General features: G+C 59.2%; 96 protein-coding genes and 6 pseudogenes (1 of these 102 only partly in view). 69 read left to right on the plus strand and 33 right to left on the minus strand.

Features of this window, described 5'->3' with window-relative positions; genetic code table 11:
* The 6 genes from cheA to H7A77_RS01770 form a co-directional block, all read right to left on the minus strand.
* A protein-coding gene (gene cheA, locus H7A77_RS01745) for a chemotaxis protein CheA (protein WP_147838070.1) crosses the window boundary here: on the minus strand, positions 1-1289 show its 5' portion. It extends 733 nt beyond the left edge of the window; the window shows 1289 of its 2022 coding nt (coding positions 1-1289); it begins with the start codon at positions 1287-1289; its stop codon lies beyond the left edge, outside the window.
* The gene (motB, locus tag H7A77_RS01750; RefSeq protein WP_033643536.1) at positions 1286-2350 is read right to left on the minus strand and encodes a flagellar motor protein MotB; all 1065 of its coding nucleotides are present in this window, start codon (positions 2348-2350) and stop codon (positions 1286-1288) included. Before motB ends, cheA begins: the two co-directional genes overlap by 4 nt.
* Positions 2347-3237 carry a flagellar motor stator protein MotA gene (gene motA, locus H7A77_RS01755; protein WP_015378266.1) on the minus strand — a complete coding sequence of 297 codons (891 nt, stop codon included), beginning with the start codon at positions 3235-3237 and terminating at the stop codon, positions 2347-2349. Before motA ends, motB begins: the two co-directional genes overlap by 4 nt.
* Positions 3238-3382: 145 nt before the next feature.
* Positions 3383-3967: a flagellar transcriptional regulator FlhC gene (gene flhC, locus H7A77_RS01760; RefSeq protein WP_182073744.1), complete on the minus strand. Its 585-nt coding sequence runs from the start codon at positions 3965-3967 to the stop codon at positions 3383-3385.
* Complete coding sequence (gene flhD / locus H7A77_RS01765; protein WP_033643537.1) at positions 3967-4317, minus strand: flagellar transcriptional regulator FlhD; 351 nt, start codon at positions 4315-4317, stop codon at positions 3967-3969. The genes flhC and flhD overlap by 1 nt, the downstream gene beginning before the upstream one ends.
* Before the next feature lie 829 nt (positions 4318-5146).
* Complete coding sequence (locus tag H7A77_RS01770) at positions 5147-5395, minus strand: hypothetical protein (RefSeq protein ID WP_164057361.1); 249 nt, start codon at positions 5393-5395, stop codon at positions 5147-5149.
* 279 nt (positions 5396-5674) lie between these two features.
* On the opposite strand from H7A77_RS01770, the gene ydgT reads away from it, so the two are divergent.
* From ydgT to H7A77_RS01785, 3 genes are all read left to right on the plus strand, one after another.
* Entirely contained in the window at positions 5675-5890 is a 216-nt protein-coding gene (gene ydgT, locus H7A77_RS01775; protein WP_004934895.1) for a transcription modulator YdgT, read from the plus strand.
* A gap of 197 nt (positions 5891-6087) precedes the next feature.
* Positions 6088-6507, plus strand: coding sequence for a universal stress protein UspC (uspC, locus tag H7A77_RS01780; protein ID WP_047025445.1), 420 nt, complete (start codon positions 6088-6090; stop codon positions 6505-6507).
* 85 nt (positions 6508-6592) lie between these two features.
* Positions 6593-7624, plus strand: coding sequence for an NADP-dependent oxidoreductase (locus H7A77_RS01785; RefSeq protein WP_033650857.1), 1032 nt, complete (start codon positions 6593-6595; stop codon positions 7622-7624).
* Between the two features lie 35 nt (positions 7625-7659).
* On the opposite strand, the gene pcp is transcribed toward H7A77_RS01785, so the two are convergent.
* The gene (gene pcp / locus H7A77_RS01790) at positions 7660-8307 is read right to left on the minus strand and encodes a pyroglutamyl-peptidase I (RefSeq protein WP_033644303.1); all 648 of its coding nucleotides are present in this window, start codon (positions 8305-8307) and stop codon (positions 7660-7662) included.
* 97 nt (positions 8308-8404) lie between these two features.
* On the opposite strand from pcp, the gene H7A77_RS01795 reads away from it, so the two are divergent.
* From H7A77_RS01795 to H7A77_RS01965, 34 genes are all read left to right on the plus strand, one after another.
* Complete coding sequence (locus tag H7A77_RS01795) at positions 8405-9337, plus strand: LysR family transcriptional regulator (protein WP_147838072.1); 933 nt, start codon at positions 8405-8407, stop codon at positions 9335-9337.
* A gap of 513 nt (positions 9338-9850) precedes the next feature.
* Positions 9851-12223, plus strand: coding sequence for a type VI secretion system Vgr family protein (locus H7A77_RS01800; protein ID WP_223524880.1), 2373 nt, complete (start codon positions 9851-9853; stop codon positions 12221-12223).
* A 13-nt stretch (positions 12224-12236) separates the two neighbouring features.
* Positions 12237-12722, plus strand: a complete 486-nt coding sequence (locus tag H7A77_RS01805) for a hypothetical protein (RefSeq protein WP_033650855.1) — start codon at positions 12237-12239, stop codon at positions 12720-12722.
* A 197-nt stretch (positions 12723-12919) separates the two neighbouring features.
* Positions 12920-15451: a DUF2169 domain-containing protein gene (locus H7A77_RS01810; RefSeq protein ID WP_047025443.1), complete on the plus strand. Its 2532-nt coding sequence runs from the start codon at positions 12920-12922 to the stop codon at positions 15449-15451.
* On the plus strand, positions 15448-16515 hold the full coding sequence (locus H7A77_RS01815; RefSeq protein WP_182073745.1) for a pentapeptide repeat-containing protein: 1068 nt from the start codon (positions 15448-15450) through the stop codon (positions 16513-16515). Before H7A77_RS01810 ends, H7A77_RS01815 begins: the two co-directional genes overlap by 4 nt.
* Before the next feature lie 30 nt (positions 16516-16545).
* Positions 16546-17181 (plus strand): DUF3540 domain-containing protein, encoded by a 636-nt coding sequence (locus H7A77_RS01820; protein ID WP_182073746.1) that lies wholly within the window; start codon positions 16546-16548, stop codon positions 17179-17181.
* Positions 17182-17198: 17 nt separating this feature from the next.
* Positions 17199-17591 carry a DUF4150 domain-containing protein gene (locus H7A77_RS01825; protein WP_033643549.1) on the plus strand — a complete coding sequence of 131 codons (393 nt, stop codon included), beginning with the start codon at positions 17199-17201 and terminating at the stop codon, positions 17589-17591.
* 48 nt (positions 17592-17639) lie between these two features.
* Entirely contained in the window at positions 17640-18140 is a 501-nt protein-coding gene (gene tagV / locus H7A77_RS01830; RefSeq protein ID WP_033643550.1) for a type VI secretion system accessory protein TagV, read from the plus strand.
* Positions 18141-18169: 29 nt separating this feature from the next.
* Positions 18170-18700 carry a type VI secretion system lipoprotein TssJ gene (gene tssJ, locus H7A77_RS01835; protein WP_033643551.1) on the plus strand — a complete coding sequence of 177 codons (531 nt, stop codon included), beginning with the start codon at positions 18170-18172 and terminating at the stop codon, positions 18698-18700.
* A 40-nt stretch (positions 18701-18740) separates the two neighbouring features.
* Complete coding sequence (gene tssK, locus H7A77_RS01840; protein WP_147838077.1) at positions 18741-20087, plus strand: type VI secretion system baseplate subunit TssK; 1347 nt, start codon at positions 18741-18743, stop codon at positions 20085-20087.
* Positions 20088-20108: 21 nt separating this feature from the next.
* The gene (locus H7A77_RS01845; protein ID WP_049272050.1) at positions 20109-21311 is read left to right on the plus strand and encodes a DotU family type VI secretion system protein; all 1203 of its coding nucleotides are present in this window, start codon (positions 20109-20111) and stop codon (positions 21309-21311) included.
* Positions 21311-24946: a type VI secretion system membrane subunit TssM gene (gene tssM / locus H7A77_RS01850; RefSeq protein ID WP_182073747.1), complete on the plus strand. Its 3636-nt coding sequence runs from the start codon at positions 21311-21313 to the stop codon at positions 24944-24946. The genes H7A77_RS01845 and tssM overlap by 1 nt, the downstream gene beginning before the upstream one ends.
* 18 nt (positions 24947-24964) lie before the next feature.
* Positions 24965-25684 carry a type VI secretion system-associated protein TagF gene (gene tagF / locus H7A77_RS01855; protein ID WP_033643553.1) on the plus strand — a complete coding sequence of 240 codons (720 nt, stop codon included), beginning with the start codon at positions 24965-24967 and terminating at the stop codon, positions 25682-25684.
* Between the two features lie 23 nt (positions 25685-25707).
* Positions 25708-26739 carry a type VI secretion system protein TssA gene (gene tssA / locus H7A77_RS01860; protein WP_182073748.1) on the plus strand — a complete coding sequence of 344 codons (1032 nt, stop codon included), beginning with the start codon at positions 25708-25710 and terminating at the stop codon, positions 26737-26739.
* Between the two features lie 122 nt (positions 26740-26861).
* Positions 26862-27398, plus strand: a complete 537-nt coding sequence (gene tssB, locus H7A77_RS01865; RefSeq protein WP_015378282.1) for a type VI secretion system contractile sheath small subunit — start codon at positions 26862-26864, stop codon at positions 27396-27398.
* Positions 27399-27401: 3 nt separating this feature from the next.
* Positions 27402-28907, plus strand: a complete 1506-nt coding sequence (gene tssC, locus H7A77_RS01870) for a type VI secretion system contractile sheath large subunit (RefSeq protein ID WP_004934958.1) — start codon at positions 27402-27404, stop codon at positions 28905-28907.
* A 57-nt stretch (positions 28908-28964) separates the two neighbouring features.
* Positions 28965-29471, plus strand: a complete 507-nt coding sequence (locus H7A77_RS01875; protein ID WP_071605363.1) for a type VI secretion system amidase effector protein Tae4 — start codon at positions 28965-28967, stop codon at positions 29469-29471.
* Positions 29468-29908 carry a T6SS amidase immunity protein Tai4 family protein gene (locus H7A77_RS01880; RefSeq protein ID WP_038876774.1) on the plus strand — a complete coding sequence of 147 codons (441 nt, stop codon included), beginning with the start codon at positions 29468-29470 and terminating at the stop codon, positions 29906-29908. Before H7A77_RS01875 ends, H7A77_RS01880 begins: the two co-directional genes overlap by 4 nt.
* 195 nt (positions 29909-30103) lie before the next feature.
* Positions 30104-30586, plus strand: coding sequence for a type VI secretion system tube protein Hcp (locus H7A77_RS01885; protein WP_004934962.1), 483 nt, complete (start codon positions 30104-30106; stop codon positions 30584-30586).
* 81 nt (positions 30587-30667) lie between these two features.
* Entirely contained in the window at positions 30668-31462 is a 795-nt protein-coding gene (locus H7A77_RS01890; protein WP_182073749.1) for a lysozyme inhibitor LprI family protein, read from the plus strand.
* A gap of 16 nt (positions 31463-31478) precedes the next feature.
* Positions 31479-31814 (plus strand): T6SS amidase immunity protein Tai4 family protein, encoded by a 336-nt coding sequence (locus H7A77_RS01895; RefSeq protein WP_042784886.1) that lies wholly within the window; start codon positions 31479-31481, stop codon positions 31812-31814.
* 69 nt (positions 31815-31883) lie between these two features.
* The gene (locus H7A77_RS01900) at positions 31884-32219 is read left to right on the plus strand and encodes a T6SS amidase immunity protein Tai4 family protein (RefSeq protein WP_227711491.1); all 336 of its coding nucleotides are present in this window, start codon (positions 31884-31886) and stop codon (positions 32217-32219) included.
* Positions 32220-32943: 724 nt separating this feature from the next.
* Positions 32944-34659, plus strand: coding sequence for a type VI secretion system-associated FHA domain protein TagH (gene tagH, locus H7A77_RS01910; RefSeq protein WP_182073750.1), 1716 nt, complete (start codon positions 32944-32946; stop codon positions 34657-34659).
* Positions 34659-35432: a PP2C family serine/threonine-protein phosphatase gene (locus H7A77_RS01915; RefSeq protein ID WP_033643559.1), complete on the plus strand. Its 774-nt coding sequence runs from the start codon at positions 34659-34661 to the stop codon at positions 35430-35432. The genes tagH and H7A77_RS01915 overlap by 1 nt, the downstream gene beginning before the upstream one ends.
* Before the next feature lie 29 nt (positions 35433-35461).
* Positions 35462-36448 carry a hypothetical protein gene (locus tag H7A77_RS01920; RefSeq protein ID WP_047025438.1) on the plus strand — a complete coding sequence of 329 codons (987 nt, stop codon included), beginning with the start codon at positions 35462-35464 and terminating at the stop codon, positions 36446-36448.
* A gap of 15 nt (positions 36449-36463) precedes the next feature.
* The gene (locus H7A77_RS01925) at positions 36464-37285 is read left to right on the plus strand and encodes a type VI secretion system accessory protein TagJ (protein ID WP_304621523.1); all 822 of its coding nucleotides are present in this window, start codon (positions 36464-36466) and stop codon (positions 37283-37285) included.
* Between the two features lie 2 nt (positions 37286-37287).
* On the plus strand, positions 37288-37863 hold the full coding sequence (locus H7A77_RS01930; protein WP_033643562.1) for a type VI secretion system baseplate subunit TssE: 576 nt from the start codon (positions 37288-37290) through the stop codon (positions 37861-37863).
* Between the two features lie 4 nt (positions 37864-37867).
* Positions 37868-39754, plus strand: coding sequence for a type VI secretion system baseplate subunit TssF (gene tssF / locus H7A77_RS01935; protein ID WP_033643563.1), 1887 nt, complete (start codon positions 37868-37870; stop codon positions 39752-39754).
* The gene (gene tssG, locus H7A77_RS01940; RefSeq protein ID WP_147880000.1) at positions 39751-40821 is read left to right on the plus strand and encodes a type VI secretion system baseplate subunit TssG; all 1071 of its coding nucleotides are present in this window, start codon (positions 39751-39753) and stop codon (positions 40819-40821) included. Before tssF ends, tssG begins: the two co-directional genes overlap by 4 nt.
* Before the next feature lie 56 nt (positions 40822-40877).
* On the plus strand, positions 40878-43532 hold the full coding sequence (gene tssH / locus H7A77_RS01945) for a type VI secretion system ATPase TssH (protein WP_033643564.1): 2655 nt from the start codon (positions 40878-40880) through the stop codon (positions 43530-43532).
* A 49-nt stretch (positions 43533-43581) separates the two neighbouring features.
* Positions 43582-45027 (plus strand): serine/threonine-protein kinase, encoded by a 1446-nt coding sequence (locus H7A77_RS01950; protein ID WP_099786046.1) that lies wholly within the window; start codon positions 43582-43584, stop codon positions 45025-45027.
* Between the two features lie 141 nt (positions 45028-45168).
* A complete protein-coding gene (locus tag H7A77_RS01955; protein ID WP_182073751.1) occupies positions 45169-47097 on the plus strand; it encodes a type VI secretion system Vgr family protein in 1929 nt (642 codons plus the stop codon).
* Positions 47098-47229: 132 nt separating this feature from the next.
* Positions 47230-47754 carry a hypothetical protein gene (locus H7A77_RS01960; RefSeq protein WP_182073752.1) on the plus strand — a complete coding sequence of 175 codons (525 nt, stop codon included), beginning with the start codon at positions 47230-47232 and terminating at the stop codon, positions 47752-47754.
* Between the two features lie 3 nt (positions 47755-47757).
* Positions 47758-48510 carry a hypothetical protein gene (locus tag H7A77_RS01965; protein ID WP_033643567.1) on the plus strand — a complete coding sequence of 251 codons (753 nt, stop codon included), beginning with the start codon at positions 47758-47760 and terminating at the stop codon, positions 48508-48510.
* Positions 48511-48728: 218 nt separating this feature from the next.
* Here the strand turns inward: H7A77_RS01965 and sbmC are convergent, their stop codons facing one another.
* Together sbmC and kynA are read right to left on the minus strand one after the other, a co-directional pair.
* The gene (gene sbmC / locus H7A77_RS01970; protein WP_108681006.1) at positions 48729-49196 is read right to left on the minus strand and encodes a DNA gyrase inhibitor SbmC; all 468 of its coding nucleotides are present in this window, start codon (positions 49194-49196) and stop codon (positions 48729-48731) included.
* 22 nt (positions 49197-49218) lie between these two features.
* On the minus strand, positions 49219-50061 hold the full coding sequence (gene kynA / locus H7A77_RS01975) for a tryptophan 2,3-dioxygenase (RefSeq protein ID WP_033643569.1): 843 nt from the start codon (positions 50059-50061) through the stop codon (positions 49219-49221).
* A 294-nt stretch (positions 50062-50355) separates the two neighbouring features.
* On the opposite strand from kynA, the gene H7A77_RS01980 reads away from it, so the two are divergent.
* The 4 genes from H7A77_RS01980 (at position 50356) to H7A77_RS01995 (ending at position 54146) form a co-directional block, all read left to right on the plus strand.
* Positions 50356-51393 carry a LacI family DNA-binding transcriptional regulator gene (locus H7A77_RS01980; protein WP_108681008.1) on the plus strand — a complete coding sequence of 346 codons (1038 nt, stop codon included), beginning with the start codon at positions 50356-50358 and terminating at the stop codon, positions 51391-51393.
* Positions 51394-51662: 269 nt separating this feature from the next.
* Entirely contained in the window at positions 51663-52898 is a 1236-nt protein-coding gene (locus H7A77_RS01985) for an MFS transporter (RefSeq protein ID WP_232092545.1), read from the plus strand.
* A 21-nt stretch (positions 52899-52919) separates the two neighbouring features.
* Positions 52920-53684, plus strand: a complete 765-nt coding sequence (locus H7A77_RS01990) for an SDR family NAD(P)-dependent oxidoreductase (protein WP_042784898.1) — start codon at positions 52920-52922, stop codon at positions 53682-53684.
* 45 nt (positions 53685-53729) lie between these two features.
* A complete protein-coding gene (locus tag H7A77_RS01995; protein ID WP_033643572.1) occupies positions 53730-54146 on the plus strand; it encodes an RbsD/FucU domain-containing protein in 417 nt (138 codons plus the stop codon).
* Positions 54147-54198: 52 nt separating this feature from the next.
* On the opposite strand, the gene H7A77_RS25700 is transcribed toward H7A77_RS01995, so the two are convergent.
* Entirely contained in the window at positions 54199-55548 is a 1350-nt protein-coding gene (locus tag H7A77_RS25700; RefSeq protein WP_182073753.1) for a colicin-like pore-forming protein, read from the minus strand.
* A 305-nt stretch (positions 55549-55853) separates the two neighbouring features.
* Here H7A77_RS25700 and H7A77_RS02005 point away from each other — a divergent pair, with 305 nt between their 5' ends.
* Positions 55854-56933 carry a pyruvate dehydrogenase (lipoamide) gene (locus H7A77_RS02005; RefSeq protein WP_182073754.1) on the plus strand — a complete coding sequence of 360 codons (1080 nt, stop codon included), beginning with the start codon at positions 55854-55856 and terminating at the stop codon, positions 56931-56933.
* Here H7A77_RS02005 and H7A77_RS02010 read toward each other — a convergent pair whose 3' ends face one another.
* Positions 56934-57371, minus strand: a complete 438-nt coding sequence (locus H7A77_RS02010) for a MarR family winged helix-turn-helix transcriptional regulator (protein WP_033643576.1) — start codon at positions 57369-57371, stop codon at positions 56934-56936.
* A gap of 154 nt (positions 57372-57525) precedes the next feature.
* Between H7A77_RS02010 and aceE the strand changes: the two genes are divergently transcribed.
* Positions 57526-60201: a pyruvate dehydrogenase (acetyl-transferring), homodimeric type gene (gene aceE, locus H7A77_RS02015; protein WP_182073755.1), complete on the plus strand. Its 2676-nt coding sequence runs from the start codon at positions 57526-57528 to the stop codon at positions 60199-60201.
* 27 nt (positions 60202-60228) lie between these two features.
* On the opposite strand, the gene umuC is transcribed toward aceE, so the two are convergent.
* From umuC to H7A77_RS25720, 3 genes and pseudogenes are all read right to left on the minus strand, one after another.
* Positions 60229-61545, minus strand: coding sequence for a translesion error-prone DNA polymerase V subunit UmuC (umuC, locus tag H7A77_RS02020; RefSeq protein ID WP_047025430.1), 1317 nt, complete (start codon positions 61543-61545; stop codon positions 60229-60231).
* A 2-nt stretch (positions 61546-61547) separates the two neighbouring features.
* Complete coding sequence (gene umuD, locus H7A77_RS02025; protein WP_047025429.1) at positions 61548-61982, minus strand: translesion error-prone DNA polymerase V autoproteolytic subunit; 435 nt, start codon at positions 61980-61982, stop codon at positions 61548-61550.
* Positions 61983-62169: 187 nt separating this feature from the next.
* Positions 62170-62349: pseudogene (locus H7A77_RS25720) on the minus strand (hypothetical protein); the annotation flags it as partial.
* 21 nt (positions 62350-62370) lie between these two features.
* Between H7A77_RS25720 and H7A77_RS25545 the strand changes: the two are divergent.
* Positions 62371-62604: pseudogene (locus tag H7A77_RS25545) on the plus strand (resolvase); the annotation flags it as partial.
* Positions 62605-62662: 58 nt separating this feature from the next.
* Here the strand turns inward: H7A77_RS25545 and H7A77_RS02030 are convergent.
* The 4 genes and pseudogenes from H7A77_RS02030 to H7A77_RS02040 form a co-directional block, all read right to left on the minus strand.
* Positions 62663-63034, minus strand: coding sequence for a hypothetical protein (locus tag H7A77_RS02030; protein ID WP_126502249.1), 372 nt, complete (start codon positions 63032-63034; stop codon positions 62663-62665).
* A gap of 75 nt (positions 63035-63109) precedes the next feature.
* Positions 63110-63322, minus strand: a pseudogene (locus H7A77_RS25550) (resolvase); the annotation flags it as partial.
* 117 nt (positions 63323-63439) lie between these two features.
* Positions 63440-63685, minus strand: coding sequence for a hypothetical protein (locus H7A77_RS02035; RefSeq protein WP_089194902.1), 246 nt, complete (start codon positions 63683-63685; stop codon positions 63440-63442).
* A 14-nt stretch (positions 63686-63699) separates the two neighbouring features.
* Positions 63700-63891: pseudogene (locus H7A77_RS02040) on the minus strand (DNA polymerase V); the annotation flags it as partial.
* A gap of 295 nt (positions 63892-64186) precedes the next feature.
* On the opposite strand from H7A77_RS02040, the gene fdhD reads away from it, so the two are divergent.
* From fdhD to H7A77_RS02055, 3 genes are read left to right on the plus strand one after another with little or no spacing between them, the layout of a single operon-like run.
* Positions 64187-65029: a formate dehydrogenase accessory sulfurtransferase FdhD gene (gene fdhD, locus H7A77_RS02045; protein ID WP_042784906.1), complete on the plus strand. Its 843-nt coding sequence runs from the start codon at positions 64187-64189 to the stop codon at positions 65027-65029.
* 58 nt (positions 65030-65087) lie between these two features.
* Entirely contained in the window at positions 65088-66005 is a 918-nt protein-coding gene (locus H7A77_RS02050) for a bestrophin family protein (RefSeq protein ID WP_033643582.1), read from the plus strand.
* Between the two features lie 34 nt (positions 66006-66039).
* Positions 66040-67002 carry a Dyp-type peroxidase gene (locus H7A77_RS02055; RefSeq protein ID WP_164106721.1) on the plus strand — a complete coding sequence of 321 codons (963 nt, stop codon included), beginning with the start codon at positions 66040-66042 and terminating at the stop codon, positions 67000-67002.
* Between the two features lie 26 nt (positions 67003-67028).
* Here H7A77_RS02055 and arsC read toward each other — a convergent pair whose 3' ends face one another.
* The 3 genes from arsC to H7A77_RS02070 form a co-directional block, all read right to left on the minus strand.
* Positions 67029-67460 carry a glutaredoxin-dependent arsenate reductase gene (gene arsC, locus H7A77_RS02060; RefSeq protein WP_108681016.1) on the minus strand — a complete coding sequence of 144 codons (432 nt, stop codon included), beginning with the start codon at positions 67458-67460 and terminating at the stop codon, positions 67029-67031.
* A gap of 14 nt (positions 67461-67474) precedes the next feature.
* Positions 67475-68764 carry an arsenic transporter gene (locus H7A77_RS02065; protein ID WP_182073756.1) on the minus strand — a complete coding sequence of 430 codons (1290 nt, stop codon included), beginning with the start codon at positions 68762-68764 and terminating at the stop codon, positions 67475-67477.
* Between the two features lie 69 nt (positions 68765-68833).
* The gene (locus H7A77_RS02070) at positions 68834-69160 is read right to left on the minus strand and encodes a metalloregulator ArsR/SmtB family transcription factor (RefSeq protein WP_033650826.1); all 327 of its coding nucleotides are present in this window, start codon (positions 69158-69160) and stop codon (positions 68834-68836) included.
* 150 nt (positions 69161-69310) lie between these two features.
* Here H7A77_RS02070 and H7A77_RS02075 point away from each other — a divergent pair, with 150 nt between their 5' ends.
* From H7A77_RS02075 to H7A77_RS02090, 4 genes are all read left to right on the plus strand, one after another.
* A complete protein-coding gene (locus tag H7A77_RS02075) occupies positions 69311-70420 on the plus strand; it encodes a YbdK family carboxylate-amine ligase (RefSeq protein WP_182073757.1) in 1110 nt (369 codons plus the stop codon).
* A gap of 95 nt (positions 70421-70515) precedes the next feature.
* Positions 70516-70695 (plus strand): hypothetical protein, encoded by a 180-nt coding sequence (locus tag H7A77_RS02080; RefSeq protein WP_004935085.1) that lies wholly within the window; start codon positions 70516-70518, stop codon positions 70693-70695.
* 213 nt (positions 70696-70908) lie between these two features.
* The gene (locus H7A77_RS02085) at positions 70909-71505 is read left to right on the plus strand and encodes a hypothetical protein (protein ID WP_046687361.1); all 597 of its coding nucleotides are present in this window, start codon (positions 70909-70911) and stop codon (positions 71503-71505) included.
* A gap of 2 nt (positions 71506-71507) precedes the next feature.
* Complete coding sequence (locus H7A77_RS02090) at positions 71508-72281, plus strand: DUF3307 domain-containing protein (protein WP_033650823.1); 774 nt, start codon at positions 71508-71510, stop codon at positions 72279-72281.
* 48 nt (positions 72282-72329) lie between these two features.
* On the opposite strand, the gene mgtA is transcribed toward H7A77_RS02090, so the two are convergent.
* The gene (mgtA, locus tag H7A77_RS02095) at positions 72330-75029 is read right to left on the minus strand and encodes a magnesium-translocating P-type ATPase (RefSeq protein ID WP_047025423.1); all 2700 of its coding nucleotides are present in this window, start codon (positions 75027-75029) and stop codon (positions 72330-72332) included.
* Positions 75030-75272: 243 nt separating this feature from the next.
* Positions 75273-75971, minus strand: a complete 699-nt coding sequence (locus H7A77_RS02100; protein ID WP_025303346.1) for an MgtC family protein — start codon at positions 75969-75971, stop codon at positions 75273-75275.
* Positions 75972-76472: 501 nt separating this feature from the next.
* Between H7A77_RS02100 and H7A77_RS02105 the strand changes: the two genes are divergently transcribed.
* Positions 76473-78653, plus strand: coding sequence for a glycoside hydrolase (locus H7A77_RS02105; RefSeq protein WP_182073758.1), 2181 nt, complete (start codon positions 76473-76475; stop codon positions 78651-78653).
* A 61-nt stretch (positions 78654-78714) separates the two neighbouring features.
* On the plus strand, positions 78715-80100 hold the full coding sequence (locus tag H7A77_RS02110; protein ID WP_182073759.1) for a CoA transferase: 1386 nt from the start codon (positions 78715-78717) through the stop codon (positions 80098-80100).
* Here the strand turns inward: H7A77_RS02110 and H7A77_RS02115 are convergent.
* Positions 80097-80972 (minus strand): LysR substrate-binding domain-containing protein, encoded by an 876-nt coding sequence (locus tag H7A77_RS02115; protein ID WP_182073760.1) that lies wholly within the window; start codon positions 80970-80972, stop codon positions 80097-80099. The genes H7A77_RS02110 and H7A77_RS02115 overlap by 4 nt on opposite strands.
* A 101-nt stretch (positions 80973-81073) precedes the next feature.
* Between H7A77_RS02115 and H7A77_RS02120 the strand changes: the two genes are divergently transcribed.
* Positions 81074-82489, plus strand: a complete 1416-nt coding sequence (locus H7A77_RS02120; RefSeq protein WP_182073761.1) for a pyridoxal-dependent decarboxylase — start codon at positions 81074-81076, stop codon at positions 82487-82489.
* Positions 82490-82501: 12 nt separating this feature from the next.
* Here H7A77_RS02120 and H7A77_RS02125 read toward each other — a convergent pair whose 3' ends face one another.
* Positions 82502-83143, minus strand: a complete 642-nt coding sequence (locus tag H7A77_RS02125; protein WP_033643593.1) for a GNAT family N-acetyltransferase — start codon at positions 83141-83143, stop codon at positions 82502-82504.
* A 794-nt stretch (positions 83144-83937) separates the two neighbouring features.
* On the opposite strand from H7A77_RS02125, the gene rcsA reads away from it, so the two are divergent.
* Positions 83938-84567, plus strand: coding sequence for a transcriptional regulator RcsA (gene rcsA / locus H7A77_RS02130; RefSeq protein ID WP_019453510.1), 630 nt, complete (start codon positions 83938-83940; stop codon positions 84565-84567).
* Between the two features lie 216 nt (positions 84568-84783).
* On the opposite strand, the gene dsrB is transcribed toward rcsA, so the two are convergent.
* Together dsrB and cspE are read right to left on the minus strand one after the other, a co-directional pair.
* On the minus strand, positions 84784-84984 hold the full coding sequence (gene dsrB, locus H7A77_RS02135; RefSeq protein ID WP_033643594.1) for a protein DsrB: 201 nt from the start codon (positions 84982-84984) through the stop codon (positions 84784-84786).
* 320 nt (positions 84985-85304) lie between these two features.
* Positions 85305-85517: a transcription antiterminator/RNA stability regulator CspE gene (gene cspE, locus H7A77_RS02140; RefSeq protein ID WP_004935122.1), complete on the minus strand. Its 213-nt coding sequence runs from the start codon at positions 85515-85517 to the stop codon at positions 85305-85307.
* 375 nt (positions 85518-85892) lie between these two features.
* Between cspE and H7A77_RS02145 the strand changes: the two genes are divergently transcribed.
* The 3 genes from H7A77_RS02145 to H7A77_RS02155 all read left to right on the plus strand — a co-directional run bounded on the left by H7A77_RS02145 (position 85893) and on the right by H7A77_RS02155 (position 88152).
* Entirely contained in the window at positions 85893-86270 is a 378-nt protein-coding gene (locus tag H7A77_RS02145) for a hypothetical protein (RefSeq protein ID WP_033643595.1), read from the plus strand.
* Between the two features lie 508 nt (positions 86271-86778).
* Complete coding sequence (locus H7A77_RS02150) at positions 86779-86988, plus strand: hypothetical protein (protein WP_004935132.1); 210 nt, start codon at positions 86779-86781, stop codon at positions 86986-86988.
* 156 nt (positions 86989-87144) lie between these two features.
* Positions 87145-88152 carry an NAD(P)H-quinone oxidoreductase gene (locus H7A77_RS02155; RefSeq protein WP_033643596.1) on the plus strand — a complete coding sequence of 336 codons (1008 nt, stop codon included), beginning with the start codon at positions 87145-87147 and terminating at the stop codon, positions 88150-88152.
* 43 nt (positions 88153-88195) lie between these two features.
* Here the strand turns inward: H7A77_RS02155 and H7A77_RS02160 are convergent, their stop codons facing one another.
* Positions 88196-89248, minus strand: a complete 1053-nt coding sequence (locus H7A77_RS02160) for an SDR family oxidoreductase (RefSeq protein WP_182073762.1) — start codon at positions 89246-89248, stop codon at positions 88196-88198.
* Between the two features lie 110 nt (positions 89249-89358).
* On the opposite strand from H7A77_RS02160, the gene H7A77_RS02165 reads away from it, so the two are divergent.
* Complete coding sequence (locus tag H7A77_RS02165; RefSeq protein ID WP_033650815.1) at positions 89359-90291, plus strand: LysR family transcriptional regulator; 933 nt, start codon at positions 89359-89361, stop codon at positions 90289-90291.
* Positions 90292-90294: 3 nt separating this feature from the next.
* Here H7A77_RS02165 and H7A77_RS02170 read toward each other — a convergent pair whose 3' ends face one another.
* The 3 genes from H7A77_RS02170 to H7A77_RS25490 form a co-directional block, all read right to left on the minus strand.
* On the minus strand, positions 90295-90684 hold the full coding sequence (locus tag H7A77_RS02170) for a YidB family protein (protein WP_019453502.1): 390 nt from the start codon (positions 90682-90684) through the stop codon (positions 90295-90297).
* Between the two features lie 95 nt (positions 90685-90779).
* Positions 90780-91028, minus strand: coding sequence for a GlsB/YeaQ/YmgE family stress response membrane protein (locus H7A77_RS02175; protein WP_004935146.1), 249 nt, complete (start codon positions 91026-91028; stop codon positions 90780-90782).
* 11 nt (positions 91029-91039) lie between these two features.
* Positions 91040-91240, minus strand: a complete 201-nt coding sequence (locus H7A77_RS25490; protein ID WP_033643599.1) for a DUF883 family protein — start codon at positions 91238-91240, stop codon at positions 91040-91042.
* 628 nt (positions 91241-91868) lie between these two features.
* On the opposite strand from H7A77_RS25490, the gene H7A77_RS02180 reads away from it, so the two are divergent.
* Positions 91869-92789: a Kdo(2)-lipid IV(A) acyltransferase gene (locus tag H7A77_RS02180; protein WP_033650814.1), complete on the plus strand. Its 921-nt coding sequence runs from the start codon at positions 91869-91871 to the stop codon at positions 92787-92789.
* 176 nt (positions 92790-92965) lie between these two features.
* Positions 92966-93385, plus strand: a complete 420-nt coding sequence (gene yjdN, locus H7A77_RS02185) for a VOC family metalloprotein YjdN (RefSeq protein ID WP_046687369.1) — start codon at positions 92966-92968, stop codon at positions 93383-93385.
* A gap of 15 nt (positions 93386-93400) precedes the next feature.
* Here the strand turns inward: yjdN and H7A77_RS02190 are convergent, their stop codons facing one another.
* A complete protein-coding gene (locus H7A77_RS02190) occupies positions 93401-93595 on the minus strand; it encodes a hypothetical protein (protein WP_089191962.1) in 195 nt (64 codons plus the stop codon).
* Between the two features lie 160 nt (positions 93596-93755).
* Here H7A77_RS02190 and H7A77_RS02195 point away from each other — a divergent pair, with 160 nt between their 5' ends.
* Together H7A77_RS02195 and H7A77_RS02200 are read left to right on the plus strand one after the other, a co-directional pair.
* A complete protein-coding gene (locus tag H7A77_RS02195) occupies positions 93756-95309 on the plus strand; it encodes a sensor domain-containing diguanylate cyclase (RefSeq protein WP_060660554.1) in 1554 nt (517 codons plus the stop codon).
* A 493-nt stretch (positions 95310-95802) separates the two neighbouring features.
* Positions 95803-96696, plus strand: coding sequence for a Kdo hydroxylase family protein (locus tag H7A77_RS02200; RefSeq protein WP_182073763.1), 894 nt, complete (start codon positions 95803-95805; stop codon positions 96694-96696).
* Between the two features lie 43 nt (positions 96697-96739).
* On the opposite strand, the gene paaZ is transcribed toward H7A77_RS02200, so the two are convergent.
* A complete protein-coding gene (paaZ, locus tag H7A77_RS02205) occupies positions 96740-98806 on the minus strand; it encodes a phenylacetic acid degradation bifunctional protein PaaZ (RefSeq protein WP_182073764.1) in 2067 nt (688 codons plus the stop codon).
* Positions 98807-99123: 317 nt separating this feature from the next.
* Between paaZ and paaA the strand changes: the two genes are divergently transcribed.
* The 6 genes and pseudogenes from paaA to H7A77_RS25555 form a co-directional block, all read left to right on the plus strand.
* Positions 99124-100062, plus strand: coding sequence for a 1,2-phenylacetyl-CoA epoxidase subunit PaaA (gene paaA / locus H7A77_RS02210; RefSeq protein ID WP_042784922.1), 939 nt, complete (start codon positions 99124-99126; stop codon positions 100060-100062).
* A 21-nt stretch (positions 100063-100083) separates the two neighbouring features.
* Complete coding sequence (paaB, locus tag H7A77_RS02215) at positions 100084-100371, plus strand: 1,2-phenylacetyl-CoA epoxidase subunit PaaB (RefSeq protein WP_004935173.1); 288 nt, start codon at positions 100084-100086, stop codon at positions 100369-100371.
* A gap of 8 nt (positions 100372-100379) precedes the next feature.
* A complete protein-coding gene (gene paaC / locus H7A77_RS02220; RefSeq protein ID WP_042784923.1) occupies positions 100380-101138 on the plus strand; it encodes a 1,2-phenylacetyl-CoA epoxidase subunit PaaC in 759 nt (252 codons plus the stop codon).
* A 9-nt stretch (positions 101139-101147) separates the two neighbouring features.
* Positions 101148-101645, plus strand: coding sequence for a 1,2-phenylacetyl-CoA epoxidase subunit PaaD (gene paaD, locus H7A77_RS02225; protein WP_042784925.1), 498 nt, complete (start codon positions 101148-101150; stop codon positions 101643-101645).
* 13 nt (positions 101646-101658) lie between these two features.
* Positions 101659-102588: pseudogene (paaE, locus tag H7A77_RS02230) on the plus strand (1,2-phenylacetyl-CoA epoxidase subunit PaaE); the annotation flags it as partial.
* Positions 102579-102693, plus strand: a pseudogene (locus H7A77_RS25555) (hypothetical protein); the annotation flags it as partial. The pseudogenes paaE and H7A77_RS25555, both read left to right, overlap by 10 nt.

Genomic DNA, 102693 nt, shown 5'->3' on the forward strand with positions numbered 1-102693 from the left:
CCCTGGTGTTCGGCCGACAGCACCAGATTGCCCACCGCCGACTTGCCGGCGGCGATGCGGGTGGCCGGCTCTTCGATACCGTGATCGAGGCTGTTGCGCACCAGGTGCGTCAACGGGTCGATAATCCGTTCGATCAGGCTCTTATCCAGTTCGGTTGAGCTGCCCTGCAGCGTCAGCTCCACCTGTTTGTTCAGCTTGCCGGCCAGATCGCGCACCAGACGCGGGTAGCGGCTGAAGACGTATTCCATCGGCATCATGCGGATCGACATCACCGACTCCTGGAGATCGCGTGCGTTACGCTCCAGCTGGCTCATGCTGTTCAGCAGATCGCCGTGGTTCACTGGATCCAGCGTGCCGGAACGTTGCGCCAGCATCGACTGGGTGATCACCAGCTCGCCCACCAGGTTGATCAGCTGATCCACCTTTTCCACCGCTACGCGAATGCTGGTGGATTCGCTCGCCTTGGCGCGCGCTTTCGGCGCTTCCGCCGCTGCGGCCGCCGGTTTGGCGGCAGGCAGCGCAGCGCTGGCGATCGGCGCTGGCGCCGGTTCCGGCGCAGCGACCGTCTCCGGCAAGTTCGCCTCCGCGACGGCCGGCGCGCTTCGCGTCGGCGTCGAGAAGCTGATTTGTTCCGGTTCCAGCACGAAGCACAGCACGGCGCTGATGTCGTCTTCGCTGGCGGAGGTGAGCAACGTCACGTCGAGGCTGTGTTCCGTCTGATGCGGGTCTTTAACTTCGCCGAGGTTGCCCAGCTCTTCCAACATCAAGGGGATTTCACTGGCTTTCAGCCCGTTCAGGCTGATGCGCATGCCGCCTTCGATCGCCGCCGGCGCGGCCGATGGCTGAGCGACCGGCTGCTGAACGGCGGGTTGAGCCGCAGGCGCCTCCTGCTGCTGTTGCGCTTCCAACGCCAGCTGACGCAGCGCCTGGCAAATGTATTCAAAGCTTTCAGCGTCAGGCTGTTGCGAGGTTTTATAGGCGTCCAGTTGCTCCTGCATAATGTCTTTGGTTTCCAGAAACAGGTTGATAATCTCGGTGCTCAGGCTCATTTCCTGGCGTCTTGCACCGTCCAGCAGGTTCTCCAGCAGGTGGGTGGTTTCCTGCAGCACCGAAAAACCAAAGGTTGCCGCGCCGCCCTTGATCGAATGCGCCGCGCGGAAGATGGCGTTCAACGGCTCGATATCGGGGGCCAGCGGATCCAGCTCCAGCAGGTGTTGCTCCATGTCGGCCAGCAACTCGTCCGCCTCATCAAAGAAGGTCTGATAAAAATCGCTAATGTCCATGCTCACGGGGTCACCTCTGGCTGTGAGTCGCGGTTAGTCGGTGCGGGTGCGGCCGCCGGTGGTTCCGGCGCCTGGTCGGCCGGGGCTATCGCCGGGGACGCCTGCGGTGGAGCGTTCGGCGTTGGCGCCGCGGGTTCCGGGGCTGTCGTCGAGGATTCCGGCGTTTGGCTGGCTGGCGCGGTCGCCGACGGCGCCAGCTGCTTCAGGCTGTCCGGCTGGGCAATATCCAGCGCGTTGCTTTCGGCATTTTCGTGCTCGATGCCCTCTTGCGTTTGCTTGTTCAACACCAGTACGGTGATGCGGCGGTTAATCGCATCATCGGCGCCATGCTGTTTCAGGCTCATGGTGGCCGCCATGCCTACCACCCGCAGCACTTTGCCTTCCGCCAGGCCGCCGGCGATCAGCTCGCGACGCGACGCGTTGGCGCGATCGGCCGACAGTTCCCAGTTGCTGTAGCCGCGTTCGCCGGTGGCGTAAGGGATGTCATCGGTGTGGCCGGACAGGCTGATTTTGTTCGGCAAGTCGTTAAGGATCGGCGCTATCGCGCGCAGAATATCGCGCATGTAGCTCTCGACCTGCGCGCTGCCGGTTTTGAACATCGGCCGGTTCTGGCTATCGATAATCTGGATGCGCAGCCCTTCGTCCATCATGTTGATCAACAGATGTGGACGCAGCGCCTTCAGGCGCGGATCGGACTCAATCAACTCATCCAGCTTTTCACGCAGCTTGTTCAGGCGCAGCTCTTCGGCGCGCGAGTCCGGCGAATCGACCTGTTTTTTCACCAGGCCATGCTGTTGCGTTGGATCGTCGCCGCCGCCAGGAATGGGGCTGCTTTCGGAACTGCTCTTGTCGCCGCTGGTCAGGGCAACCTTGAGCGGCGTGCGGAAGTATTCGGCGATTTGCGTCAGCTCCTGCGGGCTGGCGATCGCCAGCAGCCACATCACCAGGAAGAACGCCATCATCGCCGTCATAAAGTCGGCATAAGCGATCTTCCAGGAGCCGCCGTGATGGGCGGCATGATGCGACTTGCGCTTTCTGACCAAAACGACCGGATGATTCTGTTTCATGCTTCTTCTTCTTCCGTCGCCTGCTGCGCCGGCGCTTTCACGCGGCGCACGTGTTCTTCCAGCTCAACGAAAGAAGGACGTTCGGTGGTATACAGCGTTTTACGGCCGAACTCGACCGCGATCTGCGGCGCGTAACCGTTCAGGCTCGACAACAGCGTGACTTTGATGCACTGCATCATCTTGACGTTTTCGGCGCTCTTCTGACGCAGCAACGTCGCCAGCGGCGAGATGAAGCCGTAGGCCAGCAAAATGCCGAGGAAAGTACCGACCATGGCGTTAGCGATCAGCGCGCCCAGTTCAGCGGCCGGACGGTCAGCCGAAGCCAGGGCGTGCACCACCCCCATCACCGCCGCGACGATGCCGAACGCCGGCAAGGAGTCGCCCACCATCGCCAGACTGCCGGCGGGCACTTCGCTTTCCTGCTCGTAGGTTTCGATCTCTTCGTCCATCAGCGCTTCGATCTCGAACGCATTCATATTGCCGCTCACCATCAGCCGTAAATAGTCGGTAATGAACTCCACCAGGGTGTTATCGGCAAGGATGCGCGGATAATTAGAGAAAATTTCACTTTCTTGCGGATTATCGATATCGAACTCGAGCGACAGCATGCCCTGCTGACGCGATTTGGCCAGCAGACGGAACAGCAACGCCATCAGATCCATATACAGATCTTTGTTGTATTTGGAACGGCGCATCAGGCGCGGCAGGGCGCGCAGCGTCGCTTTGATCGCCTTGCCGTTGTTGCCGACGATGAAAGCGCCGACCCCCGCCCCGCCGATAATCAGAAACTCCGCCGGCTGATAGAGCGCACCGAGATGACCGCCCACGATCAGGTAGCCGCCAAACACCGCACCCAATACCACGAGATAACCCAAAATAACTAGCACACGCATTCCTTAAATTAACAATGTGGATGGAAGGTGGGGCAAACGCGCCCTGGCGCGACAGACCAGGCTGCATGTCTGGGGGCGGCATGCCGCCCCTGCGTATCACACGTCGGTATTCATTGCCGAGAGCCGGCAACGTGGCGGCTCAAATGGCGCGTTTGACCTGCTCGTCCAGCAGTTGAGGAATAATATCGGCCAGTTGCGGCGAAAGTTTACGTCTTTTTACGGCGCGGGATGGGGGTTGGCATAAACTGCAGATGAAACCGTTCAGCGGCTGGTGCGCGTGGGTGATAAATGCGCCGCCGCAGCAGCTGCAGGCGGAGAGCTGCAACATGCCGCTGTCGGCGAAGCGCACCAGCGTCCAGGCGCGGGTCAACGCCAGCAACGGCGCCTCGCCGGCCTGCTGCGGGCACTGCTCCAGGTAGAGGCGATAGGCTTTGATCACCGCTTCCACCCCGCTGCACTGTCCGCTTTTCATCAGAAACAGGTAAGCGTTATAAAACATCGAGGAATGAATATTCTGTTCCCAGGTCATAAACCAGTCGGTTGAGAACGGCAACATTCCTTTTGGCGGCGGGCTGCCGCGCAACTCCTTGTAAAGTTTAATCAAGCGCCCGCGGCTGAGCTGGGTTTCACTCTCCAGCATCTGCAAACGGGCCCCCAGCGAAATCAGCTCCATGGCGAGCTGAATGTCCTTGGCTTCTTGAACAATGCTTTTCTCAACCATCATCAGGCTCTTTTCTTCGTCGGGCTAGCGTCTTTACTCGATAGCTCTTGCAGTAAATGGCTTGATAGCAAAATGCCGGTATGGATTTGTTGCAGATCGTCGACGCGCGACTCTTTGGTCAGGCGTTCGATGGTCTGGTGATCGTTAAAGCGGAAGTGGCAAACCAGCTGGTTGGTCTCGGCCAGTTTGACCATTTGCGGCAAAGTCAGCTGCGCCAACGCATCGGCCATGGTCTCATCAATACCAAGGCGGAACATCGCGGACGCTTTTTCATCGTTGATCAAACGCTGTGCTAAAAGTAAATATGACAAATTGATGTCATAAATATGCTTAAGTAATTCAGACGTACCCATATTCCCCATCCCGACAGACTATGTTTAAAAACATACGCTGGGTGATAAATTTTATCGCCCGTGACCTGGGTTGTTTCCCAAAGTTGGCAAATTAATCTCTCAAAAACGACTGCTATAATTTTCGCCAATCGCTAAATTCGACCACTGTTCAGTATTTGCTACGAGCGTAAACCAACGTGTATGGATGTACAGCATTCTGCTTCGATAGTGTTTAGTCACCATGAAACTATTTTTACAAATTTAATAAGATTATTCCTAAAGCAGCGCAACTCTACCCCCGAACCATTAGCACACACAATGTAAGTGAGAGGCAATTTTAAATACAATGTGACATAGATCACAAAAATAAAAAATAATTAAGCCAAATACCCCTAAATTCGCACATTTTATGACCCGCATTTTGCTCACAAAATCGCCTTAGGTAAAAAAACGTCTTAAAAACAATGTTTATCAGCCAAAAAATTATCTTTTTTAGATCAATTCGAACAAAACCATCACCAAACCAAAATAACAGAACAAAAATCTGCATATAGGCAACAATCTTAGTATAAATAACCATTTGAGCCGCTAAAAAATATCCGAGGTGAAAAATAACCAATGTAAACTATAAGGTTATTAGCTATCGGATTTGACTTAAACCCTCCGCAGAGGGTTGTTCTAATTTTCAACATCAGGTGATTATGGCTTATCAATGATTCGCTGGCGTAGTGAACAAGCCAATAGACGTAACGATATGTTTCCGTATTAGCGCGGCGCAAGAATGGTTTTTTAACGTTAAATTGCCCCAAAACGACATATCGGCAGCACATCCTAAAGCTTTAGCGTTTTTTTATTTCTTTTTTGCCGGCGCATTAATTACCACGCCGTTCCAGACGTTATTAAAATTCCCGCGCCCCATCGTTTCATTGCAATAAAATAAAACGCAGTTTTGTTTTACTTGCCATAATCGCGCAGACCAAACAGGCGCAGTTTCAATGCCGACAGCGGCAACATACATCGCCTCGTGCTGCGACCGCCCTCCGGACAGGTGAAAAAAACGCCGCCAAAGGAGAGCGAGCGCGGCTTCGCGCGCTTGCACGCAGCGGAAACGTCGACGCTTAAGCTTCTCGTTCGTGAAGCATCGCCCTGAGACTTTCCCTATTTCTTCATTTATCAGCAGGATGAGATTGCTGATGCCGCACTTGCATATTATGATTTATCCCAGCGCCGCCACGGGCAGCGTCACATTATTACCCAGTGCAATTTATTCACTTGAAATGATTTTTGTCAGGTCGTACATCGCTGCCTCGACGGCGTCGCCGTGAGCCGCTATGTGTTATTCACCCGGCTTTAACTATTAACAGGCTATATTTTAATCATGACCGATACGCTCGAATATCTGCTGACATTCCGTAAATGCTCCTCTTTGGACAGCCTGGAGAAGGTGTACGACAAACTGAACTATTCCATTGAAAACGATACAGAAATGAGCAATATGTACCGCGCTGCCGACCACCGTCGCGCCGAGCTGGTTGCCGGTAAATTGTTCGATCTGGGCAAGGTGCCGAAAACGCTGTGGGCGCAGGTGCTTTAATTCAGTGAAATTACGTGCGGCAACGGTTTTATCTTTTATTGCTATATAACCGGAGCAAACTCAGCTTTTATTGCCGCGCGTGATGCGAAACACATTTATTCCCCCCGCCAGGTTCTACCCTTTATCCGAGCGCAGCATTTCATCCAAGGCCCCGACGCGGCAGCCTGAAACACGACGGATGCAACAAGGAGTGGAATATGGGGTATCAAAACGTTCTGGTTACCGTCGCCGTCGCGCCTGACAGCCATCGTCTGGTGGAAAAGGCCGTCTCTATCGTCCGCCCCTACGGTGGCAACATCACCCTGTTAAGCACCCTCGCCAATCCGGAAATATACAATAATTTCGCCGGGCCGATGCTGGCCGATTTGCGCACGCTGATGGAAGAGGAAACCCGGCTGTTTATGGAGGAACTGCGCCAACGCGCCGGCTACCCGATCGCCGATACCCTTATCGTGCATGGCGAGCTTGGCGACAGCCTGGAATTCGCCAGCCGCCGTCAGCCGTTCGACCTGCTGCTCTGCGGCAATCACCGCGACAGCATGATGAACAAAGTCTCCTGTTCCGCCGCCCGCTTCATCAACATCAGCCATATCGACGTGCTGATCGTTCCGCTCTGAGGCTAAGCACATTCGGTAACGTTGCCTTGGCGCCCCTGGACTAGGCTTAACGAACCTTGTTTGTCGCAACACAAAGGAGCTTTCGATGTCCCCTTCTCAACAGAACCGCCGCTTTCTGCTGGCCTCGCGTCCGCACGGCGAACCGACAGCGGCGAATTTCCGCCTCGACACGGTCGCCGTGCCGCAACCCGAGGCCGGCCAGCTGCTGCTGCGTACCGTATATCTGTCGTTGGATCCTTATATGCGCGGACGCATGAGCGATGCTCCCTCCTACGCGCCGCCGGTGGAGATCGGTCAGGTCATGGTGGGCGGAACGGTCTCTCGCGTGGCGGCCTCACAGCATCCCGATTTCAACGTCGGCGATTGGGTATTGGGCTATGACGGTTGGCAGGATTACGCGCTGTCCGACGGCAGCGGCCTGCGCAATCTCGGCCCACACTTGCCGCACCCTTCCCGCCTGCTCGGCGTGCTGGGCATGCCCGGTTTTACCGCTTACATGGGGTTGCTCGATATCGGCCAACCGCAGGCGGGTGAAACGCTGGTGGTCGCCGCCGCCAGCGGCGCGGTCGGTTCAGTGGTCGGCCAAATCGGCAAACTGAAAGGCTGCCGCGTCGTCGGCGTTGCCGGCGGTGCGGACAAATGCCGCTATGTGGTGGAAGAGTTGGGTTTCGACGCCTGTATCGATCACCGTGCCCCCGACTTTGCCGAACAGCTGGCCGCCGCCTGTCCGCAGGGCATCGACATCTATTATGAGAACGTCGGCGGCGCCGTATTCGACGCCGTGTTGCCGCTGTTGAACGCCAAAGCGCGCATTCCGGTCTGCGGCATCATCGCCCATTACAATGCCACCGGGTTACCCGCCGGGCCGGACCGCTTACCGTTGCTGGAAGGGCTGATCTTGCGTAAACGCATCCGTATGCAGGGCTTTATCATCTTCGACGATTACGGTTCACGCTTTGATGAATTCCTGCAACAGATGAGCAGCTGGGTCGAGCAAGGAAAGATCAAGTTCCGCGAGGACATCGTCGATGGGCTGGAGCAGGCGCCGCAGGCCTTTATCGGCCTGCTGCAGGGCAAAAACTTCGGCAAACTGGTGATCCGCGTCGCTGACGAATAACGCGCATCAGGGCGTGGCGCGCCACGCCCTGCTTGTCAATGCACGGCACCGTCGCCGAATTGCACATCTTCCTCTACCGTGAGCGTCACCTGCACGAGAGTGCGCACCGCTTCCACCATCGTCGCCAGCGCCATACTCGGCTTGCCCGGATGCGCCGCCGCCAGTTCATGGCTGTACGGAATGTGCACGAATCCGCCCCTGGCCCGCGAATGCCGCGTCTCCAGATAGTGACGCAGACCATAAAAAATATGGTTGCAGTTATAGGTGCCCGCCGTGTAAGAAACGCCCGCCGGGATCCCCTGCCGGCGCAGTTGCTGCACCGCGGCCTTGACGGGCAGCGTACTGAAATAGCCCACCGGCCCGCCGGCAACCACCGGCACATCAATCGGCTGTTTACCGGCATTGTCGGGAATGCGGGCATCGATCAAATTGATGGCTACCCGTTCCAGGGATATTTCGGCTCGGCCGCCGGCCAGCCCCAGACAGATCACCGCCAGCGGCTGCAATGCCTCAATCGCCGCGATCAGCTGCTGGTTGGCCACGCCCAATACGCACGGCAACTCGAGCACCGCGATCTCCGCGCCGGCGATACGCTCTCCGGCCAATGCCTGCGCGACCTGCCAGGAAGGGTTCACCGCGTCACCCTCGAACGGCTCAATGCCGGTGATTAACACTTTGTTCATCATTTCCCCTGATTGAAGGCTAAATACGTGTGCTACCAGCCTAGGGAACGCTGTAAGATTCTGGAAATGGATTATCTGTATATAGAGTATTCATAAAATGAATTTAGCCAACGTCGATCTCAATTTACTGGTGGTGTTTGAAGCGCTGTATCAGACTCGTAACGTCACCGCCGCGGGCCGGCGTCTTAACCGCGCGCAACCTTCCGTCAGCAATGCATTGGCGCGACTGCGCATTCTGCTCAACGATCCGCTGTTTGTCCGCAGCGGCGGCGGCATGGCGCCCACGCCGCGCGCCCACCAGCTTATGCCGCAGATACAGCGGGTGCTTGAGCAAATCCATCTCGCGCTGGCGCCCCCTGCTCGTTTCGATCCGGCCACCGCCGGGCAACGGCGTTTTACGCTGGCCGCCGGCGACTATGCCGATATCTTGCTGCTGCCCGCCATCATCAGCCGTTTGCGTCAGGCGGCACCCGGCATCGATATTCGCGTTTCGCGTCTGGATCGCCGCAATATTTACCGTCAGTTGGATAGCGGGGAGGTGGATGTCGCGCTGGGAGGGCATCTTTCCGGGGCGGAAAGTCACTATGTGCGCACGTTGTTTGAAGAGCATCTGGTCTGTATCGCCAGCCGTTCACACCCGCAATTGGCGGATGGCCGCTGGGATCTGGCCCGCTACCTCAGCCTGCCGCACGGGCTGTACGCGCCGGCTGACGACGGCTCTGCCAGAGGCTTGGTCGACCGCTGTCTGGCGGAAATCGGCGGCCAGCGGCGCGTCGCCGTGACCTTTTCACACATTGTCGCCCTGCCGGCGGTGGTCGCCGACAGCGATCTGATCGCCACCCTGGCCGCCAGCGTGGCCCGGCGTTTTTCCGATCCGCAACGCGTACGCATTCTCCCGCTGCCTGAGGAGTTGGCCATCGCGCCTTTCCCCATTGAGCTGATCGCCGGCCGACAGGCGCAACGCGACCCGGCCTTAATCTGGCTCTGTGACCTGATAAGCCGACTTTCCCTCGATCCCCTTCCGCGCTAACCGCATCAATTGCTGCTTTATCAACCATTCAGACTCACCGTCGGAGGCCCGCACCGCGGGCTTTTCACGCAGGCCAAATAGGAATCATCCGAATTAACATTCGGTAAATTTATATATTTGATCATCTTTAACTAACGAATGGTAAGGATAAAAAATACTCAGTGACTTTTTTCACGGAAAAAAAGAGTTGTTTTATAAACACGTTGACTTAAGTGTTACAGATTTATTATTTGGTATTACCATTTTCCCAATAATTTGGGATAAAAAAAGATCTGCTTGTATCTATATGTTTTAGATAATAAAAAAGCAGATCGTGAGCGAGTTAACGAATTGAGCATTGATCCACAAGGCTATTTTGCAAATGCAGAGCTCTATTGTAGACTGCACAAATCGTGCCTTTGTGTAAACTTTGTTAAATCTTTCGTCAGCCCCTGTCTCAATTCGTGACAGATACGCCATCGGGATCGCGCGTCAAATCTCGTGCGGTAGCTATGCCTAAACCGGGGATATAGTATGGATCGCCTTATCATTGCGCACACGCCTTTGCCCGCCCATCAGCTGTTGTTCAGAAGCCTTTCCGGTGAGGAAAGACTGGCCGGGCTGTTCGAGTTCGACGTCGAGCTGCTCAGCCCTGACAATCGCCTCGATCTGAAATCGCTGCTGGGACAAAAAATCACGCTGGAGCTGCGGGGCAACCCGATGGCCCCGCGTTATCTCAACGGCAATATCACGCGTATGACCCTCTCCGGACGAGAAGCCGGCGGCAACCGCTACTATATCTACCGCGCCGTGCTGCGCCCCACGCTGTGGTACCTGACGCAAAACCGCGATTTTCGCATCTATCAGGAAAAGACCGTTCCCGACATCCTGACCCAGGTGCTGGGGCAGTATCAGGTGAAGATCGATAACCGTCTGAGTTACGACTACCGCATCTGGGGGTACTGCGTGCAGTACCAGGAGAGCGATTTCGATTTCATCAGTCGTCTGATGGAACATGAAGGCATCTATTACTATTTCACGCACCAGCAGGACGGCCATACGCTGGTGCTGGCCGACGCGCCGGCGGCGCATCAGGAACTCGCCGGCTATGCCAGCATCCCCTATCAGCTCGCGGAAGGCGGTCTGGTGGAAAACAAGGACAGCATCAACAGCTGGAGCGTCTCGGACGCCATCACGCCCAGCCTGTACAGCCTGGATGACTACGATTTTCGTAAACCGCGCGCACGGTTGCTGGAGGCCCGGCAGAATCCCGCCTCGTTCGCACAGGACAAAGCCGAGGTGTTCGACTGGCCCGGGCGTTATACCGATCACGCCCACGGCCAGTTTTATGTCAAGGTGCGCCAACAGGAGTTCGAAGCGCAGCATGAGCAGATGAGCGGCGAAGGCAGTTCGCAGGGCATTGCGCCCGGCTACCGTTTTCAGCTGATCCAGGCGCCGCGCATGGAAGACAACCGCGCCTATCTGGTGGTCAGCGCGCGTTACTTCATGCAGGAAAACAGCTACGCCAGCAACGATAACGACGTTGGCGAGCAACATACCGAATTTCAGGTGGTGCCGGCGGACATCAACTGGCGCCCGGCGCGCACCACACCCTGGCCGAAAACCCATGGCCCGCAAACCGCCGAAGTGGTTGGCCCGGAAGGCGAAAGCATCTGGACCGATAAATATGGCCGGGTGAAACTCAAGTTCCGTTGGGATCGCCACGGCAGCGGCAATGAAACCAGCTCCTGCTGGGTGCGCGTCTCCAGCGCCTGGGCCGGCTGGAAATACGGCGGGATCCAAATCCCGCGCGTGGGTGAGGAAGTGGTGGTCGACTTTATCAACGGCGATCCGGATCGCCCCATCATCACCGGCCGCGTTTACAACGAAGACAGCATGCCGCCTTGGGATCTGCCCGGCGACGCCACCAAAATGGGCTTTATGAGCCGCAGCAAAGGCGGCGGCGTCGACAACGCCAGCTTCCTGTTCCTGGAAGACTCGCCCGGCAACGAATCTTTCGACATGCACGCCGAACGCAACATGAACATGACGGTGGAAAACGACAAGAACGTCAATATTGACGGCAGTCGTTTCACCCGCATCGGCAAGACCCAAGACCATCAGGTTATCGGCAATGCAACTTTCCTCTTCGGATCAATGCGTAATACCACCGTGACAGGACCTGAAACCGCCACTTTTAACAGTGGGCAACAGGTGGGGATCAAAGCCGGGCGTAAATTCACCATTCACGACGGCGGCGATAACGTCAACATCACCGGCGATCAAACCATTCTGCTGAAGGGCAATCGCCACCATACGATTGAAAACAAGCAGACCCAACTGATTAAGCAAGGCCAAGACACCACCATCGAGCAATATGGCCAGTCCACGAAAATCGAAACCGGCGATAAGAAGCTGGAGATTACCAGCGGAAACCAGAGCACCAAATTGGCGGGCGGCAACAAGAGCCTCGATATCACCGGCAACCTGACCTCCACCGTCAGCGGCGAAGAAACGCGCTCTCAGAATAAATTAACCGTCACCACCGCCACAGACTACGTGCAGAAAGCATCGAAGATTAAGATCGCCACTGTCGATGGCGAAGGCCCCAGTGGATCGGATATTTACATCCACGGCAACAAGGTGACGGTAAAAAGCGACAGCGAGCACATTATCATCCGCCCCAAGAACATGACCTGGACCAAGTGGTTGGATGTCGGCATCAAGACTGGCGCGGCATTCTCCATTACCGGCGGGCTGACCGTCGATGTTAAAACCGCAGCAGTAGTGAAGTTCGAACCTCAGTTCATCTTGTATAAGAAAGGTCCGGAAGCCGATTTCAACGATCTGAAAATGACTTATTGTTCCATTAGGCTCGCGATTGCGATCCTGACATCTATTTCATAAGGAAAGCGTCACGATGGGTTCGTTTATTGACTTTGCGACACAGGACAGTCTCTGGGGTAAAATCGTCTTTACCCTGTTCGGCATTTTGGTGGGTGGCGTGCTGATCGCCGCGATTTGCAAAAATATTTTGCCGGCAAATAAACCTCTGTCTTTCCCTGCACGTCTGCTCATCTTTGTCGTGCTGATGCTAGCGCTCCTTAAATACAACCAGTACGTGATGTCGGCGGTGAATTACCCTGCAGAGTTGATCGGTTTCCTAATCCTTCCCGGTTTCCTGATGGTGTACTTGGGCGTCACCACTCCCGGCGGCGCGCTGTCCCTGATGGGAGAGCTTGGATGCTTCGCTTTGCTCGCCGCGTTGCTGGTGTTGGCATCCGCCGCAGTAGGTTTCTTCGCCCCCTATCACCTGGAGAGCGCGGTGCAATTTGCAGCCAAGGCAATCGCTGCCGCGCTGTCCGTAGCGACAGTCCTGCTGGTTCGCAAAGGGCTATCTATATAACTATTTATAATCACTTGCATTTTTATCTTACTCGTCGTTTTTATTTGGGGAGCGTTACCTTCCCCTGAATCCAACCGCGGGTGAATATTTTCATCTGATGTGACTTTGCCTGATATCCAATAAAGCGAAAAACGGGATTGTTTTTGTGCGGCGCAACATGTTGCCCGCAGGTATCTACCGGAAGCCTTGCACACACAATGAAAGTCGTAAAACCTTTGCGTCTGAGCACGCTTCATCGCCCCTACCGTTGGCAGGGGGAAAATTATCTGGGCGTTTCCGTTTTGGCGTTAGCCGACATGGGGGCGTCCCCACGTCTGCGCCCCGAGCCTGAACTATGGCAACTCGCCAGCGAAGAGCTGACCTTGAGCGGCGGCGTGCTCGATCTCGCCTTTCCTAAAGCCTGTGCAGAATTTCTTGCCACCGGCTACGCCTATACCCATCATCAAGCTGATAAAACCGCTTGTGCGGTTAAAATCCAGTTGGATACGCTGGAGAAAACGCTGGTGGTCTTCGGCGATCGTCACTGGATCAATGATCGCCCCTCATCCCCACTCCCCTTTGATGAAATGCGTCTGGATTGGAGCCGCGCTTTCGGCGGCCCGCAATGGGTTGAAAACCCGCACGGCCTTGGCGCTAACCCAGAAACACTTCCACGGGGTTCTCGCTGTCCCCTCCCCAATATCGAACCGCTGCACAATCGACTGAGCTCGCCGCGCCAGACTGCGCTCCCCGTCAGCTTTGACGCGTTGGACATCAATTGGCCACGCCGTTTCAGCCGCATCGGCAAAAAATACGACGCCAACTGGCTGCAAAATGAGTTCCCAGGGCTGGCCAGCGATACTGATTGGCGCCTGTTTAATATGGCGGATCACGATCAGCAATGGCCGCAGCGTGATGCACTTCCGAGCGGCGCCACCTATCGTATTTGGAACATGCATCCGCAGATCCCCTGCCAACAAGGACAGCTACCAACGTGGATAGCCCGCTGCTTTATCAACCGGCTGCGACACGGCGAACCCGAGATCGAAGAAATCGCCATGCGGCACACGACAGTCTGGTTCTTTCCGCATCGCCAACAGATGTTGTTGATTTATCACGGCAGCGTACGTATTGACGAAGACGACGCCGCTGACGTTCTGCACCTTATGCCGGCGTTAGAACTGTCCGGTGCCGCTCGCTCAGCCAATCATTATCGCAAGGTATTGCGCCAACGCAGCGATACCGAGAAAGGCGGTTTATTCGCCTTTCGCGAAAAAGAGCTGGTGCCTGAATCGGCCATCGGCCCCTGGTTGGATACGAAGCAAACGACAGAAGAAAGCCCGGCGGTGCGCAACCTCACTCGTTATCAGCAACACCTGCAACAACACTATCGCGATCGCCGACTCTCGGAAGGTCAGGACATCGATGAAGCACTTCCCCCGACGGAACGCCCCGCATTGGATGAGTTGCCCGACTATGTCGAGCGTCTTGAACAGGAGGCTGAGCAAAGACAACAGGCTCTGTATGACGAACTGCGGGCCCAGGGGGTTGATCCGCAAAGCGTCGTCGAGGCGCCGCCGTCAAGCAGCGGGCATGAAAATTTCCAGCAGATGCGGGATCTGCTCTACCAACATAGCGATCCCGCCGATCGTCGCCGCCTGGAAGAACAGGAACAAGCGCTGTATCAGGCCTACCTGATGACCGCACAATCACAAGGCCCTGCGCTGCGGCTGAGTGGCGACTTAGCGACGATCATACGTAACCGCGCGATGGCCACCCAACGCGGCGATAAAAACTTTAGCGGTATCGATCTGACCGGCGCCGATCTTTCCGGTTTGGATCTCACCGGTGCAGACTTCAGCCGTTGTCTGCTGGAAAACGCCAATTTCAGCGGTTGCCGTCTCGACCATGCTAATTTTGAACAAGCGATGTTGGCGCGTGCAGACTTCACCGGCGCCCGCCTGCAAGGGGCTAACCTGAATCACGCCTCCCTGGCGTTGGCTCACTGTGAGAACGCTGACTTTTCTCATGCAACCCTGGTGGAAACCAATATTCAGGAAACGCTGTTCAAAAACTGCAATTTCACGGGAAGCAGACTGGAGCAGTTGGCGGGATACCGCACTTTTATGACGCAATGCAATTTCTCCCAGGCCACGCTCTGCGTCATCACGATGATGGCTTTGACATTGAGCCAGCTGAAATTTCATCAAGCCAAGCTGGAGAAAGTGACGTTCATTCGCTGCCAACTCGAAGGGTTCGACTTCAGTCATGCTCGGCTTGATACCTGTTCGTTGGTCGAAACCCGTGCGGAAGGCTGCTCATTTCAGGGGGCCAGACTGCAAACATGCTCTTTTGTCGCACAGAGCGCGATGCCCAGAGCGAACTTCAGCGAAGCGACGCTCAAGCAATGCAATTTGCGTCAGTTACCGCTGCATCAGGCCTGTTTTCGTCTTGCACGGATTGATAACAGCGACTTCTCCGAGGCCCAGCTCACTGCCGCCAACCTGCAGAAAGCGAACGGCAATGGCAGCTTGTTCATCCGCTGCGACTTCAGCAACGCCGATCTGACTAACGCCAGTTTTGTCAGTGCAGTGATGCAAAAAAGCCTGTTCAGCGGCGCCGATTTACGCGGCGCTAATTTGTTCCGCGCCGACCTGTCGCAATCGCGGATTGACGGCTCAACAAAAATTGATGGTGCTTATACCCGACAAACAAAAACGCTGCCTCGCACCGTTCAGGAGAAATTATGACGCTTGAAGCAGAAAGCGTTCGGCAGCAAATAGAGCGCGGTGAACCTCTGCAGGAATGTGACATCAGCCATTTGGATCTGCGCGGTTGGGACCTGTCCGGCGTAATTTTTTCACGAGTCAATCTGCAAGGTATAGATTTCAGCGGATGCAATCTGCAGGAGACCACCTTCAGTGAATGCTGCCTGGATCGGTGCTGTTTCGCCCGGCAAACCTTGCATCAGACCACCTTCAATCAGTGCGCCCTGGCGGGGGCCGACTTCACAGAGTGCCGGCTGGAACAAAGCATTTTCAATGAATGTCGGCTTAACGATGCCAGTTTCAAGCAGGCCGTGCTCGACCAAACGCAATTTATGCGCTGCCCACTCGAATGCGGTGATTTTGGCGCGTCAATCCAGGATCGCGTGACCTTTTACGAAACGGCATTACAGCAGGTTAACCTGGCTCAAAGTCAGTTGTCACTTGTCACCTTCTTTCGTCTTGACCTTCGTAGTACTGATTTAAAAGGCTGTTCGTTCGACCGCGTCACGTTTTTCGAATGCGACCATCGCGGCAAAAGTTACGCCGGGCAGCGCCTGATCGCCTGCCAGTTTACCGATAACCAATTGGACGACGTCGACTTCAGCCAGGCGACGCTGCGCCAAAGCAACTTCAAGGGCGCTTCGCTGCGGCGCGCCAACCTGACGGGCGTGCAGGCGCAGCAGTCGCTGTGGCTGGAGGCCAACCTGACTCAGGCGCAGTGCCGCAGCGGGCAGTTCGATCAGGCGATTTTCAGCGAAGCGACGCTGGACGCCACCAACTTCAACCAGGCGCGTCTGTATCAGGGCGTGTTCCAGCACAGCCGCGCGGCGCGCTGTGATTTCAGCGACAGCGACCTGACCTACGCCGATTTTTGTTATGCCGACATCGGCGCCGCCGATTTCCGGCGTGCGCGCTTCATGCGCACCCGCATGCACCGCGCCCACCAGCAGCAAACGCGCTGGGGCGACCGCAGCGGCATTCTCGAGCGCGACGAAGAGCTGTACGCCGCCGAAATCTGGAGCGCACAGCGCCAAAGCCGCATTTGAACGTATTGACCACTTCACGAGGGGATCACCATGAGCGTTGTCAACACTACTCGCGCCGTCAACATCGCGCCGCCCCAGCAGGCCGCCGGCCAGGTCGTCAACCTGTTGCCGGACGGCAGCCTGGTGGTGGAATGTGAAGGCCGCGGCTGGCATTGCCGCCGTGCGGCCAGCTGCCTGCTGACGCCGGCCCTCGGCGATAGCGTGCTGGTCGCCGGTTGCGGCCACCAGCTGTGGGCGATCGCCGTCCTCGAGCGCGCGGAACCGCAAAACGCGGCGCGGCTCTGCGTCGCAGGCGATCTGCACATTGAAACGCTGCACGGCTCGCTGTCGCTGCACGGCGCACAGGCGCTGAACCTGAGCGGCGACGCCATGACCCTGCAAGCGAACAGCGGCGACTGCCACGTCGACAAGATGAAATACAGCGGCGAAGAGCTCTCGGCTTTCGTCAGCATCAGCCGCCTGGTCGGCAAACGCTGCGAGTCACTGTGGCATTCGGTCAGCCAGATCAGCCACTCGCTGTTTCGCAAAGTGCGCCAGACCGAGCACGTGCGCGCCGGGCAGATGGATTATCAGGCGGAAGATTACGCCCGCATTCATGCTCGCAACACGCTGATTACCTCGAAAGACATCACCAAGCTGGATTCGGAACAGATCCACGTCGGATAACCTTGCGGAGGCCTTTTATGTTTGCCAACAGCCAAATGATCGGCGTGGACCTGGCGTTTCCCGACGTCTGTCTGACGCCAAGCCCGGCGCCGGTGCCCATTCCCTACCCGGATATCGCCCTGGCGCCGACCGCCATCCCGAACGCGTTCAACATTCTGTTCGTCGGCACCCCGGCGCACAACATGGCGACGGTGACGCCACTGACCAACGGCGACAACCCCGGCGTGGCCACCGGCGTCGCTTCCGGCACGGTGATGGGGCCGTCCCGCCACCTGACCGGCGCCTTTACCGTGCTGCTCAAAGGCACCCCGGCCACCCGGCTGACCAGCCTCAGCCTGCAGAACTCCACCAACGCGCTCGGCATGCGCATCGTGCCGAGCCAATTAAAAGTGTTGCTGCTTGCGCCCTGATGACGGCGCTTTATTACACAGCCATTCAATCAAGAAAAAGAGGACATTGTGAAAACACGGATTACCCTGACGCTGTTGACCGCCCTGACGCTTGCCGGTTGCTCCACCCCACCGCCACCGCCGCCGGCGCTCAATAACGACGCCATCGTCAGCAGTGAAGTCAACGGCGTCACGTTAAAGCACCGCGCCGCGGTGAGCGCGCCGAAACAGTTCAAACCGATCGGTGAGGAGTACCGCAGCCTGTACGCCGCCAGCATCATGAGCAGCCCGAATTATACCGGCACCGCCGTCGGCAGCCTGGACAACGCCGCCGCGTTCTACGCGCTGGGCGAAGTGGAAAACAACTGGCTGGCGATCTCCGCCATCCGCGGCGGCGATCTGGTGGGGTATATCCAGGCCAACGCCGGCGTGCCGGAAGCGCGCTACAAAGCGACGCTGCGCAAAGATCTGCCGCGCCGCGCGCGCGCCGCCAAGCAGGACTGCGTTAAAGTCGGCGGCGACAGCAAGGCGTGCAAAAACGCCGGCTCAGCCACCTGGATCCTCCAGTAGTCAGCACGCCTGCGGGCGACGAGATTCCCATGACGACGACCCCTATCGCTTCCCGCTGGTGCGGGATGCTGTTTCTGCTGCTGGGCGCGCTGGCGCTCGGCGGCTGCATGTCTTCCGCGAAAAGCGTGCCGGCGCGTTACAGCCTGGTCTTCGACGCTGACCGCCAGGTCAACGCCGCCGCCGGCGCGCAACCGGCGCCGATCAAAATTCGCGTGCTGCTGCTGCGCTCGGATGCGGAATTCATGGAAGCCGACTTTTTCAGTCTGCAAAACGACGCCAAAAGCGTGCTCGGCAACAGTCTGCTGGACAGCGATCAGTTCTTCCTGACGCCGGGCCAGACCGGCAAAAAGCTCGGTGGGCAAAGCACATTGGACGCACGTTACATCGGCGTGATCGCCGAATATCAAAATCTGGACGGCAAGACCTGGCGCATTTCACTGCCGCTGCCGGAACCCACCGAAACCAATTTCTACAAGGTATGGCAATTCTCGCCGGATGAGCTGGAAGCGCATATCGTCGCGGGCGTGAGTGGCCTGCGCCCCGTAAAAAAGGTCGACTGACCTACCGCTGCGCTGAAGCGAAGTAACTATAGGTGTGATGATGAAAGATGCTCATAAGGTTGTCTGGACTGAGGGGATGTTTTTGCGCCCTCACCATTTCCAGCAGGCGGAAAACTATCTCGAAGGCTATATGCGCAACTGGGGCCAGGCCCACAGCGGCTGTTTCTGGGGATTTCTCACCCTGGATCTGGACCAAACGCTGCTGCGCCAGGGCAAGATCGCGCTCAACGCCGCCAGCGGCATCATGCCCGACGGCACGCCGTTTCGCTTCTCCGGCGCCCAGCAGGCGCCCGCGCCGCTGGCCATCGCCGACAACAAGACCGGTGAAAACGTGGTGCTGGCTCTGCCGACCTATCGCGCGGGGCGTGAAGACGTGATCTTTCAGGAAAGCCCGGAAGCGCTGGCGCGCTATCTGGCTTACGAGACCGAAGTCGACGATCTCAACGCCGTCTCGGTGGGCAGCGCGGCCTTGCAATTCGGTCGCCTGCGCCTGCGGCTGATGCTGGAGAGCGAGCTGAACGCCGAATGGACGGCGCTCGGCGTCACCCGCGTGCTGGAAAAGCGCAGCGACAACAGCCTGCGTCTCGATACGGCGCAAATCCCGCCGATGTTGAACTGTCAGGGCAACCCGGTACTGAAGACCTTCATCAACGATCTGCAGGGTCTGCTGCAACAACGCAGCCAGCAGATGAGTCAACGCCTGCTGCAACCGGGCCGCGGCGGCAGTTCCGAAATGGTCGATTTCATGCTGCTGCAGCTGATCAACCGCCATCTCGGTCAGGTTAGCCATGCCTACCACCTCGACCATCTGCACCCGGAGCGCCTGTTCGCCGATTGGCTGCAGTTCGCCACCGAACTCGCGAGCTTCTCGGCGCAGCGCACCCCGGAAGGCCGCCTGCCGGTGTATGACCACGACAACCTGGCGCTGTGCTTCGGCAAGCTGATGCTGTTGCTGCGTCAGGGCCTGTCGGTGGTGCTGGAGGACAACGCCATTCAGCTGACGCTGGTCGAGCGCTCCCACGGTCTGAACGTCGCCACCGTGCAAGACGCCAAAATGATGCGCGACTTCGGCTTCGTGCTGGCGGTGCGCGCCGACGTGGCCGCCGAGGTGTTGCTGACCCACTTCCCGGCGCAGATGAAGATCGCCCCGGTCACGCGCATCCGCGATCTGGTGCAGCTGCAGCTGCCGGGCATCGGTCTGCGCACCATGCCCGTCGCGCCGCGCCAGATCCCTTATCACGCCGGCTACACCTATTTCGAGCTGGAAAAAGGCGGCGACCTGTGGAAACAGATGGAAAAATCCAGCGCCTTCGCCCTGCACCTGGCCGGCGAATTCCCGGGGCTGGACATGGAATTTTGGGCGATTCGCAGCCATACGGACCGGTAACCTATGACTCAGGAAAATAGCATGGCGCCGGCGGCCAACCCGCTGGTGGACGCCGCCAACCCGCTGCTGAACGCCATTTCGCAGATCCGCCAATCGGCCACGCACGCCAACCCGGCGCAGCTGCGCCAACAGCTGATCGACGAAATGCGCCGCTTCGAGATCCGCGGCCAACGCGCCAACCTGCCGTACGAAGTGATCATCGGCGCGCGTTATTGTCTGTGCACCGCGCTGGATGAAGCGGCGGCGCTGACCCCGTGGGGCAGCAACAGCGTGTGGTCCGGCAGCGGGCTGCTGGTGACCTTCCATAACGAAACCTGGGGCGGCGAGAAGTTCTTCCAGCTGCTGGCCAAGCTGTCGCAGAGCCCGCGCGAGCACATCAATCTGCTGGAGCTGATCAATTATTGCCTGCTGCTGGGCTTTGAAGGCCGCTACCGGGTGATGGAAAACGGCCGCTCGCAGTTGGAAACCATGAAGCAGCGCCTGCTGCAGCTGATTCGGTCGGTGCGCGGCGGCTACGCCCCGCCCCTGTCGCCTCATGCGTTGGATCTGCCGGTACAACAGAAACTGTGGCGTCCGCTGGTGCCGCTGTGGGCCTGCGTGGCGCTGACCGGCTTCCTGGCTTCGCTGCTGTTTATCGCCCTCAACTGGCGGCTGGGCGACAACACCAGCCCGGTGCTGGCGGCAATTTACCAAACCAACCTGCCGCAGGTGGCGATCGGTAATCCGGCGCCGGCCGCGCCGCCGACGCTGAGCCTGAAAAGTTTCCTGCGCAAGGAGATCGCCGAAGGATTGGTGGTGGTGCGCGACGAAGCGCAGCAAAGCGTGGTGATCCTCAAAGGCGACGGGCTGTTCGACTCCGCCGCCACCACGGTGCGCGCCAACTATATTCCGGTCATCGACCGCATCGCCGCCGCCATGAACGGCGTCAGCGGCAAAATCCTGGTCACCGGCTACAGCGACAACGTGCCGATCCGCAGCGCCCGCTTCGCCTCCAACTGGGAGCTGTCGCTGGCGCGCGCCGAAGCGGTCAGCGCCCGCTTGCAAAAACACCTCGCCAACCCGCAGCGGGTCAAGGCCGAGGGCCGCGGCGAGAGCAACCCCGTCGCGCCGAACGATAACAAAGTGAACCGCGCGTTGAACCGCCGGGTAGAAATTACGCTGTTGGTCGCCCCGGAAAACACCCAGGCGGAAATCAACGGCTTGCCGCAAGGAACCGGAAAGTAATGCTCAGTACGTTATTCTCCATCATCACCAGCCGCCTGCTGTGGGGCTTTGTCGGCATCACCGCGCTGGCGTTCATCATCTGGACGATCGGCCCGCTGGTCGCCATCGGTGACTATCGCCCGCTGGAGCCGGAACTCAACCGCCAGATCGCCATCGGCGCTATCTACCTGATTTGGTTCCTGTGCCGCCTGATCCCGCGCCTCTACAGCGCCTGGTTCAACAGCCGTCTGCTGAGCAATCTGCGCGCCGCCGAAGCGGTGCCGGCGGAAGACGGCAAGCCCGAGATCAAACCAGACGATCCGCTGGCCCAGCGTTTCGACGAAGCGGCGCAGCTGTTGAAAAAGGCGCGCTTCGCCCCGGGCCAGGGCGACGGCAAACATCGCTGGATGACCCGCTTCAGCCGCCAATATCTGTATCAGCTGCCGTGGTATGTGATCATCGGCGCGCCCGGCGCCGGTAAAACTACCGCGCTGGTCAACTCCGGCCTGCATTTTCCGCTGGCGGATCGCTTCGGCAAGTCCGCGCTGCGCGGCGTGGGCGGCACCCGCAACTGCGACTGGTGGTTTACCAACGACGCGGTGCTGCTCGACACCGCCGGCCGCTACACCACCCAGGAAAGCCAGCGCGAAGAAGACGCCGGCGAATGGCAAAGCTTCGTCGCGCTGCTGAAAAAATATCGCACCCGCCAGCCGATCAACGGCGTGATGGTCACCATCAGCGTCGCCGATCTGCTGAGCGACAGCGCGGAAGCGCGCGCCGCGCAGGCCAGCGCGCTGCGCAAACGCCTGATAGAACTGCACGAACAGCTGGGCATTCACTTCCCGGTCTATGTGCTGGTGACCAAAACCGACCTGCTCAACGGCTTTATGGCCTATTTCGGCAGCTTCGACAAAGCGCAGCGCGACCAGATCTGGGGATTCACCTTCCCTTACGAGCGCTCGCGGCAGCCAGACTTCAACCTGAACGCCGCCTTCGAACAACAATACGCCCTGCTGCAACAACGGCTGGATGCGGCGCTACCGGATACGCTGCTGATGGAGCACGACGCGCGCCAACGCGCCGAAAGCTACCTGTTCCCGCAGGAATTCGCCGCGCTGCGCCCGCTGCTCGGCCAATATCTGGAACAGGTGTTCGCCACCTCCAGTTTTGAAACCCGCTTTACCCCGCGCGGCATCTACTTCACCAGCGGCACTCAGGAAGGTCTGCCGTTTGACCGGGTGATGGGCGAACTGAACCGCTACCTGCAGCTGCCGCCGGCCAACTCAGGGACGCAGGCCAACGCGGCCTGGGACAGCGTGGGCCAGGAAACGCCGATCCCGGCAGCCAAAGGCCAGAGCTTCTTCCTGAAAGAGACGCTGGAATCGGTGGTCTTCCAGGAGTCCGGGCTGGCGGGCAGCAACCGCTGGTGGGAATACCGCAACCGCGCCCTGCACTGGGCGGGGTACATCGCGCTGGCGGTGATCCTGGCGGTGCTGGCGATGTTGTGGTTCACCAGCTACGGCAACAACAAGGCCTATCTGGCGGAAGTGGCCGCCAAGGTGCCCGGCGTCGAGCGCCAGGGGCAAAGCCTGACCCAGTTGGGCAACGGCGATATGTTCTCGCTGCTGCCGTTCCTCAACAGCCTGCTGCATCTGCCGGACAGCCAGAACTTTTCGCTGGACGATCCGCCGTTCACCTATCGCATGGGATTGTTCCGCGGCGATCAGGTCGGCGACGCCGGCAATGCCCTGTACCAAAAAGCGCTGAAAGAACTGCTGCTGCCGCAGGTGGCGCAACAGATCGCCGCCACGCTGCGCAACGATAACCACGGCGACGCGGACTTCAGCTATGAAGCGCTGAAGGCCTACCAGATGCTGTATCTGCCGAAGCAGTACGACGGCAAATTCCTGCGCGCCTGGGTGATGCTCAACCTGCAGCGCAACCTGCCGCAGGGCAGCACCCAAAAACAGCTGCAGCAGATCGAATGGCACCTGAGCCAACTGCTGGATACGCAGATCCAGGCCTCGCCTTACGCCAAAGACGAGCCGTTGGTGGCGCAGGCGCAGGCCGCGCTCAATCGGGCGCCGCTGTCGCAACGCGTCTACGGCCGCCTTAAGCGTCTGCTGCTGAAACAGACCGACATCAAGCCGGTCAGCCTGGTCGATTTGGCCGGTCCGCAGACCGAACTGGCGTTCAGCCGCAAAAGCGGCAAACCGGTGACCGACGGCGTGCCGGGCCTGTTCACCTCACAGGGGTATTGGAAAGCGTTCAACGACAACATCGATCCGGTGACCGATACCCTGCGCAAGGAAGACGTCTGGGTGTTGAACAGCCAGACGCCGGAGCAGAAAAGCGCCGATCTGACCAAGACCATCCGTCAGCTGTACATGCAGGACTTTATCAGCGCCTGGGATGAGCTGCTGGGCGATATCCAACTGGCCAACATCGGCAACCTGACCCAGCGCATCAGCAGCGCGCGCCTGCTGTCCGGCAATCCGTCGCCGATGCGCAATCTGCTGGTTAACGTCAGCAAAAACGTCACCCTGCGCGACGAGAAAAGCGACGCCGATTCCCGCTCGCTGCTGGCCAAAACCGAAGACAAGCTGAATCAAAACGCCAACCGCACGCTGGAGGCGCTGTTCACCAACCGGCCGGCCAACGCCGACGGCGACGTGTCGGCCCAACCGGAACAGCTGGTGATGGCGCACTTCGCGCCGCTGCTTGAACTGGCGCAAAGCCAGGGCGAAGGCAATAAGGCGATCCCTTTCGACAGCGTGCTGAAACAGGTCGATGAGCTGTACAGCTACCTGACGGCGGTGCAAGGCGCGGCCAACAGCGGCATGTCGGCGCCGCCGAGCGACATCATCCCGCGCCTGCAGGCCGAATCCGGCCGCTTGCCGGTGCCGTTCAAACAGATGCTGCTGTCGCTGGCGATCGGCGCCAGCAGCGACACCCAGCGCAAAGAGATGGAAAACGTGAAAAAGCGCATCAGCTTCGAGGTCGGCAGCTTCTGCCGCCAGGCGATCGCCGGGCGTTATCCGTTGGTGGCCCGGGCGCGCCAGGAAGTGACGCCGGACGATTTGGCGCGCATGTTCGCGCCGAACAGCGGGCTGATGGACAGCTTCTTCCGCGACAACCTGCAGGGCAAGGTCGATACCACCCGCGCCAACTGGCGTTTCACGCCCGGCGTGGACGGCAAGACGCTGCCCGGCGGCGAAGGCATCCTGCGGTCGTTCCAGCAGGCGCAGCGCATCCGCGACGCCTTTTTCGCCAACGGCACGGCGACGCCCTCTTACCGCGTGACCGTGCGGCCGGTGCGGATGGATAACGACATCCTCAACCTGACGCTGGATATCGACGGGCAACTGTTCAAATACAGCCACGGCCCGCAGGTGCCGCTGGTGGTCAGCTGGCCGGGCACCCGCAATACCAACCAGGTGCATCTGCAGCTGGCGCTGGCCAACGGCACCACCGCCAGTCTGGTGACCAGCGGGCCGTGGGCGCTGAACCGCCTGGTGGATATGGCGCAGTCTTCGGGCACCGGCGGCCTCGGCCGTCAGGCGACGTTCAATCTCGACGGCCACCGCGTCACGCTGGAGTTCACGCCCAACAGCATTCGCAATCCGTTCCAACTGCCGGCCTTCTCGTGCCCGTAGCCCCGAAAGGACATGACCATGAGCACTGATTCAAGCGCCCCGACGAGCATCGGCTGGTACGGCAAACTTCCTTCCGCCGGTGACTTCCTGCAACGCCGTTTGCCTGACCCGGTGGTCAACAACTGGGCCCACTGGTTCCATAACGGGCTGGTGAATTTGCAGCGCGATGCGCAGGGGCCAAACGATCACCCGTTCAGCAACGCGCCGGTGTGGAACTTCGTGATCCCCGCCACGCTCGGCAGCCAGTACGTGCAGATGGGCTGCCTGTTGCCGGCGCGCGACCGCGTCGGGCGGCGTTACCCCATCTGCGCGCTGCGCTTGTTCAGCCAACAGGATTGGCGCCCGCAACAGCTGAACATGGCGGCGAGCTGGTACCAACAGCTCGGCCATACCCTGCTGAACGGCGTGCGCAACGGCTTCTCCGCCGAACAGATCGACCGCACGCTGCAGGCGATCCCGGCGTTGCCCAGCCCGCCGGCGGAAGCGGACTCCGAGATCTTGTCGATTATCGGTTTCCAGCATCCGGACGTACCGGGCCTCGGCTGGCAGCAGGCCGCCGACTGTTTCGATCCGGCGCAGTACACCAGCTTTTGGTGGACCAATCAGGCCGACGGGCACCCGCTCTACACCCACGTGCACAGCGGCAACCTCACCGTGCAGCTGTTTTCATTGCTGTTCGAACCCAACGGCTGGGCGCGCCCAGGCCGCGGCGGCCAGTACCCGCAAATGTTTGATTAACATCGCTCGTTGAAGGAAATCTTATGGCTATCGACACCGATACCCTGCTGGCCCCGGTTGACGCGGACACGCCCTGCGGCGACAACCTGGAATACGACGCCGACTTTCTGGCCATGGCGCGCGCCGCCACCGGCAAAGCCGAACAGCAATTCGGCAGCACCATCATTCCGGAAGAGGCGCCGGATTGGGTGCAGGTCGAGCGTCTCGCAAGCTCGCTGCTGGCGCGCACCAAAGACCTGCGCGTCATGCTGTATCTCACCCGCGCCTGGACCCAGCTGCGCGGATTGCCGGGCTATGCCGACGGGCTGACGCTGATCCACCAGGCGATACTCCGCTACTGGGATGCCCTGCAGCCGCCGCTGGAGTTCGACGGTGAGGCCGACCCGCTGTTTCGCATCAACGCGCTGGCCGACCTTGGCGACAAGGCCGCGCTGGCCGCCAGCGTGCGCGCCGCGCCGCTGCTGAAAAGCGCCGCCGGTGAAATCTCGCTGCGCGATGCCGGCGCCCTGCTCGACGGCAGCAAGCAAGAGTGCCCCAACTTTCCCGGCGGCCGCGCACGGCTGCAGGATGAGCTAGCGCAACAGGATCGCCCCGAAGGCGCGCTGGTGATGCATATCGCCAACACCCTGGCCGCCATTCGCAGCGAAGTCACCCGCCATCTGGGTGAAAGCGCGCTGCCGGAAATGAGCGCGCTGACCAAGGTCTTTTCGCTGGTGGCGCTTGCCGGCCAGAGCGAGGCCCCGGCCGCCACCGAAGCGGACGCCACACAGGAAACCGCCGCTGAGCAGCCACCGGCCGCCGTGCAGAGCACCTCTGCCTCACTCAACTGGCGCAGCGCGCAGATCCAGTCGCGCGATGACGCCCAGCTGATGCTGGACAAGGTGAAAAACTATTTTCGTCTTCATGAGCCAAGCCACCCGGCGCCGCTGATGATCGATCGGGTACAGCGACTGATTACGCTGGACTTTATGCAAATCGTCCGCGATTTGGCGCCCGATGGGCTTAACCAACTGGAGACCATTCTCGGTCGCCCCGACAACGAGGAGAACAGCTAGCCGCCGACTTTTGTTCTCTTGACGACACCCGATACCGTCTGCCCCTGCGCAGACCCGAATCAGAACCTGACTCTCCCAGCCGGACGAGGCGCGTTCCCAATCGCCATTAGATGGAGTAAATCATGTCAAACTCGAAATCCCGCAGCGGGCAGAAATTCATCGCCCGCAACCGCGCGCCGCGCGTACAGATTGAATACGATGTCGAAATTTATGGCGCAGAGCGCAAAATCCAGCTGCCGTTCGTGATGGGCGTGATGGCGGATCTGGTGGGGAAAGCGGTCGATCCGCAAGCCAGCGTGGAAGAGCGCAAGTTCATGGAAATCGACGTCGACAACTTCGACGAGCGCATGAAATCGCTGAAGCCGCGCGTCGCTTATCAGGTTGATAATACCCTGACCGGCGAAGGCAAGCTGAACATCGATCTGACCTTCGAAAGCATGGAAGACTTCTCCCCCGCCGCTATCGCCCGCAAGGTCGACGCGCTGGACAATCTGCTGGACGCCCGCACCCAGCTTTCCAACCTGCTGTCCTACATGGACGGTAAAAACGGCGCCGAGGAGCTGATCTCCAAGATCCTGCAAAACCCGGCGCTGCTGAAATCCCTGACCGACGCGCCGAAGCCGGCGGTTAACGATGACAACAACGAGCGTGAGGATTAATCGATGAGCAACTCGCCTCAGCAACAAAATGCGTTGCAAACCACCGAGACTTTTTCCAGCGATGAGTTCAGCGCGCTGTTGAACAAAGAGTTCCGGCCGAAGACCGATCAGGCCAAAGAAGCGGTCGAGAACGCGGTGAAAACTCTGGCGCAGCAGGCGCTGGAAAATACCGTCACCGTTTCTTCCGACGCCTACCGCACCATCCAGGCGCTGATCGCGGAAATCGACGAAAAGCTGTCGCAGCAGATCAACCAGATCATTCACCACGACGATTTCCAGAAGCTGGAAGGCGCGTGGCACGGCCTGCACTACCTGGTCAACAACTCTGAAACCGACGAGATGCTGAAGATCCGTTTCATGAGCATTTCCAAGCAGGAGCTGGGCCGCACGCTGAAGCGTTATAAAGGCGTGGGCTGGGATCAGAGCCCGATCTTCAAGAAAATCTACGAAGAAGAGTATGGCCAGTTCGGCGGCGAGCCCTTCGGCTGCCTGGTGGGCGACTACTACTTCGATCACAGCCCGCAGGACGTGGAGCTGCTGGGTGAAATGGCCAAGATCGGCGCCGCCTCACACTGCCCGTTCATCGCCGGCACCGCGCCAAGCGTGATGCAAATGGAGTCCTGGCAGGAGCTCTCCAACCCGCGCGATCTGACCAAGATTTTCCAGAACACCGAATACGCCGCCTGGCGCAGCCTGCGTGAATCAGAAGATGCGCGCTACCTGGGCCTGGTGATGCCGCGCTTCCTGGCGCGCCTGCCGTATGGCATCCGCACCAATCCGGTGGACGAGTTTGACTTCGAAGAAGATACCGACGGCGCGACCCACGGCAACTACACCTGGACCAACGCCGCCTACGCCATGGCCGCCAACATCAACCGTTCGTTCAAAGAGTTCGGTTGGTGCACCGCCATTCGCGGAGTGGAATCCGGCGGCGCGGTGGAGAACCTGCCGTGCCATACCTTCCCGAGCGACGACGGCGGCGTGGACATGAAGTGCCCGACCGAGATCGCCATCAGCGATCGTCGCGAAGCCGAGCTGGCCAAAAACGGCTTTATGCCGCTGGTGCACCGCAAAAACTCTGACTTCGCCGCCTTTATCGGCGCGCAGTCGCTGCAGAAGCCGGCGGAATACTACGACGCCGACGCCTCTGCCAACGCCCAGCTTTCCGCGCGCCTGCCATACCTGTTCGCCTGCTGCCGCTTCGCGCACTATCTGAAGTGCATTGTGCGCGACAAAATTGGCTCTTTCCGCGAGCGCGACGATATGGAGCGCTGGCTGAATGACTGGATCATGAACTACGTGGACGGCGATCCGGCCAACTCATCGCAGGAAACCAAGTCGCGCAAACCGCTGGCCGCGGCGGAAGTGCAGGTGGAAGAGATCGAAGACAACCCGGGCTACTACAGCGCCAAGTTCTTCCTGCGCCCGCACTACCAGCTGGAAGGCCTGACCGTCTCCCTGCGCCTGGTGTCGAAGCTGCCTTCGCTGAAACAAAACGACGCGTCCTGATGGGCTGAAGTCAGGCCGCGATAGTGCGGCCTGATAAATAAAACATGGAGGTAAATCATGGGAACAAGACCCCGTTTTCTGGCTGCCTGGACTGCGGCTAAAAATATTTATGACCCAAACGATCCTCTGGGAAAAGTTAAAAATACGATTGGCGGTGCCGTAAAACGAAACTTTGAGATACCCGCCGAATCAGGTGGCTGGGAAAACAGCTGTGCCGTAAGGATGAGTTACGTGCTCAATTACACAGGCCATCCAGTTCCCAGAATAGGTCAGTTAACCGTCTCAGGCGCAGATAAAAAATGGTACTTTTTCCGCGTGCGGGATTTGATTCCCTACCTGACTAAAACGTGGGGAAAACCTGACATGATTGTTAATTACCCTCAATTACCTGTTACGCAACTGGCCAACAAAAAAGGATTAATACTTTTTGAAGTATCAGGTTGGGGAAATGCGGGCGGGCACGCCACTTTCTGGAACGGAAACAGTTGTTCAGATCATTGCTATTTCAATGAGCCCGGAACCAATTACTCTACTCCGCGAGCCAATTTTTGGGAGTTGCCATGAACAAGTTAATCACAATCGGATTGGCAACTACCTTGTTGGGGCTCTCGCAGTCATCGCTCGCCAAGGACATTCAAGATCCGGTGGCATTTATCAAACAGATGCCTTATCACCAGGTCGTAAAAGAACTGGCATTGTCACGCTGCCTGGCACAGGTCTCCGATTCGGATAAAGCGTTCTCTCTTGATGCAGCCAGAACGGCGAATGCGATGAGAGAATGGATGCCATTCGATATCGAATCAGGTGATGAGAAAATCAATGCTCTCATCGGCAAATATAAATCCAGAGTCAATGAGTTTCACAGTGAAACCAAAGGCAAGAGTCAAGGTGTCACCTTAAACTGCCTGCGGTTGTACCATAGTCCGGAATTGGACAAGCTTTCCCGACAGCTCATTGCAGGCAATCCAGATCGCACGTGGAATCAAGATAACGCGAAATAATTAAGCATTGAGCCATTAGCACTTAATAGTGGCTCGGTAACCCGTACCGATAGTTTTCGGTATTTAAGAAGGTGCATGGCACAAGGATATAAATTGGTAATGCATTACCACACTTGCAATTCCTGCTGCTATTACCTGAGTTTTTCAACGTAACGTTAATACTACTGTTAACCCTTAATAAAGAGTGAAGAAACTATGGCTATTGATATGTTCCTGAAAGTTGAAGGTGCCAGCGGCGAATCCAAAGATTCGAATCACAAAGGCTGGACCGACATTACTTCTTTCTCCTGGGGCGCCTCTCAACCAGGCAATATGGGCGTTGGCGGCGGCGGTGGCGCCGGTAAAGTGTGCTTCAACGATCTGCACGTCAACGCGCTGATCGACAAGTCAACCCCGGCCTTGCTGAAACACTGCTCAAGCGGCAAACACCTGACCAAGATTGAGCTGTCGGTTTGCAAGGCGGGCGGCACCCAGGTTGAATACGCAAAAATCACCCTGGAAGACGTGCTGGTCACCGCCGTGCAGTACACCGGTGCAGGCGGCGAAGACACCGTGGGCGTCACCTACTCCTTCCAGGCGGCGAAAGTGAAACAGCAGTACTGGGAGCAGAGCGACAAAGGCGGCAAAGGCGCCGAAAGCAGCGCAGGTTGGAACATCAAGGAAAACCGCGAAGCTTAATTGTTATACAACCTCCCCATTATGGGGAGGTTTATTAGCAAACTAAGGACAGTATTTTGCAGAGATAAGGACATCACTCAATTGAGTAAACATCAATTTCTCATCAGTAGCGTCTTATTATCGTTCAGTACATACGCAGCAGAAAAAAACGTTAATGCCCCAACATCATCAACTATTGATGGCTTATGGCAAGTGACTCAGGTCAACATAGACAATGAGACTACCCGCACGCTTAGCTATCAACTTAACGACCCTCGATTACTAGGAAGGGTAATCAATATTTCCACTAAATCAATAGAAAACAATGTGCCGGAAAAAGACGTCTGCACAGCGCCAACCTTCAGTACTGAGAGAAGTACGCTAAATCAATTCATCGGCAAGTCGATGGGAGGAGATAAAAGCATCGCGGCTAAAAACTATGCATTGAAGGAAAACGGCCAAGCAGAAGTCTCTCTTTTCAAGATCGCTTGTCACTCCGGATCATTCGGCCCATCCGATAATGGTGCAGGCTCCAGCTTTGCCGCTCTCAATCCACAAAAAATGCTGGTTAATTGGTACGATGGTTCGCTACTGCAATTAGAACGGTTACCGAAAGATCCTAAACCTGTAGCGTCTTTTGACTGCGCTAAATCTACAAGCGTTGTTGAAAAAACTATCTGCTCAGACTTCAATTTATCCGCCTATGACAAAAGCGTTTCCCAAGCTTGGCTGTTGGCAAAAAAGCAGGCGACCGATGTAGGGGATAAAAAACTGGCGGCTTCTTTAAACAGCACGCAAAGATCTTGGTTACTGCAAAGGGATAAATGCCGAGATGACAAAGATTGCCTGGCCGATACGATGCAAAAACGAATCGATGCACTTACGTCACACGATTAAAACTGCGTTCCTACTCATGTTGGCGGTATTGAATACTGAAGCTTCCGCCAACGAAAAGTACTCCTCTGCCGAGTACCTCAAAAACTACGCGCTTAGCGTTTGTATCGCCAAGGGGTACTCAGCAAAAGAAGTCAAAAACGATGCCGCCGCCGCTGCTCGGGGTTATATGGAGTTCGGCGATTATTCTCTGGAGGCGCATACCGCCGTCAGGGCGCTGGCAAAAGAATTTCTGGCAAAGCCCTATGACAGTATGTCAGGGGAGCCGATGACGATGGCAAAGTGCATCGATCTTGTACATAGCCAAGCGTTGCAAGCCATCATCAAGAAGAACCAAGGGAAAGACGACAACTGATATCAGAGTTGCTCAAACGACGGCTCATATCAAAGGTTATCTCGGATGAGAAGATACACGTACTTTTTAATGTCTCTGCTGCTCGGAAGCCATGTAGCCCTTGCTGAAAACTCACTCAATATTTTATCGCAAGAGGCACTATATAAAAATTGGTTAGTCAGCCGCTGCATTGGGAAGTCCACTGACTCAGAAAAAACCAAGCAAGACGCCTTCCGTTCCGCTTCCGCCTATTTAGAATTGAGTAAACTGCCGATGGATGCATTCGAACAAGGCGAAAAGCTGGCTGAACAGTACGCCAATAAAAATAGCCAAGGCTCAGTTAAAGGAAGTTATCATATTTTAGATTGCCTTTCACTGCAGAACGCCAGTGAAGCTGAAGCCATTTTTAAACGTTACTCAAAGTAATAGCCGCAGTGATAGAATTCATTTTTTGCAGCCATCAGCCTCAAATTAATTACATTTTTATCACTTATAATTTATTACTTGAAAATATACCAGCACCATTAATCATCAGTCATTGGGAAAATATTCCTTGACTTTCTATTACTCAGTACAAACCATATGGAATTTTAGAGCATTGGGATAAGGAAAAAACAGTGATCGATGACGTCACGCTTTCCACCTACTCTTACTCATTTGTGTTTTTATACTTTTTCCTGTCAGTCTTAGTATTTGTCGGGCTTTATCACCTAAAACAAAAAACCAACAATAGAAAATCCTATTCCCTTTTTGTGATAGCTACCACAGTAAATTTATTTGCAAGCATCATCCAAGGTTTAGTATTTAACTATGGTTCTGAGATACTGGATCCAATTCTCAATATAAAATTTCAAGACTATGATGAGGTGTGGTACGCCAGTATTATATTCGCCCTTACTTACCTGTCTCAATTACCAACTAACCTCTATTACAAAAGAAAGACTAAGAATAATGCGAATAATAGCAAAGACATCACCTGACATATACAGCCTCACGTTATTACATTGAAGTTTTCGACCATATAATGCGTTAGCCAAAGAATTTAGTCACTCACATTCAAAGCTCTCTCTTAGGAAAGAAATCAAGTCAAACTCATCCAGTTATCGAGTTCCACTGTCTGGCCATAAGATCTTATCAGCAGGAATGCCTTATGCGATTTTCCATTGTAAAAAATAAAAGCGGCCAGGTTCCGCCGCAAAGCAGTTGCGATTTTCTGCCGCCGGGCGGCACCATCGGCCGCAGCGTGGACAACAACCTGGTGCTGCCGGACGAAGAGCGCGCCATTTCCCGTCTGCAGGCGATCGTGCACATTTCCTCTGACGGCGAATGCCGCATCACCAATCGCGGCAACGTCACCCGCGTGCTGCTGAACGATATTCCGCTGGAACGAGGCCGCCAGGTTGAACTGCAGGATGGCGACGTACTCGGCATCGACGATTACCAGATTGAAGTCAGCGCACTGCAACAGCACGCCGCGCCGCAGGCTCAACCGGTGGCCAAGGCCGTTGCCCCTGCAGCAGCCGCCAAAGAAAAATCCGCCGCGCCGATCCCCAACGAAATCTGGGACAGCCTGGTGGAAGAATTTACGCCGAATGCGCCGGCCGCCGTCACCCCGCCGCCGGTAGCCAATCCAGACAGCCATCCGCTGCTGGACACCCCCACTCGCGAGCTGAATCCGGCCGATCCGCTGGCGCAGCTGGCGGGCGATGTCGATCTGCGCCAATTGCAGCAACAGCAAACCGATCCGGCCGCCTTGTTCAACACCGACTCCACTTTTGAGCGTGAGCATATCCTGGCCGACACCACCCCCAGCGCGCTGCTGGCGGAGCAGGCTGCGCCACCGCGCCCGGCTCCCCCCGTCCAGAATGCGCAGCAACCGGAACAAGAGCTGGATCCGCTGGCGCTGTTCGGCGGTTCATCCGCGCCCGCTTCGCCAGAGACGTTAAACAGCAACGACCCGCTGGGGCTGTTGATGGGCGGCGCCGTGCCGCTGGCTCAGCCGGAGGAACCGGCACAACCGCCGTCCCCACCACCGGCGCCGATCGCCGCACCACCGCAAGCGCCGCGCCCTCAACCGACGCCGCCGCCGGTGCAGAGACCCGAGCCGCAGCCCCAACCCGCACCGCAGTTCAGCCAGCAGGAACCGCCTGCGCAACCTCCGCGCCCGCGCCAGGGCAACCGCTTGGGCATCGATCCGGTCGCCTACCAGTCCGCCCAGCGGCAGCACGCCGCCGCGCCGAATGGCGACACCTTGGAGGGGCCGCTGCTGACGGCGCTGTTGCAAGGCATCGGTCTCGACGATCTGCAGCCGCAGCCGCATTTCGACGAACAACAGATCCGCCAGGCCGGCCGCCTGCTGAGCCTGTTCTCGCAAGGCACCGTCGCCCTGCTCTCATCCCGCTCGATCCTCAAGCGCGGCGTGAAGGCCGAGATGACCATGATCCTCGACGAGGCCAACAACCCGTTCAAACTGCTGCCTTCGGGGAAAACGGTGCTGATGCAGATGTTCGGCAGCCAGATGCCGGGCTTTATGCCGCCGGAACAGGCGGTGCGCGACGCGCTGATCGATCTGCAGGCGCACCAGCTGGGGATGATCGCCGGCATTCGCGCCATCATCGCCGCCATGCTGCAGTCCTTCAACCCGGAGCGCCTCGAAGAGGAAGCACGCAAGGAAGGCGTGGCGCCGCGTCTGTCGCTGCCCGCCAACCGCAAGGCCGCGCTGTGGGACTACTTTGTGAAGAACTATCAGCAAACCTCCGGCGAAATCGAGGACGATTTCCACACCCTGTTCGGCGAAGCCTTCCTGCACGCCTATGACGTTGAAGTGAATCAATACAAAGACTCACAGACCAAACCGGACGCGTAATGAATATCACCATAGCCTCTACCTCCAACCAGGGCGGCCGCGCCTCCAACCAGGATCAGACCGGCGAGGTGCTCGGCAACCGCGCCGCCTGCTTCGTGGTGTGCGACGGCATCGCCGGCTTTCCGGGCGGCGATATCGCCGCCAAACTGGCGCGCGACACCATTTTGCAAAACTTCGACGGCGAAAAGCACCTGAACGCCCAGAGCATTCGTCAGCACATTACGCGCGCCAATGCCGCCATCCACCAGCAGCAGCGGCAGTCGGACGAATACAGCAAGATGGGCACCACGCTGGTCAGTCTGTTTATCGATCGCGATTACCAGCTGGCCTACTGGGCGCACGCCGGCGACAGCCGCCTGTACCTGTTCCGCCGCGGCTACCTGCATGCCGTCACCACCGACCACAGCCTGATCCAACAGATGCAGGACGCCGGTTATCAGACCAACGGCATCAACAGCAACCTGCTGTATTTCGCGCTGGGGCTGAACGAAGAGCGCGACGCCACCTACAGCGACGTGCTGCAGCTGGAAGACGGCGACGTTTTCCTGCTGTGCACCGACGGCTTCTGGCACAGCTTCAGCCAGGCCGAACTGGAACAGTCGCTGCACATGGTCAACTCCCCCAGCGAGTGGATCGCTCTGATGCAGCAGGCATGGAAGAAAAACAATAACAGCGATAACTACAGCGCTATCGCCGTCTGGATTGGCTCACCGCAGGAAACCACCCTGCTGCATTCGCTGGCGGATGCGGAACGGTTTCTCATCCGCGACTGAGTCGGCGCACATTCACAGCAAGGTTCACTATGAAATACTGGATGCCGGGGCTCGTCGCCCTGATGGCGGTACCGACCGCGCAGGCGATGAACTATCGCCTGGTTTACTCCCCCAGCCAGAAGCTGGAAGTGTTTATTGATGACGTCAAGAACAGCAATCCGGAAAGCTGGTGCGGCAAAAGCATCCCGCTGCGCATCGTCTCGGCGCAAGGCAAAGATCCGGCCGTGTTGAACGACTTTCTGCCCCGCGTCGGCAATCTGCTGGAAAAGCAGTGCCCAAAAGCCGGTCATCTGCCCTGGACGCTGACCGACAAGCGCGGTGAGAAGCTGGCGACCGGCGAAGCCGCCAAAGCGCGCGGCTGGAAACCGGTGGTCAAACAAGAGACCGCCGAGCAGCCGCAAACCCCGCCGCCGCCGACCATTCCTGCGGCAGTGGCCGTCACCTCTGCGCAGGCGGACACCGCGCCGCCACAGCGTTTCAGCCTGCCGCAGGGCTGCCACTTCCGCACCTTCTGGGGTGACGAAGCCACCGGCGGCGCGCTGTTCATTCCCGCCGGCGACGCGCTGCGCTGCGGCGAGGACGGCTGGCTGCAAGGCAGCGGCGCGGTCACGCTGCAACACGGCGGGCAAACCCTCTCGCCGACGCTGTGGTTCCTGCAAGGTTACCCGCTGGCGAAGATCAACGGCGGCGATCGTGCGCTGACCGTCGTCAGCGCCAACGCCCAACGGCTCATTTTGGGCGGCAACCCGCAGGCGCCGGGCAGCTTCCTGCTGCTGACCTTCGAACCGCAGTTGCATGCCTGGGCGTTCAACGGTGAAGCGATCGTTGAAATGCCGCGTGTCGACGCCGCCGACGAGACCAAGATCACACAGCGCGTGCAGCAGGCGCAAACCGCCTGGCAGCCGCTGCTGAGCGCCTCCGCCCCGCTGACCTTCAAGCTGGTGGAACAGTTGGCCGCAGACCGGGTCGATCCCGCCAGCGGCAGCTACCTGTCGGTTAACGGCGCCACTCACTGATTATAAGGAAAGCCTGTGAAATCATTAGCAAGCATGCTGCAAGGCCAGTCGATCGCCGCGGCCATCACCGCCGTCGAGAACGATATCAAGGCAAAACCGGCGGATGCCGACCTGCGCGCCGCGCTGGTGCAACTGCTGTGTCTGAGCGGCAACTGGATGCGCGCCAACGCGCAGTTGAAATCCTGGCAGGCGCTGAAACCGATCGCCCAACCAACCACCTTGCTGCTGATGCAGTCGGTCAACGCCGAGCTGCAACGCCAGGCGGTATTCACCGGCACGGCCGCGCCGACGCTGCTGCGGCAGGCGCATCCCTGGCTGAAACTGATGGTGCAGGCGCTGCATCAGGATGCGCAAGGAGCGGCCGAGCAGGCCCAGACGCTGCGCGATGAGGCGCTGGAGGCCGCCCCGGCCGGCGCCGGGCGGTTAATGTTGGCCGAAGGCGACCAAGAGCGGCAACTGAGTTTCGACTGGCTGACCGACGGTGACGGCCGCCTCGGGCCGGTGTGCGAGCTGGCGCTCAACGGCGTTTACTACTGGGTGCCGTTTGCCGACATCGCCGCGATCCAGTTCCAGGCGCCACAGAGCGCCATCGATCTGGTGTGGAGCCATGCGCTGGTGCGCCTGACCGATGGCCGCGAACAGGTATGCCAACTGCCTGCCCGTTACCCGCTGCCCGAAGGCAGCGACGACGCGCTGCTGCTCGGCAAACGCACCGAATGGCAACCACTGGGCGATGGCGCCCACTATGCGGGGCTGGGCCTGAAGACCTGGCTCAGCGAAAGCGACGAATTCCCGCTGCACAGCCTGCGGCAGTTGAGCTTCGACGCGAGCGCCTGACCATGAACGACAAGCGCCCACCCCACTATGACGGCGGCGATCTGCGCCGCCAGGGCTATCGCTCTCGTCAGGACAGCGAACGCCTGACTTCACGCGACAAAATGCAGCCGGTGCTGCTCGACATGCTGACCGACGACGAACCGCAGAAAAAGCAGGAGGCGCAGGTGCGCAACCTGGTGTCGCACAGCGAGCTGCGCCGCCGGGTATTGCGCGATTTGCAGTGGCTGTTCAACTGCGTCAACAGCGAATCCAATCTGGATCTCGGCGATTTTCCGCAGGTGCGGCGTTCCACCCTGAATTACGGCATCGCCTCGCTGGCGGGCAAGCGCATGTCGGACATCGAATGGCTGGACATTCAGCGCGCGCTGACCGATTCCATCCTCCATTTCGAGCCGCGCATTCTGCCCGACGGGTTGCAGGTGCGCTGCATTTCGGACACCGGCTCGCTGGAGCTGCACAACGTGCTGTCGATCGAAATCAAGGGCCGCCTGTGGTGCGTGCCCTATCCGCTGGAGTTTCTGTTCCGTACCGACGTGGATCTGGAAAACGGCCACTTCGATCTGAAAGACATAGGGTAAGGCGATGGACAGTAAACTGTTAGATTATTACAACCGCGAGCTGGCCTATCTGCGTGAGATGGGCGCCGAGTTCGCCGAACAGTACCCGAAGGTCGCGGGCCGTCTCGGCATGCGCGGCATCGACGTGGCGGACCCTTATATCGAGCGTCTGATGGAGGGCTTCGCCTTCCTCACCTCGCGCGTGCAGCTGAAAATGGACGCCGAGTTCCCGCGCTTTTCTCAGCGCTTGCTGGAGATCATCTACCCCAACTACCTGTCGCCGACGCCGTCGATGGCGATCGCCGAGCTGCAGCCGGACAGCAGTAAAGGCGATATCAGCAACGGCTTCGTGGTGCCGCGCGGCACCATGATGGACAGCCAGACGCTGAAGAAAAGCGGCATCACCTGCAGTTACACCACGGCGCATGACGTCACGCTGCAGCCGGTGCGCATCGCCGGCGTCGAGCTGGGCGGCATTCCGGCCGATATTCCGCTGGCCTCGCTGGGGCTGCAGCACAGCGGCTGCGTCAGCGCGCTGCGCATTCGGCTCGAGTGCTACGAAAGCGTGACGCTCAACAACCTGCAGCTGGACCAATTGATGTTTTACCTGGCCGGGCCGGACATGCAGGCGCAACAGCTGCTGGAGTTGCTGATGCAGCACAGCGTCGGGCTTGTCTGCCAAACGGTGGAGGCTCAGCCGCAGCGGCGGGCGCTGGCGTTGGATGGGCTGCGACAGGAAGGCTTCGCCGCCGATCAGGCGCTGCTGCCCAACGATCTGCGCAACTTCGAAGGCTACCGGCTGCTGCAAGAATATTTCGCCTTCCCGGCGCGCTTCCAGTTCTTCAGCGTCAACGGCCTGCGCCCGCTGTTGCAAAGCGTGCGCGAAGGGAAAAAGGCGCTGCGCCAGTTCGAAATCGTGGTGCTGCTCGATAGGCACGACGCCGCGCTGGAACGGGTGGTCGACGTTGCCCATTTGGCGCTGCACTGCACGCCGGTGATCAACCTGTTTCCGAAAGTGGCCGAACGCATCGCGATCAACGAAAAGAACCACGAATACCATCTGGTGGTCGACAATATCCGGCCGCTGGATTACGAAGTGTTCTCGGTGCAGCGGCTCGGCGGCAGCGCCAGCGAAAAACGCTACGAGCAAGAGTTTCGGCCGTTTTACAGCACCCTGAGTGCGGACGATGGCAACTATGGCGCCTACTTCTCGCTGCGGCGCGAACAGCGCACGCTGTCGGAACACGCCCGCCGCTACGGCACCCGCACCGGTTATGCCGGTTCGGAAGTGTTCGTATCGCTGGTGGACGAACGGCAGTCGCCGTGGCACAGCGATCTGAAATACCTCACCGCCGACGTGCTGTGCACCAGCCGCGACCTGCCGTTGATGCTGTTGCAGCAGGATCAGGGCAATTTCGTGATGCCCGATTCAATCCCGATCAAGCAGGTCTCGCTGCGCAAAGGCCCTACGCCGCCGCGTCCGGCGCTGGCCGAAGGGATGATCACCTGGCGGTTGATCAGTCAGCTGCAGCTGAATTACCTCAGCATGATGGACGGCGATCCGGAACAGGGCGCTGCCAGCCTGCGCCAGCTGCTGGGGCTGTACGGCAACCTGAGCGAGCCGGCGATCGCTAAACAGATCCAGGGCGTGCGCCACTGCAACCTGCGGCCGGTCTATCGGCGAGTGCCTGAACCCGGCCCCATCGTGTTCGCGCGCGGCATCGCCATCGATCTGACGGTCGATGAGCAGGCGTTCTCCGGCAACAGTCCTTACCTGCTCGGCAGCGTGCTGGAGCGCCTGTTCTCGCGCCTGGTGGCGATGAACACCTTCACCGAGATGACGCTCTCCAGCCAGCAGCGCGGCGAGATCGCCCACTGGCAGGCGCGCATGGGCAAAAGGACGCTGATATGAGCGCGGAGATGATCGCTACCGAACTGGCACCGCCGCAGATCAACGCGCTGTATCGCCTGCCGGACGACTTCTGGCCGCGGCTGCGCAGCGCGCCTTACAAGCACGATCTGTTTCAATTGCTGCGGCGCATCGACGCCCAGGGCGGCCAGCCCTACCTGCTGGGGCGCGCGCCGCTGCCGCGCCACGAGATGCTGCGCCTGGGCCAGGAACCTTCGCTGTCGTTCGCGCCCTCCACGCTGGCGCAGGTGACGCCGCGCGCCAACAGCCCGCTGCACGACGTATCGATCTTCAGCTTCGGCCTGTTCGGCCCCAACGGACCGCTGCCGCTGCACCTGACCGAATACGTGCGCGAACGGGTGTACCACCATCAGGACACCACCCTGCTGGCGTTCACCAATCTGTTCCATCACCGGCTGACGCTGCTGTTTTACCGCGCCTGGGCCGACGCGCAGCCGACGGTATCGCTGGATCGCCCGGACAACCGGCGCTTCGACGAGTACCTGTCGAGCCTGATCGGCCTCGGCCAGCCGGCGCAGCAAGAGCGCGACAGCATCAACGCCCACGCGAAACATTTTATGGCCGGTCATCTGATTCGCCACAGCCGCGATCCGGAAGGCCTGAGCAAAATTTTGCAGCAGTATTTCAAGGTGCCGGTGCGCATCGTCGAAAACGTGCCGCACTGGCTGCGGGTGGAGCCGCGCGAGCAGGCGCGGCTCAAGGCCGGACGCGGCGCGCCGCGGCTCGGCGAGTCGGCCTTTCTCGGCATCGCGGTGCGGGATATCCAGCACAAATTCCGCATCGAGCTGGGGCCGATGCCGCAGCAGGACTATGACCGCTTTCTGCCCGGCGCCGATCTGTGCCGGCAACTGCGCGACTGGGTGCGCCAATACCTGGGCATCGAGTTCGTCTGGGAAGTGCGCCTGATCCTGGCGAAGGAACAGGCGCACGGCATCCAGCTCGGCGGCGCGCAGCGATTGGGCCTGAGCAGTTGGCTGGCCGACCATCGGCGACAGCGCGATCTCGACGATCTGATCTTCAGCCCTGAACCGCTGGAAAACCCGTTCTGACCCTATTTCGGCCGACGCCCGGCGGCGTCAGGCCACTCTAAGACCTGAGGAAAACCATGTCTGAAATCAGCCGCTCGGTATTATTCGGCAAACTGGATAGCCTGTTATTCACCTCTCTGGAAAGTGCGACGGCGTTTTGCAAGCTGCGCGGTAACCCCTACGTCGAATTGGCGCACTGGCTGCATCAGCTGATGCAATCGCCGGACGGCGATCTGCAGCAGATCGTTCGCCACTTCGCGCTGGACGAGGCGCAGCTGGCGCGCGACATCGTCGAGGCGCTCGATCGCCTGCCGCGCGGTGCCAGCGCCATCTCCGATCTGTCCGAGCACATCGACAGCGCGGTAGAACGCGCCTGGGTCTATGGCTCATTGAAGTTCGGCGCAGCGCGCATCCGCGGCGGCCACCTGCTGCTCGGCATCCTGAAAACCTACAGCCTGCGCCACCTGCTGAAGGCCATTTCCCCGCAGTTCGAGCGCATCAACGCCGATCTGCTGATGGAACAGTTCGCCGCCATTACCGCTCACTCGGCGGAAAACGCCCAGGATGCGGCGGCGCAAAGCGGCGCCGAGCCCCTGCCCGGCGCGGCGCGCAGCGGTGAAAGCGTGCTGGCGCAGTATGCCCAGGATCTGACCGCCAGAGCGCGCAACGGCGAGATCGACCCGGTGGCCGGCCGCGATGAAGAAATCCGACAAATCGTCGATATTCTGATGCGCCGTCGCCAGAACAACCCGCTGCTGACCGGCGAGGCCGGCGTCGGCAAAACCGCCGTGGTGGAAGGCCTGGCGCTGCGCATCGTGGCCGGCGACGTGCCGCCGCAGCTGCGCGACGTGAAGCTGTGCCTGCTGGACATCGGCATGCTGCAGGCCGGCGCCGGCGTCAAGGGCGAGTTTGAAAAACGGCTGCAGGCGGTGATCGACGAAGTGCAATCCAGCCCGACGCCGATCATCCTGTTTATCGACGAAATTCACACCCTGATCGGCGCCGGCGGCGCCCAGGGCACCGGCGACGCCGCCAACCTGCTGAAACCGGCATTGGCGCGCGGCCAACTGCGCACCATCGGCGCCACCACCTGGTCGGAATACAAGAAATACATCGAGAAGGATCCCGCGCTCACCCGCCGTTTCCAGGTGGTGCAGGTGCACGAACCGAGCGAAGACAAAGCGCTGCTGATGCTGCGCAGCACCGTCAGCCCGCTGGAGCAACACCACCGCGTGCTGCTGCTGGATGAAGCGGTGGACGCCGCGGTGCGGCTGTCCCATCGCTATATTCCGGCCCGCCAGTTGCCGGACAAGGCGGTGGCGCTGCTGGATACTGCCTGCGCGCGCGTGGCGGTCAGCCAACATGCCGAGCCCGCCCAGGTCGAAGACTGCCGCCACCGCATCGATGCGCTGCAGATAGAGTTGGATATCGCCCGCCGCGAGGCCAAGGTCGGCATCGGCGATCCCCTGCGCCCGCAGGAGATTGAAGCCCAATTGACCGCGCTGCGCCAGGAACTCGAACAGTTGACCGAGCGTTGGCAGCAGGAGCTGGCGCTGATCCAGCAGATCATCACGCTGCGCGCCCAACTGCACGCCCAAGAAGAGGCGAGCACCGACGAAGAGACGCAAACGCGCCCTGATGCCGACGCGCTGCGCGCCCAATTGGGCGAACTGCAGCAGCAGCTGAGCGCGCTGCAGGGCGAAGCGCCGCTGATCTTCGCCGCCGTCGACGCCAACATCGTGGCGGCGGTGGTGGCCGACTGGACCGGCATCCCACTGGGCCGCATGGTGAAAAACGAGATTGAAGCGGTGCTGCAGCTCTCCGACACCCTGAATCAGCGCGTCATCGGCCAACGCCATGCGCTGGATCTGATCGCCCGCCGGGTGCGCACCTCACGGGCGCGCCTGGACGATCCGAACAAACCGGTCGGGGTATTCCTGCTGGCCGGGCCCTCCGGCGTCGGCAAAACCGAAACCGCGCTGGCGCTGGCGGAAACCCTGTACGGCGGCGAGCAGAACGTCATCACCATCAACATGAGCGAATTCCAGGAGTCGCACACCGTTTCGACGCTGAAAGGCGCGCCGCCCGGCTATGTCGGCTACGGCGAGGGCGGCGTGTTGACCGAGGCGGTTCGCCGCCGTCCTTACAGCGTGGTGCTGTTGGACGAGATCGAAAAGGCGCACCCGGACGTACATGAAATCTTCTTCCAGGTGTTCGACAAGGGCTGGATGGAGGACGGCGAAGGCCGTCATATCGATTTCCGCAACACCATCATCATCCTGACCTCCAACGTCGGCACCGATCTGATCGCCGGGTTGTGCAGCGATCCGGAGCTGCTGCCGGAGCCGGAGGCGCTGAGCGGCGCGCTGCGCCAACCGCTGCTGTCGGTGTTCCCGGCCGCCTTGCTCGGCCGCCTGCTGGTGGTGCCGTATTACCCGCTGACCGACGCCACGCTGGGCAACATCGTGCGCCTGCAATTGGGCCGCATTCAGCGTCGCCTGGCGGAGAATCACGACATCGTCTGCACCTTCGACGACGCGGTCATCGAGCAGATCGTCAGCCGCTGCACCGAGGTGGAGTCCGGCGGCCGCATGGTCGACGCCATCCTGACCAACACCCTGCTGCCGCAGATCAGCCACACCCTGCTGACCGGCAGCGCCAACGACCAGCGCTATCGCCAGCTGCATATCGCGCTGCAGAACAACGAATTCATTTGTCAATTTCAGGCATAACGCCGCGGCCGCCGAGACGGCGGCCCTTTGAACACAGAGAGTCATCACTATGTCGGGAACCGGGATAACCAAACCGAATTCGAACAGCCTGCCGAGCGGCTATCGATTCAATGAATTCGAGATCCAGGAAGCGATCGGCGAAGGCGGCTTCGGCATCGTCTACCGCGCCTACGATCACCAACTGGAACGCACCATCGCCATCAAGGAGTACATGCCAACCTCGCTGGCGAAACGCAACGACGATCTCAGCATCGGGCTGCGCGGCGAACGCTTCGGCAAAACTTTCCAGGCCGGGCTGAACAGCTTTATTCAGGAGGCCCGTCTGCTGGCGCGCTTCTCGCATCCCGGTCTGCTGCACGTGTTGCGCTTCTGGGAAGAGAACGGCACCGCCTATATGGGCACCCAGTTTTACAGCGGCACCACGCTGAAAAACCTGCAGGCGCAGCAGCCGGAGAAAATCGACGAGGCGTGGATCCGTCGGCTGCTGCCGCCGCTGTTCAGCGCCATCAACACCATCCATCAGGAAGGCTATCTGCACCGCGACATTTCGCTGGATAACATCCAGATCCAGGAGAGCCAGCTGCCGGTGCTGCTGGACTTCGGGTCGGCGCGCAAAGAGATCGGCAACCTGTCGGACGAAACGGAGATCATGCTCAAACCGGGCTTCGCGCCGATCGAGCAGTACACCGAGAACAGCGACGGCGAACAAGGGCCGTGGACCGATATCTACGCGCTCGGCGCCGTGCTGCACACGCTGATCGTCGGTTCGCCGCCGCCGGTCAGCGTGGTGCGTAGCATCGAAGACAGCTACCAGCCGCTGACCGAGCGGCGCCCCGCCGGCTACTCGCCGGAGCTGCTGCGCACCGTCGATCGCGCGCTGGCGCTGAAGCCGGAAGACCGCCCGCAGACCATCGACGAAATGGCCGAGCTGTTGCATCTGCCGATCGCCGATGAAAACGAAATCATCAGCACCCCGGCCGCCGCGCCGGAGAACTTGCTGGTCGCCGCCAACCCGGCCGCCGCTGCGGCCGCAGCCGGCACCGTTACCGCGCGCGGCACCCAATTCTCGCGCCCGATGATGGCCGGCGCCGGCGTCGCCGCGCTGCTGGTGATCGGCGCGATCGCCTGGCTGAGCGGCGGCAAGGACGATGCCCAGGCCGTCGCTCAAAACAGCGAGGCGTCACCGGCGCAGAAAACCCTGACGGAGCAGCCGAGCGCGCCGCAAACCGCGCAGCCTGCGGCGGCGGAACCTGAAAAAGCAGCGCCGCCGGCGCAACCGGTGGCGTTGGTGTACTTCAAACTGCAACCGGGTGAGCAGGTCAGCCTCGACGGCAAGCCGCAGCAGGTGACGCCGGGCGAAAACGGCTTCGCCAGCCTGAACCTGGCGCCGGGCCGCTATCAGCTGGAGATCCGTCACAACGATCGGCTCCGCCGCCAGCAGCTCAGCATCGACACCGCCGGCACCTGGCTGGTCAACCCGGCCACTGCCGGCTAATCCCGTTCTGAAACTCCGCCTCGGCGGGGTTTCCCCTATTTCATGAGACTGACGAGCAACTGCCCCCTTATTGGCCGCGCGGCAAGGCCGCTGCAACGCCGGAGTATGCAGGGCATGACGTCAATCACAGAGGACGTTCTCATGTTGGATCGCATTATTGCGCACACGCCGCTGGGCCAGGAGCAACTGCTGTTTCGCTCGCTGGACGGTATCGAAGCGCTTTCCACTCCTTTCGACTTCTCTATTGAATTGCTGAGCACCGACGCGCGCCTCGATCGCAAAGCGCTGCTCGGCCAACCGCTGACGCTGGAAATTCCGACCCAGGGCTTTCTCAGCGCCCCGCGTTACCTGAACGGTAAGATCACCGCCATCGCCGTCAGCAGCGAAGAGATCGGCGGCACGCGCTACGCGGTGTACAACCTGCACGTGCAGCCGGATCTGTGGCCGATGACCAAAGACCGCAATTTCCGCATCTTCCAGGAACAGACGGTGCCGCAGATCGTCAAGACCCTGCTGGCGGAGCACAACGTGCAGTTGGAAGATCAGCTGACCGGCGACTATCGTCTGTGGGGCTACTGCGTGCAGTACAACGAAAGCAGCTTCAACTTCATCAGCCGCCTGATGGAGCAGGAGGGCATCTATTACTATTTCAAACACGAAATGGGCAAACACACGCTGGTGCTCGGGGACGCCCCCCACCATCACCAGCCCTATCCCGGCTATGAGATGATCCCCTACCACCTGACGCCGTCGGGCGGCAGCACCAGCGAGGAAGGCATCAGCCAGTGGACGTTGTCCGATCGCGTCACGCCGGGCATCTACAGCCTGGACGACTACGATTTCCGCAAACCGAACGCCTGGCTGTTCCAGGCGCGGCAAAACCCGGTCTCGCCGACGCCGGGGCAAATCGACGTTTACGACTGGCCGGGCCGCTATACCGAGCATCAGCAGGGGGAGTTCTACGCCCGCGTGCGCCAGGAAGCCTGGCAGGCAGAACATCAACAGATCCGAGGCACCGCAACCGCCATGGGCATCGCCCCCGGCAGTACCTTCACGCTGTATAACGCCCCGCATGCCGACGACAATCGCGAATATCTGACGCTGCAGGCCAGCTACCATCTGAAAGAGAATCGCTACGCCAGCGGCGACGATCAGAGCAGCGAACACCGCATCGACTTCATCGTCCTGCCGGCGGACGTGCCCTGGCACCCGCCGCAGCAGGCTACCTGGCCGAAAACCCACGGACCGCAGACCGCCCGGGTGGTCGGCCCGGCCGGCGAATCGATTTGGACCGACAAATACGGCCGTATCAAGGTGAAGTTCCACTGGGATCGCTTCGGGCCGAAAGACGACTGCAGCTCCTGCTGGGTGCGCGTCTCCAGCGCCTGGGCCGGCCAAGGCTACGGCGGCGTGCAGATCCCGCGCGTGAACGACGAAGTGGTCGTGGACTTTATCAACGGCGATCCGGATCGGCCGATCGTCACCGGGCGCGTCTATAACGAAGCCAGCATGCCGCCGTGGGCGCTGCCGGCCGCCGCCACCCAGATGGGCTTTATGAGCCGCACCAAGGACGGCACCGCCGACAACGCCAACGCCCTGCGTTTCGAAGACAAGGCCGGCGCCGAACAGGTGTGGATCCAGGCGGAGCGCAACATGGACACCCAGGTGAAAAACGATGAAAGCCACACCATCGCTAACGACCACACGCATCTGGTGGGCGGTAACCAGATCAAACGGGTGGTGCTCAATCAGGCGACCGGCGTCAAAGGCGAATCCTCCGCGCTGACCGGCAAAACGCGCAGCGACGCAGTGGTCAATGCCTTTACCCTCGGCTCCGGCGAATCGCTGCGGCTCGAGTGCGGCGAAAGCGTGATCGAACTGCTGGCGGACGGCCAAATCAACATCACCGGCACCAGTTTCAATATCACGGTAAAAGAGGATGGCGCGATCAACACCGGCGGCCAGCTGGATCTCAACCAGCCTGGCGGCGCCGCACGCACCGCCGCACCGGGCGGTGGCCATCAGGCGGCAATCCAGAGCGCCGTCGATCAGCTGTTCCCGAACGAGTAGGTAATTGGTACGCCGGGAAAGCCGGTTAACGCCGCCCCTCGGGCGGCGGCAGCGGCGCCAGCATCTATCACGCAAAATGCTCAATCGACAACAAAACCCGGCAGAATTGATAATCGGGTTGTTGAATCGGTCATGGCCACTGAAGGGAGTGCTGGAGAACAAGGTGGGCGCCGTGAGTTATACGGATTCAGAAAAGGAAATGGCAATGCTTATGACAAAATCCTTGCTGCTCGTAACCAATACGGCCAAGGCAGCGCTGAAGAGTTTGAGGAAGTATCCAAAGCAATGAGCGCATCAGCGAAGTCTGCAGGTGCACTGAACTTTTCTGATCCAGGAAAACAAGGGGCAATAACTTCATTGGCACATATGCGTGGCTCATCTGGCGCACAAGCGATCCTGAACTCCATGGAGTCCGGACGAATAGTTAAGGCTGATACCTTAACGTCGGAGGCAATAGCCAAAATTGAAAGTATGTCGGCGGAAAGCTTTCAGGATAATTTACTTAAAGCTCGGGTAGAATACGATAGAGCAATATATGGAGATACCATCACGACGCAGGGTGGTAAACAGTACAACTGGTGGGCACGTTATGGTAATGGCCTTCAAAAGCGGTATGCCCGGGAAGCAGAAGAATTTTTAAAATTATCAAACGAGTGATTTATGTTCAAAAAAATCTTATTACCTACATTGTTTGCTGCTTCTTTGCTTTGCTCCATTGAATCCACATCAGCGATAGACCTGTTACAATATAACAAAACCAACACAGTAAGCGGGCTGGTCAACGATAAAGCGGTCACTGACAATCTTAAAAGCATACTGGGTCAAGACTATGAAAAGTACATCAACAACTTTGATGTGTTCGGTGAACCTCATTCAACCCCAGGTGGTGGGTTATTTGTTGAAGGGTGGCTAAAAGATCTTTATCTGGAAAATGCCTCTGCTCTGGTCATCAATCCCGATGGGAAAATTTATGCCGCCTGGGTTGTACCTGATTCTGATATCATAAATTACAAATCATCTGATAAAGATTCCCCTATTAATAATGATATTCTGCATTGGGCTGCACGCTTCAAAGACATGCATTTTTCCTCAGACAGCAAAAGAAATAAGGTGAGGACTGAGGAAGAATACTTTGACACACAGTCATTCTCTATCAAGCTCATGACTGTTTGCATCAGTAAAGGAAACTGTAATGATGCTACTTATTATGGAGAGCGTAAAAAAGATGGTGCTGCTGTAACTTTGCAGGGAAAAGTGACACGTGCTGATTGCAATACAGCCCCATGCCCAATAATCAGTTATGAGTTTAAAAATGCATCGACGACCTACATGCTCAGTAAAATTGATAACACACTGACAGTTATAAAGAACGGTAAGATATTAATGAATCAAAAAGGAACTTGGGGGAAATAGCCACCACAACCGCCACCGAGTGATTCCAAGGCACTTGATTCCAAGGCGCTAAAGTGAGACTTGGCCTATCTACCTACACCGTATAGATATCAAACGGCCTATACGTCAGTGCGAGTGACACTCCCTCCTCTTGTCACCGCTCCTAAACCGAACAGGAATGACAATCACAGGCTGAATCGATATCCCCTATCGATTCAGCCTTCTTTATCATTTCCCCTTCACCACTTTTTCACCGTCTGGTAAATCTCGAGGTCGAAATAGCCGTCGGCCTCGCAATCGTTGAGATAGTGTTCGTAGCTCACCCCCTCAACCGGCTGATAGCCGCTGGCCGGCAGCAGCTTCTGGTAGAACTCGCCCCACACCCGCTCGAAATCGCCATCGCTGATGCGTACGCGGTAAACCGCGTACTGCCCAGCGGGCAGCGTCTGCACGGTCACGCCCGCGCTGCCCGTCGGCAGCGCGAAATCGTCCGCCACGCTCATCACCACGTCGGCGCGCAGCTTTTCCGGCGCCACTTCTGCCGGATCGTCCCAGTACAACACCAGCCATTTGCCGAACGGCACGTCGTGGCGCTGCCGCCATGCCAGCAGTTGCTGCGAACCCTGCGGGATGGTCTGCGGATACGGCCCCACCACTCTTACCCCCACCACCTTCTCCGCCGCCTTATCGATAATCCTCACGCTCATCGCCCTTCCCCCTCTCAGTGTCTCAGGCACCGATTTCGGTACGCACGTCCAGCAGTTCGGGGAAAAAGGTCAGGTCCAACGCCTTTTTCAGGAAGCTGACGCCGCTGGAACCGCCGGTGCCCGACTTAAAGCCGATGATCCGCTCCACCGTTTTCATATGGCGGAAACGCCACAGATGGAAACTCTCTTCGATATCCACCAGCTTCTCCGCCATTTCATACGCTTCCCAATAGGTCTGCGGGTTGTCGTAGATCACTTTGAACGCCGGCAGCAGATCCGGGTTGCGCTGATAGGGCTGCGTCCAGTCGCGCTTGAGGCACTCCTGCGGGATCGGCAAACCGTGGCGCGCCAGGTACAGCAAGTATTCGTCGTACAGGCTCGGCGCTTCGAGGATCGCCTTCAGCGCCGCGTGTTTTTCCGCATCGCTGCTGAACACCGCCAGCATGGCGGCGTTCTTGTTGCCGAGCAGAAACTCGATTGACCGGTATTGATGCGACTGGAAGCCCGACGAACTGCCCAACACATCGCGAAACTCGACGTATTCCGACGGCGTCAGCGTTTCCAGCACCGCCCACTGTTCGAACAGCAGCCGCTGGATCTGTTTGACGCGCGCGAGAATTTTAAAACAGTGGCTGAGTTTGTCCTGCTGCACCAGCCGCAGCGCGGCCTGTAGCTCGTGCAGCATCAGCTTCATCCACAGTTCGGAGGTTTGGTGCTGTATCACGAACAGCATTTCATCATGATGCGGCGGATTGGAGAGCGGGTGCTGGCAGTCCAGCAGTTGGTCCAGGCACAGGTAGTCGCCATAGCTCATGCGTTTGGAAAAATCGGTGACAATCGCGCTTTCTAATTCCCGTTTGTTCATCTGTGATCTCCGTTGCGCCCAGCGCCCCATCGGCCTGGAACGTGCCGCAAAGAGAAAACAATAGTACAGAACCCGCCGCCCCGAAGGGCGATAAACGAGAGATGCTTCGCAGATCTCACTCATCCGCGTCACCCCATGGCCGCCGCCCTTTGCTGTTTAGTAAACAACCAGCCCTGCGCCTGACGACTCTCACAAATGCGCAATCCCGTGCGGGTTTCGCCCCGGTTGCGGCTTGCCTGCGCCCGCCTTCCCTTATAGATTGCAGGCTAACGGCAGGCAGCAAGGGATCGGCAAATGGCAAATATTCGTGATGTCGCGCGGTTGGCCGGCGTGTCCATCAGCAGCGTGTCGAACCTGCTGAATAATCGCAGCCACCAGATGAGTGCACAGACCCGTCAGCGCATCGAACAGGCGATGGACACCCTGGGCTATCGTCCGGCGCGCACCGCAGTGAACCTCGCGCCACAGGCGAAGATCATCGGCCTGCTGCTGCCGTCGATCGTTAACCCGAGTTTTTCGGCGCTGGCGCACGCCGTCGACAGCGCGGCGCGCGCTCACCGCTACCGCGTCTTGCTCGGCAACGCCTACCGGCAGGAACAGGAGGAAGCCGCGTTTATCGACGATATGTTTCTGCATGGCGTGCGCGGCATCATCGTGGCGGCGAGCGACATCCGCCAGACCCATTTTGTCCGAGCGGCCGAGCGGGGCATGAAGATCGTCAGCTATGACAGCCCGTTCGCCGAGCCGATGGCCGCCGACAGCCGGTTGTTCGACAGCGTGTCGATGGACAATCTCGCCGCCGGGCGTCTGGCCGCGCAGCACCTGCTCGAACGCGGCTGCCGACATATCGTGTTCGCCACCGAAGCGGCGCTGACCGTGGGGCGCAGCCACAAGATCGACGGTTTTCTGAGTGCGCTGGGGCACAACTTGAGCGAACGCCAACGGGTGATCGAAGGCAAAGCCACCAGCGCCTACGGCGACACGGAGATGTTCGAATTGGGGCTGACGCTGGCATCCCGCATCCTCGAGCTGACGCCGCGCCCGGACGGCATCGTGGCGATTAACGATGCGCTGGGCATCGGGCTGATGGTGGGGCTGCGCGCCGCCGGCGTCCAGGTGCCAGCAGAGATTTCGGTGGTCGGCATCGACAATATCGCGCTTGCCGGCCTGGCCGAACCGGGGTTGACGTCGATCGGCCCGCCGCTGGCCGAGATGGCGCAGCTGATGGTCGAACGCCTGATCGGCCGCATCAACAATGATTCACAACCGCCCGGCGAGTTTCTCTTCCCGCCGACGGTCATCAGTCGGCGTTCCGTCAAAACCGCCGGTTAATACGGTAAAAACGGCTTACCCAGACGATGCGCAGCCGGCATCGTCCGGCTCGCCGCAGCCAAAATCAGAAAAAACAGCGTCGTCGCAATAAATAAACGGCGCGACGCTTTATGCACGCAACGTCGTTATTCAGCACGCCGCTCATGACTTTGGGCCGGGCCGCTATTATTCCGATTAACCACATGGGAAAAACCATGATGAAAAAAACAATGCCAAAGGATATTGAACGCAGCGCCATCAGGAAATTGACGCTGCATATTGTCCCCCTCATGATCTTGTTGTATTTCCTGGCCTTTCTCGACCGCAACAATATGGCCTACGCCGCCAAAGCGTTGGAAGATAATCTGGGATTGACCGCCTCGGCTTTCGGCTTCGCTTCCGGAATTTTCTTTATCGGCTATTTCCTGTTTGAAATACCCAGCAACGCCGGCACCATTAAATTCGGCCCGCGCATCTGGTTCGCCAGAATATTAATTTCCTGGGGCATCTTCGCGACCCTGCTCGGTTTTGTGCGCACGCCGCTGGAGCTGTATATTTGCCGTTTTATGCTGGGCGTGTGCGAGGCCGGTTTCTTTCCCTCGGTGGTGTATTACTTCACGGTCTTCTTCCCGGAAAAATACCGCACCAAAATTCTCGGCATGTTCATCATCGTCCAGCCGCTGTCCAACGCGGTCGGCTCGCCGATTTCCGGCTTTATTCTCAATATTCAGCATGACTGGTTCGGCTTCGCCCCCTGGCAGCTGCTGTTCATCCTCGAAGGGCTGCCGCCGATCGTCATCGGCCTGCTGATCCCCTTCCTGATCAAGAATTCGCCCAAGGACGTCGGTTATCTGAACGTGGAGGAAAAAGCCTGGCTGATGAGCAACGCCGGCCGCTCCAAATCCGGCTCAAAAATCACGCTGGGCGACTTCCTCAAGGGCATTAAAAACAGAAAGTACCTGCTCTACGCGCTGCTCAACTTCGGCATGGTATGCGGCATTTACGGCTTCGGCACCTGGCTGCCGTCGATCATCAGCGCCATTTCCGGCAGCGATATCTTTCGCGTCAGCCTGCTGGCGCTCATTCCCTACGGCCTGGCCGCGCTGCTGGTGTATCCGTGGAGCCTGTGGGCCAGCAAAACCAAAAAGCTCGGCGTGTTCGCCGGCCTCAGCATGGTGCTTGCCGCCATCGGCCTGATGGGCGCGGTGACGTTTTTTAAATACGACCCGTTCGTCGCGCTGTCGTTCCTGTGCATTGCCGCCATCGGCATCTACACCGCCGTGCCGCCGTTCTTATCCATGCCCGCCAATATCTCCACCGGCGCGGCCGCGGCCGCCGGGCTGGCGGTGGTGAGCTGCATCGGCAATATCGGCGGTTTTGTCGCCCCCTATGCGGTGGGCGTGCTGAACGATCTGACCGGCAGCAGCGCGCCGGGGCTGTTTTTCCTGGCCTCGTGCCTGCTGGCGACCGGTTTGATCTGCATTTTCTACTGCGCCAAACAGCGTGAAGGCGTCATCAATTCTTAACGAACCAATAAGGAGTCAATCATGGGCGATCTTGCGGGCAAAAAGGTCTTTATCACCGGGGCGGAACAGGGCATCGGCCGCGCCACCGCAGAGCGGCTGATCAAGGCCGGGTGCGACATCTATTTTCACTACCACAGCGACGAAAGCGGCCCCAAGGCGCTGGTGGCGCTGGCCCATTCACTCGGACAAAAGGCCGCCTACGGCTACGCCGATCTCATCGACACCGACGAAACGCTGCGCTGCGTCTCGGCCGGCGCCGAGTTTCTCGGCGGCATCGATATTCTGATCAATAACGTCGGCGGCATCGTCGGGCGCAAATGGCTGGGCGAGATCGATCGCGCCTTCTGGCAAACCGTGATCGACGTAAACATGACCACCATGCTGAACGTGACCCAGAGCGCGCTGCCGCACCTGAAGGCGGCGCCGAACGGCGCCAGCATCATCAACCTGGCCTCGCTGGCAGGCCGCGCCGGCGGGCACGCCGGCTCGCTGGTCTATTCCGCCACCAAGGGCGCGGTGCTCACCTGGACGCGCTCGCTGGCGGCGGAGCTGGGCGAGCACGGCATCCGGGTGAACGCGGTGGCGCCCGGCCTGATCCTCGGCACCCGCTTTCATAATCGCCATACCACCCAGGCATCGGCGGAGGAAACCGTTCGCGCCATCCCGCTGGGCCGCGCAGGCACGCCGGACGACGTGGCCCGCGCCATCGCTTTCCTGGCGGCGGAATACGACGGCTTCATCTCCGGCGCCACTCTCGACATCAACGGCGGCATCTTCCGCATGTAGTTCAGCTGCGGGCGGCACAGCCGCCCCCTATTCAGGAATCGCTTTATGATCAAATCCGCCATCACTCACCCGCCGCTGCTCGCCGCGCTGGCGCAATGCGGGCATAAAACCCAGGTGCTGATCGCCGACGGCAATTACGCCTGCGTGACGCACGCGCCGAAAGACGCCACCGTGGTCTATCTGAACCTGGCGCCCGGCACGCTCGCCGCCCCGCCAATCCTGGAAAAACTGCTGGCCTGCATCAACGTGGAAAGCGCGGCGCTGATGGCCTGCCCGCCGGACTTCACCAACACTATCGAAGCCGAATACCGGCAACTGCTGCCAGAACATTGCCCGATCGAGCACCTGCCGCGCGAGGCGTTTTACGCCGCGGTCAAATCGGATCGGACGCTGCTGGTGATCGCCTCCGGCGAACGGCGCCGCTTCGCCAATCTGCTGCTGACGGTGGCGCCGGTGGTGTGAAAGAGGTAGAGGGTGTGAGGGATAAAATGAGGGGGCCAGCCCCCTCATGCCGTTACAGGTCAGCGACCCACTTCTCCAGTTCCCCCGCACGTTCCGCATCGATATAGCTGGTGGCCCAGCCAAACAGGTAAGCGAAGGCGAAAATGCCCACCGTCGACGACACCAGCGTCGGCGCGAAAAACGCGGCGATAGCGGAGAGCGTATACCCTGCGCCGATCGACAACCCGAGCGCTTCGAGCTGGTTGCGGAACGCTTTCCAGTTGCCGGTTGAGAAACCTTCAATCGCGGCGTTTACCAGATCCGCGCCCTTGATCGCCCAGTCCACCCCGGTGAAGACCTTGCCCAATACCCGCGCATTGCGGGCATACTGTTCCGCATCGATCATTTTCAGCCAGGCGACAATCGCCGCTTTGTCCTGCGCCTTGAGCTTTTTGTTCAAGCCCTTCGTCAATTGCTCGTAGGTTTTCTCCGCATCTTGCACGTTGCGGATATATTTTCCTTGAATTCCCGCCTCCAAATCCTTGGCGAGTTTGGCGTATTTCGCGCCGATATTTTCCGCGATATCTTTATTGATACCTGCGGCCAGGCTGACGCCATCCTTGATGGCTTTTAATTCCGCATTTTGATATTCGACGAATTCCTTAACGATCGTTTTTACCGAGCCGGGTGATTTTACCGGCTTGCCGTTGGCATATTTCACCTCCATGGCATTCAGGTTATCCCCTCTCACCACGGCGATAAACGCGGGCCGGTTCTTATTGGCCTTATAGTAGAGGCTGTAGGTCGCCACTCCGTCTTGCTTTTCCACCTTCAAATGATGAAAACCGTAGTAACTCCCGGTCGTGCGGGTCGTCGAGAATTCACCGGTTTTGCCGTTGCCATGCCAGCCGCTGACGGGCCGATCGCGATGCGAGTCTGTCACGAAACTGCCTAACGAAGAGGCGCCGACCTGCCCGGCATTCAGGCCATTGTTGCCGCCTTTGCCAGGGGGTGAGGGCTTGCGCGCATGGCCGGTTTCGATATCCCCGATCGCCACTGTCCCCCCCTTGGCGTTGACCCCCATCACCAGCCCCCCCAGGCCAATGTGCTTCGCCTGCTCGGCCGTCAAACCGGTGGCGGAAAGGCTCAGCGTGCCGGATGAGCTGACGCTTTCAATATGCAATTTCGCATCCGGATTAATTCTGCGCGCCGCCTTAATCACCGCCTCCAGCTTCATGCGCAGCGCCGGATCGTTTTGGATCGCCGCTATCTGTTGCTGTTCCGGGCTGTTGCCAACGCCGGCGCCGCCGCGATCGCGATCGCCGGAATGGCCTTTATCGCCGCCCCCCGGCTCAGGGCCCGTACCGCGTTCAGAACTCCAGTTAGTTCCATCTCCTTTACCACCATAATTAAATCCAGGCATATGCTTTCATCCTTATTTCGTTTTATTTTTAAGATGCCGATATTCTCGTTTAACGCGGATTGACACGCGCATTATCCCTATCGGCAAACCGTTTTTAGCTGCCCGTCATTTATAAAAAACCGCAGAAATAAGGACAACGGATGGCGGCTGTCTGGTCGGTGAAACAAATAGGATCGCGTCTGCATAACCTGAATATATCGCCGCGGGTCACGCCTGGATGGCTGCGACCTGTTCAGAAGTCATTGGCACACGCCATGAATTGCAATTACAATCATCGCACCTGCAACTTAAAGGGAATGCTCCGCATGTCGCCTCAACGTATAACAATGCCTGCCGCCTCCGCCAGGACCAGAACCCTGGCCGAAGCCTGTATCCGCAAGATGGCCTCCGTCAGCCAGAACGCCGGCGCGTCGCTTCCCTCTTCCACCGCCTGGACGGCGGAAGCCTTGAGCGAACTAAACGCCAGTGGCAACATCTGGCTCATCGACGGCCGAAGGCGCGCCGAACCGCCGAGCTCCTGCTACGCCACCGCCTGGCCGCTCTGGTTTGGCCATCAATCAGAACGTTATGAGAAACCGTTGTTTTACGTCGTCAACACCCCTTCGGTGGACATGCTCCGCGGGCTTGAGCCGGAAACCAATCGCAAGGGGATTTTCATCAGCGATGCGGATACCGGCAGTACCGACTTGCCGAAAGGCGTGCAGGCCTGGTTCCCGCTCCAGCTCACCGCCATGCCGGACTGGCTGCCTTTCGATCCGGCCAATGCCCGGGAAACCGGCGCGATACTCCATCACGCCCTGCACGCGCTCTATCTGGAGGGAACGAGAAAGATGGTGTATCTCGCGACCAACGCAGACAATGACGCCCCCGCTTCCGGTGAGCCGTTTGTCGCAGAGCAGGCGTTCAAGGGGATGTATCGTGTCGCGACGGCGGCGGACTCGCCGTTGCAGGTTCGCCTGTGCGGCGCAGGCAGAGCGCTCGCCCGCGTTCAGCAGGCGGCTGAGGTGTTGAAAAATTGGGGCATCGCGGCCGAAATCTGGAGCTGCCCCAGCTACACGCGGTTGGCGCAGGATGCCGAACTCGCCGACATGCAGCGCCAGGACAGCGGCGGCGAATGCCATCTGAAAACGTGTCTGGGCGCCGGGAATGCCCCCGTCGTCGCCGTCACCGACTATTCGCATCTGCTCGCCAACCAGCTCAAGCGGTTCATTCCCGCACGCTTTGCCGCGGTGGGTTCGGATTCTCGCACCCGGGGCGAAATTCACTATCCGCAGGCGGAATGGATTGCGCTATGCGCCCTCAAACTGCTGGCCGACGAGCAGAAAATTCCCTCGACGCTGATCGCCGATGCGCTGCGCGTTCTGCACATCACGCCCGATGCCTGATCACGCTCTGGCCAGCTGCATCGCGTTGTCCAACGCATCGGAGAAGCGTGCGATCTCTTCTTCGCTGAACTGATTGAGAAAGTGGGTTTTGACCACCGCGCGGTAGATCTCCCACATTTTTTTCCGCAGGGCCTTGCCTTCCTCGGTGATGGTGGCGAAGGAGGCCCGACGGTCGTCATCCGAACGAAAACGCGTGACCAGCCGCTCTTTTTCCAGGCGATCCATCAGGCGGGTCAGGTTATAACGCTCAATCACCAACACGTCCGCCAGTTCATGCATGCGGCGCGTGCCGTTTTCCCCGCTTTCCAATCCCCATAACACGTCATACCAGGCGTACGCCGGCAGCCCCGCCTCCGACAATTGCGTTTCTATCTTTTTGATGATTGCCCGGTGCGCGCGCACGAAGGAGAACCACAGGTCGGGTTGTTTATCTGTCATGTCAGTTTTCTCGTCAAAAGCGGTGAGTTGCAATTGCAATTGTAAAGGGATAGAGTGGCTTTCGCCATTATTGCATTTGCAACTCTTGCATATGCAATTCAATAAACTCCTGTATCGCTCAGCGCCTTATCAGGTAAGTACATTTGGAGCTTTTATGAACCAACCCGCGGTAAAAGCAGATCTTGACCCACAAGAGACGGCTGAATGGCTTGAGGCATTTGAAGGTGTCGCCGACATCGACGGCCGTGAACGCGCGCATTTTTTGTTGGAAAGAATGGCCGAAGCCGATCAGCGAAAACACGGCGATTTCTTCAGCATGGTCACCACGCCGTACGTGAATACGATCCCGGTCTATAAGCAGCCGACGTATCCCGGCGATCTGGCCGCGGAAGCGCGCATCAATGCGTTTATTCGCTGGAACGCCATGGCGATGGTGCTGCGCGCCGGCAAACATTCCAACGTCGGCGGACACATCGCCACCTACCAGTCGGCCGCGGTGCTTTACGACGTGGGATTCACGCACTTTTTCCGCGGACGCACCGATGAGTTTGCCGGTGACATGGTGTATATCCAGGGTCACTCCGCCCCCGGCATTTACGGCCGCGCCTATCTCGAAGGCCGCATCGACGAGGAGCAGCTCGACAACTTTCGCCGCGAATCCGCGCGCCGCGGCCTTTCTTCCTATCCGCACCCCAGGCTGATGCCGGATTTCTGGCAATATCCCACCGTTTCGATGGGGCTGGGGCCGCTGACCGCCGCCTATCAGGCACGCTATATGCGCTATCTGGAATACCGCGGGTTGAAACCGCATCAGGGGAGAAAGGTGTGGGCGTTTCTCGGCGACGGCGAGATGGATCAACCGGAATCGCTGGCGGCAATTGCGCTGGGCGGGCGAGAAAAGCTCGATAACCTGATCTTCGTCGTGAACTGCAATCTGCAGCGGCTGGATGGTCCCGTGCGCGGCAACGGCAAGATCATTCAGGAACTGGAAGGCACCTTCAAAGCCGCCGGCTGGCAGGTGATCAAGGTGATCTGGGGCAGCGGCTGGGACAAACTCCTGCAAAAAGATCGCTCCGGGCTGCTGATGCAGCGCATGATGGAGTGCGTCGACGGCGATTACCAGACCTTCAAGTCGCAAAGCGGCGCCTATGTGCGGGAGCATTTCTTCGGCAAGTACCCGGAGTTGCTCGCGCTGGTCGCCGATCTGAGCGACGATGAGATCTGGGCGCTGCACCGCGGCGGCCACGATCCGCAAAAGGTGTACGCCGCCTACCATCAGGCGATGCATACCCCGGGCAGGCCGACGGTGGTATTGGCCAAAACGGTCAAAGGGTTCGGCATGGGAGAAGCCGGTGAAGGGCAGAACATCAACCATCAGCTGAAAAAAATGAGCCAGGATGCGGTGAAAGCCTTCCGCGATCGTTTGGGGCTGACGCTCCCCGATGCGCAGCTGGAAGCGATCCCTTATCTGAAGCCCGAGCCCGACAGCGCGGCGGCGAAGTACATCACCGCAACGCGCACCGCGCTGGGCGGCTACATCCCCGCCCGCTTCGGCCAATCCGCCCCGCTGGCGATACCGGCGTTATCGCGCTTCGACAGTCTCCTTAAGGGCAGCGGCGAGCGCAACATGTCAACCACCATGGCCTTCGTCAATATCCTCGGCGCGCTGCTCAAAGACCCCAACATCGGCAAACTGATCGTGCCCATCGTGCCGGACGAGTCGCGCACGTTCGGCATGGAAGGCCTGTTCCGCCAGATTGGCATCCATTCCTGGCTCGGCCAGCTGTATACCCCGCAGGATGCCGGGCAGCTCAGCTACTATAAAGAGGCCAAAGACGGCCAGATTTTGCAGGAAGGCATCAACGAATCCGGCGCGATATCGACCTGGATCGCCGCCGGCACCGCCTACAGCAACCACGATGTCGCGACGATCCCATTCTATATCTTCTACTCCATGTTCGGGCTGCAGCGGGTGGGCGATCTCGCCTGGGCGGCGGCCGACGCGCGCACCAAGGGTTTCCTGCTCGGCGCCACCTCCGGCAGAACCACCCTGATGGGCGAAGGCTTGCAGCATGACGACGGCCACAGCCACGTGCTGTCTTCCGTGATCCCCAGCTGCGTCTCCTACGATCCGACCTATGCCTATGAACTCGCGGTGATCGTTCAGAGCGGCATGCGCAGGATGTTCGTTGAGCAAGAGGATATTTACTACTACATCACCTTGCTCAATGAGGGATACCCGCAGCCGCCGATGCCGGCGGGCGTAGAGGACGGGATTATCCAGGGGGCGTATTTGCTCAAACAGAGTGCAGCGACAACCCAAGAGAGCCCGCGCGCTCAGCTGGTCGCCAGCGGCGCCATCATGCGCGAGGCGCTGGCGGCGGCGGAGCTGTTGGCCGTGGACTTTGGCGTCGCCAGCGATATCTGGAGCGCCACCAGCCTGAGCGAGCTGCGCCGCAACGGCATGGCGGCCGAACGCTGGAACCTGCTGCATCCGGAAGATCCGCCGAAAGTCCCTTATATACAAAGCCTGCTGGCGGCGCATCCCGGCCCGGTGGTGGTAGCGACGGACTATATGAAGATCGTCGGCGATCAGATCAAACCGTTCTTGCCCGACCGCACCTTTATCGCCTTGGGCACCGACGGCTTTGGCCGCTCGGACACCCGCGAGGCGCTGCGTGAGTTCTTCGAGGTCAACCGCCATTTCATCGCGCTCGCCGCGTTGAAACTGCTGGCAGACGAAGGCCGTATCGCCCGCAGCGAGGTCAACCGCGCCATGGCGCTGTACGGCATCGCCCCCGATAAGCCGGATCCGGCGGCGGCGAAGTAACGCATAGCCTACCCACGCCGCCGGTTGTCACCCGCGGCGTTTTTCTTCCTTCGATTCGGCAGCGCGCGGCGCCCGCTCCCCCAACCGCACCAGCGGGATATCCGCCAGCCGGGTGGTGTAAGCCGGCGACAGCATGTCGCGCTTCATTTGCCACGGTTTGACGATCCCCTGCCCGGCGAACCATACGCGCCCGCGCCCTTCCTGATTCAGGCGATCGAGGGTCGCCATCAGGCGCTCGCTGTTGCGGCGCGGCGGGCAGTCGTCGAACAGGTCGATCTGCGCCATGGCGGCGGCGCTGAAATCCCCCAGCATCACGCCGCCCTTCAGATAACGCCGCCCCTCCTGCCAAATGCTCTCCAGCGCGCGCACCGCCATGGCGATGATGTCGCGGCTGTCGTTGCTCGGCGTTTGCAGCCGGGCGGTGCCCATATTGCTGTAATACCCTTCACCCGCCGAATGCGGGCTGGTTTTGATAAACACCGACACGTTGCGGCAATAGCGCTTTTCCTGTCGCAGTTTTTCGGCGGCGCGTTCGGCATAGCTGCAGATCGCCTCGCGCATGTGCGGGTAGTGCGTCAACCGCTGGCCGAACGAACGGGAACAGATGATCTGCTCTTTGGCGGCCGCCTCATCTTCCCACTGCAGGCACGATTCGCCGCGCAGCTCGCGTATCGTGCGCTCCAGCACCACGCTGAAGGTTTTACGCGCCAGCCGGGTATCGCAGTCCGCCAGCTGCAGCGCGGTGTGAATGCCCATCGCCTGCAGCTGGCGCGTCAGGCGGCGGCCCACGCCCCACACTTCTTCCACCGGAAGCAACGCCAGCAGTTTGCGCTGGCGCGCCGGATCGGATAAATCCACCACGCCGCCGGTGCCGCGCCATTTCTTGGCCGCGAAGTTAGCCAGCTTGGCCAGCGTTTTGCTCGGCGCAATGCCGACCCCGACCGTCAAATGCAGCTCGCGCCGGATGCGATCGCGCACCCGCTGGCCGAACGGTTCCAGCGCCTCGCAGCGCGCCACGCCGTCCAGCCGCAGAAAGGCTTCGTCCAGTGAATAGATCTCCACCGCCGGCGCCATCTCCTCCAGCGTGTCCATCACCCGGCGGGACATATCGGCGTACAGCGCGTAGTTGGAGGAGAACACCGCGACGTTGCGACGGCGCATCTCCTCTTTGATCTTGAAATAAGGCGCGCCCATCGGCACGCCCAGCGCCTTCGCCTCGGCGCTGCGGGCGATCACGCAGCCGTCGTTGTTGGACAACACAATCACCGGCCGCCCCCGCAGGTCGGGCCGAAAGATGGTCTCGCAGGAAGCGTAGAAGCTGTTGACGTCTACCAGGGCAAACATGGTTACAGCGCCGCGTAGACGATAAAGGTCACCACGCCGAAGATCTCCAGCTGCGCTTCGTCGTCGAACACGATGGGCGCGTAGGCGGGATTCATCGGCAACAGCCGCACGTCGGGGTGGCACTGCAGCTTTTTGACGGTGAATTCACCGTCCACCGCAGCGATCACGATATTGCCGTGCTCCGGCGTCAGGGCGCTGTCGACAATCAGCAGATCGCCATCCTGAATATTGCCGTCGATCATCGACTCGCCGCTGGCGCGCACGAAATAGGTGGCGTTGGGGTGCCGCACCAGCAGCTTGCCGATGTCCAGCCGGCCTTCGACATAGTCCTGCGCCGGGGAAGGAAAGCCGCAGGCCACGCGATCGGCAAACAGCGGTAACGTTAGGGGTTCACCTGGTGAAAAAGCATACAACCTTGAATTGCTCAGCATAATCATAACCAAACTGTATATTTATACAGTTAAGCATAAACAAAACGCGAACGCGTGCAACCCCCAATCCCCTGCGAATCGCGCTTTCCCGCGTAATATAATAATTTTCTGAGCGATTTTTCCTGCAGCTTTTGGCGTTCTTCACGTGTGTTTGCACACATGATATCCACCAAAACTGTGGATAATGCGGCACTCAGACCGTTGGCGTATCGATGGGCAGGATGAGTGAGGGATTGTCATTGCGAACGGCGCCGACGGCGGGCGATACCGGTTGCCAGACGAAATCCTCTGCCTGCAGGCTGTACACGTCAGCCTGCATTTGACCAGAGGGCGGGACTAAGCGGGTGTCGAGCCAGTCGCGCGCGGCCGTCGGTCTCTGCTGCGTACAGCGCCGCAAAGAACAGCGGCAGGCCTTGCCTCAGCAAGAGCCCACGGGAGGAACGGCGGACGGCCTTACAAAATGACGCCAATAAAATTGCGACTGGCAATGGCATCAATGGGACGGCCAGAGACGAAAGTCAGTACGTTATGCCAGGAGCTTGGGATAACCCGACAAACGCTGTACCGCCACATTTCCCCTGATGGTCCACTGCGAGCTGACGGTATAAAGCTGCTCAACCGGGGATAATTTTAGCGGACGGAAAAATCTGGGGTTCCGGCGTAGAACCCCGAATAAGGAATAATCCTTAATTCATTTCCGGATTATTAATTCCATCTAAAACCTCTCGGCAATATTCTTTTTTATAGGCTTCATCATTACTTAATGACTTAACCAAAAAATCAGCATTTTTCCAACCATTATCCCAATGCGTATCGAATCCTGACTGTTCATACTTTAATGTTCTAGTTAATGAGTCTTTTATTTGTTTTTTATATTTATCAATTTTCTCATTGGTTGCCCCACAAACATCATGTGCAACACGAGCATTTGAGCCAGAAAAACCTATTGCTGAAATTGCCATCGCTTCATTTGATTTGTCGAAATCATTCGCATATGCCACAGCATTAGATAAAGCGAATATGACAAGAGCAGGTATGATTTTTTTGTATGAAATCATCTTTCACCTCTAACTCATTGATTGTTCATGGGGTCAGTTTGGATATCGAAAATTATTGTACATTAAGGCTGCTTTTTAATCAGTCTCAACTTCTTTATAGAAGGCCTGAATGCGACAAACTTGGGAAGTACTGTAGCCTGTCGCGTCTGCTGTTTCTCGGATACTCAGTTTCTTAATCTGTCGGTAGTACAGGACTTTCTGATGTCGTTCCTGATCTGCCTGCTTTCCCCGGTATCTACCCAACGTATGCGCCCGTTCAATTCCCGGTTTTTGCCGTTGGCGGCGACTTGATCGTTCCGTCCGCGCGCCACAGCAGCAGGCAGGGGGCGCGCAGGTTCGGCCAGCACAATCAGCATCCGTCGCTACAGCGGCGACGGCCGGCGGACGTTAACCGTTGCCACGATGTCACTCCTCTCTCTTATAGATGAGGACATACAGGCGCAGCCGGTCGGCATCAACACGTTCATCCATTATTGTGCCCGGATAGCCCTGCAGCGCCAGACCGTACCAGAAACTCAGAATGACAGAAGCCTTACCCAACTCTAGGGTGTAACCCATCCCGCCCTGGTTCAGATTGCATTTTTTAATCGCATCTTCTGCTTCCCGGATCAACTGCGCATAGCTGAGTGAAAAATTCAGTGCCTGATCCATCCTGCTCGCTCCATCTCACCGCTGGCGCGCACGAAGTAGGTGGCGTTGGGGTGCCGTACCAGCAGTTTGCCGATATCCAGCCGGCTCTCGACATAGTCCTGCGCCGGGGAGGGAAAACCGCAGGCCACGCGATCGGCAAACAGCGGTAACGTTAGGGGCTCACCTGGTGAAAAAGCATACAACCTTAAAGTACTCAGCATAATCATAACCAAACTGTATATTTATACAGTAAGGCATAAACAAAACGCGAACGCGTACAACCCCCTATCCCCCTGCGGATCGCGCTTTGCCGCGTAATATAATAATTTTCTGAGCGATTTTTTTTTACGCCTGCTAACGGTTTCACGCTGCCTTGCACACACGTTATCCACTAAAACTGTGGATAACCTGCAGGGCGTGATTCCCTACGCGAGCGGGATCAGAATCCTGTATAATGTCCACACCTGCTCAATAAGCATTCATCCCCGTCGGCGCCTCGTCACCGGCGGTCACGAGAACGTTATGAACAAGCACCTACTCCTCGCAGAAACCGACGACATCGAACAGGCCTGCCTGTCTCGCCATGCGGTCTGGCAGCGCACCGATCTGGCTCAGGCGCAGCAGGATTGGCTGGCGGAAGAAGTGCCGGTCGCCCTGGTGTACAACGGCATTTCCCACGTGGTGATGATGGCGACGCCAAAAGATCTGGCGGCCTTCGCCATCGGTTTTTCGCTGTCCGAAGGCATCATCGCCTCCCCCGACGATATCTACGACATCCGTCAACAACCGGCCTGCAACGGCATTGAAGTGCATGTAGAGCTCTCGAGCCGCCGCTTTATGCAGCTGAAAGAGAAGCGCCGCAGCCTGGCCGGCCGCACCGGCTGCGGCGTCTGCGGGGTCGAGCAGCTGCAGGAGGTTGCTCAGCCCATCGCACCGCTGCCCTTCACCCAACGTTTCGATTTGGCCCAGCTCGACCGGGCGTTGGCTCAACTGCAGGAAGTGCAAACGGTGGGAAAACTGACCGGCTGCACCCATGCGGCGGCCTGGATCCAGCCGGACGGCGCGCTCAGCGGCGGATGTGAAGACGTCGGCCGCCATGTGGCGCTCGACAAACTGCTGGGTTACCGCAGCCAACAGGCCTGGTCGCAAGGGGCGGCGCTGGTCTCGAGCCGCGCCAGCTATGAAATGGTGCAAAAGTCCGCCATGTGCGGCGTCGAGATCCTGTTCGCCGTCTCCGCCGCCACCCGTCTGGCGGTGGAAGTGGCCGAGCGCAGCAACCTGACGCTGGTGGGCTTCAGCAAACCGGGGCGCGCCACCGTCTATACGCACCCGCAACGGCTCTGGCAATCGACAACGGCGGCATAGCGCCGCCGGATAAGAATCGACTATTCTCAATAGCAGGACACCAGGAAGCACCCACGTTATGATAATTCGCCCGCACCAGAACTGGTTTTTTCGCCTGTTCGCCTGGCACGGTTCCGTGCTGTCAAAAATCACCTTTCGCCTGTCGCTGAACGTGCTGATGTCGATAGTGGCGGTGATCAGCTACCAATGGTACGAACAGCTCGGCGTGCATTTGACCATCGCGCCGTTCAGCCTGTTGGGCATCGCCATCGCCATTTTTCTCGGCTTTCGCAATAACGCCGGCTACAGCCGCTTTGTCGAAGCGCGCAACCTGTGGGGCTCGCTGCTGATTACCGAACGCACCCTGCTGCGCCAGATCAAAAGCCTGCTGCCGGACGAACCGGCGGTGCAGCAAAAGGTCGCCAAGCTGCTGATCGCCTTTAGCTGGAGCCTGAAGCATCAGCTGCGCGGCACCGACCCCACCGCCGATCTGTACCACAATCTCACCGGCAACGAGCTGGCCGAGGTGATCGCCAGCCCGATGCCGACCAACCGCATCCTGCTGATGCTGGGCCAGGAAATCGGCAAATTGCGCCGTCAGGGCCTGCTGAGCGACATCACCTTCGGGCTGATCGACGATAAGCTGAGCGAACTGTCTCACACCCTCGGCGGCTGCGAACGGCTCGCCAGCACCCCGGTGCCGTTCGCCTATACCCTGATCCTGCAGCGCACCGTTTACCTGTTCTGCAGCCTGTTGCCTTTTGCCCTGGTGACCGATCTGCATTACATGACACCGTTTGTTTCGGTGTTCATTTCCTATACCTTCTTATCCTGGGACTCACTGGCCGAAGAGCTGGAGGATCCGTTCGGCGTGTCGGCCAACCATCTGCCGTTAAACGCCATTTGCAACACCATCGAGCGCAACCTGCTGGAAATGAACGACCAAAGCCCGCTGCCACCGCCGATGAAACCCGACGAGCACTTTAATTTGATCTGATCTATTTCACCCGAACACACTGGAGCCGAATGCAATGAATGCAAATAACACCCCGCCGCAAGCCGTATTCACGCCGGTCACGCGCCATGCCATTTTCATCGTCGCCACCCTGTCGCCCGTTCCTGCCCATCTGGCGACGGTGCGCGCCTGGTGCGGCGATATCGCCGCAGTGGTGCGTTCGGTCGGCAAACGCGCGCCGGCGGGCAACCTCACCTGCGTCTGCGGCTTCGGCTCCGAGGCCTGGGATACGCTGTTCGGCGCGCCGCGCCCTCGCCAGCTGCATCCGTTCAGCCCGATCGGCAGCGGAGAACGCGTTGCGGTCGCCACGCCTGGCGACATCCTGCTGCACATCCGCGCCGATGAAATGGATCTGTGTTTTGAACTGGCCTCTCAGTTGACCGCCAAGCTCGGCGACGCCGTGACGGTGATCGAGGAGGTGCACGGCTTCCGTTATTTCGATCAGCGCGCCATGATCGGCTTCGTCGACGGTACGGAGAACCCGGAGGGGCACGAAGCCTTCGACTACACGGTGATCGGCGACGAAGACGCGGCGTTCAGCGGCGGCAGCTATGTGCTGGTGCAGAAATACCTGCACGATATGCAGGGTTGGAATTCGCTCAGCGTGGAAACGCAGGAGAAGATCATCGGCCGCCATAAACAGTCCAATATCGAGCTGGATGAAGCGGTCAAACCGTCGTCGTCGCACAGTTCGTTGACCACCATCACCGACGAGCAAGGCAACGAGGTGAAAATTCTGCGCGACAACATGCCGTTCGGCCGCCCCGGCCTGCGCGAGTTCGGCACCTACTTTATCGGCTATGCGCGCTCCCCGCAGCCGATCGAGCAGATGCTGGAAAACATGTTTATCGGCCGCCCGGCCGGCAACTACGATCGGCTGCTCGATTTTAGCCACGCGGTGACCGGCACCCTGTTCTTCGTGCCTTCCGCCCCGCTGCTGGAAGCGCTGGCCGATCGCAGCGGCGCCGAACTGCACTGATTGGATGAAATGCGGGGCCGCAGCGATTAGCCGTTGGTTATCCTGTGGCCCTGCGCATCAATCACCGGCTCCCCGTCCTCTTTGCTGAAGGCGCCGCGCTGCGGATCCGGCAGAATCTCCAACACCACCTCCGACGGGCGGCACAAACGCGTGCCGAGCGGGGTCACCACAATGGGGCGGTTGATCAGGATCGGCTGTTGCAGCATGAAATCGATCAGTTGATCATCGCGCCAGTCGGCTTCGTCCAGCTTCAGCTCGGCGTAAGGCTCGACGTTTTTGCGCAGCAACGCGCGCGGCGTCATGCCCATTTCGGCCAGCAACGCAATCAATCGTTCGCGGCTTGGCGGCGTTTCCAGATACAAAATCACCTCTGGCTCAACGCCGCTGTTGCGGATCAACGCCAACGTATTGCGCGACGTGCCGCAGGCCGGGTTATGGTAAATCTTGATGTCGCTCATGACGGTTTCTCCGGTCAGGGCAAAACGGACAGCCGCAATGCCAGCGCGGCCAGGGTGACAAACAAAATCGGTAACGTCATCACCAGCCCCACGCGGAAATAATAGCCCCAGGTAATGACGATGTTCTTTTGTGCCAACACATGCAGCCACAGTAACGTCGCCAGGCTGCCAATCGGGGTAATTTTGGGGCCGAGATCGCTGCCGATAACGTTAGCGTAAATCATCGCCTGTTTGATGACGCCTTCCGCACTGCTGCCGTCGATAGACAACGCCCCCACCAATACCGTCGGCATGTTATTCATGATGGAAGAGAGAAATGCGCTCAGGAAACCGGTGCCAAACGTCGCCGCCCACAGCCCCTGCCGTGCCAACGCGTCCAGCACACCGGACAGCCAATCGGTCAAACCGGCGTTGCGCAACCCGTAGATCACCAGATACATGCCCAGTGAGAAAATGACGATCTGCCAGGGCGCCCCGCGCAACACTTTACCGGTATCGATCGCTCGCCCGCGTTTCGCCACCGCCAGCAAAACCAGGGCGCCGCAAGCGGCGACCAAACTGACGGGCACGCCGAGCGGCTCCAGGGCGAAAAAAACCATCAACAACAGCGCCAATACGGCCCAGCCGGTCCGAAACGTCGCGCGATCGCGAATCGCTTCCCGTGGCACCGGTAAACGCGTCAATGCGTAGCGCTGCGGAATATCCTTGCGGAAGAACAGATGCAACATCACCAGCGTCGCCGCGACGGCGGCAAGGTTGACCGGCACCATCACCGCAGCATACTCCGTAAAGCCCAGCCGGAAGAAATCCGCTGAAACGATATTTACTAGGTTGGACACCACCAGCGGCAGGCTGGCAGTATCGGCGATAAAGCCCGCCGCCATGACGAAAGCCAGCACGGCAGCAGGACGAAAACCGAGCGCCGACAGCATGGCGATCACGATCGGCGTCAGAATCAACGCGGCGCCGTCGTTCGCGAACAACGCCGCCACTACAGCCCCTAGCAGCAACATGTAGGTAAACAGCCATCGACCTTTGCCGTTGCCCCAACGTGCGACATGCAAGGCGGTCCAGGTGAAGAAGCCGCTTTCATCCAGCAGCAGGCTAATGATGATGACGGCGATGAAGGTCGCGGTCGCATTCCAGACTATCTGCCACACCACGGGAATATCACCGACGTGCACCACGCCGCTCACTAATGCCAATCCCGCCCCGATCGACGCACTCCAACCGATGCCCAGCCCTTTCGGTTGCCAAATCACCAAAATCAACGTCAGAATAAAGATTGTCCCCGCCACTATCATCGCCGCCTCGCTGCTTCTTCAAGTTTACATATATGTTTTTTCGAATATGTTAGGGCAAATTTTTTATCGTTACGGGCAACCTTTCGCCGCGCGTTGCGCCAATTCCATCATCTGTTCTGATCGGCACTGATAAGCCTGCTCAATAATAGCCGCCGCCCAGGCCGGCATATGCGGCGACAGGCGATAATGTATCCACTTGCCATCGCGCCGATCGAGCAACAGCCCGCTTTCACGCAGCATCGCCAGATGTCTTGATATTTTGGGCTGCGGCAGCGCCAGTGCGCCCGACAGCTCGCACACGCACAGCTCGCCGGCGTGGCGCAGCACCAGCACCAGCGTCAGACGCGTCTCATCCGACAAGTTTTTAAACAGCTTCAGCGGCGTCAATGACGTCATGTCGCACTCCCGTTAACCTTTATCTGCTCCACAAGTCGCTCGTGAAAATATCACCTTCATATTCGAAAAAGCAAATATAAAACGCAAGGCGTTATCCCCAGCCCAACAACTTATACTTATCTTACGCTGTTTTTATGGGAAGGAGGCGCCATGCCGCTCACATTCAAACCGTCGGAAAGACTCTCCATCGGCACCGAAATAGAGCTGCAACTGGTCGATGACGAGCACTACGATCTTACGGATCGGGCTGACCGGGTGGTCAGCGCGGTCGGCGACCGCCGACGCGTCAAACATGAGCTCACCAAGTCGATGGTGGAACTGAACAGCTCGGTGCACCGCGATCTCGATGCGCTGCACGCCGAGCTGCGCGCCCTGACCGATACCGTCCGGCGCAGCGCACGGCGCCAGGGCTGTGACGTCTGCGGCGGCGGCCGCCACCTGAGCAACGACTGGCGCAAGCAGGTCATCAGCGACAACGCGCGCTACAGGCAGCTGGCCAGCCGCTTTGGCTATCTCTCCAAGCTGGCCTGCGTATTCGGCCAACACATCCACCTCGGCGTCAACGACGGAGACGAGGCGATGTACCTGTGCCATGCGCTGACGCCCTATTTTCCGCAGCTGATCGCGCTCAGCGCTTCGTCACCGCTGTACCAGGGCGTCGATACGCGCTTTGCCAGCTCCCGTTTCAGCGCACAGAATTCTTTCCCCAATTACGGCTGCCTGGAACACATCTCCAGCTGGCGCGAATTCAACGCCTACTATGACCGGCTGCATGCCGCCGGCGTCATCGACAGCGTCAAGGATATTTACTGGGATGCGCGGCCGAAACCGGAGCTGGGCACGGTAGAGATCCGCATCTGCGATACGCCGCTGCGCCTCGCGCACGCCACGCTGCTAGTCGGCTACTGCCGTCTGCTGGCCGATTTTCTGTTGCAACACCGCACGCCGATCGCGCCGGAGTACGATGCCTTCACCAACTACAACAAGATCAACGCCTATCGCAGCGGTTTCGCCGCCGAATACGTCGATCCCGCCACGCTGCGCCGCTGCAGCCTGACCGCACATATCCTGCACACCCTCGACACGCTGAGCGGCTTCGCCGAGCGGCAGGAGGATCGGGCCGTGCTGCAGGCGGTCGAGCGCCATGTGCGCCGGGGCATCAGCGATGCGGAGCATATCCGCCAGATGTTGCACAACGGCCTGCCGCAAACCCAGGTCATCAAACGCCTGTGCGATGAGCTGTTGCAACCGGCAAGTTAAGTTTCGGCTATCGATTCCATACGCCAAAGCGGCTGTTCATTATGTGCTCTTTCGCTACAATCGTGAGCACTGACATTCACCGTATCGAGGACACTATGTACAATTTCTCCCGCTATCAGGCAAAAGAACTGGCGCTGGCTTACATGAGCGGCAAAAAGCACGATCTGTCGCCGCAGGAGTTTTTGCAGCAGCTGAAAAGCAGCGAAAGATCGTTTGAGCACCTGCTGAAACACGGCAGTGAAATGCCGCGTGACGTGCTGGTCAAAAGCTTCTGAACGGCCGGTCGCCGGCCTCTTTCCGTCTACGCCGCCGGTGGCGGGCCTGACAGGTCCGCGCATTCCCGGCCGTCTCTCTCCCTTTCTCTTCGCCCCCGACGTTTCGCCTCCACCGACCAACACTTGTAAAATTCGCCTTTAGAGACGAATTATTGACATATTCGTATTCAGGTGCGAATTTATAGTCATCCCCCATCCACAACGGATCACGCCATGCCGACGCCAATCAGCGTAATCAGCGGCGATCTGGTCGATTCTCGCCGGTCAGACACCGTCAACTACCTCAACGGGCTGCACAGCCTGCTCGATCGGCTGCAGCGCGACGGGCGGCTGCGACAGGTGGAAATCTTTCGCGGCGATGCCTTCCAGGCGCAGGCCGCGCCGGAGGACGGGCTGTTGCTGGCGGTGTATATTCGCACTGCGCTGCGGGCGATGGGCGCCGCGCACTGGGATGCGCGCATCGCCGTCGGGCTGGGTAGCCAACGGCCCGACGCCGCCGGTTACGGCAGCGCCTTTATCAACTCCGGCAGCGCGCTGGACGCCATGACGAAAAATTGCCGCCTGGCTCTGAAAACCGACAACGATCGGACAAACGCCATTGTCAGCGATCTGCTGCCGATGTTAGATCATGTCATTGGCCGCTTGTCGCAGACCGAAGCGCGCATCGTCCAGGCGAGAATGTTCGCCGACAGCGGCGCGGCCGTAGCCGAGCAGCTGCAAAAAGCCGCTTCCACGGTCTCCGCCACGCTCAAACGCGCGGCCTATGAGGAGATCATGCGGTTTATTCACGCCATTAACAGGATCGTCTGACTATGGATCTGACCTATGCGCCTTTACTGGCCTGGCTGTTGATCGTCCATCTGCTGGCAGATTTTCCGCTGCAGCCGCTGAGTTGGGTGGAAGATAAAATCCAACATCGCGCGCGTTCGCGTTTTCTGCTGTTGCACGCGTTGCTGCATGGGGTGCTGGCCGCCTGGGTGGTGGCCGGTTTCGGCCTGCTGCACGGCGGGCTGTCTTCACTGCAGGTGCTGGTCAGCCTGCTGGTTATCGCCGTCAGCCACTACCTGATCGATTTGCTGAAAGTCACCGCCATGATCCGCCTGAGCCCGGCCCGCAGCTTTCTGCTCGATCAGGGATTGCATCTGGCGGTGATCGCCTTGCTGTGGCTGGGGCTGACGCCGAATGCCGGTGAACTGCTCGCGGCGTTGGGACGGCAACTGGGGAGTTGGCAAACCGGCCTGGTGCTGGTGGCCTACAGCCTGATTTATCTGCCGATGAGCCTGCTGATTGGGCAACTGCTGGCGCGCTGGACGCCGCAAATGCCGCCTTCGGCCAAGGCCGACAACGATTCGCTGCTGCGCGCGGGCAAACAGATTGGCTATCTGGAAAGAACGCTGATCCTGACCTTTGTGCTGCTGGGGCAAATTCCGGCGATCGGTTTTTTGCTGGCGGCCAAATCTATCTTCCGTTTCGGCGATCTGCGCCAAAGTGACGATAAGATGCGTACCGAGTATGTGCTGCTCGGCACGCTGTTTTCCTTCACGCTGACCATCATGCTCGGCCTGCTGGTCAACAAACTGCTGTAGCGGTGCGGGGGCGAAGAATTTCGCCCCCGAAGTGAACGCCGAGGCGGCTTAGAGCCACTCGCCGAAGCGGCGGATATAGAAACGCTTCATCAACTGTGCGACCACGCAGTAGCTGACCAGCGTAGCGGCCAACCACGGGAAGTATTCCCACGGCAGCGGCTGCAAGCCAACCAGGGCGCCGAGCGGCGAGAACGGAATGTAGATGCCGAGCGCCATCACCAACCCGGTGGTCAGCAAGACCGGCAGCGCCGCCGTGCTCTGAATGAACGGGATCTTCTGGGTGCGCAACATATGCACCACCAGCGTTTGCGACAGCAGCCCCTCAATGAACCAGCCGGACTGGAACAGCGCCTGGTGTTCCACGCTGTTGGCGGCGAATACGTACCACATCAGCGCATACGTCGTGATATCGAAGATTGACGAGGTCGGCCCAATCCACAGCATAAAGCGCCCGATGTTTTTGGAGTCCCACTTGCGCGGTTTGCGCAGAAACTCTTTGTCCATCTTGTCCCACGGCAGCGACAGCTGAGAAATGTCGTACATCAGGTTCTGAATCAACAGGTGGATCGCCAGCATCGGCAGGAACGGGATGAAGGCGCTGGCCACCAACACCGAGAACACGTTGCCGAAGTTGGAGCTGGCGGTCATGTTCAAGTACTTGATGATATTGCCGAAGGTCTCGCGCCCTTTGATTACCCCCTCTTCCAGCACCATCAGGTTCTTTTCCAACAGGATGATGTCCGCCGACTCCTTGGCGATATCGGTACCGGTGTCGACCGAGATGCCGACGTCGGCGTCGCGCAGCGCCGGCGCATCGTTGATGCCGTCGCCGAGGAAGCCGACGGTATGGCCGTTGGCCTGCAGCATTTTCAGCACCCGCGATTTTTGCAACGGCGTCAGCTTGGTGAAGACCGTGCGCTGCTCCACTTCGCGCGCCAGTTCTTCGTCATCCATCTGTTCAATTCGCAGCCCGGAGAGCGGCTCGCCCGGCTCCAGCCCGACGTCGCGGCAAATCTTGCAGGTGATCACCGGGTTGTCGCCGGTCAGCACCTTCACCGTCACGCCATTTTCCTGCAGCGCGGCGATCGCCTGCTGAGCGCTCTCCTTCGGCGGATCGAGGAAGGTCAGCAGCCCTTGCACCACCATATCGCGTTCGTCGGCCACGCTCAGCGCTTCGGCCGGACGCTGCGCATCCAGCTCGCGCGTCGCCAGCACCAGCACGCGGAAACCGTCTTCGTTATATTCGCGGGCCAGCGCCTGCAACGCCGCACGGCGCGCGTCGTCCAGCACCAGCGTCTGATCGCCTTCGCGCACGTGGGTGGCGATCTCCAGCATCTCCTCCACCGCGCCCTTACAGATCAGCTGCTGGCGGCCATTCTCATCCGCCACCACGATCGACAAACGGCGGCGCACGAAATCGAACGGCAGCTCATCCACCTTGCTGAAACGCCCCAGGGCTTCAATCCCCGGTTTGCCGCGGCCAAAGCGGATCACCGCCTGATCCATCAGGTTCTTCATGCCGCTCTGATGGAAGCTGTTCAACCAGGCCAGGTGCAGCACCTCGTTATCTCTGGCGCCGTTGACGTCGATGTGGTGCTCGAGAATGATGCGGTCCTGGGTCAGCGTGCCGGTCTTGTCGGTGCAAAGCACGTCCATGGCGCCAAAGTTCTGAATGGCGTTCAAACGCTTCACCACCACCTTGCGACGCGACATGGCGATCGCCCCTTTCGCCAGGTTGGAGCTGACGATCATCGGCAGCATTTCCGGCGTCAGGCCGACCGCCACCGCCAGCGCGAACAGCGCCGCTTCGCTCCAGTCGCCTTTGGTGAAGCCGTTGATCAGCAACACCACCGGCACCATCACCAGCATGAAGCGAATCAACAGCCAGCTGACGCTGTTCACCCCGCGATCGAACGCAGTCTGCGCCCGTGTCCCGACGATCGACTTGGCCAACGAGCCGAAGTAGGTGCGCCCGCCGGTCGCCACCACCACCGCCGTAGCGGTACCGCTGGCGACGTTGGTGCCCATCAGACAGATGTTGGAGAGCTCAAGCAGCGCGTTCTCGCTGGACACTTCCCCTTCGCTCGACTTCTGCGCCACGTTGCCCATCGCATCGTATTTCTCGATAGGGATCGCCTCGCCGGTCAAAATCGCCTGGCTGATGAACAGATCGCGCGAGGCGATAAGACGCACGTCGGCCGGCACCATGTCACCGGCGGAGAGCTGGATGATATCCCCCGGCACCAGTTCGCGGATCGGCACTTCCAGCGTCAGCGGATGCGCGCTGTAGCTGCTGCGGCGCAGCACCGTGGCGGTAGTGCGCACCATCGATTTCAGCGCTTCCGCCGCTTTGTTGGTGCGGTATTCCTGCCAGAAACGCAGCAGCCCGCTCAGCGTGACCATGGTCAGGATGATAATGACGCCGGTGAGTTCAGTTTCTTCACCGCTCTGGAGCGGCAGCCAATAATCGGTAAAGAAACTGATCGCAGCCAGCACCATCAGCACGAAGATAAACGGGTTGTTGAAGGCCTTGATCAGCTGGATCAGGGCATGCGGCGCCTTGTCATGGGCGACCTGGTTGGCGCCGAACTGCTCCAGCCGCTCATCGGCGTCGTCCTGGGTCAAGCCGTTGCGGTTGCACTTCAGGTTCGCCAGCGTTTGAGCGATGCTGTTGGTGGCCTCTTGCGCAATGGCGTAGGTCACCGCGTCTTTATCACGGCGACGCGTTCTTTCATTAATCTGAGTCATAACGCTATTCTCTTATTTTAGTTCTGCGCACAGCGAAGCCCCGCCCGATAAACAGGTGACTATGCGCAGCTTGGAATTTTTTATTAGCGTGACTAAATGGCGGAATTACCCTGTCAGCCACGCTGGAATCATTTTCCTTCCGGGGTCATCGTCCATAACGCCTCCTTAATGCTCAGCGTTATTCAAGGCGTGCATGAATAAACCTGAACATATAATCAAGTTAATCAATATTTATATCATTAATCAGACCGGTAATTCGGACGCGACGCGCCAGCGAACGGCGCTCACGCTTTTTTCCAGACTGACGCGGCAGACAATACCTTCGATTTCTTTTTGCGCGGCCGGCGTAGCGGTAATTTCCGCGCACACTTCCAATTGTCCCGGGCTCGAAATATCGGCGCTGCGCAAGGATTGCAGCCGCAAGGCGACGCCGTTCAGCGCCTGCAGGATCAGGGTGCGCACCAGAATTTCGTCCTGCTCGCCGCAGGTCACCTGAATGCGATAGCACAGTTCCAGATCGGTCGCCTGCTGATGCGGCTGCAGATTGATGCGCTGCGCGGCTTCGCGCAGCAGGATATTGGCGCACAGGATCACCAGCGTAGCGACCACCGCATCCCAATGCTGGCCCAGGCCGCACAGTACGCCGATCCCCGCCGAACACCACAGCGTGGCGGCGGTATTGAGGCCGCGAATATTAAGCCCTTCACGCATGATCACGCCGGCGCCGAGGAAGCCGATACCGGATACGATCTGCGCCGCCACACGGCCGGCGCTGGCCGGATCGGTGGACATGGAGCTGAGAATAAAGACCGCCGCGCCGGTCGCCACCAGCGCATTGGTGCGCAGGCCGGCCATGCGTTGGCGCCACTGGCGTTCGGCGCCAATGACCGCGCCCAGGCACATCGCCAGCAATAAATTCAAAACGAAAGGAGTCATAGCCATGACTGTCCCCTTAATTAACCGCAGGAGATAAAATCATGTGCTGTTTAGCACACGCGAAATCGCGCTGAAAATAAATCAGCGAATCAGCGTGCTGTGCCTGGAGGGAAAAGGCTGTGGCTGCAGAATACCATAATAACGTCCAACTCAATTCACCTGAAACCGTCAGGCATCAGGAAACGTTTCTTATTCGGGTATGCACAGCTCAGAAATAACTGGAGAGGGGTGCTGCCCGCCGATAACGGCAAGCAACAAATCAGAAGAGAATTGGTCAGCTTGCCTTATTTGTTTTATTACAACTACAACTGTCCAATTGGGTTTCTCCACTGAAATTTTGGCTGAGTATAGTGACGTCGGGTAATGAAGTAAAGGCTAATTTATTAAACGAAAAATAAACTGGAATACGGCGTTTATATTTCGATGTCACAAATAGAAGATGGCGACATTGGGTGACAGTGCGCTTATCGGTAAACTGCCCTCTTTCATCTTCCAAGGACGCCCCTGATGAAACAACGGTTTTCCCCGCTCGCGCTGGCGCTGCTCATCAGTTTTCCCGCCGATGCCTTACTGCTGCAGCAAGGCGACGTGCAATTTGAACTCGACCCTGCCACGCTGCATATCGCCGCAGGCCCGGTGCCGATCAATCTGGCGCAGCCTGCGCAGCAGGTAACGGATCTTACCGCAACGCCACGACGCGCCAGCTGGCGATGGCCGCAACGCGCAATCAACGTCAGCGCCCGTCTGGAAGGCGGCGATCTGCGCCTGAGCTTCAGCAGCGATCGGCCGCAAACCCTGAACTGGTATCGTATGCCGCAGGGGGAAACGCTGCTGTTGCCGATCGGCGAAGGCAGCCGCATCCCGCTGGACAACGCGGTCTGGCGTCATTACCTGACGACGGAAATGACGCCGCTGGATACCAACTGGGATCTGAAACTGCCGCTGTGGAGCCTGCAACACCAGGGTAAGGTCTACAGCTGGCTGATGTTGACGCCGTTCAGTAACCAGATAGCCTTCGCCACCGCGCAGGAAAAGCTGGCGATGCGCGCCAGCCACCAATTCAATCGCTTCAATCAACAACAGGCATTCGAGGTGCTGCTGCACGTCGGCAACGCCCCGCTGTCCGGCGCCCGCCGTTACCGCGACTATCTGCAACAAAACGGCCGGTTCAGCAGCCTGCGCGAGAAGATCAAGCAGGCGCCCGAAGGCGAAAAGCTGATCGGCGCTACCCATATCTATCTGTGGGGCGACCAATTGCTGGCGGCGGAAGATGTCAAGGATTGGCCGGGATTACTGCACTACTTCGCTTCTCCCGCCGCCGAAGCGCTGCGGCAGAAGATGGACGCCGAGAGCAGAAGCTTGCTGCTGCGGCTGGCGGGAAAAACGCCGGAGGGCTGGCAACAACAGCCCCTGATCGACGGCATCAACCGGGCGTTGACGGCGCAGTTCGCGCTTGGCGCGACGCCGGATGACGCCGACTTTCTGCAGGCGCAGCAGCGCCAGGCCGCCGCAGTGCGGGCGCTGGCGCAACGGGAGCTGGGACGCTGGTTAACCCCAGCGGACGGTTGGGGGCAAGGGTTGGCCAAACCGGTGATCGACGCGCTGCGCCAGGCCGGTTTGCCGCGCCTGTGGTTGGGCACCGATAACTGGACCGCCGCCTTCCTGCACCCGCAAGCGGTAGCCGCCGCCAAAGCGGCCGGTTATCTGATCGCCAGCTACGATTCCTACGATACCGCCATCGCGCGCGGCGTCAACGACAGCTGGCTCACCGCGCAGTTGCCGACGACGCTGCGGGAATCCTGCGCCATCGTGCGCGCAGACGGCAGCAGGAAACCCGGCTTCGGTAAACAGGGTTATTACCTCAATCCAGGCTGTGTCCTGCCCTATTCTCAACAGCGCATGCGCGAACTGGTGCAATTGGCCGGGTTGAACAGCCTGTTTCTCGATGTGGACGGCACCGGCATGGTGTCCGACGACTATCAGCCCGACCACCCAACCGGCGCGGCGCAGATGGCCGAAGCCCGCAACGCCCGGCTCGCCTGGTTCAGCGCCACCCTTAAGTTACCGCTGGGCTCAGAGGATGGCAACGCAGTGACCGCGCGCAGCCTGATGTTCGCCCACGGCATGGAAACCTGGGGATTCGGCTGGGGAGATAAACAGATGAATCAGGATAAATCCTCGCCCTATTATCTCGGCGCTTGGTGGCCCAACGCCCAACCGGCGTTTTTCTTCCGCCCCGCCAAAGTGAAACAGCCCTACCGTACCGTCGAATTCGATCCGCGTTACCGCCTGCCGCTGTACCAGGCCGTTTTCCACGATGCTATCGTCAGCAGCCACCACTGGAATTACGACAATCTGAAGTTCAGCGACGTTCAGACCACCCGCAGCCTGCTCAGCCAGTTGTACAACACCGCGCCGATGTTCCACCTGAGCCGCACCACTCTGGCGGCGCGCTTACCGGCGATAAAACGCGCCGACGCCGCCTTCCGGCCGCTGCATCAGGCCTTGTGGGATAAAGCGTTAACCGACTTCCGTTGGCTCGATCGGGACGGCTGGGTGCAACAGACGACGTTCAGTGACGGATCGACCCTGACCGCCAATTTCAGCGCGCAGCCTTTCGGCGGCGTGGCGCCCCACAGCGTACGCGCCAAACTGGCCGACGGCCGCACTCTCGACGTCGCACCTTAGCAAGGCCGCCGACAGTGGGCTACGCTAGGCTATATTTCCGTTTACCCACAAGGAGCGGCCGATGACTCCCCTGATCCACACTCTGCTCGACGAGATTTGGCAAAGCCTCGGGCAATGCCCCGCCCCCGCCGATCGCCTCACCGTAAGCGGCACCGGCGCATTGCCTTCGGCTTTTCCCGTGACCGAATTGGCCACCGCCGCCTGGAGCGCCGCAGGTTTAGCCTGCGCCGAGCTGCTGCGGCGCGAGGGCGCCGCAGCGCAGCAGGTTTGGGTCGATCAACGCCTGGCCTCGCTTTGGTTCGGCTGGACGCTGCGCCCGCTGGGTTGGACACTGCCCGCCGCCTGGGACGCGCTGGCCGGCGACTACGCCACGGCGGACGGCTGGATACGCCTGCATACCAATGCGCCGCACCATCGGCGAGCGGTGGAGCAGGTGCTGGGCCCGGCATCGAAGAAAGGCGCGCTGGCGGAACGTGTGCTGGCCTGGAAAAAAAGCGAGCTGGAGGAAGCGGTGATCGCGGCCGGCGGCTGCGCAGCCCAAATGCGTTCGGCGGCCGCGTGGCGACAACATATTCAGGGTAAAAGCGTGGCGCTCGAACCGCTGATCCACACCGCATTGCAGCCGGAAGCGCCATCGCCCGGCTGGACGCTGCCCGTCGCCCGGCCGCTGCACGGCGTGCGGGTACTGGACCTGACGCGCATTCTCGCCGGGCCGATCGCCACGCGTTTTCTCGCCGGCTTGGGCGCCGACGTGCTGCGTATCGACCCTTACGGGTGGGATGAGCCCGGGGTCGAACACGAAGTGATGTTGGGCAAGCACAGCGCGCGCCTCAACCTGACCAATGCGCGCGATCGCCATACGTTTGAGCACCTGCTGAGAAACGCCGACGTCATCGTGCACGGCTACCGCGCCGGCGCGCTGGAGAAACTGGGCTATGGCGCGGAGGAAAGGCACGCGCTGGCGCCGGGCCTGATCGACGTCTGCCTGAATGCCTACGGCTGGAGCGGGCCGTGGCGCACCCGGCGCGGTTTCGACAGTCTGGTGCAGATGAGCTGCGGGTTGGCGGAGGCGGGCATGGTTTGGCGCAGCGCCAGTTTGCCGGTGCCGCTGCCGGTACAGGCGCTGGATCACGCCACCGGCTATTTGATGGCGGCGGCGGTGCTGACCGGTATGACGCAGCGCCTGTACCGCGGCACCGGCTATCGCGCGCGCTTGTCGCTGGCGCGGACGGCGCAGCTGCTGCTGGCGCATCCCTACCCGACGCATTATCGGCCGGAACCGCTGACACCGGCCGGAAGCGCCGACGAGAACCCTGAAACGGAACTGACTTACTGGGGGGCCGCGCAACGCCTGCGCGCGCCGTTGAGTCTGCAGGGCACGGCGCTGCAATGGGCGCTGCCGGCGACCACGCTCGGCACCTCGCAACCGGAATGGCTACGCCGCTAAATCGCCGCCAACTGCTGCTGAAGCCACTGCAGCAAGCGGGTGACCGCCGGCGTCAACCCGGCGGTCTGCGGCCATGCCAGATAAACGTCGTCATCGCTCAGGCGACAGGGCGCGGCCAAGGCCACCAGCCTCCCCGCGTCGAGGGCATCCTGCACCAGCAGCTTTTTCGCCAACGCAATGCCAAACCCTTGCTCCGCTGCGCGAATCAATAATCCGGCATCGTTGAACAACGCCTGTTGCCGCCCGCATAACGGGCGCCCCTGCGCGTTGAACCAGTCGCGCCAGGGACTGACGTCGTGCTCGAGTAACGGAATATCGCCACCGTTCTCGAAAGCCGCCCCCCATTCTCGCGCCATATCCGGCGAAGCGACAGGCAACACGTCCCCCGAGGCGATGCGCTGCGCCTGCAGCCCCGCCCATTGACCGCGGCCGATGCGGATCGCCGCATCGAACCCCCGCTGCGACAGATCCTGCAGCGCCAGCGACGCATCGATATCCAGCGCAATATCGGCACAGGCCTCATGAAAAGCCGACAGACGCGGCAGCAGCCAGTAATGGGCAAAAGACGGCAACACGCTGATGCGCAGCGTCTGGCTTGCCGCCGCTCGCCGGGCGCGGGCGACGCCCTGCTGCAGCGCCTGCAGCGCCGGCTCTACCGCCGCCAGCAACTCTCGCCCGGCGGCATTCAGGCGCACGCCGCGCCCGCGCCGTTCAAACAGCGGAGAGCCGACCGCCTGCTCCAGCAGCTGAATTTGCTGGCTGACCGCGCCGTGCGTCAAATGCACCTGTTGCGCCGCAGCGCGCAAATTTTCCAACCTGGCGGCGATCGCAAAGGTCGGCAAGACATGCAAGGGAATGCGTTCACTCATCATTGGTTAACCAGGCTATCCAAAAAGGTTATTTTTCATCGATTTTGACCGGCAGGCAAATGTTCTATGTTTACCCCATCATCCCTGACGCTTTCGGAGCCGCCATGCACCCACGTTTACAACAGGACCTCGCACAGTTTCCGCAGATCCTCGATCGCACCCGCCAACTGGCGGAAGATTTCCTGGCTGGGCTGCAGCAACGCTCGGTCTGCCCACCGCTCGAGCATCAGCAGCTGCAACCGGGCGACGATCGGCTCGACGAAAACGGCGAAGGCGCCCTGGCGGCGCTGGAGCGTTTTTGGCAACGTTATCAGGCCGGCATTTCCGCCAGCGCCGGCCCGCGTTATTTCGGCTTCGTCACCGGCGGCGGCACCCCGGCGGCGGTCGCAGCGGACTGGCTGGTTAGCGTGACAGACCAAAATAGCCTGCTCAGCCATGATACCATCGCAGCCACGATCGAGCTGGCGGCCGTGACGCAATTGAAATCCCTGCTGGGCCTGCCGGAAACGTTCAGCGGCAGCCTGGTCAGCGGCGCGACCATGGCCAATTTCACCGGGCTGGCCATTGGTCGGCAGTGGCTGGGGCAACAGCGCGGCGTGGATATCGCCCAACAAGGCCTGGCGGCGCTGGGCCCGATCCGGGTTCTGGGAGCCAATCCACATTCCAGCAGCGTGAAGGCGCTCAGCATGCTCGGTATCGGCCGCGAGGCGTTGACGATCGTCGCCAGCCTGCCGGAGTCTGAAGCCATGGATATGGCGGCGCTGGAGCGGCAGCTCGCCGCCGGCGCTGGCCAGCCAACGTTGGTACTGGCCAGTGCCGGCACAGTCAATACCGTCGCTTTCGACGATCTGCCGCAACTGCTGGCGCTGCGAGAGCGTTATCCATTTTGGCTGCATGTCGATGCGGCATTCGGCGGCGTGGCGGCCTGCTCGCCGCTCTACGCCCCAAGGCTCGAGGGCTGGCAGCATGCCGATTCCATCACCGTCGATGCGCACAAATGGCTGAACGTGCCTTATGACAGCGCGATCCAATTTACCCGCCATCTGGATCTGCAGATGCAGGTATTTCAGAACCATTCGGCCTACCTGGAAGCACCGACGCTGCGACCAGACAACTATCTGCATCTGACGCCGGAAAATTCGCGCCGCTTCCGCGCCCTGCCGCTTTGGCTGACGCTGAAAGCCTATGGCCGCAGCGGCATACGTGATATCGTCGAGCGCAATGTCGAACTGGCGCAGGCGCTGGGAGCGGCGTTAGCGGCCGAGGACGGTTTCCATCTGTTGGCGCCCGTGAATATGAACGTGGTGTGCTTTGCCCTCAGTCATCCACAGGGCGACAGCGAAGCGGCGCGCGATCGCTTTCTCGAACGCCTTAGCCGGCATGGGGTGGCGCGTTGCACCCCTACGCGTTATAACGGCCAGCCGGGGATCCGCGCCGCGCTGGTCAACTGGATGACGGAGGAACAGGACATTCGCCTGACGCTGGACTCGCTGCGCCATTGCCTGGCGGAGACGGCCTAAACGCCTGGCGCGTCACCCGGGCTGGAAGGCCTGCAAACGCCGTTCTTGCCGCCCGTCGTCGCCGATGTTATCCGGCGACAGCCAGGCGGCAAACGCCGAGCGCAGCGCCGGCCATTCTCCATCGATGATCGACAGCCAGTCGGTGTCGCGCGTGCGTCCTTTGACGACGACCGCCTGACGGAACGTGCCCTCATAGCGAAAGCCAAAACGCTCGGCGGCCTGACGCGAAGGCAGATTGAGGCTATCGCATTTCCATTCGCAGCGCCGGTAACCCAGATCGTCAAACAAATGGCGCAGCATCAGGAAAATGGCCTCGCTGCCGAGCGCACTGCGCTTCATCAGCGGGGACCAGTTGATGGTGCCCAGTTCAGCCGCACCGTTGGCGGGATCGATGCGCAAAAAAGCGCAGGTTCCTACCGCGCGCCCGTTCGCCTGATCGATCACCACCATCGTGCGCCTGTCGGCGCTGGACGCCAGGGCCTGCAGGTAATGCTGAAAATCCTCGCGTGTCTGCGGCCGCGCCCAAAACAGATAGGTCCAGTCGCGGTCGTCCTCGGCGGTTTGATAAGCCTGATAAAGCTCGTCGCCCCAGCGTTCGAGGTTCAGTGGTTCCAGGCGGCAAAACCGCCCTGACAGTAACGCTTGCCCGGGCATGCCTGCCGGCTGCCAATGAGGGAGGGCATCGCCTATCGGCTGCCCATATTGATTTTGTCTCACCGCGACATCCTGTTTTTGAAAGGTGCAAGAGCAAATTAAAACCGGCGCGTGTCAGAAACAACTCCGACCTGCCGCCGCCCCTGCCGACCGGCTGGCAAGACGATAGTTTAGAAAAATCACTCAATCACCGATAAACATTCACACAAATGATTTCATATGAAATAAATATCCACATAACCTATTGTAAAATGGTGATTTATGGCAACAATTAAGCTACACATTCCAGCAATAATGTTAACTTTTGTTTGTTGTTATGATAAAAACAGAAGCGCTTATCATTAGCGAAAGGTGCCAAGATAATCATAACGCAATGATTTTTATGATTAAAAATAGAAGAGCCTAGAAGCGAGTGCTTTTTGAGCACTTAAAAAGCACGCTAAAAGACTTCAAAAAAAAGACACATGAATTTTTTTTAAGACTTTTCCTAGCAAACTAAAATTTTGTTTCGTGACATGATGAACAGATTATCAGCAGACAATGCCGGCAGGCGCGGGCGCCAAGCGCGAATCAGGCCCATCATGCCGACGCCGGGCGAGTAGCGGATCGCTCTGACTTAAGCCAAACTTATAGATTCATGCGATTAATAAGTTTAGTATGAAAATATCATTGAGTGCCGTCGTGTTTATTGATAGAACACTCGCTACACTGAATTATTGTTCCATTTTGCCTTTCGGCTTTTTAGGCTTTTTCTCATATTACCGCAGTAAAACGGATTTAAGTGGGGGTGCGATATGCCAACGATTATCATGGATTCATGTAGCTATACCAGATTGGGGTTAACCGACTATCTGACTTCGCATGGCGTGAAGAAGCGCCATATTAATGCCATCGAGGACATTGACAGCCTGCATGAAAAATGCAGTAAGTTGAATCCTAGCCTGGTGTTTATTAACGAGGACTGCTTCATCCATGAAGCAAACGCCACGGAGCGAATAAAACGGGTGATTTCACTGCACCCGGATACGTTATTCTTCATCTTCATGGCTATTACCAATGTACATTTCGACGATTATTTATATGTTCGCAAGAACGTCATCATATCGTCAAAATCCATCAAACCAGAGACTATGAATCAGCTACTTAGTCATTATCTCGAGAAAAAATCCCTACGGGTGGAGAAATCTTCTCTGGATCAAACGCCGGTGACGCTGAGCCAAACTGAATCGAACATGTTACGCATGTGGATGTCAGGGCAAGGCACCATCCAGATATCAGACCAGATGCAAATAAAGGCCAAAACGGTCTCTTCCCACAAGGGAAACATCAAGCGGAAAATAAAAACGCACAACAAGCAGATCATTTACCACGTTGTCCGTTTGACCGACACATTGACTAGTGGAATATTCGTCAATAGCCGCTGAACCGTAGAGAACGCCCCCACTTTGTTTACCCATCGTTAATTTCCGGTGATAACGTAATCCGGTTCTCAAACGCTGGGATAACCAAAAGAATACCTGCTGCGTTATCCCCCGCTAGCGCAACGGGTATTTTTATGTCGTCGATAAAAAAATTCTTACCGCATTGAAATAATCTCAAAATAGACAGTTTCGTTAGCAAATTAATGAGATTATTCGAAGTTACTGCCCGGGCGCGCCGCAAGGCTCCACAAAAGTGCCGTCACGGCTGTCGATTTCATTAAAAAACCACACGCCCGCCGGGTAGTCCTCAAGAGACACCAGATACATGGTACCTTCGTTGAAGACCTCTACGGCCAGAATGACGCCTTCGCGCCGTGGGCCACCATCTGTTTTTACCGTCACTCGATCGTTAACCTGCATACCCTTCCCCATTCTTTGCGATTGGCATCAGTGTATTACAAAACCCCGGGTGAAGGACACCGCCCCAGCCCTGCCGGTTTCTGCTATCAGCGTAGCAGCCGCCTGGATTTTCACTTTCTTAACGGTTTGACCGCAGAATCTTAAGCCGTCCTCGCGTAACCTGTCTTCAGGCGTTTCCCCCCCAGAGAAGCGCTTGCAAATGAAGAAGTAACAAGGAACTTTTGCCCGCAGACTTGCGGGCTTTTTTTTATGCGCCGTCAAATTGCAGGCATAAAAAAACCCGCCTCGGCGGGTTTTATTCAATCAGCGGTAGACGCCAATTAGATAGCGGTAACGTTAGCCGCAGATGGACCTTTCGCACCGTTCTCGATAGAGAACTGTACGTTCTGGCCTTCAGCCAGGGTCTTGAAGCCTTGATCCTGGATAGCAGAGAAGTGTACGAATACGTCTTTGCTGCCGTCTGCTGGGGTGATGAAACCAAAACCTTTAGCTTCGTTGAACCACTTCACTTGACCTTTGATCATGTTGGACATGTCTAATTTCCTTCAATAATAATGTTAGCCGCCATGGGCGAGATAGCCGGTCATCAGTTACTTATGGAGGCACTGGAAAGGAAATTCGTCAGAGAAGGGCTATCCGGGATAACGCTTTAAATTTGAACTACTTTACTCAAAATGTCGTGCATAAATAGGTCTGTACCACAGGCCGACATCATTAACTCACGAGCGAGCGGCAATAGCAACCTTTTTCGCCGTGCAGGGGCGTTAATCTCGGCTAAACGCACAGGATTTGACCCCGTCTGCCTACGGGATCGCCAGCTGAATCCCCATTACGCCGCAGGCAAATGATAGTAATTCTCGTTTTACTGTTTTATAGTTGCCCGGCGTAATCATCCAGGGAGACTCACCATGCCGAGATGGCTCACATTACCGGCCGCCAGCGCCGCCGCCCTGCTGGCCTTTGCCGCTTACAGCGCCCCGCTTGGCGCGCTGGAGCTGAATTATCAAGCCCCCGATCCCAGCGTCGCCCCCGCGCCCAAGCCGCCGACGTCGCCTGGGCCCGCGCCCAAGGCCGAGAAACCGCCGATCACCTGGGCAGAGGCGCGAGATAAAAACGGTTTTCGCGTCGACATCGAGTGCGATCATCCGGGCTGCAGCAAGCCGCGCACCAAACCTTATCCCGCGTATGACGGCCCGGTGAAGAAAACCGATCGCCGCCGCCAATCCGATCCTTATTCCACCAACCAGGATCCCGATTACAACATTCAGTTAGGCTATGAGTGGTAATGACGCTTTCGGAGAATACCTATACCTCACGCAATCACGGCCGCTTAGAATGGCGTCAGTTCACCACTCCTCCTGGTGTTGAACATGACAAGCTGTGTTGCAAATCTTTATGCGCCTCCCTATAGGCGCTTTTTTTTGCCCTTCTCGCATCTCGCCTTTCCGATTACAGATTGGTCTCATTGCCCTGCAAAGTGATGAATGTCACAAATACGCCTCCTTGCCATTCTTATTCGGAGGTGATGTTCATGGCCACAGGATCTCTTGCCCTCCTGGCCGTCTTGGCCGGCATTGCGGGCTATGCGCTCTATAAACACTTCAAATCTCAGAAGAAAAGCGCATTCGTTCGCCCGCACGATCGGTAACCGACAACGCATTTTCACCGCAAAGGCGCGGCACGCCGCACGCCGCGCCTGCGGTTACCGTCATCCTTTCATCACAAAACTGTCACAATATGGCCATATGATGATTAGCGATTATCCGTTCTGGCTTAACACCAAGGATTTCGCCCATGACCATAATTAAAGCTGCAAACCACCAGGAAGCAGAAAAGCTCATCCGCGCCGGCACAGCCAAGAAAATCGAACTGGCTTACGACATCGGCAGCGACGATTTCTTCCAGCTTGCCAGCCTGTGGTGCGATAAAGGCGCCAAGATCTCCAAAGGAAAAGAACACTTTATCGTTTCATTGAAAGGGTTCCGCATCCCCCCTAACGATTGATGCCCAGCCGCCCATCGCGGCGGCGTCTCCTCCTCTTCCTCGCAAAACCGCTCTATTCGACCACGCGTACCTCATTCGATTTCGCTAAGCTAACAGCAGACTTTATTGTGGACGCGCCACCTGATAACCGCGTCCGCCACGATGAGGAGAGTAACCATGTCAACGAATGCACCGCTGCCCGACACGATGAAAGCGATTGAGATCAGCCAACCCGGCGCCCCCGAGGTTCTGGTCGTCGCCGAACGTCCGGTGCCGGTTCCGCAAGCGGGCCAACTTCTGGTGAAAATCGCCGCCGCCGGCGTTAACCGCCCCGACGTGCTGCAACGTCAGGGGAACTATGCGCCACCGCCCGGCGCCTCGGATATTCCCGGCCTCGAAATTGCCGGCGAAGTGGTGGCCATCGGTGAAGGCGTGACCCGCTTCGCGATCGGCGATCGGGTTTGCGCCCTCATCGCCGGCGGTGGCTACGCGCAATACTGCGCCGTGCATGAAAGTAATGCGCTGCCGGTTCCGGCGGGCCTGAGCCTGACCGAGGCCGCCGCGCTGCCGGAAACCTTCTTTACCGTCTGGGTCAACGTGTTCCAGCGCGGTCACCTCAAAGCCGGCGAGACCGTGTTGATCCACGGCGGCACCTCGGGTATCGGCACGGTCGCCACCATGCTGGCGAAAGCCTTCTGCGCCCAGGTGATCACCACCGTCGGTTCAGAAGAGAAGCGTCAGGCGAGCCTGGCGCTGGGCGCCGACGTGGCGATTAATTACCGCAACGAAGACTTTGTCGCCCGCACCAAAGACGCCACTAACGGCAAAGGCGCCGACGTGATCGTCGATCTGATCGCCGGCGACTATGTGGCCAAGAACTATCAGGCCGCAGCGATGGAAGGCCGTATCGTGCAAATCGGCACGCAAAACGGCGTGGTAAAAGAGCTCAACCTGATGCCGCTGCTCTTGAAACGCTTGACCCATACCGGTTCGACGCTGCGTTCGCGCAGCGTCGCGGACAAAGCGCAGATTGCCGCCGAGCTGCACGAGAAAGTTTGGCCGCTGCTGGAGCGCGGCGTGCTGAAACCGCAAATCTTTAAAACCTTCCCGCTTGAAGAGGCGGCCGCTGCGCATGCGCTGATGGAATCCAGCGAGCACATCGGCAAAATCATGCTGACGTTCTGAGACCTTTCCCCGCAGCGGGGCTGCGGGGACATTTATGCCGCATTCAGGGAATGATGCGGCGACGACGGAATGCATCGAACAGCGAGAAAAACATGGCTTCGGTTTCGACAAACTGATGGAAACCGAAACGCCGCGCCTTGCTGCCGTCCGCGAACATGTCGTAGTCCCAGGAAAAGACGAAATCGGCGAAACGCCAGCCGGCCACCGCCCGGTAATCGGGCTCGGTCAAGGAGTGCCGTTGCGCCAGCTCACGCCACAGCGGCGCTTTGTCCACCATCATGTTTTCCAGCGTCATCGGCAACGGCGGCGCACATTCCAGCCCGAAGTACGCGGCGATTTTCGGCCACATTTCGCTCCAGCGAAACAGATCGCCGTTGTTGATGTTAAACGCCTGATTGGCTGCCGCAGGTTCGGTCGCCGCCCAGAGCGTGGCGCGCGCCAGCAGTCCGGCGTCGGTCATTTCCAACAGGCTGTGGTAAGCGCCCGGCTTCCCGGGAAAGCGCAGCGGCAGCCCGAGCGCTTTACTGATCGAGGCGTAAACCGCGATGCTTAACGCTAGATTCATCGGGTTGCCGAGCGAGAAGCCCCCCACGACGCTCGGGCGAATGGCGCTCCAACGCCAGCGCTTGCCTGTTTGGCGCTGCTCCAGATACTGCTGCTGCGCCACGTTAAACTCCGGCGGCATATGCCCGGCATCGCTTTCACGCGCCGGCGTTTTAAACGGCCCCAAATGCGCGCCATAAACTTTATAGCCCTGCATCAGGCTGATATGCTCCAACGCCGGCGCAATCGGCTCCAGCCCTTCGACAACGTGTTGCAACATTTGCAGGTTCGGCGCCACCAGCCCCGCCCAATCCGGAGCATCCTGATAGGCGGCATAGAAAACGTGGCTAATCGCGCTCAGCGGCCGCAGCGCGTCCCGCGTCGCCGCCGCATCCAGCACGTCAACCTGCAGGTGGCGCACCCCAGGCGCCGGTTCGCCGCCCCGGCGCGAGACGCCCACCACTTGCCAACCTTGGTCAATCAGCTCCTCAATCAATCGGCGCCCAATCACGCCATTGGCGCCGATCACCAGCGCCTGTCGCTTTGCGTCCATTTTGTCACCCCTCAGACTATCGATACCCTGAGTGTTATTGATTAGCGATACTTGCGGTAGATGAGGGTTTCCACTAACACTAATAAGAAATATCTATAGGCAAAATCGACATGGATAAGCTGAACGCAATGAAAACCTTTATGCGGGTGGCGGAGCTGGGCAGCCTGTCGGCCGCCGCGCGCGATCTGCGTTTGACGCAGCCGGCGGTCAGTCAGCAAATCGCCGGTCTGGAACAGCAGTTGGGGGCGCAGCTGCTGTTTCGCAGCACGCGTGCGGTCACCCTGACGGAGGCCGGCAATGATTACTATCAGCGCCTCAAACCGATTATGGCGGCGGTCGACGAAGCGGAAGAGGCGTTGCACGGCCAGCACCACCAGCTGCAGGGCAATTTGCGCCTGCATGCGCCGACCGGATTCGGACAACGGCATATCACCCCTTTGGCCATCGCGTTCCAAAAACGTCATCCGGATCTCACCATCGAGCTGCTGCTGGACGATCGCCGCGCCGACGTCATCGGCGAAGGCATCGACGTGGCGCTGCGCTTCGGCGAATTGCATGCGCCCGGCATGGTGGCGAAACGGTTGGGTGAGCTGCAACGCCTGCTGGTCGCGTCGCCGGCCTATCTGGCCAGGCATGGCGCCCCTCGTTCGCCGGCGGATCTGGTGAAACATGCGCACATTCGCTACAGCGGCCTAAACGATGGCGATACGCTCACCCTGCTCGGCCCCCACGGCGCCGAGATGGTCGCGCTGCGGCCCACGTTTCGCGCCAACAATACCTTATCGCTGCTGGCGGCCATCGAGGCCGGGGCCGGCATCGGTGGCGCTCAGCGGCCGCTGATCGGCGAACAGCTGGCGACGGGCGCGCTGGTTCCCGTCTTGCCGGAATACCGCTACCCGCCCATGGCGCTGCATGCGGTCTATCCCGCTTTACGTTTTATTCCGCAGAAAGTGCGCGCCTGGGTGGCGCATTTGCAACAGGCGTTGACGGCGATCGAGGGAATTAGCGGAGTGAATGCCCCCGGCCAGACGCCGGGAGCATAATCATTATTTGAACAGTTTGCCGACCATGTCGCCCAGTTCATTGCTGTCTTGCTGCACTTCACCGTTTGGCGAAGCGGCATCCGCTACCGTCGGCAAGAACTGTGCAATGGTGCTGGACGCCTGGGCCGGATCGACGCCCAGCTTTTCAGCCAGTTGATTGATCGCATCGCTGCCCAACGCCTGCTGCACATGATCGCCGGTAATCGGCTGGTTTTCGCCGTTACCGAGCCAGGAACCGACGATATCGCCGAACTGCCCCTGGCGGAACTTGTCTAAAATGGCCTGCAGGCCGCCTTGTTGCTCGACCCACTGCATAATGGCGATGTAGTCGATGCCTTTGCCGTTGGCGCCGCCGCCCAGAATGTTACCCAATACGCTATCGAACAGACCCATGATATTCCCCTTTCAGCCGCTGCGGCCCGCGCCGCACAGCCGGATTGATTTCACGAAAAAGGGCCGCCGCGGCGACCCTGTTGAGCAACGGCTGCTTAGCCTTTGATCTTCCTGTAGACAAAAAGCACCACCAGGGCACCGATGACCGCCACCACGAAGCTGCCCAGGTTAAAACCGTCAACGCGTCCCATACCGAAGAAGGTGCTGATATAGCCGCCGACGACGGCGCCCACGATCCCCAGTATAACGGTAACAATAAAGCCGCCGCCGTCTTTGCCCGGCATAATCCATTTAGCCAGGATACCGGCGATTAAACCAAAAATGATCCAGGAAATGATGCCCATTTTTACTCTCCCTATTGCCTTTTGCCTAACAGAAATCCTATTACCAGGCCCACGACGGCGCCGGCGCCTACCCCTGCCCAAGGGTTATCCTTGATGCAGGCACATGATTGCTCGAGCGCTGCCTTTACGCCGCTGCGCACTTCGCAGGCGGTGGTTTTAACGTAGTCGCTCGGTTGCTCAACACCGCTTAGATCGTCATTTTCATATGACATGTCAAATCCTTACAGACCCGCCCTCTGAGAACTTCGTCACCTGTTTCACGTCCGGCGCCGCCCGTTCCGCGATCTTGCTCTGGACACTCTGCCCACAGCCGTTCAAGACGGGGCGTACGGCGACAAACGCACAACATCACACTATGACTATAGTAAAAAATCAGCGGTTTACCCATTTCCGTCCGTCTGAATTTCACCGCTTCAAAAGCGATCGCATTTCATCCCATTGTCATCTGGGCAGGCTAAAGTTTAAACACAGCCTCCTGGAGGAAACGCCGATGTTCAATGCCCCTTTTGTCCTGATTCTCGCGCTGCTGTATGCGCTGGCGGCCGTTTGGGACGGTTCCGCCGCGCTGCTGTTTCTCTAAGGTTACATAGTGGTTGTCACTTTTGCGATGCGCTGAATTGTGTCCTTATTTTTCAATGTCGCCAGCCGGTTGAAATAGCGGTGAATATCCGCCCTTCCCTCGGTAAAAATCTCATTTCGTTCCGTTTTCCGTCTGCGCTTAAATAAAGCGTAAAAAAAAGCATGAATGGAAAACCCGGTCTCACAAAAAATGCTCTATCATTTCGCACATAACAATTTGGGTTAAGGTCCCATTGCGAAATTAAAGGAAGAACAGAAAAAATGATTTCAAACCAACGCTTTGAGCGCGAATTCTTGCGCCCTCGTTATTGGTTGCTGTGGATAGGGCTGGGAATACTCTATCTATTGGTGTTATTGCCCTACCCGCTCATTTATCGGCTTGGACACGGCCTTGGCAGAATCGCCATGCCCCTGATGAAACGCCGGGTAAAAATAGCGCGCCGTAATTTAGAACTCTGTTTCCCTGAGATGCCCGCCGCCGAACGAGAGGCGCTGATTGTCAAAAATTTTGAGTCCGTCGGCATGGGCCTGTTCGAAGTCGGCATGGCCTGGTTCTGGCCTGACTGGCGCATCGCCCGTTGGTTTAAGGTGAGCGGCATGGAAAACATGCAGTTGGCGCGTCAGGACGGGAAAGGCGTGCTGCTGATCGGCCTGCATTTCCTCACTCTGGAGCTGGGCGCGCGCATCTTCGGCATGCAAAACCCCGGCATCGGCGTACACCGCCCGCACAATAACAAGCTGATGGAATGGGTGCAGACCTGGGGCCGGCTGCGCTCGAATAAATTCATGATCGATCGTAAAGATATCAAAGGCATGATCCGCAACCTGAAGCAGGGTGAAATCCTGTGGTACGCGCCGGACCACGATTACGGCCCGCAAAGCAGCGTGTTCGCGCCGTTCTTCGCCGTGGAAAACGCCGCCACGACGACCGGCACCTATATCCTGGCGCGTATGGGGCGGCCGTCGATCGTGCCATTCGTGCCGCGCCGTCTGCCGAATGCCCGCGGCTACGAGCTGATCGTGCAGCCGCCGCTGACGGACTTCCCGCTGGACGATGAAACGCGCGCGGCGGCCATGATGAACCGCGTGGTGGAAGAACAGGTGCTGCTGGCGCCCGATCAATACATGTGGTTGCACCGCCGCTTTAAAACCCGCCCACCCGGCGAACCTTCGCTGTATTAACCGCCTTCGTGCCTTCGCCCGCCCTGCCGGCGGCGAAGGCGCTCACCTAGCACGAGCATTCTACGTCAGGGGGACTACACTAATAAGTCACCGACGGCAATTATTGCCGCCAGCAATCATTTCTTCCCGCCCGAGGGCCGGTCGTTGCCTGTCGGACCACAACCGAGGTCAATGTCATGCTGGTACAACCCTATTTGTTCTTCAGCGGTAACTGTGAGCAAGCGATTAACTTCTATGTACAGCAGTTGAATGCCAAAATTGAAATGGTCATGCGTTTTAAAGACATGCCCGAAGAAGCCCGCCAAGGCGGGCCGCAGGATGTCAATCCTGAAGCGATCATGCATGCGCGTCTGCTGATTGGCGACGGCGTGCTGATGGCCTCCGACGGCTGTCCGCAGGATGACAGCGGCGGCGCTTCCCACAAAGGCTTCTCGCTGTCGCTGAACCCCAGCGACGCGGAACAAGGACGCAAACTGTTCGATAATCTGGCGCAGGGCGGCCAGGTGACGATGCCTTATCAAGCCACCTTCTGGGCCAAAGGCTTCGGCATGCTGACCGACAAATTCGGCGTCAACTGGATGATCAACGTCGAATAACCCCGCATGGCGCCGCTAGCTGTAGCGGTGCCAGTCATACGCCGCTTTGGCGAACAGCACGAACAACACCGTCAACAGCGCCAGCCCCAACCGCCAATAAGGCGACCGTCGCCGCCGCCAGGCGAAGAACATCATCACCGCCAGCGCCCCCAGTGTGAGGGGGTAATACACCGCCAGCGTCAGTAAAGCGATAATGATGTAATCCGACATGGCTCTTTTACTCCTTCGCGTTCACACCGCCGCAAATGCGGGGTGCGAGGCGCCTTTCTCCCTATCGCCACGTTAAGGGCTAGAGGTCTGGCGCATTTATGCATAAAATATAAGATTGCTCTTAACTCAAATTGAATAGTAATCAAACAACAAGGGTGACATGACTCAGCAGCAACCCATACAGGATGCCGCGGCGCCGCGCAGCGTTAAAAGCTCCCCATTATTATTTCAGGCCGGCGTGTTTGTCATCATCGTTGCCGCCACGCTGATCCTCTTTAACAGCTGGCAAATCTGGAACGCGCACCAGCGGGATCTGCGCAGCGCCGAGCATGAATCCGCCAACCTCGCCCGTTCGCTGGCGCAGCATGCCGACGATACCTTCATGCAGGTAGACGGCAATCTGCTCGATCTGACCGAACGTCTCCAGAACGACGGGCTGGGGCCCTCGCAATTGACCCGGCTGCAACGGGTGATGCAAACCCAGGTCGGCAACCTGCCGCAGCTGCACGGGATGTTTATCTACGATGCGAGCGGCCGCTGGCTGGCGACCTCCTCGGGCAAATTCATCAAGAACGCCAACAACGCCGATCGCGATTACTTCAAATATCACCAAAACCGCGATGGCGGCGGTCTGTACATCGGCGAGGTGATCCGCAGCCGCACCACCGGCGATCTGATCATCCCCGTTTCGCGGCGCTTCAACAACCCGGACGGCAGCTTTGGCGGCGTGGTGCTGGCGACGTTGTACGTCGATTATTTTCGCCAGTTTTACGACAGTTTCGCCCTCAACACCGACGCCTCGCTAAATCTGCTGCTGGCGGACGGCACCATCCTCTACCGCCGCCCTTACTCGGCGGCCTCGATCGGTAAAAATATCGCCAAGGGCGTGTTGTTCAGCGAAATATTGCCGCATTCGGAATTCGGCAACGCCACCATCACCTCGCTGTACGACAAAGTGGAGCGCATCTACGGCTATTCGCGGGTCAACCGCTTTCCGCTGGTGATCGCCGCCGGGCTGTCGAAACGCGACGCGCTGGCGGACTGGCGCACCGACGCCGGCCTGTTCGCCGCCGGCGGCCTCTCTCTGCTGATGATCCTGCTGGCGATGGGCGCGGTGCTGCTGCGGCAAATCAAGCACAGCATGCAAACCGAAGCCGAGCTGATGCGTACCCGCGATCAGCTGACCAGCATCAACCAGATGCTGGAAGAACTGGCGCTGCTGGACAGCCTGACCGGCCTGGCCAACCGCCGCCAGTTTGACATCGCGCTGAAGAACGAGCTGGCGCGCGCCTCGCGCAACTACCGCAGCGTGGCGCTGCTGATGCTGGATATCGACTACTTCAAGCAGTACAACGACAGCTACGGCCACGTCGCCGGCGACCAGTGCCTGCAGCAGATCGGCCAGACGCTGAAAGGGTTGGCGTGCCGCAGCAACGATATTCTGGCGCGCTACGGCGGCGAAGAGATGGGGATTATCCTGCCGGATACCGACGTGCAGGGCGCGCTGATTTTCGCCGAACGCGTCATCCAGGCGGTGCGCGATCTGAAGATCCCGCATCAGGGCAACCCGCACGGCATCGTCACCATCAGCATCGGCATCTGCGCCAAAGTGCCGCATATGTATAACGATACGCCGATCAGCTTTATCAATGAGGCGGACAGCGCGCTGTATCAGGCCAAGAAAAAAGGCAAAAACTGCATTTACGGCGCTTAATCACTCATCGGGCCACCAAAATTGGGCGGCCCGATTTATTCCCACGACAAAAATGAAATAATTTCCCGCCGAAACATTATTTCCCCAATTTGCCCCGCTCTCGAATGAAATAACGCCAATAAATAAGCAGCATATTTATTTCCATTACAATTCAATAAGATAAAAAACTCGCTATTCAGCGGACAATTCGTGCCATTTTTGATTATTCGTGCCTACGCCGAGCCTCGTTTAGCCTCCGTTTACTTTTCATTGGCATTGCCGGTGATACCCTTATCAGGACTATTCTATATATCAGGAAGCCATCGCACGCTTCGGCGCACTGCGCCCTGCTGATACATCCATAATAGAACCCATAAATTTCACGTTGCATTTGGGCGACCGACGCAAAGACTTTTGGCGTCGCTCCAGCCAGCCACGGCGCAAGCCAGTGCAGCCAACCACGCGGCAACCTGAAAGGCGGGAATAAAGCGATATAGATTTGCGAGGAGATCTCATGCCTACTGGCGATATTATGCGTGAACAGGCCGTCCTGACGCTGCCGTTGCGACAATGGGCGGCAGCGGAAGCATCCAGCGCAGTCAGCGAACTGGAACAGGGCAAGGTGCTGTTTCTGCCCGAACTGGCCTTCACCCTGTCTGAGCAGGAAATGCCGCTGCTGGATCCGGCGCTGGTCGATCCGAAGCGCAAAAACATCAGCTATCAACCGCTGTCCGGCAAGCTGACCGGCGTCGCCGTCGCAGAGCGCCGGCAGCAGGTTCAGCAACTGCTGGAACGTTATTACCAATCTTGCCGCCAGCTGATCGCCGGGCTGTTGCCCGAGTATCAGGAGGCGCTGCACCATCCGACCGGCAGCCTGCGTTTGCATCCGGTTTCGGCCTGGCGCGCAAGCAGCTCCTGGCGCAAAGACGACAGCCGGCTGCATGTCGACGCTTTCCCGTCGCGCCCGAACTACGGCGAACGCATTCTGCGCATTTTCACCAACATCAATCCGCACGGCGAGCCTCGCCAATGGCGCGTCGGCGAACCGTTCCCTGAGCTGGCGCAACGCTTTATGCCGCGTCTGGCGCGCTACTCCGCCTTCAGCAGCTGGCTGCAGCACCGGGTACGCATCACCAAAACCCGCCGCAGCCATTATGACCACCTGATGCTGCAGTTGCATGACGCCATGAAGGCCGACGGCGATTATCAACAACAGGGGCCGCAGCTGGCGCTGGCGTTTCCGCCGGGCAGCAGCTGGATTTGCTTCTCGGATCAAACGCCGCACGCCGCGATGGGCGGCCAGTTTATGCTGGAACAGACCTTCTTGCTGCCGGTGAACAAGATGCAGGATCCGCAGCGTTCGCCGCTGAAAGTGCTGGAACAGCTGCGCGGTCAGCCGCTGATCTGAATAGATTGCCGCCGCCGGCAGCTCCGGCGGCGGCAAGCGCGCATCACGCCTCGAAGTCCCCCTGTTGGCGCGCCACCAACGTCAGGATACTGTACAGCGCCACCGGCTGCTGTTCCTGATTCAATACTTGCACATCCCACACCACCACGCCGTGCGGCCGATCTTCGGCGGTTTTCTGCGGCTTGCGGATCTTCTTCTTGCAGGTCAACCGCACCTGAATGGTGTCGCCGATCTTCACCGGTTCGATAAAGCGCAGATTCTCCATGCCGTAGTTGGCGATCACCGGCCCGACGGCGGCATCGACAAACAGCCCGGCCGCGGCGGACACCACAAAGTAACCGTGCGCCACCCGCTCGCCGAACAGCGAATCGGCGGCGCCGATCTTGTCCATGTGCGCGTAGAAATGATCGCCGCTCAGGCAGGCGAAGTTGACGATATCCGCTTCGGTCACGGTACGGCGCGCGGTCAACAGGCTGTCGCCCAGCTGCAGCTGCTCGAAGTATTTCCGGAACGGATGTACCGGGTGCTCAGCGACCGGCGCGCCGCGCACCCATTCACCGCCGATGGCCGCCAGCATCGCCGGACTGCCCTGGATCGCCGTGCGCTGCATATAGTGCTTCACCGCACGCAATCCGCCCAGCTCTTCCCCGCCGCCGGCGCGCCCCGGGCCGCCGTGCACCAGCATCGGCAGCGGCGACCCGTGGCCGGTGGACTCCGCCGCCGCCTGTTCATCCAAAATCAACATGCGGCCATGGGCGCACGCCGCCGCGCGAATGAAGCGCTTGGCCAATGCCGGATCGGCGGTCACCAGCGAGCCCGCCAGGCTGCCTTGCCCCAGCAACGCCAGCGCGATCGCCTGCTCAGTATCCGCATACGGCATCAGCGTCGCCACCGGGCCGAAGGCCTCAGTGCCGTGCACCGCCTGATGGGTGAACGGATCGGCGCAATACAGCAAGGTCGGCGGATAAAACGCCCCGCCGCGCGCGCCGTCGCCCAGGATTTCCAGCTTATCCAGCGCCGCGCCGCACAGCGGCTCGCAGCCGTTGCGCAGCAGGAACTTCACCTTGCTTTGCACATCATCACGCTGCTCGTGGCTGACCAACGCCCCCATGCGCACCTGCTCCAACTGCGGGTCGCCCACCGTCACCCCAGCCAGGCGCTGCAACAAGGCCTGACGCACCGCAACCACCTGCGCCGCCGGCACGATGATGCGGCGGATCGCGGTGCACTTCTGCCCCGCCTTGGCGGTCATTTCACGGCACACCTCTTTGATAAACAGCGCAAACTCCGGCATCTCCGGCGTTACGTCTTCCGCCAGCACGCAGCAGTTGAGCGAATCCGCCTCCATGGTGAAGGCGATCGATTTCTCCAACAGCCGCGGGTGCGCGCGCAGCCGCTGTCCGGTCTGCGCCGAACCGGTGAACGTCACCGCATCCTGATAATCCAGGTGCGCAAACATGTCGCCGACGCCACCGCATACCAACTGCAGCGCCCCTTCCGGCACCAGCCCGCTGTCGACGATCAGCCTGACCATCGCCTGCGTCAGCTGCGCGGTGGCGGTGGCCGGCTTGATGATGGCCGGCATGCCCGCCAGCCAGGTCGGCGCCAGTTTTTCCAGCATGCCCCAGCAAGGGAAGTTGAAGGCGTTGATATGCAGCGCCACGCCCGGGCGCGAGGTCAATACGTGGCGAGCGGCGAACTGCGCCTGTTTCGACAACGGGATCAGCTCATCCTCCGGCCACAGGGTATCATCCGGCAGATCGCGGCCGGCCATGCCGGCATAGGCGAACAGCGTGGCGATGCCGCCTTCGATATCGACCCAGCCGTCGCTGCGCGTCGCCCCGGTTTGATAGGAAATCTGATACAGCGCCTCTTTGTGCGCCAGCAGGTGTTTCGCCACCGCTTTGAGCATCTGGGCGCGCTGCTGGAACGTCATTTGCGCCAGCGCCGGCCCCCCGTGGCGGCGGGCATAGCTCAGGCTCGCCGCTAACGGCAGGCCGTCGGAGCAGACCTGGTACAGCGCCTCGCCGGTCACGGCGTGGCGGATCTCGCGGCTCTCTCCCTGCCCATACACCCAGGCGCCAGAAAGATAACTGTGTAACTGCTGCATGTGCCCTCCAAAATTCATAAATTTTCACCCTACAGCTTAATTACGTATCACATAAATGCCAGTTTACGCCAAACTCAATTTTAACAAAAAGAGAACAAGAAGCGCGTTCAAGCCGCTTTCCCTGTCGTTAACACAGAGTCATTGATTTTATTTATCAAATTAAATCAACAATATAAACAATTCACTTGTGAGTGCGCTCGCAAAACCACATGAATCTCGTTTGATCTTTTTGTTATCAGTTTGTAGCCTTATGGTTAGTTAAAGTGATTCACATTTTTATATTCAATGTGAAAAATACGAATCACCAAGAGGCGAGCATGACAACTGAAGCACAGTATCAGCAGCATTTCGACGCCAAGATCGCGGCGGATATCGCTATCGAAGCCAAAGACTGGATGCCGGACGCTTACCGTCAGAACCTGATTCGGCAGATTGGCCAACACGCCCATTCGGAAGTCATCGGCATGCTGCCGGAAGCCAACTGGTTGACGCGCGCCCCCACGCTGCGCCGCAAAGCGGTGCTGCTGGCCAAAGTGCAGGATGAGGCCGGCCACGGCCTGTACCTCTACAGCGCCGCCGAAACCCTCGGCTGTTCGCGCCAGGACATCTACCAAAAGATGCTCGACGGCAAAATGAAGTACTCCTCGATCTTCAATTACCCCACGCTCAACTGGGCGGATATCGGCGTGATCGGCTGGCTGGTCGACGGCGCCGCCATCGTCAACCAGGTGGCGCTGTGCCGCGCGTCCTTCGGCCCCTACGCGCGGGCGATGGTGAAAATCTGCAAAGAGGAAAGCTTCCACCAGCGCCAGGGCTACGAGGCGGTGATGGCGATGGCCCACGGCAGCGATGCGCAGCGCGCGATGTTGCAGGACGCCATCGATCGCTTCTGGTGGCCGGTGCTGATGATGTTCGGCCCAAGCGACGCCGACTCCCCTCACAGCGCCCAGAGCATGGCCTGGAAAATCAAACGCCACAGCAACGATGAACTGCGGCAAAAGTTCGTCGACAACACCGTGCCGCAGCTTGAGGCGCTGGGCATGACGGCGCCGGACCCGAGTCTTACCTGGGACGAGGCCGCCGGCCACTATCGCTTCGGCGAGATCGACTGGAGCGAACTGCATGAAGTGATCAAAGGACGCGGCCAATGCAACCACGAACGCCTGCAGGCCAAACGCCGCGCCTGGGAAGACGGCGCCTGGGTACGCGACGGCGCCATGGCCCACGCCGCGAAAAACGCCGCTTCCGCCGCATAGCCAACATAAGGAACCGAGATCATGAGCCACGTTGAATGGCCGCTGTATGAAGTGTTTATCCGCAGCAAACAAGGGTTGGCGCATCGCCACGTCGGCAGCCTGCACGCCGCAGACGACCAAATGGCGCTGGAAAACGCCCGCGACGCCTACACGCGCCGCAACGAAGGCTGCTCGATCTGGGTGGTGCAATCGCGCCATCTGATCGCCTCGCAGCCGGAAGATCGCGGCGCGTTCTTCGATCCGTCCGAAGACAAGATCTACCGTCATCCGACGTTTTACACCATTCCCGACGGCATCAAGAACATGTAGAGGCGACCATGACGGTTAACGATCCGCGCATCAGCTATTTGCTCCGCCAGGGCGACACGCCTTTGATCCTCGCCCAGCGCCTGTGCGCCTGGTGCGGCCACGCGCCCGAGCTGGAAATCGATCTGGCGTTGGCCAACATCGGTCTCGATCTGCTCGGCCAGGCGCGCCACTTCCTGGGCTACGCCGCCGAACTGGCCGGCCCGCCCTGCAGCGAAGACAGCCTGGCCTTCGGCCGTGACGAGCGCCAGTTCCATAACCTGCTGCTGGCGGAACAGCCGAACGGCGGTTTCAACGACACGTTGGTGCGCCAGTTCCTGCTCGACGCCTACCACGTGCAGCTGCACCAGGCGCTAAGCCGCAGCCGCGATGCGCAGATCGCCGCCATCGCCGCCAAATCGTTGAAGGAAGCCGATTACCACCTGCGTTTCAGCCGCGGCTGGATGATCCGCCTCGGTGACGGTAACGATATCAGCCACCGCAAGATCCAACTGTCGCTGGATAACCTGTGGCGTTTCACCGCCGAACTGTTCCATGCCGACGCGCTGGAGCTGACGTTGGCAGAACAAGGCATCGCCGTCGATCCGCGCGAGCTGCAGGCCCCCTGGCAGGCGCTGGTGGTGGAGACGCTGCGCCAGGCGACCTTGACGCTGCCTGCCGAGCAGGCGTTCCGTCAGGGCGGCAAGCAAGGTCAGCACAGTGAACACCTCGGCCCGCTGCTGGCGGAGATGCAGTTCCTGCAGCGCGCCTATCCAAACAGTCAGTGGTAGGAGGCCGCGATGAACGTCACTCGTTTGCAACCCGCCGAAATCCCGCAGATTTGGCACTGCCTGCAGCAGATCAGCGATCCCGAACTGCCGGTGCTGTCGATCACCGATTTGGGCATGGTGCGCGACGTGGTGCGCGACGACAGCGGCTGGCGCGTGACCTTCACCCCAACCTATTCCGGCTGCCCGGCCACCGAATTTTTGCTCAACGCCATCGAGCAGCGGCTGACGGCCGCCGGATTCAGCCCGGTGCGGGTGGACATTCGCCTCAGCCCGGCCTGGACCACCGACTGGATGAACGCCGACGCCCGCGAACGGCTGCGGCAATACGGCGTAGCGCCGCCGCAGGGCCACACCTGCGATCGGCCGCACGCCCACGGCCCGGTCGCCTGCCCGCGCTGCGGCAGCACCCACAGCGAGAAGATCAGCGAGTTCGGCTCCACCGCCTGTAAAGCGCTGTACCGCTGCTGCGACTGCCGGGAACCGTTCGATTATTTCAAATGCATATAGGAGCGCTGACACCATGACGGTCTTTCATCGCCTGAACGTCGCCGCCATCGAGCGCGAAACGCCGGACGCCGTAGCCATCACCCTGCGGGTGCCCGAAGAGCTGCAAAACCAATACCGCTACACCCCCGGCCAGCACCTGACGCTCAAGGCGCGGGTCAACGGCGAAGAGCTGCGGCGTTGCTATTCCATCTGCAGTTCACCGCAGGAAGGCCTGCTGCAGATCGGCGTAAAAGCGATTGATCAGGGCCGTTTCTCCGGCTTCGTCAACCGTATGCTGAAAGTCGGCGATGCGCTGGAAGTGATGGTGCCGCAGGGGCGCTTCGGCTATCAGCCGCAGGCGGAACGCCGCGGCAATTACCTGGCGATCGCCGCCGGCTCCGGCATCACGCCGATGCTGTCGATCATCAAAGCGACGCTGCAGCTCGAACCGGGCAGCAGTTTTACCCTGATCTACGGCAACCGCAACAGCCGTTCGATGATGTTCAAAGAAGCGCTGTCGGATCTGAAAAACCGCTACCCGCAGCGTTTTCAGCCGCTGTACCTGTTCAGCCAGGAGAGCCTCGACAGCCCGCTGCTCAGCGGCCGCATCGATCGTGAACGCCTGACGGCGATCGGCGGCGCGCTGCTGGATTTCCGCGACTATGACCACGCCTTCATCTGCGGGCCGGAATCGATGATGGACGACGCGCAGACCGTGCTGAAACAGGCCGGCGTCCCGGCCAACCACATCCACAGCGAACGTTTCAACACTAGCGGCCTGGTCGCCCGCCCGCGCCATAGCGGCGATCGCAACGCCGCCAGGGTGACAATCCTGCTCGACGGCCGCCGGTTGGATATCGAGCTCGGCGAACAAGACGACAGCATTCTCGACGCTGCGCTGCGCCAGGGCGCCGACCTGCCCTACGCCTGCAAAGGCGGCGTATGCGCCACCTGCAAATGCCGCTGCCTGAGCCGGTGACCGGCAACGGGCTGGAGCAAGAGGGGCTGCCGCTGCCGATCCGCCAGAGCGACGCGCTGTACGAGTTTGAACAGACCGGCAGAGCGTCGG

The sequence above is a fragment of the Serratia sp. ME47 genome (assembly GCF_903970925.1).
Taxonomy (GTDB): Bacteria; Pseudomonadota; Gammaproteobacteria; order Enterobacterales; family Enterobacteriaceae; genus Serratia; species Serratia ureilytica.

What these genes read in the sequence shown, in the direction of transcription:
- H7A77_RS01985 (WP_232092545.1), top strand. Translation starts at nt 51,663, where the DNA reads ATGATCTTGTTGTATTTCCTGGCCTTTCTCGACCGCAACAATATGGCC.
- H7A77_RS02165 (WP_033650815.1), top strand. Translation starts at nt 89,359, where the DNA reads ATGGATAAGCTGAACGCAATGAAAACCTTTATGCGGGTGGCGGAGCTG.
- H7A77_RS01990 (WP_042784898.1), top strand. Translation starts at nt 52,920, where the DNA reads ATGGGCGATCTTGCGGGCAAAAAGGTCTTTATCACCGGGGCGGAACAG.
- H7A77_RS01800 (WP_223524880.1), top strand. Translation starts at nt 9,851, where the DNA reads ATGGATCGCCTTATCATTGCGCACACGCCTTTGCCCGCCCATCAGCTG.
- tssB (WP_015378282.1), top strand. Translation starts at nt 26,862, where the DNA reads ATGTCAAACTCGAAATCCCGCAGCGGGCAGAAATTCATCGCCCGCAAC.
- H7A77_RS01825 (WP_033643549.1), top strand. Translation starts at nt 17,199, where the DNA reads ATGTTTGCCAACAGCCAAATGATCGGCGTGGACCTGGCGTTTCCCGAC.
- paaD (WP_042784925.1), top strand. Translation starts at nt 101,148, where the DNA reads ATGAACGTCACTCGTTTGCAACCCGCCGAAATCCCGCAGATTTGGCAC.
- H7A77_RS01805 (WP_033650855.1), top strand. Translation starts at nt 12,237, where the DNA reads ATGGGTTCGTTTATTGACTTTGCGACACAGGACAGTCTCTGGGGTAAA.
- tssM (WP_182073747.1), top strand. Translation starts at nt 21,311, where the DNA reads ATGCTCAGTACGTTATTCTCCATCATCACCAGCCGCCTGCTGTGGGGC.
- H7A77_RS02110 (WP_182073759.1), top strand. Translation starts at nt 78,715, where the DNA reads ATGACTCCCCTGATCCACACTCTGCTCGACGAGATTTGGCAAAGCCTC.
- H7A77_RS02070 (WP_033650826.1), bottom strand. Translation starts at nt 69,160, where the DNA reads ATGACGTCATTGACGCCGCTGAAGCTGTTTAAAAACTTGTCGGATGAG.
- H7A77_RS01810 (WP_047025443.1), top strand. Translation starts at nt 12,920, where the DNA reads ATGAAAGTCGTAAAACCTTTGCGTCTGAGCACGCTTCATCGCCCCTAC.
- umuC (WP_047025430.1), bottom strand. Translation starts at nt 61,545, where the DNA reads ATGTTTGCCCTGGTAGACGTCAACAGCTTCTACGCTTCCTGCGAGACC.
- H7A77_RS01885 (WP_004934962.1), top strand. Translation starts at nt 30,104, where the DNA reads ATGGCTATTGATATGTTCCTGAAAGTTGAAGGTGCCAGCGGCGAATCC.
- H7A77_RS02055 (WP_164106721.1), top strand. Translation starts at nt 66,040, where the DNA reads ATGAATGCAAATAACACCCCGCCGCAAGCCGTATTCACGCCGGTCACG.
- pcp (WP_033644303.1), bottom strand. Translation starts at nt 8,307, where the DNA reads ATGAACAAAGTGTTAATCACCGGCATTGAGCCGTTCGAGGGTGACGCG.
- tssA (WP_182073748.1), top strand. Translation starts at nt 25,708, where the DNA reads ATGGCTATCGACACCGATACCCTGCTGGCCCCGGTTGACGCGGACACG.
- aceE (WP_182073755.1), top strand. Translation starts at nt 57,526, where the DNA reads ATGAACCAACCCGCGGTAAAAGCAGATCTTGACCCACAAGAGACGGCT.
- paaC (WP_042784923.1), top strand. Translation starts at nt 100,380, where the DNA reads ATGACGGTTAACGATCCGCGCATCAGCTATTTGCTCCGCCAGGGCGAC.
- H7A77_RS01930 (WP_033643562.1), top strand. Translation starts at nt 37,288, where the DNA reads ATGAACGACAAGCGCCCACCCCACTATGACGGCGGCGATCTGCGCCGC.
- H7A77_RS02100 (WP_025303346.1), bottom strand. Translation starts at nt 75,971, where the DNA reads ATGGCTATGACTCCTTTCGTTTTGAATTTATTGCTGGCGATGTGCCTG.
- H7A77_RS01960 (WP_182073752.1), top strand. Translation starts at nt 47,230, where the DNA reads ATGGCCACTGAAGGGAGTGCTGGAGAACAAGGTGGGCGCCGTGAGTTA.
- cspE (WP_004935122.1), bottom strand. Translation starts at nt 85,517, where the DNA reads ATGTCCAACATGATCAAAGGTCAAGTGAAGTGGTTCAACGAAGCTAAA.
- H7A77_RS02145 (WP_033643595.1), top strand. Translation starts at nt 85,893, where the DNA reads ATGCCGAGATGGCTCACATTACCGGCCGCCAGCGCCGCCGCCCTGCTG.
- H7A77_RS01995 (WP_033643572.1), top strand. Translation starts at nt 53,730, where the DNA reads ATGATCAAATCCGCCATCACTCACCCGCCGCTGCTCGCCGCGCTGGCG.
- H7A77_RS02050 (WP_033643582.1), top strand. Translation starts at nt 65,088, where the DNA reads ATGATAATTCGCCCGCACCAGAACTGGTTTTTTCGCCTGTTCGCCTGG.
- H7A77_RS25700 (WP_182073753.1), bottom strand. Translation starts at nt 55,548, where the DNA reads ATGCCTGGATTTAATTATGGTGGTAAAGGAGATGGAACTAACTGGAGT.
- H7A77_RS02200 (WP_182073763.1), top strand. Translation starts at nt 95,803, where the DNA reads ATGCCTACTGGCGATATTATGCGTGAACAGGCCGTCCTGACGCTGCCG.
- H7A77_RS01875 (WP_071605363.1), top strand. Translation starts at nt 28,965, where the DNA reads ATGGGAACAAGACCCCGTTTTCTGGCTGCCTGGACTGCGGCTAAAAAT.
- H7A77_RS01980 (WP_108681008.1), top strand. Translation starts at nt 50,356, where the DNA reads ATGGCAAATATTCGTGATGTCGCGCGGTTGGCCGGCGTGTCCATCAGC.
- H7A77_RS02005 (WP_182073754.1), top strand. Translation starts at nt 55,854, where the DNA reads ATGTCGCCTCAACGTATAACAATGCCTGCCGCCTCCGCCAGGACCAGA.
- uspC (WP_047025445.1), top strand. Translation starts at nt 6,088, where the DNA reads ATGGGGTATCAAAACGTTCTGGTTACCGTCGCCGTCGCGCCTGACAGC.
- H7A77_RS25490 (WP_033643599.1), bottom strand. Translation starts at nt 91,240, where the DNA reads ATGTCATATGAAAATGACGATCTAAGCGGTGTTGAGCAACCGAGCGAC.
- tssC (WP_004934958.1), top strand. Translation starts at nt 27,402, where the DNA reads ATGAGCAACTCGCCTCAGCAACAAAATGCGTTGCAAACCACCGAGACT.
- tagH (WP_182073750.1), top strand. Translation starts at nt 32,944, where the DNA reads ATGCGATTTTCCATTGTAAAAAATAAAAGCGGCCAGGTTCCGCCGCAA.
- fdhD (WP_042784906.1), top strand. Translation starts at nt 64,187, where the DNA reads ATGAACAAGCACCTACTCCTCGCAGAAACCGACGACATCGAACAGGCC.
- H7A77_RS01965 (WP_033643567.1), top strand. Translation starts at nt 47,758, where the DNA reads ATGTTCAAAAAAATCTTATTACCTACATTGTTTGCTGCTTCTTTGCTT.
- dsrB (WP_033643594.1), bottom strand. Translation starts at nt 84,984, where the DNA reads ATGCAGGTTAACGATCGAGTGACGGTAAAAACAGATGGTGGCCCACGG.
- paaA (WP_042784922.1), top strand. Translation starts at nt 99,124, where the DNA reads ATGACAACTGAAGCACAGTATCAGCAGCATTTCGACGCCAAGATCGCG.
- paaB (WP_004935173.1), top strand. Translation starts at nt 100,084, where the DNA reads ATGAGCCACGTTGAATGGCCGCTGTATGAAGTGTTTATCCGCAGCAAA.
- tssJ (WP_033643551.1), top strand. Translation starts at nt 18,170, where the DNA reads ATGACGACGACCCCTATCGCTTCCCGCTGGTGCGGGATGCTGTTTCTG.
- yjdN (WP_046687369.1), top strand. Translation starts at nt 92,966, where the DNA reads ATGCTGGTACAACCCTATTTGTTCTTCAGCGGTAACTGTGAGCAAGCG.
- H7A77_RS02125 (WP_033643593.1), bottom strand. Translation starts at nt 83,143, where the DNA reads ATGCCCGGGCAAGCGTTACTGTCAGGGCGGTTTTGCCGCCTGGAACCA.
- H7A77_RS02080 (WP_004935085.1), top strand. Translation starts at nt 70,516, where the DNA reads ATGTACAATTTCTCCCGCTATCAGGCAAAAGAACTGGCGCTGGCTTAC.
- ydgT (WP_004934895.1), top strand. Translation starts at nt 5,675, where the DNA reads ATGACCGATACGCTCGAATATCTGCTGACATTCCGTAAATGCTCCTCT.
- tssF (WP_033643563.1), top strand. Translation starts at nt 37,868, where the DNA reads ATGGACAGTAAACTGTTAGATTATTACAACCGCGAGCTGGCCTATCTG.
- H7A77_RS01955 (WP_182073751.1), top strand. Translation starts at nt 45,169, where the DNA reads ATGTTGGATCGCATTATTGCGCACACGCCGCTGGGCCAGGAGCAACTG.
- H7A77_RS02065 (WP_182073756.1), bottom strand. Translation starts at nt 68,764, where the DNA reads ATGATAGTGGCGGGGACAATCTTTATTCTGACGTTGATTTTGGTGATT.
- sbmC (WP_108681006.1), bottom strand. Translation starts at nt 49,196, where the DNA reads ATGAGCGTGAGGATTATCGATAAGGCGGCGGAGAAGGTGGTGGGGGTA.
- H7A77_RS01895 (WP_042784886.1), top strand. Translation starts at nt 31,479, where the DNA reads ATGTTGGCGGTATTGAATACTGAAGCTTCCGCCAACGAAAAGTACTCC.
- motB (WP_033643536.1), bottom strand. Translation starts at nt 2,350, where the DNA reads ATGAAACAGAATCATCCGGTCGTTTTGGTCAGAAAGCGCAAGTCGCAT.
- H7A77_RS02170 (WP_019453502.1), bottom strand. Translation starts at nt 90,684, where the DNA reads ATGGGTCTGTTCGATAGCGTATTGGGTAACATTCTGGGCGGCGGCGCC.
- H7A77_RS01900 (WP_227711491.1), top strand. Translation starts at nt 31,884, where the DNA reads ATGTCTCTGCTGCTCGGAAGCCATGTAGCCCTTGCTGAAAACTCACTC.
- H7A77_RS01915 (WP_033643559.1), top strand. Translation starts at nt 34,659, where the DNA reads ATGAATATCACCATAGCCTCTACCTCCAACCAGGGCGGCCGCGCCTCC.
- mgtA (WP_047025423.1), bottom strand. Translation starts at nt 75,029, where the DNA reads ATGACTCAGATTAATGAAAGAACGCGTCGCCGTGATAAAGACGCGGTG.
- tssG (WP_147880000.1), top strand. Translation starts at nt 39,751, where the DNA reads ATGAGCGCGGAGATGATCGCTACCGAACTGGCACCGCCGCAGATCAAC.
- H7A77_RS01820 (WP_182073746.1), top strand. Translation starts at nt 16,546, where the DNA reads ATGAGCGTTGTCAACACTACTCGCGCCGTCAACATCGCGCCGCCCCAG.
- H7A77_RS02010 (WP_033643576.1), bottom strand. Translation starts at nt 57,371, where the DNA reads ATGACAGATAAACAACCCGACCTGTGGTTCTCCTTCGTGCGCGCGCAC.
- H7A77_RS01785 (WP_033650857.1), top strand. Translation starts at nt 6,593, where the DNA reads ATGTCCCCTTCTCAACAGAACCGCCGCTTTCTGCTGGCCTCGCGTCCG.
- H7A77_RS02105 (WP_182073758.1), top strand. Translation starts at nt 76,473, where the DNA reads ATGAAACAACGGTTTTCCCCGCTCGCGCTGGCGCTGCTCATCAGTTTT.
- flhD (WP_033643537.1), bottom strand. Translation starts at nt 4,317, where the DNA reads ATGGGTACGTCTGAATTACTTAAGCATATTTATGACATCAATTTGTCA.
- H7A77_RS02075 (WP_182073757.1), top strand. Translation starts at nt 69,311, where the DNA reads ATGCCGCTCACATTCAAACCGTCGGAAAGACTCTCCATCGGCACCGAA.
- H7A77_RS01845 (WP_049272050.1), top strand. Translation starts at nt 20,109, where the DNA reads ATGGCGCCGGCGGCCAACCCGCTGGTGGACGCCGCCAACCCGCTGCTG.
- H7A77_RS01880 (WP_038876774.1), top strand. Translation starts at nt 29,468, where the DNA reads ATGAACAAGTTAATCACAATCGGATTGGCAACTACCTTGTTGGGGCTC.
- tssK (WP_147838077.1), top strand. Translation starts at nt 18,741, where the DNA reads ATGAAAGATGCTCATAAGGTTGTCTGGACTGAGGGGATGTTTTTGCGC.
- H7A77_RS01950 (WP_099786046.1), top strand. Translation starts at nt 43,582, where the DNA reads ATGTCGGGAACCGGGATAACCAAACCGAATTCGAACAGCCTGCCGAGC.
- H7A77_RS02195 (WP_060660554.1), top strand. Translation starts at nt 93,756, where the DNA reads ATGACTCAGCAGCAACCCATACAGGATGCCGCGGCGCCGCGCAGCGTT.
- H7A77_RS02150 (WP_004935132.1), top strand. Translation starts at nt 86,779, where the DNA reads ATGACCATAATTAAAGCTGCAAACCACCAGGAAGCAGAAAAGCTCATC.
- H7A77_RS02180 (WP_033650814.1), top strand. Translation starts at nt 91,869, where the DNA reads ATGATTTCAAACCAACGCTTTGAGCGCGAATTCTTGCGCCCTCGTTAT.
- H7A77_RS02035 (WP_089194902.1), bottom strand. Translation starts at nt 63,685, where the DNA reads ATGGATCAGGCACTGAATTTTTCACTCAGCTATGCGCAGTTGATCCGG.
- H7A77_RS02190 (WP_089191962.1), bottom strand. Translation starts at nt 93,595, where the DNA reads ATGTCGGATTACATCATTATCGCTTTACTGACGCTGGCGGTGTATTAC.
- H7A77_RS02030 (WP_126502249.1), bottom strand. Translation starts at nt 63,034, where the DNA reads ATGATTTCATACAAAAAAATCATACCTGCTCTTGTCATATTCGCTTTA.
- arsC (WP_108681016.1), bottom strand. Translation starts at nt 67,460, where the DNA reads ATGAGCGACATCAAGATTTACCATAACCCGGCCTGCGGCACGTCGCGC.
- H7A77_RS01815 (WP_182073745.1), top strand. Translation starts at nt 15,448, where the DNA reads ATGACGCTTGAAGCAGAAAGCGTTCGGCAGCAAATAGAGCGCGGTGAA.
- umuD (WP_047025429.1), bottom strand. Translation starts at nt 61,982, where the DNA reads ATGATTATGCTGAGCAATTCAAGGTTGTATGCTTTTTCACCAGGTGAA.
- H7A77_RS01795 (WP_147838072.1), top strand. Translation starts at nt 8,405, where the DNA reads ATGAATTTAGCCAACGTCGATCTCAATTTACTGGTGGTGTTTGAAGCG.
- flhC (WP_182073744.1), bottom strand. Translation starts at nt 3,967, where the DNA reads ATGATGGTTGAGAAAAGCATTGTTCAAGAAGCCAAGGACATTCAGCTC.
- paaZ (WP_182073764.1), bottom strand. Translation starts at nt 98,806, where the DNA reads ATGCAGCAGTTACACAGTTATCTTTCTGGCGCCTGGGTGTATGGGCAG.
- H7A77_RS02085 (WP_046687361.1), top strand. Translation starts at nt 70,909, where the DNA reads ATGCCGACGCCAATCAGCGTAATCAGCGGCGATCTGGTCGATTCTCGC.
- H7A77_RS02160 (WP_182073762.1), bottom strand. Translation starts at nt 89,248, where the DNA reads ATGGACGCAAAGCGACAGGCGCTGGTGATCGGCGCCAATGGCGTGATT.
- tssH (WP_033643564.1), top strand. Translation starts at nt 40,878, where the DNA reads ATGTCTGAAATCAGCCGCTCGGTATTATTCGGCAAACTGGATAGCCTG.
- kynA (WP_033643569.1), bottom strand. Translation starts at nt 50,061, where the DNA reads ATGAACAAACGGGAATTAGAAAGCGCGATTGTCACCGATTTTTCCAAA.
- H7A77_RS02120 (WP_182073761.1), top strand. Translation starts at nt 81,074, where the DNA reads ATGCACCCACGTTTACAACAGGACCTCGCACAGTTTCCGCAGATCCTC.
- H7A77_RS01920 (WP_047025438.1), top strand. Translation starts at nt 35,462, where the DNA reads ATGAAATACTGGATGCCGGGGCTCGTCGCCCTGATGGCGGTACCGACC.
- H7A77_RS02090 (WP_033650823.1), top strand. Translation starts at nt 71,508, where the DNA reads ATGGATCTGACCTATGCGCCTTTACTGGCCTGGCTGTTGATCGTCCAT.
- rcsA (WP_019453510.1), top strand. Translation starts at nt 83,938, where the DNA reads ATGCCAACGATTATCATGGATTCATGTAGCTATACCAGATTGGGGTTA.
- H7A77_RS02115 (WP_182073760.1), bottom strand. Translation starts at nt 80,972, where the DNA reads ATGATGAGTGAACGCATTCCCTTGCATGTCTTGCCGACCTTTGCGATC.
- H7A77_RS02155 (WP_033643596.1), top strand. Translation starts at nt 87,145, where the DNA reads ATGTCAACGAATGCACCGCTGCCCGACACGATGAAAGCGATTGAGATC.
- tagF (WP_033643553.1), top strand. Translation starts at nt 24,965, where the DNA reads ATGAGCACTGATTCAAGCGCCCCGACGAGCATCGGCTGGTACGGCAAA.
- H7A77_RS02175 (WP_004935146.1), bottom strand. Translation starts at nt 91,028, where the DNA reads ATGGGCATCATTTCCTGGATCATTTTTGGTTTAATCGCCGGTATCCTG.